The organism is Aromatoleum toluvorans, assembly GCF_012910905.1.
Lineage (GTDB): Bacteria > Pseudomonadota > Gammaproteobacteria > Burkholderiales > Rhodocyclaceae > Aromatoleum > Aromatoleum toluvorans.
Genome location: NZ_WTVN01000014.1, coordinates 1 through 104,278 on the forward strand (window position 1 = coordinate 1; position 104,278 = coordinate 104,278).

A 104,278-nucleotide genomic window follows, 5' to 3' on the forward strand; every position below is an offset into this window, starting at 1 on the left:
TTTGCCTTCGGCTTCCTCCAGATTCGCAGTTACCCGCGACACCCTTGCCGTTCGGCTAACTCTTCCCCTTGCCGGGCGAGTAGAGGACTTCCACCTCCAAGTGAGTGCGCCCTGCCGGGCGCACCAAAAAAAGGGCGCTGCCGCGGCAGCGCCTTTTTTTTCGTTTCAAGGGAGCGGAATGTTCCGCTCCCCCTCCCGTCAGCGGAGCTTACGCGCGCGCGGCCAGATACGCGGCGAAATCCGCACCGGTCTCGGCATGGCGCAGGCCGAACTCGACCGTCGCCTTCAGGTAGCCGAGCTTCGAACCGCAGTCGTAGCGCACGCCCTGGAACTGGTAGGACAGCACCGCCTCTTCCTTCAGCAGCGAGGCGATCGCGTCGGTGAGCTGCAGCTCGCCGCCCGCGCCCGGCTTGATCGAGCGCAGGTGGTCGAAGATGTGCGGCGTCAGGATGTAGCGGCCGACCACCGCCTGCGTCGTCGGGGCGTCCTCGGGCTTCGGCTTCTCTACGATGCCGGTCACGCGCTGCACGTTGCCCTGCTGGCTGTCGGTGCTGACGATACCGTACTGGCGGGTGTCCTCGCGCGGCACGTTCATCGTGCCGAGCACCGAGCAGCGGTGGTAGTTGTACACGCCCACCATCTGCTGCATGATCGGCTCCGCCCCGTGGTTGTCCAGCAGGTCGTCCGCGAGGATCACCGCGAAGGCCTCGTCACCCACCACCGGCGCCGCGCACAGCACCGCATGGCCGAGGCCGAGCGCCTCCGACTGGCGGATATACACGCAGTTCACGCCCTTCGGCACCGTTCTCTTGACGATCTCCAGCAACTCCTTCTTGCCGCGCGCCTCGAGCTCGGTTTCCAGTTCGTAGGCCTTGTCGAAGTGGTCCTCGATCGAACGCTTCGTGCGGCCGGTGATGAAGATCATGTCGGTGACGCCGGCGGCGACCGCTTCCTCGACCGCGTACTGGATCAGCGGCTTGTCGACGATCGGCAGCATTTCCTTCGGGCTGGCCTTGGTGGCCGGCAGGAAGCGCGTGCCCATGCCGGCAACCGGGAATACCGCCTTGGTGACCTTCTTCATTGGATGACTCTCCCTTGTTTCATCTTTGGGTTCAGCGCGGCGTCTGGTCCGTGCCATATCTTCAACCTTGTTCAAGCAGGCGCAGCAAGCCGTCCTGATCGAGGACCGCCACACCCAGTTCTTCCGCCTTCGCGAGCTTGGAACCCGCTTCGGCACCTGCCACCACGTAATCCGTCTTCTTCGACACCGACCCGCTCACCTTGCCGCCGTGCGCCTCGATCAGCGCCTTCGCCTCGTCGCGGCTCATCGTCGGCAGCGTGCCGGTCAGCACGAACACCTTGCCGCTCGCGCTGCCCGCCACCGGCGCGGCCGGTGCCCCTTCCTCCCACGTCACCCCCGCCGCGCGCAGCTGCTCGATCACCTCGCGGTTGTGCGCCTCGCCGAAGAAGCCCGCGATGCTCTGCGCCACCACCGGCCCCACATCCGGCACCTCGACGAGCCGCTCGGGCGTCGCATCCATCAGCGCATCGAGGGCCCCGAAATACCGCGCCAGATCCTTCGCCGTCGCTTCGCCGACATTGCGGATGCCGAGCGCGAAGATGAAGCGCGCGAGCGTCGTGTGCCGGCTCTTCTCGATCGCCGCGAGCAGGTTGGCCGCAGACTTCTCGGCCATGCGCTGCAGGTTCGCCAGCGCCAGCACGCCCAGCCTGTACAGGTCCGCGGGCGTCTTCACGATGCCGGCCTCGACGAGCTGGTCGACCAGCTTGTCGCCCAGCCCCTCGATGTCCATCGCGCGCCGCCCGGCGAAATGCAGCAGGGCCTGCTTGCGCTGCGCGGGACAGAACAACCCGCCCGTGCACCGCGCCACCACCTCGTCCTCGGCCTTCTCGACGTGCGAAGCGCACACCGGGCAGCGCGTCGGCATCACGAAGGCCCGCTCGCCGCCCTTGCGCCGTTCGACGATCGGACCGACGACCTCCGGTATAACGTCGCCGGCCCGCCGCACGATGACCTGATCGCCGATCAGCACGCCCTTGCGCAGGATTTCCTCTTCGTTGTGCAGGGTCGCGTTGGTCACCGTGACGCCGCCGACGAACACCGGCTTCAGGCGTGCGACCGGCGTCAGCGCACCGGTGCGGCCGACCTGCACCTCGATGTCGAGGAGCTCGGTGATCTCTTCCTGCGCCGGATACTTGTGCGCGACCGCCCAGCGCGGCTCGCGCGTCACGAAGCCCAGTTCGCGCTGCAGATCGAAGCGGTTGACCTTGTACACGACCCCGTCGATGTCGTACGGCAGGCTGTCGCGCAGCGCCGCGATGCGGTCGTGGAATTCGCACAGCCCGTCGACGCCGACCGCGACGACCCGGTGCTCGCACACCGGCAGGCCGAAGGCCGCAAACGCGTCGAGCAGCGCCGCCTGCGTCGGCGGCAGCGCCCAGTCGCCGGTTTCGCCCAGTCCGTAGGCGAAGAAGGACAGCGGGCGCTTCGCGGCGATGCGCGGGTCGAGCTGGCGCACCGCGCCCGCCGCCGTATTGCGCGGATTGATGAACAGCTTTTCGCCGGCCTGCTCCTGACGCGCATTCAGGCGCTGGAAATCGTCGCGGCGCATGTAGATCTCGCCGCGCACTTCCAGCAGCGCGGGCGGCTTGCCCGACAGGCGCAGCGGAATCTGGCGGATCGTGCGCACATTGTGCGTCACGTCCTCGCCGGTCTCGCCGTCGCCGCGCGTCGCCGCACGCACCAGCACGCCGTGCTCGTAGCGCAGGCTGATGGCCAGGCCGTCGAACTTCAGTTCGCCGAGATACTCCACCGGCGCATCGGCGGAGCCCAGTCCCAGCGCGTTGCGCACGCGCGTGTCGAACGCGACGACACCGCCGTTCGTGGTGTCGGTCTCGGTGCGGATCGACAGCATCGGCACCGCATGCCGCACCGCAGCCAGTTCGGGCATCGGCGCACCGCCGACCCGCTGCGTCGGCGAATCGGGCGTCGCCAGCTCGGGATAGTCGCGCTCCAGCGCCTCCAGCTCGCGGAACAGGCGGTCGTATTCGGCGTCCGGGATCGTCGGGGCGTCGAGAACGTAATAGGCGTGATTGTGCGCTTCGAGCTCGCGCCGCAACCGCGCGGCGCGCTCGAATTCCAGGGCCGAAGCGATCATCAGGCAGAGAACAGGCGCTGTGCCACGGAGCCGCCCGCCGGCAGGTCGCCGCTCGCCATCTGCATCTGGAACTGCTGGATCTGGCCGCGGATCATCGCCGCGGCCTCGCTGCCGAAGGGCGCACGGTTGTCATCGACGACCGTGCCCTGCAGCGCGTCGGCCATCTGCATGGCCTGGCGCATCATGCGCTCGAACGCGAACACGCCGTTCGGCACACGCGGCACGTCGATCACCAGCGTCAGGCCGCTGGTGCTCATGTCGCGCATCTCTTCCGCGGCGAACAGTGCCGGCTCCATGTTGCTCAGCGTGAAGAGCGTGTTGCCCTCCTCGTCGCGCGCGTGGAAGGAGCCGTCGGGCCCCAGCACCATTCCGTGCGACTCGGCCAGCGCGCGGACCTTGGTGCCGACGAAGGGCTGGCCAGTGCTCACGACGTTGATGCCGATCTGCACATCCACGCTGGCGCAGAACTTGTCGAGCTCGGCCGCATTGCGCAGCGCTTCGCCACGCGCGGGCAGGTCGGCCGGCACGGCGAGGAACTGGTCGGCCACGTGCTGCATGCCGCCCGAAAAACGCAGGAAGTCGTTCTCGCTGATCGGCCCGCGGCGGTCCACCGTCTGCATCGCGGCGCAGAACCAGTGGTAGGCGCCCGCGCTATGCGCGTTGAGCGGCCGCCACAGGTTGGCGGCGTCGTCGAACGCAAACCAGCGCACCGGTTTCGCGATGCCATCCAGTTGTTCGCTCTGCACCGCCCACAGGCGCGGCGCATCCAGCGGCTCGATCGCCTCGATGCGGATCACGCAGTCGATGCGCGGGTCCACGGCATCCGGCACGCCCGGCGTGACCTTGCGCACGCCCGGGTCCTGCGCCGCTGCGGGGGCACGCCGGACTGCCGGCTCGGGATCGCCCAGCGACGGCTCGATGCGCTCCGCGGGACGATCGTCCGCCCCGCTGTCCGCCGGCTCGAGCAGCACGTCGCGATGGTCCGACTTGAAGGCCTGCTCGGCCTGCCGGCGGTGCTTGCGTTCCTGCCACTTGTTGTAGGCGACGATTCCGGCGACCGAAGCCACCCCCAACGCCGCCAAACCGATCTGCAATTCGTTATCCATCTTCCTTCCCGTTGTGGGACCCGCTGCCTCAGGCCGCGGGCGTCGCAACCCATTGGGCTTCGCAAACAAATCCATGCCACGGCGCCCGTTCGCGGGGCGGCGCGGCGCTCATGTTCAGGCCGCCGCCGGCTCCGCCAGGCGCAGCGCTTCCTCGATATCCACTTCCACGACGCGCGAGACGCCCTGCTCCTGCATCGTCACGCCCACCAGCTGTTGTGCGATCTCCATCGTGATCTTGCTGTGGCTGATGAAGACGAACTGCGTCTGCGATGACATCCGCTTCACCATCTGGCAATAACGCTCGGTATTCGTATCGTCCAGCGGCGCGTCGACCTCGTCAAGCATGCAGAACGGCGCCGGGTTGAGCTGGAACATCGAGAACACCAGCGCGATCGCCGTGAGCGCCTTCTCGCCGCCCGACAGCAGGTGGATCGAGCTGTTCTTCTTGCCCGGCGGCTGCGCCACGATCTGGATGCCCGCGTCGAGGATCTCGTCCCCAGTGAGCACCAGCCGCGCCTGCCCGCCACCGAAAAGCTGCGGGAACAGCGTGCCGAAATGCTGCGTCACGGTATCGTAGGTTTCCTGCAGCTGTTCGCGCGTCTCGCGGTCGATGCGCCGGATCGCGTCCTCCAGCGTGTCGATCGCCTGCGTCAGGTCCTCGAATTGCGCATCGAGATAGCCCTTGCGCTCCTGCGCGCTGCGCAGCTCGTCGAGCGCCGCGAGGTTCACCTGCCCCAGCTCGGCGATCTCGCGCGCGAGCCGCGCGACTTCGCGCACGAGCGAATTCTCCCGCAGCTCCGGCGTGAGCAGGGGCTGCAGCACCGCCTCGTCGGCCTGCGCCTCGACCAGCCGCTCGTCGAACTGCGCCGCCGCAAGCTCCGCCGCCTGCACCGCCAGGCGCAGCTCGGCGACCCGCCCGCGCGCGGGAGCCGCCTCCTGCTCGGTGCGCAGGCGCAGCTCCTCGGTCTGCTTCAGCCGCATCGCCGCCGTTTCCAGCGCATCGCGCCGCGCCGCCAGGGCGGCCTCGCGGCTCGCGCGCAGTTCGAGCGCCGCCTGCAACGCGTCGCGGCTGCGGCCGCTGTCGGTCGCCTCCAGCTCGTGCCCGCGCGCCTCGACTTCCGTGGCGATCCGGCCGAGCTGCTCAGCCGCCAGCTGCAGGTTGCGCGCGATATCGTCGAGCTTGCCGGCGCACTCGCGCTCGGAGAAGCGCGCTTCCTGCCGGTCCCGGGCCAGTGCCTGTTCGAGCGAGCGCGTCTCCCGCAGCGCGTTGTCGCGCTCGGTCAGCACCTCCAGCGCGCCGTCGAGGCGCTCGCGCTGCAGTTCGGCAAGTTCCGCCGCGCGAGCCTGCTCCATCTCCGCGCGCGCGAGGTGTTCGCGTTCGGTCGCTTCGAGGTGCTCGATGTCGTCGAGGTCGCGCGCGAGCTGCGCACGCCGCTCCTCCGCGCGCTGCCGTGCCTGCGTGAGCTTGAGGAGCTCGACCTGCTCCGCATGCACCTGCTGCTGCGCCGCCTGCAGTTCGCGCCGCAGCGCGTTGCCGCGCTCCTGGAGTTCGGTTGCGACACCCTCCGCCGCAATCAGCGCGTCGTGCGCAATCCCGGCGTCCGTTTCGAGACTGCGCTGCTGCTCCGCCAGCCCGTCGATCTCGCGCTGGCGCTCCATCACGCCGTGCGTGCGGCTGTCCGGCGCGTAATGCACCAGCGCGTGCCGGGTCAAGATCTGGCCCCGGGGTCCGACGATGCACTGGCCGGGCGAAAGCTCCGCGCGCCGCCCGACCCACGGCTCCAGCGCGTCGACGGCCAGGCAGCCGCGCAGCCAGTCGGCGACGACCGGCCGCAGGCGCTCGTCGCCGAAGCTGATCCGGTCCATCAGCGCAAACGTCCCCGGCAGGGGCTCGGGCGCATCGAGCGGCACCACCCCATCGCCGAAGGCCAGCGCAAAGGAACCGGGCGGCGCGTCGTCGAACATCGCGCGCGCGGCTTCGCTCACGTCGCCGGTCAGCGCCGCGAGCCGCTCGCGCAGCATGGCCTCGACCGCCGTCTCCCAGCCCGGCTCGACGCGCAGATCGCGCCACAGCGGCGGCAGCTCCGTCAGCTTGTGGCGTTTCAACCAGTCGCCGAGCTGCCCCTGCGACTGCACCTTGGCCTGCAGCTGGACGAGCGCGTCGCGGCGCGCGCGCAATTCCGTGAGGCGCCGCTGCACCTGCCGTTCGTGCTCGAGCGCGGCCTTCAGCGCGGCCTGCGCCTCGGGCAGCCGCGCCTGCGCAGTGCCGAGTTCTTCCAGGCACCGCTCCTGCTCCTCGCGCAGGGCTTCGACGCGCGCCTCCTGCTGCGCGACGACGGCCTCGTCCGGCCCCTCGACGCCGCCCGATTCGCTCGCCAGGCGCCCGCGACGCTGGTTCAGCGCATCGATGGCGCGCACCGCGCTTGCACGATTCGCCTCCTCGACGCGCAGCTGCTGCTCGGTCTGCGCGAGCTCGCGCCGTGCCGACGCAACCGTCGTATCCGCCGCCTGCCGGGCGGATTCCGCCTCGGGCAGCCGGTCTGCGATCTCCGCATGCCGCGCCTCGGCCTGCTCCGCGCGCATCGCCGCGTTCTCCAGCAGCCCGCTCCAGCGCTCGCGCTCCGCCCCCAGCGCCTCCTCGCGCGCACGCCAGTGCGCCTCGTCGGTCGCAAGCTGGGCCAGCCGCGCTTCCAGGCGCTTGCGCGCATCGTCCAGATGCCGCAGCTCCGCTTCCAGGCGCGTGACTTCGGCCGACACTGCGAAGAGGTCGGACTGCGCCGCGTGCGTCGCCTCGGACGCCTCGAAATGCCCCGCGCGCGCCTCCTCGACGGCGTTCTCGAGTTCCTGCAGACGGGCGCTATCCGCCTCCATCTTGGACGACAACTGGTTGAGCTCGCCTTCGACTCGCGCCTGCTCGGCCCGCGCCTCGTTGCGCTTGAGCAACCACAGCAGCTGCTGGCGCTGCGTATGCGCGGCGTTCAGGTCGCGGTAGCGCGCGGCGATCTCCGCCTGCACTTCGAGGTGGCCGATGCGTTCGCCCAGCTCCATGCGGATGTCTTCGAGGCGGGCGAGGTTGTCGCGCGCATCCGACAGCCGTCCTTCGGTTTCGCGGCGCCGCTCCCTGTACTTCGTGACGCCCGCGGCCTCCTCGAGGAAGCCGCGCACCTCCTCGGGACGCGCCTCGATGATGCGCGAGATCATGCCCTGCTCGATGATCGCGTAGGCACGCGGACCGAGGCCGGTGCCGAGGAACAGGTCGATGACGTCCTTGCGCCGGACCTGGACGTTGTTCAGGAAATAGGTCGACTCGCCGCTGCGGTCCAGCACGCGCTTGACCGAGATTTCCGCGTAACGCGACCATTGCCCCGCCGCGCGCCCTTCCGCGTTGTCGAACACCAGCTCCACGCTCGCGCGCGACACCGGCTTGCGCGTGGTCGAACCGTTGAAGATGACGTCCTGCATCGACTCGCCGCGCAGGGCGCTGGCACGCGTCTCGCCCAGCACCCAGCGCACCGCGTCGATGATGTTGGACTTGCCGCAGCCGTTCGGCCCCACCACGCCGACGAGATTGCCGGGCGTGAGCACCGTGGTCGGATCGACAAAGGTCTTGAAACCGGCGAGTTTGAGCTTGGAAAGACGCACGTCGGAACGGGGCCGGGTCGGATCGGAGCAGGAATTGGAGCTGGCGTTGGGCTGGAACAGGCCGGCCGGGGCCGGCGAAAGCGCGTCATGATACCATCGCGCGCTCGATGCCCTTGCCTTCCGACACAGGCGCATACCCACCGATACAAGCCGAAACAGTCCGCCGTGAATCCGAACCTCGACCGCCTCCAGCCCTATCCCTTCGAAAAACTGCGTGCGCTGCTCGACGGCGTCGTGCCCCCGGCCGACCTGAAGCTGATCCGCCTGTCGATCGGCGAGCCGCAGCACCCGACGCCGCCCTTCATCATGCAGGCCCTCACCGACAACCTGCAGGGGCTGGCGAACTACCCCGCGACGATCGGCGGCGACCCGCTGCGCGCGGCGATCGCCGGCTGGCTGGAGCGCCGCTTCGGCCTGCCGAAAGTCGATCCGGCGACCCAGGTGCTGCCGGTCAACGGCTCGCGCGAGGCGCTGTTCGCGTTCGCCCAGGCCGTGATCGACGCCAGCCGCCCCGGCGCCAAGGTGCTGAGCCCGAACCCCTTCTACCAGATCTACGAAGGCGCGGCCCTGCTCGCCGGTGCCGAGCCGGTGTTCCTCAACAACCTGCCGGAAAACGGCTTCGGCTCGGACTTCGACGGCATTCCCGAGGCGACGTGGCGCGACATCCAGCTCGTGTTCGTATGCTCGCCCGGCAACCCGACCGGCCGCATGCTCTCGCAGGCGGAATGGGCGCGCCTCTTCGAACTGTCCGACCGCTACGGCTTCGTGATCGCCGCCGACGAGTGCTATTCGGAGATCTACTTCGACGACGACGCGCCCCCGGTCGGCGCGATGCAGGCCGCCCACGCGCTCGGGCGCACGGATTTCCGCAACCTGGTGATGTTCTCGAGCCTGTCCAAGCGCTCGAACGTGCCGGGCATGCGTTCCGGTTTCGTCGCCGGCGACGCGAAGGTGCTGAAGGCCTTCCTGCGCTACCGCACCTATCACGGCTGCGCGATGAGCCTGCCGATCCAGGCCGCCTCGGTCGCCGCATGGAACGACGAGGCGCACGTGGTCGAAAACCGCCGCCTGTACCGCGAGAAGTTCGACCGCGCGATGCCGATCATCGCGCAGCACCTCAAGGTGCAGAAGCCGGACGCCGGTTTCTACCTGTGGGCGCAGACGCCCATCGCCGACACCGAGTTCGCCCGCCGCCTGCAGGCTGCATATAATGTCACGGTTCTGCCGGGCAGCTTCCTCGCCCGGGAATCCAACGGCGTCAATCCGGGCGCCGGGTTCGTGCGAATCGCCCTCGTGGCCGAGACGGCCGAATGCGTGGAGGCTGCCGAACGTATCGCCGCCTTCTGCCAAACTCTTTGAAATACAAACGGAAATCCCCCATGCAAGACCTGCAAAAGATCATCGACGAAGCCTTCGAGAACCGCGCCAGCCTCTCCCCGTCCGCCGCGCCCGCAATCGTGCGTGACGCCGTTGCCACCGTCATCGACGGCCTCGACAGCGGCAAGCTGCGCGTGGCCGAGAAGATCGACGGCAACTGGACCGTCAACCAGTGGATCAAGAAGGCCGTGCTGATTTCCTTCCGCCTGCGCGACAACGAGGTGCAGTCGGCCGGCGCGCTCAACTTCTTCGACAAGGTGCCGACCAAGTTCGGCGATTACACGCCCGAGCAGTTCCGCGAAGGCGGCTTCCGCGTCGTGCCGCCGGCCGTCGCGCGCAAGGGCAGCTTCATCGGCAAGAACGTCGTGCTGATGCCGTCCTACGTGAACATCGGTGCCTACGTCGATGAAGGCACGATGGTCGACACCTGGGCGACCGTCGGCTCCTGCGCCCAGATCGGCAAGAACGTGCACCTGTCGGGCGGCGTCGGCATCGGCGGCGTGCTCGAACCGGTGCAGGCCGGCCCGGTCATCATCGAGGACAACGTCTTCGTCGGCGCGCGTTCGGAAGTCGTCGAAGGCGTGATCATCGAGGAAAACGCCGTGCTGTCGATGGGCGTCTACATCGGCCAGAGCACCAAGATCTACGACCGCCAGACCGGCGAGGTCACCTATGGCCGCGTGCCGTCCGGCGCCGTCGTCGTGCCGGGCAGCCTGCCCTCGGCCGACGGCAAGTACAGCCTGTACTGCGCCGTGATCGTGAAGCGTGTGGACGCCCAGACCCGCGCCAAGACCGGCATCAACGAACTGCTGCGCGGCGCCTGATCACCTTTTTCCGGGGCGGCCGCGGACGGCCGCCCGACACCGAAGCCCGCCCCACCACGCTCAGGAGAATCCCCGGATGATTTTCGACAAGCTGTTCCAACTGATGGCGGAAAAGCTCGCTTCGGACATCTTCGTCTCGGCCGGCGCACCGATCCACATCAAGATCCAGGGCATCACGATGCCGATCAACCAGCAGGTCATGGACCCCACCATGATCAAGCGGATGATCTACGAGATGATGAGCCCGGAGCAGATCGAGACCTTCGAGCGCGAAAAGGAGCTCAACCTGTCCTTCGGGCGGCGCGATTTCGGTAACTTCCGGGTCAACGTCTTCTGGCAGCGCCACAGCATCGCGATCGTCGTGCGCTACATCCAGGGCGAGATCCCGTCGCTGGAATCGCTGGGCCTGCCGCCGGTGCTGTCCGAAGTCGTCACCGAGAAGCGCGGCCTGATCCTCGTCGTCGGAGCGACCGGTTCGGGCAAGTCGACGACGCTCGCGTCGATGATCGACCACCGCAACCGCAACCGCTCCGGCCACATCCTCACCGTCGAGGACCCGATCGAGTACCTGTTCAAGCACCGCAAGTCGGTGGTGAACCAGCGCGAAGTCGGCATCGACACCATCGGCTGGCACGAGGCGCTGCGCAACGCGATGCGCCAGGCGCCCGACTGCATCCTGATCGGCGAAATCCGCGACCGCGAGACGATGCAGGCGGCGCTCGCCTATTCGCAGACCGGCCACCTGTGTCTCGCGACGCTGCACGCGAACAACGCCTACCACGCGCTGAACCGCATCGTGAACTTCTTCCCGCTGGAGAACCGTTCGCTGCTGTATCTCGACCTCGCGGTCGCGCTGAAGTGCATCATCTCGCAGCGGCTCGTGCGCAAGCCCGACGGCATGCGCATCCCGGCGGTCGAGATCCTCATGAACACCCGCCACGTCGCCGAGCTCGTCGAGCGCGGCGAACTCAACGAGGTCAAGGAGGCGATGCAGCAGAGCCTCGCCCCCGGGTCGCAGACCTTCGAGCAGGACCTCCACCGCCTGTATCGCGAAGGCATCATCACCTTCGAGGAGGCGCTCGCGAACGCCGATTCGCCGACCAACCTCGCCTGGCTGATCAACAACGCCCAGATCAACGCCGCGCCGAGCGCCGAAGGGGACGCCCCCCCGCCGTCGGTCGATTTCGACCCTCAGAACAAGAATGTCGACGGCGCCTCGTTCAGCGAATTCGCGCTGCACCTCGACGACGATCCGGCACACTGAGCGCCCCCGGCGCCCCCAACCCTGAACCCGGGGCGGCCATGGCCGCCCGATCGCAATGACGAACTCTTCCCCGAACGCCACGTTCGCGCTCACCTGCGAACTCATTTCCCGTCCCTCGGTAACCCCCGAGGACAGCGGCTGCCTGGACCTCATCGCGTCGCGCCTCGCCCCGCTGGGCTTCCGTTTCGAGCGCATCGACACCGGGGGTGTCGCCAACCTGTGGGCGCGCCGCGGTGACACCGGGCCCGTGCTGTGCCTCGCCGGCCACACCGATGTCGTCCCGACCGGTCCGCTCGACGCCTGGGCCTCGCCCCCCTTCGAACCAACCGTGCGCGACGGCCACCTCTACGGCCGCGGCGCGGCTGACATGAAGACCTCGCTGGCCGCCTTCGTCACCGCCATCGAACGCTTCGTCGCGGCCCATCCCGACCATGAAGGCTCGATCGCGCTGCTGCTGACCTCGGACGAGGAAGGCATCGCCACCCACGGCACCGTGAAGGTCGTCGAGGCGCTGGCCGCGCGCGGAGAAACCCTCGACTACTGCATCGTCGGCGAACCGACGTCGGTGAAGACCCTCGGCGACATGATCAAGAACGGCCGCCGCGGCTCGCTCTCCGGCACGCTGCGCGTCAAGGGCGTGCAGGGCCATGTGGCCTACCCGCAGCTCGCGCGCAATCCGATTCACGACTTCGCGCCGGCGCTTGCCGAGCTCGCCGCGACGCGCTGGGACGACGGCAACGAGTTCTTCCCGCCGACGACCTGGCAGGTCTCCAACATCCACGCCGGCACGGGCGCCAACAACGTGATCCCGGGCGAATGCGAAGTGCTGTTCAATTTCCGCTTCGCCTCGGTCAGCACCGCCGACGAACTCAAGCAATGCACCCACGCCGTGCTCGACCGCCACGGCCTCGACTACACGCTCGACTGGCACCTCTCCGGCAAGCCCTTCCTGACCGGCCGCGGCAAGCTGGTCGAGGCGATCGGCGGCGCGATCCGCGAGACGGTGGGCGTCGAAACCGAACTGTCGACCAGCGGCGGCACCTCCGACGGGCGCTTCATCGCCGACATCTGCAAGGAAGTCGTCGAGTTCGGCCCCGTCAACGCCACCATCCACAAGCTCGACGAACGCGTCGCCGTCGACGCGATCGAACCGCTTTCCCTGATCTACGAACGCACCCTGCGCGCCCTCCTCGCGCGCTGACGAGACCGAGCATGACCGAACATTGCGAACACTGTGACAACGGCGAAGAACACGTCCACGAACACGAGAGCGGCCCCCTCGCCGAACTCGTGACGCTGCGCGACTGGCTGCGCTACGCCGTCACCCGCTTCAGCCGCGCCGGCCTCTTCTTCGGCCACGGCTGCAACGACGCCTACGACGAGGCCGTGTGGCTGCTGCTGCACACGCTGTCGCTGCCGCTCAACCGCCTCGAACCCTTCCTCGACGCCTGCATCACCGCGGAGGAACGCGAAGCGCTGTTCGAGGTCATCGAGCGCCGCACCGAAGAACGCGTGCCGGCCGCCTACATCACGGGCGAAGCCTGGCTGGGCGACTTCCGCTTCCATGTCGATGAGCGCGTGATCGTCCCGCGCTCCTTCTTCGCCGAGATGCTCGAGAACGGCTTCGCCCCCTGGGTCGAGGACGCGGAGCGGATCGGCAGCGCGCTGGACCTGTGCACCGGCTCGGGCTGCCTGGCGATCCTCATGGCGCACGCCTTCCCGAATGCCCGCGTGGTCGGCGCCGACCTCTCCGACGATGCGCTCGAAGTCGCGCAGCTCAACGTCGCCGAATACGGCCTGGAGGAACAGGTCGAGCTCGTGAAGAGCGACGTCTTCAGCGGGCTGGCCGGACGGCGCTTCGACCTCATCATCAGCAATCCGCCCTACGTCACCGCCGACTCGATGGAGACCCTGCCGGCCGAATACCTCCACGAACCCCGCATGGCGCTTGCCGCCGGCGAGGACGGTCTGGACGTCGTGCGCCGCATCCTCGCCCAGGCACGCGCACACCTCAATCCCGGCGGCGTCCTCGCCGTGGAGGTGGGACACAATCGTCACATCGTGGAAGCGGCGTTCCCGAAGCTGCCCTTCGTCTGGCTGCCGTCTGCCGGTGGCGACGACATGGTCTTCGTGCTGCGCGCCGAGGAATTGCCCAAGTCGCCGGCCTGAGGCCGGCTGACAGCACCGTGCGCCCGCGCGGGCGCACGAATGCGGGCGATCGACGACGGATCGCCCGCTACCGGTCGGGATTGAAACTGACTTCGGACGGCGGCGCCGGTTTCCGACGCACGCCGGTCCTCAGGCCACTTCGTCGATCCAGGCCTGCTGGATGGCCTCGAGGACGCGCTCGCCGCAGTGCGTGGGATCGTCGTCGAACTCGGGAAGACCCATCACCCAGTTCATCAGGTCGACGAAATTCACGCGTGTCGGATCGGTTTCGGGAAACTTGTCCGCGAGCTGGATCGCGATTTCCTGCACCTCGGTCCACTTCATCAGTGCTTGCCCTCCCGGGCCATGTTGATGGTATAGCGCGGAATCTCGACCACAAGCGGCGTTTCGCCGACGACCGCCTGGCAGGACAGGCGCGACTGCGGTTCCAGCCCCCACGCCTTGTCGAGGAGGTCTTCCTCCTCTTCCTCGGCCTCGTTGAGCGACTCGAAACCTTCGCGCACGATGACGTGACAGGTCGTGCAGGCACAGGACTGCTCGCAGGCATGCTCGATCTCGACGCCGTGGTGCAGCAGCGCCTCGCAGATGGACGTACCCGGTTCTGCCTCGATCACCGTCCCGTCGGGACACAGTTCCACGTGCGGCAATACGATGATCTGCGTCATACCTGAATCTCATCCACCTTGTGACCCGCCAGCGCCTGACGGATGCTCTTGTCCATGCGGCGGGCGGCAAATTCGTTGGTAGCACGGGACAGCGCTTCCGTGCTGCGCTTGATGGCACGCGGGTCGTGGCCGGCGGCCATGTCGCGCGTTTCGGCGACCGCGGCGTCGATGGCGGCACGCTCCTCGGCGCTCAGCAGGTCGCCATCCTGCTCCAGCGCTGCGAGCGTCGCCTCGATCACGCGATCGGCCTCGACCTGCTGCTCGCGCAGCGCGCGCGCATCGATGTCCTCGGACGCGCGCTCGACGCCGTCGCGCAGCATACCGGCGATCTCGTCGTCGGTCAGCCCGTAGGACGGCTTCACCAGCACGCTGGCCTCGACGCCCGACGACATCTCGCGTGCCGACACCGACAGCAGACCGTCCGCATCGACCTGGAAAGTCACGCGAATCCGCGCCGCACCGGCCGCCATCGGCGGAATGCCGCGCAGTTCGAAGCGGGCGAGCGAGCGACAATCGGCGACGAGTTCGCGTTCGCCCTGTACGACGTGGAAAGCCATCGCCGTCTGGCCGTCCTTGTAGGTCGTGAACTCCTGCGCACGTGCGATAGGCAGCGTCGAGTTGCGCGGCACGACCTTCTCGGTCAGCCCGCCCATCGTCTCGAGGCCGAGCGACAGCGGGATCACGTCGAGCAGCAACCAGTCGTCGTCGTCCTTGCGGTTGCCCGCGAGCACGTTCGCCTGGATCGCCGCGCCCAGCGCGACGACCTTGTCCGGGTCGAGATTGGTGAGCGGCTCCTGGCCGAAGAAGTCCGCCACCGCGCGCTGGATATGCGGCATGCGGGTGGCTCCGCCGACCATCACGACCCCCTTGACGTCCTCGGGAGCGAGGCCGGCATCGCGCAGCACCTTGCGCATCGGCGCGACGGTCTTCTGCACAAGATGCCTGGTCATGTCGGCGAACTGCCCGCGCGTCACCACAAGATCCACTTTCTCGCCGGTCGACAGCGCCGCCTTGATCGGCGCCTCCTCGCAGGCGGTCAGCAATTCCTTGGCTTCGCGCGCCTTCATCAGCAGACGCCGGGCGTCCTCGCTCGTGGGCGGATCGATTTCGCTCTGGTCCAGCGCCCAGCAGAACAGGCGGTGATCGAAGTCGTCGCCGCCCAGCGCCGCATCGCCGTTGGTCGCCAGCACCTCGAAGATGCCGCGCGAGAGCTTCAGGATGGAGAGGTCGAACGTGCCGCCGCCGAGGTCGTACACCGCATAGACGCCCTCCGCCGCGTTGTCGAGGCCGTACGCAACCGCTGCGGCGGTCGGCTCGTTGAGAAGCCGCAGCACGTTGAGGCCGGCCAGCTTCGCCGCGTCCTTGGTCGCCTGCCGCTGCGCGTCGTCGAAATAGGCCGGCACGGTGATCACCGCGCCGGTGAGTTCGCCCCCCAGGCTCGCCTTCCCACGCTCGCCGAGCACTTTCAGAATTTCTGCCGAGATCTCCACCGGGGACTTGATGCCCTGCACCGTGCGCAGGCGCAGCATTCCGCCGGCATCGACGAAATCGTAGGGCATCGATTCGATGTAGGCGACATCCTTGAGGCCGCGCCCCATGAAGCGCTTGACCGACATGATCGTGTTCTTCGGATCGGTCGCATGCGCGACCGCCGCACTGCGGCCGACCTCGACCGTGCCGTCGGTGTGATAGCGGACGATGGACGGAACCATCGACCGCCCGTCCTCATCCGCCAGGCACACCGCGATACCGTTGCGCACCGTCGCCACCAGCGAATTCGTGGTGCCGAGGTCGATGCCGACGGCAAGGCGGTGCTTGTGCGGCTCGGTCGACAGACCGGGCTCGGCAATCTGCAAAAGGGCCATCAGGTCTCCAGCGCCTCGAGGGCGTCGTCGATCTCGTGTTGGAGTTTTTCCATGAACATCAGGCGACGCACGGTCTCCGCGGCACCCGCGTAGTCCTGCTCGTCGTCACACTGCCGCGCCAGCTCGTCGAAGACCTCACGCGAATGCTGGCGCAGCCGCGTATGCAGCTGCGTCAGCTCCTCGGATTCACGCGCCGCGCGCGCTTCCTCGACCGCCTCGCGCCATTCCATCTGCTCCATCAGGAAGGCGGGGGACATGGCCGTGTTCGTGTGCAGCCCGGCATCGACACCCATCAACTCGAGCAGGTAGGTCGCGCGCGGCAAGGGCTTGCGCAGCGTGCGGAAGCCCTCGTTCACCTGCGTCGCCCACTGCATCGACAGGCGCTTCTCGCTGTCGGGCAGATGCGCGAAGCGGTCGGGATGCACCCGCCCCTGCAGGTCATGGAAGGCGAGTTCCAGCGCGGCCTCGTCGATGCGAAACCGCCGCGGCAGCCCGAACAGTTCGAAGAAGTCCTGCTGGAGGTCGATGCTCATCGGATCCGTGCCGCCGCCTTCAGACGTTGAAGCTCTCGCCGCAGCCGCACGAGTCCTTCACGTTCGGGTTGTTGAACTTGAAGCCTTCGTTCAGGCCCTCACGCACGAAGTCGAGCTCGGTGCCGTCGAGGTAGGCGAGGCTCTTCTGGTCGACGATGACCTTCACGCCGTTGCTCTCGAACACCACGTCGTCGTCATGCGTCTCGTCAACGAACTCCAGACGGTAGGCCATGCCCGAACACCCCGAGGTCCGCACCCCGAGACGGATCCCCAAGCCCTTGCCGCGCTTGGCGATGAAGTTCGAAACGTGCCTGGCCGCGCTCGTGCTCACAGTGACGCTCATGATTCCGCCTCCCGATGTCAGCCTTCGTGCTTCTTTTTATAGTCCGCCACTGCCGCCTTGATCGCGTCTTCCGCGAGGATCGAGCAGTGGATTTTAACCGGCGGCAGCGCAAGCTCCTCGGCGATCTGGGTGTTCTTGATCTCGAGCGCCTGTTCGACGGTCTTGCCCTTGACCCACTCGGTCACGAGCGAGCTCGACGCGATCGCCGAGCCACAGCCGTAGGTCTTGAACTTCGCATCCTCGATGACGCCGTCCTTGCCCACCTTGATCTGCAGCTTCATCACGTCGCCACAGGCCGGCGCGCCGACCATGCCGGTGCCCACGCCTTCGTCGTCCTTCGCGAACGCGCCGACGTTGCGGGGATTCTCGTAGTGATCGAGCACTTTTTCGCTGTATGCCATTTTCGTTCTCCTGTCTCAAGTGCTCAGTGGGCTGCCCACTGCACGGTATTCAGATCGACGCCTTCCTGCACCATTTCCCACAGCGGCGACAGTTCGCGCAGCTTGCCGATCTTCTCGTGCAGCAGACGGATCGCGTAATCGACTTCCTCTTCGGTCGTGAAGCGGCCGATCGTGAAGCGGATCGAGCTGTGCGCCAACTCGTCGTTGCGCCCCAGCGCGCGCAGCACGTAGGACGGCTCCAGGCTCGCCGACGTACAGGCCGAGCCGCTCGACACCGCGATGTCCTTGACCGCCATGATCAGCGATTCGCCCTCGACATAGGCGAAGGAGATGTTGAGGTTGTGCGGAACGCGCTGCTCGAGGTCACCGTTCACATAGGTCGCATCGATGTCCTGCAGGCCCTTCAGCAGGCGGTCGCGCAGCATGCGGATACGCTCGTTCTCGACTTTCATCTCCTCGCGCGCGATGCGGAAGGCCTCGCCCATGCCGACGATCTGGTGGGTCGCCAGCGTGCCCGAACGCAGGCCACGCTCGTGGCCGCCGCCGTGCATCTGCGCCTCGAGGCGAGCGCGCGGCTTGCGGCGCACGTAGAGCGCGCCAATGCCCTTCGGGCCGTAGGTCTTGTGCGCCGAGAAGGACATCAGGTCGACCTTCAGCGTCTGCAGGTCGATCTCCACCTTGCCCGTCGCCTGCGCGGCATCGACGTGGAAAGTGATGCCCTTCTCGCGGCAGATCTCGCCGATCTCGGCGATCGGCTGGATCACGCCGATCTCGTTATTCACGAACATCACCGACACGAGGATCGTGTCCGGGCGCAGCGCGTCCCTGAACGCCGCCAGATCGATCAGGCCGTTCTCCTGCACGTCGAGATAGGTCGCCTCGAAGCCCTGGCGCTCGAGCTCGCGGAAGGTGTCGAGCACGGCCTTGTGCTCGGTCTTCACCGTGATGATGTGCTTGCCCTTGCCCTTGTAGAACTGCGCGGCGCCCTTGATCGCGAGGTTGTTCGACTCGGTCGCGCCCGACGTCCACACGATTTCCTTCGCGTCCGCATTGACCAGCGCGGCGATCTGCTCGCGCGCGTCCTCGACTGCCTTCTCCGCTTCCCAGCCGTAGGCATGCGAGCGGCTCGCCGGGTTGCCGAAATGCTCGGTGAGCCACGGAATCATCGCCTGCGCGACGCGCGGATCGACCGGCGTTGTGGCGGAGTAATCCAGGTAGATCGGGAACTTCAGCATCGGTATTCCTCCGTCGGTCGTTCGATTATTGGACCGCCACTGCGGTCAGGTTATTCAGTTCGGCGATTTGCCGGCTCAGGCAGGCCAGGAAATCGAGCACGTCGTTCTCGCGCGTATCGCGTCCCAGGCTGACCCGCACGGCACCGCGCGCGATCTCGCGCTCGACGCCCATCGCGAGCAGGGTGTGCGATGGCTCCGGATTCGCGCTCGAACACGCGGAACCGCTCGCGCATGCAAACCCGGCGCGATCGAGCCTGGCCACCAGCGTTTCGCCGTCCAGCCCCTGGGCGGCGAAGAATACGGTATTCGGCAGGCGCGGCACGCCGGCGGAAAAAATCCGCATGCCGTGCCCGGCCAATCCCGCCTCGAGACGATCGCGCAGCGCGGACAAGCGCGCATTTTCCTCGGACACGCGCGCCGCCGCCAGTTCACAGGCGAGGCCGAAGCCGACGATCGCCGCCACGTTCTCGGTGCCGGAGCGCAAACCGCGCTCCTGCCCGCCGCCGGCGAGCAGCGGCGCAAGCTCCAGCCGCTTGTCGACCACCAAGGCACCCGCGCCCAGCGGACCACCCACCTTGTGCGCCGACAGCGTCATCGCACTGACACCCAATGCGCGAAAATCAACGCCGATTTTGCCCAGGGCCTGCACCGCGTCGGTGTGGAACCAGGCGCCCGCTTCCCTCGCTTCCCGCGCCAGCGTCGCGACATCCTGCAGCACACCGGTCTCGTTGTTCGCGAGCATCACCGACACGAGCGCCGGCTTTGCCGCCAGCACGGCTTGCCAGTCGGAACTCTTGACCAGCCCCGTACGGTCCACCGCGATCTCGCGCACCGTCCAGTCGGCGCGCCGCAACTGCCTCGCCGGCTCGCGCACACAGGGATGCTCGATCGCACTGATCGCGATCAGCCCGGGCTTCGTCAGGCCCGCAGCCCCCTTCACGAACAGGTTGTTCGCTTCGGTACCGCCGCTCGTGAAGATCACTTCGGTCGCGTGCGCGCCAACCGCCGCCGCCACCTTGGCGCGCGCCTCGTCGATTGCCGCACGCGCCTGCCGGCCATATTCATGCCGGCTCGACGCATTCCCGAAGCGGCTGCCCAGCCACGGCAGCATCGCCTCGCGCACAGCCGGATCGAGCGGCGCGGTAGCGTTCCAGTCGAGATAGACGGGGGTGAACACGCTGACGCGATCCCGTGTCAGGCCGCAGCCGCCTCGCGCATCGCGACCATCGCGCGCCGGCGCACGTCCTTGAGCACGCTCATGTCCGGATCCGGCTTGATCTCGCGATGGACCAGCGCATTCAACGTCACCGAGTCGAGATACTCGTACATGCGCTTGTTGAGGTTCGCCCACAGATCGTGGGTCAGGCAGCGATGCTCGTCCTGACAGTTCTGTTTCCCGCCGCACTGCGTCGCGTCGAGCGGCTCATCCACCGCGACGATGATGTCGGCGACGGTGATGCGCGACATGTCGCGCGCCAGCCGATAGCCGCCGCCCGGGCCCCGCACACTGGAGACCAGCTTGTGACGACGCAGCTTGCCGAACAGCTGTTCGAGATACGACAGCGAGATCTTCTGCCGGTCGGCAATACCCGCCAGCGTCACCGGACCTTCACCCTGGCGCGACGCCAGATCGATCATGGCGGTGACGGCAAATCGTCCTTTGGTCGTCAGTCTCATGTTGGAGCTCCTTCTATCGCGGAGATTCTCGCCCGGGAAAATACCCGAACGTTTCGCTCAACTATACGGAGCCCGACAAAATCAGTCAACTACTCGGATGTCACTCAATCAACCATCTTCGATAGGCGTTGCGCGTCGAATTCGTCGCTCTTCTCGATCGTCGCATCGAGGCTGAAACCCGCCTTCTCGAGCCGCTCGACCAGCAACTGGATGCGGCGATCGGTCTCCACCGCATGATCGAGCAAGCCATGCAGCGCTTTCGTCAGCGGATCATCCATCTGCTTCGTCACGCCATAGGCCGAGAACCCCATCTGCTCGGCCTTCTGCTCGCGCGCACGGTCACGCGCGTTGTCGCGATCCGGTTCGATGACGCGCGCCGGGTTGCCCACGGCGGTCGCGCCCGCAGGCACCGGCTTCACGACGACGGCATTGGAGCCGACGCGCGCGCCATCGCCAACCGTGAACCCGCCCAGCACCTTGGCGCCCGCACCGATCACGACGCCCTTCCCCAGCGTCGGGTGGCGCTTGGTGCCGCGATAGAGCGAGGTGCCGCCCAGCGTCACCGCCTGGTAGATCGTGCAATCGTCGCCGATCTCGGCCGTCTCGCCGATCACCACGCCCATGCCGTGATCGATGAAGACCCGCCTGCCGATCGTGGCCCCCGGGTGGATCTCGATCCCGGTGAGGAAACGGCTGACGTGGCTGACGAAACGCCCGACCCAGTAGAACCCGCGCGTCCATGCCGCATGCGCGAAGCGGTGCAGGAACAGCGCGTGCACGCCGGGGTAGCAGGTCAGCACTTCCCAGGTCGAGCGGGCGGCGGGGTCGCGTTCGCGAACGCTGGCCAGATCTTCGCGCAGGCGGCTGAACATGAATGATTGCTCCGGTGTCCGAATGTCAATTCCCGACGATTTTAGTCAGCTTTGCGCTCAAACGCACTAATAATGCCGCGAAGGATGTTTACTTCCTCTTTTTCGAGCCGGACGCGACCGAACAGGCGCCGCAACCGCTGCAGCAGGCGCTTCGGATTGGCCGGATCGTAGAAACCGCTGGCCGTCATCGCCCTTTCCAGATGGCGATGGAAACCTTCCACGTCCTCGAACGGGGCCAGGTCCGGCAGCGGCTCCGCGGGCGGCACCGGGTCCAGCGCCGTCATCCGCAGCTCGTAGCACAGCAACTGCACCGCAGCGCCGAGATTGAGCGACGAAAAAGCCGGGTTGGCCGGAATCGTCACCGGCATCGAGCAGAGCCCGACCTCGTCGTTCGTGAGCCCGCTCGTTTCGTTGCCGAACACCAGCGCAACCTCGCCCTTACCGGCGAACGACACCAGCTCCGGAGCGGCCTCGCGCGCGTTGCGCACCGGCACCGAGCGCTCGCGCCGTCGTGCCGTGACGGCGGCCGACAGGATCGTGCCTTCGAGCGCCTCCTCCAGCGAGCCGACAACCCGCGCGGCCGCCAGGAGATCGCCGGCCCCGGACGCGCGCGCGTCCGCCACCGGATCGGGGAAGGAGGAAGGTTCGACCAGCCACAGCCGGCTCAGCCCCATCGTCTTCATCGCGCGCGCAGCGGCGCCGATGTTGCCGGGATGGCTGGTACGGGAAAGTACGATACGGATGCGGTCGAGCGCGATGGCGCCGTTCATATTAAAATACTTCGTTTTATTGGAATTCTTCCGAGCGGGGCGCTCACCGGCCCCCGACTCCAGCGAGACCGACGCGCATGCACCCCACCCTCAACATCGCAGTGAAAGCCGCCCGCCGCGCGGGCTCCATCATCAATCGCGCCTCGCTGCAGCTGGACCAGGTGTCGGTCCAGGCGAAGTCTCCGAACGATTTCGTCACCGAGGTCGACCAGGCTGCCGAAGCCGCCATCATCGAGGTCCTGCGCGAAGCATACCCGGAGCACGGCATTCTAGCAGAGGAGTCCGGCGTGTCCGCCGAGTCGTCCGACAGCGATTACCAGTGGATCATCGATCCGATCGACGGCACGACGAACTTCATCCACGGCTTCCCCCAGTATGCGATCTCGATCGCCCTGGCGAAAGGCGGCGTGCTCGAGCAGGCCGTCATCTATGACGTCACGCGCAACGAACTCTTCACGGCCACCAAGGGCCGCGGCGCATTCCTCAACGACCGCCGCATCCGCGTCTCGAAGCGCGTCCGCCTGAACGAATCGCTGATCGGCACGGGTTTCCCGTTCCGCGAATTCGACAACGTCGACGCCTACCTCGGGATGTTCAAGGACCTCACGCAGAAAACCGCCGGCATCCGCCGCCCGGGCGCGGCGTCGCTCGACCTGGCCTACGTCGCCTGCGGCCGTCTCGACGGCTTCTGGGAAATGGGGCTGCAACCCTGGGACATGGCGGCCGGCGTGCTGCTGATCCAGGAAGCAGGCGGACTCGTCAGCGATCTGGCCGGCGAAGCGGCCTTCATGGAAACCGGCAACGTCGTCGCCGGCACGCCGAAGATCTTCGGCCAGCTGCTGCCCATCCTCCAGGCCCACCGCACCGCAACGCTGCGCGCCTGAACGGGCCCACGCGGACCGGGCAATCCGGTCCGCATTCGCGGGCCGTCGACGCCACTCCGGGCGAATTCGGTACGATGCACGCACAGCCGGTACGTCCCTCCATCTTCCCCACTCTCGGACGCCCATGAATCCCACCGTCGAATCCTTTGCCCAGCTCGAGCTGAGCCCCGCGATCCTCGAAGCCCTGGCCGGCATCGGATACGAGACCCCGTCGCCCATCCAGGCGGCCTGCATTCCGCACCTGCTCGCGGGCGACGACCTGCTGGGCGAAGCCCAGACCGGAACCGGCAAGACGGCGGCGTTCGCCCTGCCCCTGCTCGACCGCCTCGACCTCGCCGTGCGGCAGCCCCAGGTCCTCGTGCTCACGCCCACGCGGGAACTCGCCATCCAGGTCGCCGAGGCGTTCCAGCGTTACGCGAAGAACCTGCCCGGCTTCCACGTGTTGCCGATCTACGGCGGCCAGAGCATGGTCGTGCAGCTGCGCCAGCTGAGCCGCGGCGCGCATGTCGTCGTCGGCACCCCGGGGCGCGTCATGGACCACATCGAGCGCCGCAGCCTCAACCTCGACGGTCTCAGGACCCTCGTGCTCGACGAGGCCGACGAGATGCTGCGCATGGGCTTCATCGACGATGTCGAGTGGATCCTCGAGCACGTACCAGTCGAACGGCAGACGGCCCTGTTCTCCGCAACAATGCCCGACGCGATCCGGCGCGTCGCGCACCGCTACCTGCGCGAGCCGCGGGAGGTGAAGATCAAGGCCGCGACGGCGACGGTGACTACCATTCGTCAGCGTTTCTGTCAGATCGCGGTCGCGCACAAGCTCGACGCGCTCACGCGCATCCTCGAGGTCGAGGAAGACTTCGATGCCGCCATCGTGTTCGTGCGCACCAAGACCGCGACCGTCGAGCTTGCCGAGAAGCTCGAGGCGCGCGGCTACGCAGCGGCGGCACTGAACGGCGACATGACCCAGCAGCTGCGCGAACGCGTGATCGAGCAGCTCAAGGGCGGCAGCCTCGACATCGTCGTCGCGACCGACGTGGCCGCACGCGGCCTGGACGTGCCGCGCATCAGCCATGTCATCAACTTCGACATTCCGTACGACACCGAGGCCTACGTCCACCGCATCGGCCGCACCGGACGCGCGGGCCGCACCGGCACCGCCATCCTCTTCGTCGCACCGCGCGAGGCGCGCATGCTGAAGGTCATCGAGCGGGCGACGCGCCAGCCGATCGAACCGCTGCAGCTGCCATCGCGCGAAGCCGTCGCGGACAAGCGGGTTGCCGCCTTCCGCCAGCAGGTCGCCACCGTGCTCGAATCCGAGGACCTCGACTTCTTCCACGAGGTCGTCGCCGGCATGGAAGACAGCCACGATGCCGACATCCACGACATCGCCGCCGCGCTCGCCTTCCTCGCGCAACGCGAACGCCCCCTGCAACTGCCTGGCAGCGGACCGGACATCGCGATGCAATCGGCTCCGCGCCCGGAGCGCCCGCCGCGCGAGAACCGCGACGCGATCCTCCAGCGTCGGCGCGAGTTCTCCGACGGCCACCTGCAGCGCTACCGCATCGAGGTCGGCCGCAACCAGCAGGCAACCCCCAAGGACATCGTCGGCGCGATCGCAAACGAGGCCGGCATCGAGAGCCGCTTCATCGGCCAGATCAACCTGTACGAGGATTACAGCACCGTAGAGCTGCCGAGCGATTTGCCGCAGGACGTGCTCGAGATCCTGCGCCGCGTGCGCGTCCGGCAGCGTCAGCTCAACATCCGCGCGCTCGACCACGACGAGGCGCAGCGCGACGCGGCCCGCCCGCGGCCCGGCCCCGGCCCGCGCTTCGGCTCGAAGCCCGATCACCGTCGCGAAGACGCCCCCCGCAAGCCTTTCGCGAAGCCTTGGGACAAGCCTGCAGGCAAGCCGACCGGCGATCGCCCGCATGCGGACAAATCCTTCCACGGCGAGCGCCGCGACACGCGTGGCACGGGCTTCAAGCCGGGGAAGAAAAAGCCGCCGCGCGATCGCTGAAGACAAAATGACCAAAGGCAGTTGACGCCGCCAAAATACGACCTATAATGGCGGTCTTTCGCGGGAATAGCTCAGTTGGTAGAGCGCAACCTTGCCAAGGTTGAGGTCGCGAGTTCGAGACTCGTTTCCCGCTCCAGATTCTCGGAAAGGCTCCGTAAAGCCTTTCCTCCGATCGAGACGCATCGGAAAGTCAGTCCAGACAAGTGGCGCGATAGCAAAGCGGTTATGCACCGGATTGCAAATCCGTGTAGGTCGGTTCGACTCCGGCTCGCGCCTCCAGAAGTACACGCGGGAATAGCTCAGTTGGTAGAGCGCAACCTTGCCAAGGTTGAGGTCGCGAGTTCGAGACTCGTTTCCCGCTCCAGCATTTGACAAAGGGAAGGTGCGGATGCACCTTCCCTTTTTGTCTTTGCAGAGTACCCGCCATGCCCCGCGTCCGTCACCCCGATTTTTCCGATCCGGGAAGGATCGCTCTCCCGCAGCACGCCGTGCTCCCGGATTACCGTGACGGCGGCCTGTTCGCCCTGATCCGACAAATCCGCGACTATCTTGACGGCCGACCGTGGCAGCCGCCCGGGGCGCCCGCCACCGCCTCTCGTGTCGATACAGCCCCGCGCAAGCTTGTCTTCATCCTGATAGACGGCCTGGGCGACATGTTCCTGCAGCGCACCGGCACAAACGGCGCACTGCTCGCACACCGCACCGGCCGGCTCACCTCGGTGTTCCCGAGCACCACCGCGAGCGCCGTCACGACGACGATGACCGGCCTCGCACCAGCCCGCCACGGATTGACCGGGTGGTTCATCCGCGACCGACGCTTCGGCGGCGTCATCGCGCCGCTGCCGACCATGCGCCGTGATCGCTCCCCGCTCAGGACACCCCTCGCCCTGCCCCGCCTGTTTTCCTACCGCACGCTCTTCCAGCGACGCAAACACCCGTCGGTCTTCATCTCGCCCCGCGATCTCGCGTTTTCGCCTTACTCGTCCCGTCACAGCCGCGGCGCCGAAACGGTCGCGTACAAGGGCCTGCAAGGGATGATCGACGCCATCGTCGGGACGATCGCCGCGAGCGGGACCGGGCGGATGCTGGTGCACGCCTACTATCCGACTTTCGACGGCCTCAGCCACGCCTACGGCTGCAATTCCAACGAAGTCGTCACGCACTTCGGGCGCATCGATGCTGCGTTCAACCAGCTCATCGACCGGCTCCAGGGCAGCAATACGGATATCGTCCTGACCGCCGACCACGGTTTCATCGACTCGCCTCCCGAATGCGCGATGGACCTCGACACGCTGCCCGGTTTGCACGGCATGCTCGCGGCACCATTGTTCGGCGAGCGGCGCGCGACCTTCTGCGCCGTGCGCCAGGGCGCCGATCGGGACTTCGAGCAGATGGCGCGTGAATGCCTGGCAGGCAAGGCCACCGTGTCGCGCTCGGCCGACCTGATCGGCTTCGGCCTATTCGGCCCGGGGAGGCCGCATCCGCGGCTGCAGGAACGGGTCGGCAGCCATGCGCTGCTGATGGAGCCGGGCTGGACGCTACGCGACCACGTCGCGGGCGAGCAGGAACACGCGATGATCGGTGTTCACGGCGGGCTCTCCGCCGACGAAATGTGGATTCCCCTGGTCGAGGCGCACTGCTGAATCGCTGCCGGCACCCCGGCTCAGTGCAGATCCTCGTCCGCCGGCAACGGCAGCACGGCAATGCCCTCGTCGAGCAATTCGCCGACATCGTCGCGCGTCGCACGGCCACGGATATTGCGCGCCTGGCTCTCGCCGTGATGAATGCGGCGCGCCTCGTCGGCAAAACGGTCGCCCACATCCTCGGATTCGCGCCCCAGGCGACGGAGCATCGCCATGGCGGCCGCCACGACATCCGGCTCGGCCGCAACCGGAGCGGGCCGGCTCATCGCGGGCTGAGTCGGCGCCACCCGATCGCGCACCGGCGCCGAGGCGCCGGTGTTCACGTAGGGCGCGGAGGGGCGGCGCGAGATGGTCGTCGACCCGCACACCGGACAGGAGACCAGTCCCCGCTCGCGCTGGTCCTCGAAAGCTGTGGACGAAGCGAACCACCCCTCGAAGAGGTGCTCATGCTCGCAGCTGAGGTCGAGAACGATCACGTGAACTTCCGGAGTCGGACAAATGTGAGACGGACACGTGCCGACGCGTTGTGGTGCCGGGAACGGGACTCGAACCCGTACGCCAAGGGCCGCAGATTTTAAGTCTGCTGTGTCTACCGATTTCACCATCCCGGCCCGCGAGGGCTGGGCATTCTACCGTGCGCCGCCGCCCCTGCCCAGCATCGGCGGACACACTATTTGTTCCCTTCGTTCGCCAGATGGGGCATTGCACGATGCAGGTAGTACCCCATCGACCACAGGGTCAAGGCCGCCGCCACATAGATCAGCACCTCGCCAACCACCCTGACGTTCAGGTGCAGCAAGGGTGCGTCGTACAGCAGGAGCGGGATCGCGGTCATCTGCGCCGCAGTCTTCAGCTTGCCGACGAAGGCGACGGCGACGCCTGCGGACGCCCCGATGCGGGCCATCCACTCCCGCAGCGCGGAGATCGTGATCTCGCGCCCGATGATGACGACGGCGATCACTGAATCCACGCGCGCCAGCTGGACGAGCAGGATCAGCGCCGCCGCCACCATCAGCTTGTCGGCGACAGGATCGAGAAAGGCGCCGAAAGCGGAGGTCTGGTTCAGCGCGCGCGCCAGATAACCGTCGAACCAGTCGGTGACTGCCGCGACGATGAAGATCAGTGTCGCGGCGAGGTTCTTTTCCTGCAGATCAGCCCACCTTTCCGGAAGGTAAAAGACGCCGACAAAGAGCGGTATCAGCGCGATGCGCGCCCAGGTCAGCGAGTTCGGAATGTTGATCTGCATCGAGAAAATGAAAGAAATGCGACAACTGCATGTCAATGCAGGGCATTGTATATCGCTTCGGCGAGCTTTCGGCTCACGCCATCGACGCGGCATAGATCCTCGACCGTCGCGGCGCGCACGCCGTCGAGTCCGCCGAAGGTCGCGAGCAGGTTGCGGCGGCGGGTCGCACCGACGCCCGGGATGTCTTCCAGCCGCGACCCGATGCGTGCCTTGGCCCGGCGCGCGCGGTGGCCGGTGATCGCGAAACGGTGTGCCTCGTCGCGGATTTCCTGGATCAGGTGCAGGGCCGGATGATCCGATGCGAGATTCAGCGGCGTCCGCCCGTCGGGGAAGATCAGCGTCTCGAGGCCCGGCTTGCGCTCCTCGCCCTTCGCGACACCGACCATCGCGATGGACTCCAGTCCGACCTCGGTCAGCACCGCCAGGGCCGAACTGACCTGCCCCTTGCCGCCGTCGATCAGGATCAGGTCCGGACACAGCCCTTCGCCGGCCGCGACCTTGCCGTAGCGGCGCTCGAGCACCTGCCGCATCGCCGCGAAGTCGTCGCCGCCGGTGATGCCCGCGATGTTGTAACGGCGGTACTCCGAATTCTTCATCGCGCCATCGACGCACACGACGCACGAGGCGACCGTCGCCTCGCCCATCGTGTGGCTGATGTCGAAGCATTCGATGCGCCGGGGCGCCTCGGGCAGATTTAGCGCGTCGCGCAGCGCCTCCAGGCGCGCCTCGCTGCGCCCGGTGTCGCGCGCGCGGGCGAGGATCGCGAGCCGTGCGTTGTTCTCCGCCATCTCCATCCACGCCTTTTCCGCCGCATTGCGCGGCACGACCAGCCCGCCCGGCTTGTCGCTGATCTCGGTCATCAAGGCCTTCACCGGTTCCAGCGGAACGTTGAGCAGCACCCGCGCCGGCATGCCGTGGTCCCGATAGTGCTGCTCGACAAAGGCGAGGGCACCGTCGAGCGCACCGCAGCCCGCTGCCGCACTCGGAAACTGGGGGCGATCGCCGAGATGCCGTCCGCCGCGCACCATCGCGATATTCACGCAGGTCAGCCCCCCCTCCTCGACCGCAGCGATGATATCGACATCCTCGTCCTTGCGGCTATCGACATATTGGCGCTGCAGCACTGCCTGCAGCACGCGCACCTGATCGCGGATCGCGGCCGCCTCCTCGAACGCGAGGCGCTCGGCGGCGGCATGCATGCGCACGGTCAGGTCGTCGATGACTTCGGAGGCGCGCCCGTCGAGGAAGCGTGCCGCGAGCTTCACGTCGGCGGCGTAGTCGTCACTGTCGATCAGGCCCACGCACGGCGCGGTGCAGCGCTTGATCTGATGCAGCAGGCAGGGACGCGAGCGGTTCTGGAAGACCGAGTTCTCGCAGGTGCGCAGCTGGAAGGTCTTCTGCAGCAGGTGGATGCTTTCGCGCACGGCCCAGGCGTTGGGAAACGGCCCGAAGTAGCGCGCGCCTTTCGTGAACGCACCGCGATGGTAGGCGAGGCGCGGGAACCCGTCGGCGGACAGTTCGATGTAAGGGTAGGACTTGTCGTCGCGAAACAGGATGTTGTAGCGCGGCGCGAGGCTCTTGATGAGGTTGTTCTCGAGGATCAGTGCCTCGGCCTCGGAGCGCGTCGCTGTCACGTCGACGCGCTGGATCTGCGCCACCATCATCGCGATGCGCGGGCTGGGCTGCGTGCGCTGGAAATAGCTCGACACCCGCCGCTTGAGATTCTTGGCCTTGCCGACGTAGAGCACCCGCTCCTCGGCGCCGATCATGCGATAGACACCGGGCTCCTCGGGTACGGTCTTCAGGAAGGCCTTGGCGTCGAAAGGCGCCGCGGAGTCGGTCATGGTGGCTCAGGCGGTCTCTTCCGGGATCTCCGCGACGATCCCGCGCGCCTGCTGATAGACCGGGCTCAGTTCGAGCGCGAAGGCATCCGGGAACTGCGGACGGGCACGCAAGGCCTCGATACGCGCCCGGCTTTCCGGCTGCACGTCCGGTACCCAGCGATCCAGCAGATCCGCGGCCAGATCGGGGCGGTTGCACACCAGCACCATGTCGCAACCTGCCGCATGGGCCGCCTTCGCGCGCGCGAGGATGTCACCGGCAACCGCCGCCCCCTCCATCGTCAGGTCGTCACTGAACACCACGCCCTTGAAACCGACACGTCCGCGCAGCACGTCCTGCAGCCAGAAACGCGAGAAGCCCGCCGGATTCGGATCGACCTTCGTATAGATCACGTGCGCCGGCATCACGCCGGAGAGCTGCCGGCCGATGCGATGCCGATACGGAACGATGTCCTCGTTCCAGATCGCGTCGAAGTCGCGCTCGTCGACGGGGATTTCCAGATGCGAGTCGGCTTCCACGAAACCATGTCCGGGAAAATGCTTGCCCACACAGCCCATCCCCGCCTCGGCCATGCCCGCGGCCAGCGCCTGGGCAAGCGTCGCGGCGACCTGCGGATCGCGGTGGAAGGAACGGTCCCCGATCACCCGGCTGCCGCCGTAGTCGAGGTCCAGCACCGGCGCGAAGCTGAGATCGACACCGTGGGCCAGCAACTCGGCAGCAAGGACGAAGCCGACCGAGCGCGCAGCATCGAGCGCGGCGACATGGTCCTGCGCCCACAATTGCCCCAGCCGACGCATCGACGGCAGGCGCGTGAACCCATCGGTGCGAAAACGCTGCACCCGGCCGCCTTCGTGATCGACCGCGATCACCAGCGCCGGGTCGCGCAGCGCATGAATGTCCGCGGTCAGCGCCGAGAGCTGCTCGCAGCCGGTGAAATTGCGCGCGAACAGGATCACGCCGCCCACCAGCGGATCGCACAGGCGCTCGCGCTCCTCGTCCGTCAGGGTCGTCCCCGCGACGTCGAGCATCACCGGTCCGAGAGGCAGGCGGATCTTGTTTTCAACAGTGGAGTTCATGGTTTCTCGATCAGCGCAAACGCGACGACATAGTCGGCTTCGTCGCTCAGGCTCAGATGGGCGGTGAGGCCACGCTCCCGCATGTAGGCGGCAAGCCCGTCATCGAACAGGTAGACCGGCTTGCCGAGCTCATCGTGCCCGACCCTCACCGCGTGAAGCGTTGCCGGCACGGCGACGCCGGTCCCCAAGGCCTTGCCGAACGCTTCCTTGGCAGCGAATCGCTTGGCAAGGAAGCGCGCCGGATCCCGGCTGGCCCCGAACCCCGCCCGCTCTCCGTCGCCTTCGGCGAGGATGCGCGCGGCGAAGCGATCGCCATGCCGCTCCAGGGCGGCCTTCAGGCGCGCAACGTGAACGATGTCCGTGCCGATTCCGTGAATCATCCGGCGAAGCTCAGCTGCCCTGCCCGGCTGCCTCGCGCATCAGCCGTTTCATCTCCCGAACGGCCTCGCGCATGCCGGCGAACACCGCACGGCTGACGATCGAGTGGCCGATGTGCAGTTCGCGCACGCCCGCAAGCCGCGCGATCGGCTGCACGTTGTAATAGTTCAGGGCGTGACCGGCATTGAAGCGCATCCCCAGTCCGCGGATCGCCTCCCCCGCCTCGCGGACCTTCGCGATCTCCGCGAGCACGGATGCACTCTCGGCGTCCCTTCCGGCATTGTGGAAGGCATGTGCATAAGGCCCGGTATGGATCTCGCACACCTGCGCCCCGATCCGCGCAGCGGCCTCCACCTGTGCGATCTCGGCATCGATGAACACGCTCGTGACGATCCCGGCGTCCGCCAGACGGCCGACCACGTCCTTCAGGCGCGACTCCTGCGCGACCACGTCGAGGCCCCCTTCGGTCGTCACTTCGTGCCGACCTTCAGGTACCAGCATCGCCATCTCGGGCTTGAGCCGACACGCGATCCCGACCATTTCGTCCGTCGCGGCCATCTCCAGGTTCAGCTTGACCTGCGTGAGCTCGCGCAAGCGGCGCACGTCCTCGTCCTGGATATGACGCCGATCCTCGCGCAGATGAACGGTAATGCCGTCCGCGCCCCCGAGGTGCGCCTCCACGGCCGCCCACACCGGGTCCGGCTCCCAGGTACGGCGCGCCTGACGCAGCGTCGCCACATGGTCGATATTCACGCCGAGTTCGATCACAGCTCCAGCAACTCCTTAAGAACCCGGCGCGACTGCAAGGTCTGCCCGCCGAGGTAATGATTGATCAGCATCCGAAGCAGCGCCTTGCTCTGCGCCAGCGTTTCCGCGCGCGAGAAATCGTCGTGCTCCAGGTCGAGCAGGGTCTGCCCGCTCACCGACGGCAGATCGCCCGTCCCGCCGGGCATCCGCACCGGACCGCGCTCGATTATATAGACGTAGTCCTCGCCGGGCTCGACGGACTCGCCCGAGTCGCTGTCGGTATCCAGGCCGATTCCGTAGCCGAGCTCGCGCAGCAACGCGAGTTCGAATCGGCGCAGCACCGGCTCCTGGGGCTCATTGCGCGCCAGAATCGCGATCGCCCGTGCATAGGCGTCGAACAGGGCGGGATGCGGATCCTCGCGCGGCGTCAGGCGCACGAGCAATTCGTTCAGGTAATAGCCGCACATCAGCGCACGACCGGTCAGCAGCGGCTGCCCGCCGCAGCGTTCGGCGCGCACCAGCGTCTTGACCTCGCCGCCGCCGGACCAGTCGAGCAGGAGCGGCTGAAACGCCATTATGACGCCACGCAGGGCCGACAGCGGGCGCCGCGCCCCCTTCGCGACCAGCGCGATGCGCCCGTGATCGCGCGAGAACGCCTCGACGATGAGGCTCGTCTCGCGCCAGGGATGCGTATGCAGGACGAAGCCGGGCTGCTGGTCTACGCGCTGCTTCTGGCTCACGGGAACACGCGCCCGCAGGCCTTACTCGTAGCCCAGGCTCTTGAGCGCACGCTCGTCGTCGGCCCAGCCGCTCTTGACCTTGACCCACACCTCGAGGAAGACCTTGCCGTCGAACAGTTGCTCGAGTTCCACGCGCGCTTCCGAGGCGATGCGCTTGAGCTGCTCGCCGCCCCTGCCGATGACGATCGCCTTATGGCTGGCGCGATCGACCACGACCGCGGCATGGATACGCCGCAGGCTTCCTTCGGTCTCGAACTTCTCCACTTCCACCGCAATGCCGTAAGGCAGTTCGTCGCCGAGCAGCCGGAACAGCTTCTCGCGCAGGAACTCCGCCGCGAGAAAGCGCTCGCTGCGGTCGGTGATCTCGTCCTCGCCGTACATCGGCGCGCCCTCGGGCAGCAGAGGCGTCACCGCCTTCAGAAGCTGCTCGACGTTGGTCCCTCTTTCGGCACTGAGCGGCACGACCTCGGTAAAGGGATGGACGTCCTTGACGCGCGCAATGAAGGGCAGCAACTGGGTCTTGTCGGCGAGCCGGTCGACCTTGTTGATCACCAGCACGACCTTCCCCTCGCGCGGTAGCACCTCGACCACCTTGCGGTCGTCCTCGCCGAAGCGACCCGCCTCGATCACGAAGAGCACGAGATCCACGTCGGCGAGCACCTGCGACACCGTGCGGTTCATCGAACGGTTGAGTGCATTGCGATGCTTGGTCTGGAAGCCCGGCGTGTCGACGAAGACGAACTGCGCCTGCGCGTTGGTCAGGATGCCGGTCACGCGGTGCCGTGTCGTCTGCGCCTTGCGCGACACGATGCTGATCTTCTGTCCGATCAGGCGATTCAACAGCGTCGATTTGCCGACATTGGGGCGACCGACGATGGCGACGAACCCCGTGCGGAATCCCTCGGGCGTTGCTGCCGCCCCGTTCTCGGCGTGTGCATCCAGATTCATGACTTCCTCAACTGCGCCAGCGCGTTCTCGGCCGACTGCTGCTCGGCGGCGCGACGGCTCGTGCCGCGCCCGGTGGTACGGATCTTCAGCGCGTTGACCTCGCACGTGACTTCGAATTCCTGCGCATGCGCCTCGCCATGCACTTTCACGGTCGTGTAGGTCGGCAGCGGCAGCCTGCGCCCCTGAAGGTGTTCCTGCAACGCGGTCTTCGGGTCCTTCGACGCGACCTGCGGATCGATTGCCGCAATGAGCGGGGCATACAGGCGATCGATCACCGCCTTCGCGGCATCGAAACCGCGATCCAGGAAGACCGCCGCGAACGTGGCCTCCAGCGCATCGGCCAGGATCGATGGGCGCCGGAAACCGCCGCTCTTCAGCTCTCCTTCGCCGAGACGCAGGTATTCGCCCAGATCGAGCTCACGCGCGATCCGATGCAGGCCGTCCTGGCACACGAGCGAGGCGCGCAGGCGCGACATCTCTCCTTCGCGCAGCTCGCCGAAGCGTTCGAACAGCGCTATCGCCACCACGCAGTTCAGGATGCTGTCGCCCAGAAACTCCAGCCGCTCGTTGTTAGGCAAGCCGAAGCTGCGGTGCGTGAGTGCCTGCTCCAGCAGCGAAGGGTCGCCGAATTGATGCCCGATGAGACGCTGGAGCCGATCCAGATTGACTATCACTATCGTCCGGTCGAAGACGCCTGGAAATCGATCAACAGGCTGACATTGGCGACCACCGGAACCTTGCGAGCGTACTCGACATCGATCACGACCTTGTTGCTTTCCTTCCGGATGTCGAGATCCGCACCGGTGACCGTCACCACGTCATCGATCTGACCGCGGCGCTCGAAGCTCCTGCGCATGTCGGCGATCGATGCACCCCCGTCGCCCTCGTCGGCCACCTTCTTGATGATGCGCTGGATCGCGAGGTACTCGTTCACCGCGGGAACGGCACGGAAGCCGATCAGCAGCACGAAACCCAGCAGACCGCCCACAATCAGTACGCTGATCGGGCTCATGCCCTTCTGCCATTTCCTCATCCGCATGCCATCTCCGTATCAGTGGAATCCGCCAATCCGTTTCATGTCATTGAAGTTGAACCAGATGAAGAACGCCCTGCCGACGATGTTCTCATCCGGAACGAAACCCCACACGCGACTGTCGCTGCTCGCGTCGCGATTGTCACCCATCACGAAGTAATGTCCTTCGGGTACGGTGCAACGCACGCCGGCCGTAGTATAGGTGCAGTTTTCGCGATGCGGATAATCGAGCACCTGCGGCACGAAGGGCGGCACGTCGCGCTCGATCAGCACCGAATGCTCCACCGCGCCGAGCTTTTCCGAGAAGCGCGGCGAGTAGTACAGGCGATCGGGATGCAGATAGTCGTCCTGCGGGGACATCGACACAGGTTCGCCGTTGACGCGCAGGCGCTTGTCGACGTATTCGATCTTGTCGCCCGGCAGGCCGACGACGCGCTTGATGTAGTCCATCGACGGATCGGCCGGATAGCGGAAGACCATCACGTCACCGCGTCTGGGCGTATTCACCTCGATGATCTTCTTGTTGATCACCGGCAGGCGGATGCCGTACGTCCACTTGTTCACCAGAATGAAGTCGCCGACCAGCAGGGTCGGAATCATCGAGCCGGACGGAATCTTGAACGGTTCGACAATGAACGAGCGCAGGCCGAATACGATCAGGATCACCGGGAAGAAGCTGGCTCCGTACTCCACCCACCACGGCGCCGGCGCCCCCGGCGCGCGGCGCTTGCGCGCGTAGAACCGGTCAATGACCCACAGGATCGCCGTCGCCACCAGCAGCAGGAACAACACCAGCGCAAAATTCACACAGACTCCGTTTCGTCGCGATTCACTGCAGCGGCGCGCCGCTCACTTGCCTTCGTCCACCCGCAGCACGGAGAGGAAGGCCTCCTGCGGAATTTCCACGTTGCCGACCTGCTTCATGCGCTTCTTGCCTTCCTTCTGCTTCTCGAGCAGCTTCTTCTTGCGGGTGATGTCACCGCCGTAGCACTTCGCGAGCACGTTCTTGCGCAGCGCCTTGATCGTTTCGCGCGCGATGATGTGCGAGCCGATCGCCGCCTGGACCGCAACGTCGAACATCTGGCGCGGAATCAGCGAGCGCAGCTTCGCCGCCACTTCACGGCCGCGGTACTGCGCCGAAGCGCGATGCACGATCACCGACAGCGCATCGACCTTCTCGCCCCCGACCATCATGTCGAGCTTCACCAGATCGGCCGCGCGATATTCCTTGAATTCGTAATCGAGCGACGCGTAGCCGCGCGACACCGATTTCAGCTTGTCGAAGAAGTCCATGACGACTTCGTTCATCGGCAGATCGTAGATCAGCTGCACCTGGCGGCCGTGGTAGCGCATATCCACCTGCACGCCACGCTTCAGGTTGCACAGCGTGATGACCGGACCGACATAATCCTGCGGCATGAAGATGGTCGCCGTGATGATCGGTTCGCGGATCTCGGCGATCTTCGACAGGTCGGGAAGCTTCGAAGGATTCTCGACGTGGATCACTTCGCCGCTGTTCATCACCACTTCGTACACCACGGTCGGCGCCGTGGTGATCAGGTTCATGTCGAACTCGCGTTCGAGACGCTCCTGCACGATGTCCATGTGCAGCAAGCCGAGAAAGCCGCAACGGAAGCCGAACCCGAGCGCCTGCGAAACCTCGGGCTCGAACTGCAGCGAAGCATCGTTGAGGCGCAGCTTCTCCAGCGAATCGCGCAACTGGTCGTACTCGCTCGACTCGACCGGATACAGGCCTGCGAACACCTGCGGCTTGATCTCCTTGAAGCCCGGTAGCGGCTCGGCCGCCGGCCGGCTCGCGAGCGTCACGGTGTCGCCGACCTTGGCCGCCTGCAGTTCCTTGATGCCGGCGATGATGAAGCCCACCTCGCCCGCCGACAGCTCGCTGCGCGCAACCGAGCGCGGCGTGAACACGCCAACCTGGTCGCACGGATACTGCGCCCCCGTGGCCATCAGCAGGATGCGGTCCTTCGGCCGCAGCACCCCGTCGACGACGCGTACCAGCATCACGACGCCGACGTAGTTGTCGAACCACGAGTCGATGATCAGCGCCTTCAACGGCGCAGCCGGATCGCCCTTGGGCGGCGGCACGCGACGCACCACCGTCTCGAGCACATCCTCGATGCCGAGACCGGTCTTGGCCGAACACAGGACCGCCTCCGACGCATCGACGCCGATGACGTCCTCGATCTCCTGGCGCGCATTGTCGGGATCCGCCGCAGGCAGGTCGATCTTGTTGAGGACGGGAACGACCTCGACCTCCTGCTCGATGGCCGTGTAGCAGTTCGCCACCGTCTGCGCCTCGACGCCCTGCGACGCATCGACCACCAGCAGCGCCCCCTCGCAGGCCGACAGCGATCGGCTGACTTCGTACGAGAAGTCGACGTGTCCCGGCGTGTCGATCAGGTTCAGGTTATAGACCTGCCCGTCCTTCGCCTTGTATTGCAGGGCGGCGGTCTGCGCCTTGATCGTGATCCCGCGCTCGCGCTCGAGGTCCATCGAATCGAGCACCTGCTCCTCCATCTCGCGGTCCGACAGGCCGCCGCAATAGTGGATGAGCCGATCGGCCAGCGTGGACTTGCCGTGATCGATGTGGGCGATGATGGAAAAATTTCTGATGTGTTGCATGCGCCAACAAAAGAAAGGTGCCATGCGGCACCCAGGATGAATCGGTTGAATCGGCTAAGCCGCGGATTCTAGCGGAAAACGCCCGCAATAGGCACGGATCGCCGCCTCGTCCAGATGGTAGTGACACAGTTCCGTGTCTCCGGCCAGGACCACCGGGACCAGTTCGTCCCACCTCGCCTCCAGTTGCGGATCGGCATCCACGTCGAGGACGCGAACCGCCCATCCGAGTTCGGCGGCGAGCGGCTGCAACTGTCCGACGAGGTCGTGGCACAGGTGACACCACTCGCGGCTCATCACGGTAAATTCGCGCGCGCCACTCACTCGCCCGCCCTCAGGGTCACATAACTCGTCCCGGTACCCCGGTGCACCAGCAATGTCACCTGTTGGCCGTCCTTCACTTCGGCAGCCAAGCGAGAGAAACCCTCGACCGTCTTCAAGGCGACCTGCCGCCCGCTCATGACGACTGCAAGAACGATGTCGCCGGGCTGCAGGTCGGCCCTTGCCGCGGCGCCCTGTACCCGCTCGATGACCAGCCCGTGCTCCACATTCCGCTCGCGTTTCTGTGCCGGGCTCGGAACGGCAAGCACCAGACCGAGTTTGTTCGGCGCCGGCTGCGAGCGCTCGCCCCGCCGGACGCGCGAACGCCCATCGTCAGTCCACTCGCCGACCGTGATATTGACCTCGCGCAACGCACCGTTCCGGTACAGGGACAGGCTGACCTGCGTCCCCGGTCGACTCGAGGACACGATCCGCGGCAGGTCGCTGGACTCCTCGACGGCCTTGCCGGCAAAACGCACGATCACGTCACCCTGCTCGATACCGGCTTTCGCCGCCGGCCCGCCGGACTCGACGGCACTGACGAGCGCGCCTTCCGCACGCGGCAGCGCGAAGCTCTCGGCGAGCGAGCGGGTCACTTCCTGAATCGCGACGCCGATGCGGCCGCGCTGCACACGCCCGCTGGCCTTGAGCTGGTTCTGGATCTCCATCGCGAGATTGATCGGAATCGCGAACGACAGCCCCATGAATCCGCCCGTCTGGCTGTAGATCTGCGAGTTGATCCCGACGACCTCGCCCCTCAGGTTGAACAGCGGCCCGCCCGAGTTGCCGGGGTTGATCGCCACATCCGTCTGGATGAAGGGCACGAAATTCTCGTCGGGGAGACTGCGTCCCTTGGCACTGACGATGCCCGCCGTCACGGAATGGTCGAACCCGAAGGGCGAGCCGATCGCGACCACCCATTCGCCGACCTGGAGCTTGTCGGGGTCGCCGATCGTCAGGCGCGGCAGGTCGGTCGCATCGATCTTGATCAGCGCGACATCGGAGCGCGCGTCCGCCCCCACCACGCGCGCACGGAACTCGCGTTTATCGACCAGGCGAACGATGATCTCGTCCGCCTCGGCGACGACATGCGCATTGGTCAGGATGTAGCCGTCCGCGCTGACGATGAAGCCGGAACCCAACGACTTGTTGTCCGGATCGATACGGGGATGCTCGGGTTTGCGCGGAACAAAGCGCTTGAAGAAGTCGAACATCGGGTCGTCGGGACTCAGCCCCGGGAACCCCGGTCCACCCGCCTTTCCGGCCTGCGCAGCACTGATATTCACGACCGCCGCGCCATGCCGTTGTACAAGCTGCGTGAAATCAGGCAGCGCGATCAGGCTCCCGACCGCCTCGGCCGCCGGCACGACAAACACGCACGCCAGCGCGAAGATGCAGGCACGGCCAAAACGGAGCAGTGTCATTCCCGCTCCGCGCGAGTCGGGCCGCAACGAACACTACCGCGCAGCATCTCGATTTCGAACCCGCTGCGCAGCGTTCGGCTGCGAAACGCCATGCGATTGACCGCAAAGGCCACGGCGAGGCCGATAACGCCGCCCGCCGCCGCAGCCAGATCTTCGCCTCCGCCCTGTGCCAACGCGGTGCCGAGAGCCGCGCCAATCAGCAGCAGGCTTGCGGACAAGCCGTAACCCATCAATGCCCCCCGCAGCGGCGCACCATCGTCCATGCGCAGGCGCACCAACTCGCCCGGCTCGGCATGGATCGGATTGGGAATCGAAAACACCGCGTTCGGCGCCTTGAAAGCATACGCGAGCCCCGTCGAACGACATCCGCCGGGTTCGTCGCACCGCCCGCAACCGCCGGCCCGCTCGGTGAGGCGAACCCACGCGCGATCGCCCTCCACGCGTTCGACCACGCCCTGCGCCTCGTTCATCGCACCACCGGCTCGACCGCATCACCCAGGCGCTGGACCGCGCGCAACGGCACCTCGCCCAACGCCGTCACGAGATGCTGCCCCACGACGCGCTTGTAGATATTGATCGCACCACTGGCGAACGGTCCCAGTTCCGCACGCGATCCGTCATTGGGCTCGATGAACACCGAAATCGACGCCAGCCCGTCGCTATACACCATGTGCAGCGCCTCGCCGCGGTCACGTCCGAGCGGCCTGCGCATCACCGACATGAGCGCGAAGCCGTTCAAGGGCGCATTCAGCACCCAGCCGCTCTCTTCCTTGCGCACCTCCACGCCGTTGGCCTGCACGATGCGCCAGTCGCTGTGCTTCACATTGCGCGGGCGAAAGGCGTCGCTGCCGATCTCCCCGCCGATCTTCACGTCACTGAAAGTGAATTGTTCGACGATCTCGCCGCGCTCATCAATCGTGCGTGCCTTGAGCAGCAATCCGGACTGCAATTCGGCCCATAGCTGATAGCCAAAGCGCAGATCGTCCTTCGGCTCGAGAATGATCTGCTGCGCATCCAGCCCAGCCACACGGCCTACATTGCCTTTGCGGATGCGGTAGTTCTCGGCCAGGCCACCGAACGCAACGGGCAGCCGCGAAGGAAACGCACGGCGGGTGCCGGGACGGTCGACGATGACCGTCTTCTGGTCCGGCAGAACGCATCGCACTTCGCTGTTGCTGCGGATCACCTCGCGCGGACTGCCATCGAGGACTTCGAGCCGCTCATGCTCGCCGTTGGCATCACTCATGTGGACGATGCGCGAGGTCTCGAAATTTTTGCCCGACTGATAGATGAAGGTGCCCGAATAGTTGAGGCGCTGGCCCGCGGTCGCCACGCGCCCCAGCCAGGACAGGGGGTCACCCAGGGATTCCGCAAACGCCGGCGCCTGCATCAATGCTGCGCAGACCGCCAGGACAGCCGACAGACGAGTCATCGACCACTGTCCTGGCCGACATCGGAGACGGTGCGCACGTGCTGGATCACGCCCGAGATCGGCCCGCCACCGGACATCGCCTGATGGACGAAGAGATATTCGCGAGTCGGGTCGACGACCGCGGCAGGCGTCGGAGCAACCGCGACCGGTCTCACCGCTACGGGACTGACAACCACCGGAGCCCGCGCAACCGCGATCGCCCTGCCCGTCCCGGGCCCCTGATCGCTGTACAGCGCGTGCGCAACCCATCCGACCGCAGCCACTCCCATCAGCGAGGCGGCCAGCGGCATCAACGAACGCCACGCGCGCCCGTTTTCAGGAACAGGAACCGCCCGTACCGGCGGGGCGAGCAGCGTCGGCTCATCGTCGATGCCCGCCATCACGCGCCCGATAAAACCGGCGCTACCGTGACGGTCGCCGCGCAGCACGTCACCGATCACGCAATACGCCTCCCAGTCGGTGCGCAACGAGGGATCGCGCCGCATCGATTCGAACACCGGGTGCGCCGCCTGCTCGTCGAGATCACCATCCAGAAGTGCCGACAATTTGTCCTTCATGAGTACCACCTACCAACGTTTATCAGGTGCCGTGTCCAGCAGCGGCCGCAGTCTTTCCGCAATGGCCTCGCGCGCGCGGAAGATCCGCGAACGCACGGTTCCGATCGGACAATCCATGATGCTCGCGATCTCCTCGTAGCTCAGTCCTTCGAGCTCCCTGAGCATGATCGCCGTACGCAATTCCTCCGGCAGCGCCTCCATCGCCTGATCCACCGTCTGGCCGATCTGCCGCGTCATCATCAGACGCTCAGGCGTGTTGATGTCACGCAACTGCTCGCCTTCCTCGAACGTCTCGGCTTCCTCCGAATCGAACCCCGTCGAGGTCGGAGCCCGTCGGCCCTGTGAAACCAGATAGTTCTTGGCGGTATTGATTCCGATACGGTAAAGCCACGTGTAAAACGCACTGTCGCCACGAAACGAACCCAAGGCGCGATATGCCTTGATGAAGGTTTCCTGGGCCACGTCTTCGACCTCTGCCGAATCACGGATCAGACGGGACAGCAGCCTGTGCAGCTTGCGTTGGTACTTGGCTACCAGCAAGCCGAACGCCTGCTTGTCGCCGCGCTGAACGCGTTCGACAAGCTGCTGATCTATCTCGCGATCGCTCATGGGCGGGTCGTTTCTCTATGTTGGGCAAAATCCGCGCCAGTATAGCGACCCGACCGTGTCTCCGGCAAAGTCGAAGCTAATCAGAAGACCGGCACGCCTTGAAATAGTTCAGAGCCCAGAGGGGTTTTCCGTGATGCACAAAACGCTGCCGGGGCGGGCGTTCCGGAACGCTACGACGGACGTGATATAGTTCCCCACCTGTCGATCCTTTTGCACAAACGATCTTGTCAAAACAATACGACGTACTCATCCTCGGCAGCGGTGCGGCCGGGCAGTCCATTGCACTGCGCCTCGCAGACCGCCTCCGCGTCGCCCTCGTCACCAAACGCGCAATTTCCGACAGTGCCAGCGCATGGGCGCAAGGGGGCATTGCTGCCGTCCTCGACACCTCGGACAGCATCGAAGCCCACATCCAGGACACCTTCATCGCGGGCGGCGGCCTGTGCGACGCGAAGGCCACGCGCTATGTCGTCGAACACGGCAAGGCGGCCATCGAATGGCTGATCGGACGCGGCGTCCCCTTCACGCGCGAGGACCAGTCGAGCCTCGGCTATCACCTCACACGCGAAGGCGGCCACTCGCACCGGCGCATCATTCACGCCGCCGACGCCACCGGCGCGGCAGTCCAGGCGACGCTCAGCGAACAGGTGAGCAAGCATCCGAACATCGAGATTCTCGAGAACCACATCGCCGTCGACCTCGTGCTCGGCGACAAGATCGGCGAGCCCGGCCGGGGCTGCCTCGGCGCCTACGTGTTCGACATTGCCGCGAACCGCGTGGTCACGATCGGCGCTCACAACACCGTCATTGCCACGGGCGGCGCCGGCAAGGTCTACCTGTATACGACGAACCCGAGCGTAGCGACAGGCGACGGCATCGCGATGGCGTGGCGCGCCGGCTGCCGCGTCGCAAACATGGAGTTCATCCAGTTCCACCCGACCTGCCTGTACCACCCGCAAGCGAAGTCCTTCCTGATTTCGGAAGCAGTGCGCGGCGAAGGCGGACTGCTCAGACTTCCCGACGGCACGCGATTCATGCCCGCACACGATCCACGTGCGGAACTCGCGCCCCGCGACATCGTCGCCCGTGCGATCGACTTCGAGATGAAGAGGCACGGCATCGACTGCGTCTACCTCGACATCAGTCACAAGCCCGCCGAGTGGCTGCGCGAACACTTCCCGAACATCCATGCGCGCTGCCTGGAACTCGGTATCGACATCACGCGCGAGGGGATTCCCGTCGTGCCGGCGGCGCACTATACGTGCGGCGGCATCGTCACCGACCTCGCCGCACGCACCGACGTACCGGGCCTTTACTCCGTCGGCGAATCCGCCTACACCGGTCTGCACGGCGCCAACCGTCTTGCCAGCAACTCGCTCCTCGAATGCCTGGTTTTCGGTGAAGCCGCGGCCAACGACATCCTCTCCCGACCGCGCAACGCCCTGCCGAAGCTCCCCGAGTGGGACGAGAGCCGGGTGACCGACGCCGACGAGGAAGTCGTCATTTCACACAACTGGGCCGAACTGCGGCGTTTCATGTGGGATTACGTCGGCATCGTGCGCACGACGAAGCGACTGCAGCGCGCACAACACCGCATCCGGCTGCTGGCGCGGGAGATCAACGAGTTCTATTCGCACTTCCGCGTCAGCAACGATCTGCTCGAACTCCGCAACCTCGTCGTCACCGCCGACCTCATCGTGCGCTGTGCCCTGCGTCGGAAGGAGAGTCGCGGCCTGCACAGCTCGCGCGACTACCCGGACACGCTCCCGGTCGCACGTCCCACCGTATTGCGACCGTCGCGCCGGCGCTGAACGCGGAAACTCCCCGAACCGCCGGGGTCAGGACGGGCGCCGTGCCGGAGCATCGTCTCCGGGCGTGCGCGTCTGCGCCGCGTCCACCTTGTGCCTGAGCCAGATCTTCAGGCCGCGCCAGTCATCCTGACCCAGATTGTCTCGCACGAGCATCATTGCACCATTCAGGAGCCTGGCCCGGGCCCCTCTGACGCGCGCGCCGCGCCAGTGAATCCACACCGCCCAACCGAAATCGGCGCAGCTTCCCGCGGCGTTGGCATAGACCACGCGACGCCGGTCCCCACCTGGCGGAGCAACGCGTAGCTCGCCGCCCTCTTCCAGCAGCAGCCGCAAGCCGGCCTTCTCGCGCTCGGCGCCGATGCTTGCCCGTAGCGAGACCATGAGCCAGCCAACGGCCGCGATCACCAGCAGCAGTGGCAGCGACGAGCGCACAAATGCAAACGCCGCGATCGCATGGATCGCGGCGTTCGTCATGTGCATCAGCCTCGACGGCCGAAGCTCGATTTCCAGCGGATAGCGCACCGGCTACCGCATCCCCAGATCAGATGCGGCGGAACGCGATCGTTCCGTTGGTGCCACCGAAGCCGAACGAATTCGACAGCGCCGCCCGGATTTCCATCGGCCGTGCCTTGTTGGCCACGTAGTCGAGGTCGCAGCCCTCGTCCTGCTCGAAGATGTTGATCGTCGGCGGTGCGATCTGGTGATGCAGGGCCAGCGTCGTGAAGACCGCCTCGACACCGCCGGCAGCACCCAGCAGGTGGCCGGTCATCGATTTCGTCGAATTGACCGCTATCGACTTCGCACGATCGCCGAAACAACGCTTCACTGCCGTCGTTTCCGCGAGGTCGCCCAGCGGCGTCGACGTGCCGTGCGCGTTGATGTAGTCGACTTCGTCGAGCGACATGCCGGCATCACGCATCGCATTGGTCATGCAGCGCGCTGCGCCGTTGCCGTCCTCGCACGGAGCGGTCATGTGGTACGCATCGGCGCTCATGCCGTAGCCGACGACTTCGGCATAGATCTTCGCGCCACGCGCCTTCGCATGCTCGTACTCTTCGAGCACCAGCACACCGGCGCCTTCGCCCAGCACGAAGCCGTCCCGACCCTTGTCCCACGGGCGGCTCGCCGTCTGCGGGTCGTCATTGCGCGTGGAGAGCGCGCGGGCGGAAGCGAAGCCGCCAACCGCCAGCGGCGTCACGGTCGACTCGGCGCCCCCCGCGACCATCACGTCGGCATCGCCGTACTGGATGAGGCGAGCGGCCTCACCGATGCAGTGCGTTGCGGTCGTGCAGGCGGTCACCATCGCCAGGCAGGGCCCCTTCAGGCCGAACATGATCGACAGGTTGCCGGCGATCATGTTGATGATGGTGCCCGGGATGAAGAACGGGGAAATCTTGCGCGCCCCGGCCTTCAGGTAATCGTCGTGGGTCGATTCGATCATCGGCAGACCGCCGATGCCCGAACCCAGGTTGACGCCGATGCGCTCGGCGTTCTCGGCGGTAACCTCCAGCCCGGCATCCTTGAACGCCTGGATGCCGGCAGCCATGCCGTAATGGATGAACACATCCATGCGGCGGGCCTCTTTTGGCGAGAGATACGCGCCGATGTCGAACCCCTTCACTTCACCGGCAATCTTCACCGGGAAGTTGGAGGTATCGAAGCGCGTGATCTCGCCGATACCGGAGCGGCCGTTGACGATGTTGTCCCAGGCCTCCGGAACGGTATTGCCGACCGGGGAGATGATGCCCAGGCCAGTAATGACGACTCTGCGACGGGTCAATGTTCGCTCCGGTAATCAGAATTACTTCTTCAGGTGGGCGTTGACGTAGTCAATCGCCTGCTGAACCGTGGTGATCTTCTCAGCTTCCTCGTCCGGGATTTCGCACTCGAACTCTTCCTCGAGCGCCATGACCAGTTCCACGGTATCCAGCGAATCCGCGCCCAGATCGTCGACGAACGAGGACTCGATCTTGATTTCCGACTCGTTCACACCAAGTTGTTCGGCGACAATTTTCTTGACGCGCTGCTCGATGTTCTCCATGAACTAACTCCTTCCCAGAATGATCCAGATATGTAAGAAAAAAAGCCGGCGTATTCTACCAAAAAGGACGGCAACCGCTATCGCCGCCGGCGATCACGACATGTACATACCACCGTTGACGTGCAGGGTCGTGCCCGTCACGTACGCGGCAGCGGGCGAGGCGAGGAATGCCACCGCCCCGGCGATTTCTTCCGGACGGCCAAGGCGTCCGAGCGCGATATTGCCCAGCAGGGCTTCACGCGCGGCTTCAGGCAGCGCGCGGGTCATATCGGTGTCGATGAAGCCGGGCGCCACGCAATTCACGGTGATGTTGCGGCTGCCCAGCTCGCGCGCCAGCGCGCGGCTCATGCCGGCGACACCGGCCTTCGCCGCCGCGTAGTTCGCCTGTCCCGGGTTGCCGGCGCTGCCGACGACCGACGTGATGTTGATGATGCGGCCGCCGCGCGCCTTCATCATGCCGCGCATGACGAGCCGCGACATGCGGAACACCGCCTTCAGATTGGTGTCGATGACGGCATCCCACTCGTCGTCCTTCATGCGCATGGCGAGGTTGTCACGCGTGATGCCCGCATTGTTCACGAGGATCCCGACGGCGCCGAAGCGCTTCTCGATGTCGCCGATCGCCGCTTCGCAGGCAGCCACGTCGGTGACATTCAGCGCCAGCCCGACCCCCTTGACGCCGGCCTCCTGCAGACCCGTTTCGATGTCCGCGGCGCCGGACTCCGAGGTCGCGGTACCGATGACGGTCGCACCGAGGCGCCCCAGTTCGAGGGCCACAGCCCGGCCGATTCCCCGGGAAGCACCGGTAACGAGGGCCACCTGCCCTTCGAGCGAAAAACTCATTGAAATCACCTCAAGGCGGCAATGGATTGTTCGAGACCGGCGGCATCGTGGATCGATCCGCCCTGGACCTCACCCGCGATCCGCTTGGTCATGCCTGCGAGGACCTTGCCCGGGCCGCACTCGAGGATGTGGCCCATGCCACGCCGCGCCATTTCCTGAACGAGTTCGATCCAGCGCACCGGCGAGAAGGCCTGACGCACCAGTGCGTCGCGGATCTTTGCCGGGTCGTCGTAGGCTGCGACATCGACGTTGTTGAGCACGGCAATCCCGGGCTTGCCGATCGCCACCGACGCGAGACGCTCGGCAAGGCGCTCGGCGGCCGGTTTCATCAGCGCGCAGTGGAAAGGCGCGCTCACCGGCAGCAGCATCGCGCGCTTGGCGCCACGCGCCTTCGCAGCTTCGATTGCGCGCTCGACCGCCGCCCTGGCGCCGGCGATCACGATCTGGCCCGGCGCGTTCAGGTTGGCAGCCTCCACCACTTCGCCCTGTGCGGCCTCGGCGCAGGCCTCCCGAACGGCCTCCACTTCCAGCCCCAGCAACGCGGCCATGCCGCCTTCGCCGGCCGGCACGGCTTCCTGCATCGCCTGCGCGCGGAAACGCACGAGCGGCACCGCATCGGCAAAGGCCAGCGCCCCCGCGGCGACGAGCGCGGAATACTCGCCGAGACTGTGGCCGGCCACCAGCTGCGGCTTCGGGCCGCCTGCGGCGAGCCATGCACGATAGGCGGCGACACCGGCGGTCAGCATCAGGGGCTGTGTATTGACGGTGAGCGCCAGACGCTCGGCGGGCCCGTCATTGACCATCTGCCAGAGATCCTCGCCGAGCGCGTCCGACGCCTCGGCAAAGGTGTCGCGGATCTCGGCGCGGTCACCGTAACCTGCCATCATTCCCACGGATTGGGAACCCTGTCCCGGAAACACCAGTGCAAAAGCCATTGTTCTTGTCCTGTCTCAGAATTGGAGCAGCGCGGCGCCCCAGGTAAAGCCTCCGCCGACGCCTTCGATCACGATTCGCTGCCCCGAACGGATACGCCCGTCACGAACGGCCAGATCGAGCGCGAGCGGGATCGAGGCGGCGGACGTGTTGCCGTGGCGGTCGACCGTGGTGATCACCTTGTCCATCGGCACGCCGAGCCGTTTGGCGGTCGCCTGGATGATGCGGATGTTCGCCTGGTGCGGGATCAGCCAATCCACCTGCCCGGCCTCGACACCAGCCTGCGCCAGCACCTCGTGTGCGACTTCGCCCAGCACCTTCACGGCGAACTTGAACACGGCCTGACCGTCCATGCGCAGGAACGGATCCCCGATCACCTGCCCCGCGGCGACGGCGCCCGGCACGCAGAGGATCGGATGATGGCTGCCGTCCGCATGCAGGGAGGTCGACAGGACCCCCGGCGCGTCCGAAGCCTCGAGCACGACAGCTCCAGCACCGTCACCGAACAGCACACAGGTACCGCGATCCGACCAATCGAGGATGCGCGAGAACACTTCGGCGCCCACCACCAGGGCGCGCTTGTGGCTGCCGGAGCGGATGAACTTCTCCGCGATCGTCAAGCCGTAAACAAAACCGGTGCACACGGCCTGCACGTCGAACGCAGCGGCACCATTGCGAATGCCGAGCTTTGACTGAAGCAGCGTCGCGGTGCTCGGGAAGATGCAGTCGGGCGTGGACGTCGCAACAATGAGAAGATCAATGTCTTCCGGCTGGAGTCCGGCAGCCTCGATGGCGCGACGGCTCGCTTCGCAGGCGAGATCGCTCGAAGTGACCTCCGGAGCGGCCAGATGGCGCATGCGGATGCCTGTACGCTCGACAATCCACTGGTCCGACGTATCGATGCCACGCGCCACCAGATCGTCGTTGCTGACCGGATCGCCCGGCAGGAAGCTTCCGGTGCCGGCGATTCGTGCATAGATCATGCTGCTCTCCCCATTGCCACCATGCGCTCGCTGATGCGCTCAACCAGACGGTTGGATGCAGCCTCGGCAGCCCGGTGAATGGCCTGCTCGAACGCATAGACGTCGGCAGAGCCATGACTCTTGACCACCACGCCGCGCAGACCGACGAGGGCGGCGCCGTTGTAGCGACGGTGATCGACGCGATTCTTGAAGCGCTTGAGCGCAGGCATCGCAACGACCGCCATTGCCTTCGTCAGCAGGTTCCGGCTGAATTCTTCCTTGAGGAACGCTGCGAGCATCTGCGCGAGCCCTTCGGATGTCTTCAGGGCCACATTGCCGACAAAGCCGTCGCACACGACGACATCGGTGGTTCCCTTGTAGATGTCGTCCCCTTCCACATTGCCGTAGAAGTTCAGCCCACTCGTGCGAAGCAGTTCGCCCGCGCGCTTGACGACATCGTTACCCTTGATCGCCTCTTCGCCGATGTTGAGCAGGCCGACGGACGGACGGTCCATGTGCTCGACCGCCGACACCAGCATCGCCCCCATGATACCGAACTGAAGCAGGTGCTCGGGCTCGCAATCGACGTTGGCACCGAGATCGAGGACGTACACCTGCCCCTTGCGCGTCGGCAGGATCGTGGCAATCGCAGGCCGATCGATACCGTCGAGCGTCTTGAGGACAAAACGCGAGATCGCCATCAGGGCGCCGGTGTTTCCTGCAGAGACTGCCGCCTGGGCCTTGCCGGCCTTGACGAGGTCCACCGCCACACGCATCGACGAATCCTTCTTCGTGCGCATGGCGATTGCGGGAGGGTCGTCCATCTCGACGACCTCGGACGCCACCTGGGCGGACAGGCGATCGCCGAAACCATTGCCGATCGCGGCGACAGCCTGTTCGAGCGCGTCCGGGCGCCCGACCAGAATCACCTTCGCCGCGGGATGGTTACGCAGAAAGGCCTGCGCAGCCGGCACCGTCACGGACGGGCCATGATCGCCACCCATGCAATCTATCGCAACGGTGACACCCATCGTGTTTTCGTGCAATTCGAACAGGGAATCGGGATGAAAAAACGGCGCAGGCGCCCGAAGCGCTGCGCCGCCTTGAGGGACCGGACTTATTCGCCCTTGGTCTTGACGACTTTCTTGCCGCGATACACACCGCTCGGGCTGATGTGATGACGCAGATGAACTTCGCCGGTGGTCGCTTCGACCGCGAGCGGGGGGTTGGTCAGGAAGTCGTGGGCACGATGCATGCCACGCTTGGAGGGGGATTTTTTGTTCTGCTGAACGGCCATGAAAAACTCCTAGTACAAATATCGCGCCTATTCCGCGCTGTCAGTCTTGCGTAACTTCTCAAGCGACGCGAACGGCGATTCCTTTACGGCGCCACCATCCGGGCGGGGCGCCTCACACTCTTCATGCCGAGGCGCGATTGGCACCGCCAGCACGATCTCATCCTCTACCAACGCCCTCACATCCATGTCGGGCGTCGCTTCAATCGCATCGAACTCGTCTTCTTCCAGCTCGTCTTCCGGGATCGGCTGACCGGGCCTCACCAGCTCGAACAACACATCCACCCCGAGAGGCCACGCCATCGAACTAAGGCAACGCTGGCAGCGCACGCGCAACTCGCCGGTAATGGCGAGCCGCATGCGAGGCTTGCGATCGATGCCCATCTCGCCGGCCAGACTGAACTGCACCTCGCCGGACTTGTCCAGCAGCACGTCGGCCAAGCGCGACAATTCAGCCAGCGGAATGGCACCGGTCAGGCTGCGGCCTTCGGCTGCGAACTTGAACGGATCCGGAATAACGCTTCGTTGCGGCATAAGGGGCGCATGATATTATTTTCGGCTTCCCCTGTCAAAAGCACCGACACTCCTGTTTTCAAGGGCTTGCGCTGCCGGCCGGACTGCGCTGCGGCGGAATGGACCGGCCGTTGCGCCAACAACCTCTTATCGACCATGAAACTCGTACTCGCCTCGACTTCCGCCTATCGCCGCATGCTGCTCGAACGCTTCCAGACGCCGTTCGAAACCGCAAGCCCCCAGGTGGACGAAACCCCGCTGCCCGGCGAAACGCCGCCCGCCACCGCTGACCGCCTCTCGATCGAAAAGGCACGCGCCGTCGCCCGCAATTACACCGACGCGCTCGTGATCGGCAGCGACCAGGTCGCTCACATCGGCGCAGAGATTTTCGGCAAACCCGGCACCATCGAGCGGGCGATCGACCAGCTGCGCCGCATGAGCGGCCAGGCGGTGACCTTCCACACGGCACTCGCCGTGGTCAACACGCGCACCGGGCAGGTACGCAGCGAGAGCGTCCCGACCTTTGTCCGCTTCCGCGAGCTCGGCGACGAGGAGATCCGGCGCTATGTCGACAAGGAGCGCCCTCTCGACTGTGCCGGAAGTGCCAAATCGGAAGGGCTCGGCATCACGCTGCTCGAGTCGCTGTCCGGCGACGACCCGACCGCCCTCATCGGCCTTCCGCTCATCGCCCTGTCGCGCCTCCTGCGCGCGGAAGGCCTGCAGCTCCCATGAGTACGCACCGCGGCTCGCTTTTCCTCGTTCCGGTAAGCCTGGGCGACACCACCTGCGAGCACATCCTCCCGCGCGATGTGGTGCAGATCGCGCGCGGGATCCGCCACTTCGTCGTCGAGAACGCCAAGACCGCGCGCGCCGAGCTGAAGCGCCTCGGACACCCCGACCCGTTGCGCGAGCTCGACATCCAGCCGCTACCCGAGAAGGACGATGCTGCGTCGCTCGACGCCCTGCTTGCGCCGGCCTTCGCGGGACAGGACATCGGCCTGATGTCGGAAGCGGGGTGCCCCGCGGTCGCGGATCCAGGCGCGCGACTGGTCGCACGGGCGCACGCACGGGGCATTTCGGTGCGTCCGCTGGTCGGACCGTCGTCGATTCTCCTCGCCCTGATGGCGTCCGGCCTGAACGGCCAGAGCTTCGCGTTCAACGGCTACCTGCCCGTTTCGGAGCCGGAACGCGACAGCCGCATCCGGCAGCTCGAGGACGAATCGCGCCGTCAGCAACGAACGCAGATCTTCATCGAAACCCCCTACCGCAACGACCGGATGTTCGACGCGCTGCTGGCGATCTGCCGACCGACGACGCGCCTCTGCGTCGCGCGGGAGCTGACGACGGCCAACGAATGGATCGGCAGCGCGAGCATTGCCGACTGGCGCAAGGAGCCAAAGCCCGAACTCGCGAAACGGCCGGCCCTGTTCCTGGTCCTGGCGGACTGACCTGCGCTTTCAGACGTTCTCGCGGAGCCACAGCGCCAGCTCCGCTGGCGAGTCGATCAGACCGACCACTTCCTCGCCCTCCAGAACCGATCTCGGATGAGCGCCGAAGGCCACGCCGAGCCCTGCGACCCCCGCATTCCTCGCCATCTGCAGATCGTGGGTGGTGTCGCCGATCATCAGCGTGCGTTCCTTCACGACACCAAGCTCGTCCATGATCTCCTCGAGCATCGCCGGGTGCGGCTTGGAGAAGCACTCGTCCGCACAGCGCGTACTGTCGAAGAACGGCCGGAGTCCGCTGCGCTCGAGCGCGCGATCGAGCCCGAGCCGGCTCTTCCCCGTCGCCACCGCCAGCATGCGACCGGCAGCGGCGAGTTCCTCGATCATTTCGTATGCTCCGGGGAACAGGGACAGATCGTGATCCCGTGACAGGTAGTGATAGCGGTAGCGCTCTGCCATCCTGGGGTAATCGGCCTCGGGCAGTTCGGGCACCGCATGGCGCAACGCATCGACGAGACCGAGCCCGATGACATGCCGTGCGCGCGCCTCGGACGGCTCGGGAAGATTCAGGTCGCGCGATGCGGCGATGATGGCATGCACGATCGCGGCAGCCGAATCCATCAGGGTGCCGTCCCAGTCGAAAACAATGAGGTCGTAGCGATTAGCCATTCTTGCCTGACTCGGTTGCGTCCAGATGATCGACGAAGTTCTGCAGTTCATCGGGCAGAGGCGACTGCAATTCGATCGTCTCGCCCGTCAGCGGGTGCTTGAAGGAAAGATGGGCGGCGTGCAGGAACATCCGCTTCAATCCTTCCTGCTCCAGCGCCTTGTTGCGCGGAAAATCGCCGTACTTGTCATCACCGCACAGCGGGAAACCTAGGTGGGCGAGGTGCACACGGATCTGATGGGTGCGACCGGTCTTGAGTTCCACCTCGAGAAGACTGAAACGCGGCCAGCGCCTGACGAGCCGCACGATGCTGTGCGCGGGCTTGCCCTCGCCACTCACACGCACGCGGCGCTCGCCTTCGGCCGTCAGGTACTTGAACAGCGGCTCCTTCACGTGCTGCAACGGGTTGGCCCAGCGCCCCGGCACCAGCGTGAGGTAGCGCTTTTCCACGCGCCCCTCGCGCATCATGTCGTGCAGCGCGGTCAGCGCCGAGCGCTTCTTCGCGATGATCAGCAGCCCCGAGGTTTCGCGATCGATGCGATGCGCGAGTTCGAGCATGCGCGCTTCCGGCCGCTGGCTGCGCAACTGCTCGATGACACCGAAGCTCACGCCACTCCCCCCGTGCACCGCCTTGCCGGAGGGCTTGTCGATGACGATGAGGGCATCATCCTCATACACCACGGGCAGGGGCTTGCCGGCAGGCACCGCCGCCGGCGCGTTCGATTCCGCGACACGAACGGGAGGAATCCGCACCTCGTCGCCCAGCGCGAGACGGTAGGTCGGACCGACCCGCCCGCCATTCACGCGCACTTCGCCGCTGCGCAGGATCCGATAGACGTGGCTCTTCGGCACCCCCTTGCACACGCGCATGAGGTAGTTGTCTATCCGCTGCCCTGCCACCGAATCGTCCACGCGCTCACGTCGCACCGTGGCCGCTTTGCCTTGTGCCATCATCCTGAAATATACTTGCCGCCGGTCAGTCCCGGTCTGGTCGACGCCCCTCGCGCACCGATGCGGAGGAAAGCGCCCGACAGAGAGCCCCAGAAGAGCTCCCGGACAACCAAAACGTGCGTCGTTGCCGAAAAAGGCATCGATGGTAACGCAATCGACAATCTTCGATCCATTGGATTGAACAAAGACGCGTAACGCACCACCGCAGGATCAAGCGCTCCGGCCACGAAGGCGGGAGCGCGCGAAATTCGACCAGCCGACCCATCACAGCCTTTACCGACCGGAAAAAAGTAGAACAAACCTACCCGCTCCTGATCACGTAACAAGCGCGATGGTGCGCGCCGTTCGTCCTGCCCGTGGGTTTCGCGCGGGGGAACGAAATCAATGAAGCGCATGCTTTTCAATGCGACGCAGGCCGAGGAACTGCGCGTCGCAATCGTGGATGGTCAGAAACTGATCGACCTCGATATCGAATCGGCCGCCAAGGAACAACGCAAGAGCAACATCTACAAAGCCGTCATCACGCGCATCGAGCCCAGCCTCGAAGCGGCGTTCGTCGATTACGGCTCGGAGCGGCACGGATTCCTGCCGTTCAAGGAAATTTCCCGCTCCTACTTTGCCCCGGGCGTGGATGCCGGGAAGGCACGCATCCAGGATGCGCTGAAGGAAGGGCAGGAACTGATCGTCCAGGTCGAGAAGGACGAGCGCGGCAACAAGGGGGCTGCGCTCACCACCTATATCTCGCTCGCCGGACGTTACCTCGTCCTGATGCCGAACAATCCCCGCGGCGGCGGTGTGTCGCGGCGTGTCGAGGGTGACGAGCGCAGCGAGCTGCGCGAGGTGATGGATCAGCTCGAAGTGCCGCAGGGCATGAGCCTGATCGCACGCACGGCAGCCATCGGACGCAACGCCGAGGAGTTGCAGTGGGACCTCAACTACCTGCTGCAACTGTGGCGCGCCATCGACGGTGCAGCGCAGTCGCAATCGGGCGCCTTCCTGATCTACCAGGAAGGCAGCCTCGTGATCCGCGCGATCCGCGATTACTTCCAGCCGGATATCGGCGAGATCCTGATCGACACCGACGACGTGCACGATCAGGCGCGGCAGTTCATGGCCCACGTGATGCCGGGGAATGTGAACCGCGTGAAGCGTTACAGCGACGACGTGCCGCTGTTCTCGCGCTTCCAGATCGAGCATCAGATCGAATCGGCCTACTCGCGCCAGGTCAGCCTGCCGAGCGGCGGCGCGGTCGTGATCGACCACACGGAAGCCCTCGTCTCGATCGACGTGAACTCCGGCCGCTCGACAAAAGGCGCGGACATCGAGGAAACCGCCTTCCGCACCAACCTCGAAGCGGCGGAGGAGATCGCGCGCCAGCTTCGCCTGCGCGACCTGGGCGGCCTGATCGTCATCGACTTCATCGACATGGAGTCGCAGAAGAACCAGCGCGAGGTCGAGAACCGCCTGCGCGACGCACTGCGCCATGACCGCGCGCGAGTCCAGACGGGGAAAATCAGCCGCTTCGGCCTGCTGGAACTGTCGCGCCAGCGCCTGCGCCCCGCCCTCGCAGAGACCAGCTACATCCCCTGCCCGCGCTGCAACGGCACCGGCCATATCCGCAGCACCGAGTCGTCGGCGCTGCACATCCTGCGCATCCTCGAAGAGGAAGCGATGAAGGAAAATACGGGCGCCGTGCATCTGCAGGTGCCCGTGGATGTCGCGACCTTCCTGCTTAACGAGAAGCGCTCCGACATCGCGCATATCGAATACCGGCACAAGATCCAGCTCATCATCATCCCCAACCGCCATCTCGAGACGCCGCACCACGAGATCATCCGTCTGCGCCACGACCAGCTGAACCAGGAAGAGCTCACGCTGGCGAGCTACCAGATGGTCGGCAAGCCCCCGGCCGAAGTCGACCTGCGCCTGCCGACCAAGGACGACAAGAAGCCCGCGCGTGCAGAGGCCGTGGTGAAGGGTATTGCGCCCGCACAACCCGCGCCGGTGGTGGAGCCGAAGCCCGAAGCAGCGCCCGTTCCGGCCGCTCAGCCGGGCCTGATTGCCCGCCTGTTCTCCTGGCTGCGCGGCGAAAAGGCTGCGCCCGCCCCGCAACCCGTCGAGGAAGCACACCCCAAGCGCGAAGCGCGCCCGCGTGGCGAGCGTGGCGAAGGCCGGCGCGGCGGCAACGGACGCAACCGTCGTGAAGGTCAGCGCGGTGAACGCGAGGAATCCGCACAGACCGCCCGTAGCGGCGGACGGAGCGAACGGCCCGAACGCGCCGAGCGACCGGAGCGTGCCGAACGGCCCGAGCGTACTGAACGGCCGGAACGCGCAGAACGCCCCGAGCGTGCGGAACGTCCAGAGCGGGCCGAAGGCGCCGAACGCGGTGAAGGCCGCACCCGGCAGGGGCGCGCACCACGCCAGCCCAAGGCCGTCGAGGCGACGGAAGGCGCAGTGGCACTGCAGGTGGTCGACACGGCCGCCGCGGCAGCTGTTGCTCCGGGAGTGACCGACGCACCGGTCGCACCGGCCGGCGAGGAAGGTGCGCCCGAGAAGCGTCGCCGTCGCAGCCGTGGCCGTCGCGACCGCCGTACCGGTGAGGAGCAAGGCGCACTCGCTGCAAGCGCCGGCGCAGAAGCGATTGACGCGGAAGCTGCGAGTGAGGCGGCCCAGCCGGAGCAGCTCGCCGAGGCTGTCGCTGCCACCATCGCTGCAGGGACGCAACCGATCGTCGTCGCAGAAGCCGAAGCCCCCCTGCCGGTCGTTGCGAGCCCGGCCGAAGCCGTTCCCGCGGAGATCGAAGAGGCACCGATGCCGGTTCCTGCTGCCGTGACTGCGCCGGTCGAACCGGCCGCTGCCGAACTGCCCGCCGCGGCTGCGCAAGCCGTCGAGCCTGCGGAAGTGGCTGCCGAGCCGGTCATGCCGGCCGAGGAAGTCACCCCGACCCCCGAGGTCGTCGCGGCCGAGAACGAGATGCCGGCTCCTGTGGAAGTTCCTGCTGCGATCGCTCCGATCGTGGCCGCCGAACCGGTTGCCGCCGTCGAGCCGGTCGCCGTCGCCGAGGTATCGGAAGCCGCTCGGGCGCCGTCCGCGCCCATCGACCTTGGCAGCTCACTGGCCGACAGCGGGTTGGTGATGATCGAGACCAGCCGCGAGAAGGTTCAGGCCTTTGCCGAAGCACACGCCGAAGAGGCCCCTGCCCGCCCGCTCGGCCGACGCCCCCGCCCGCAGATCGTTATTGCGGACGAGCCCTTGCAGCAGGTGGAAACCCACAAGCCGCACTGATCTCCGGGTCACGATGCAACAGGGAGAGGGGCGTCCGGCGGGCGCCCCTCTTTTTTTGCTTCGCCGGGAGATTCAGCGGGACGACATCAGCGTGTCGAGCAGCCCGTCCACCGCATCCTCGCAATAGTCGAGCACCAGATCGAAGCCGCGTTCGCCACCGTAATACGGATCGGGCACTTCCTCGGCATTGAACCGGCGCGCATACCGCATGAACAGCTGCAGCTTCGGTCGATGTGCGTCGGGACAGTTGCGCTCCATGATCTCGAGATGGCCGAGATCCATCGCGAGCAAGAGGTCGAAGGACTCGAAATCGGCCGCCACGAGCTTGCGCGCCCGCAGCATGGAGAGGTCGTAACCGCGCTTTTCCGCCGCCTGGCTGGTACGCGGATCCGGTGCCTCACCGACGTGATAGCCGTGCGTGCCGGCCGAGTCGACCTCGATCAGGCTCTCCAGACCGGCCGCGCGGATGGCATGCCGGGCCACGCCCTCGGCGGTCGGCGAACGGCAAATATTGCCCGTGCAGACAAACAGGATTCTCTTCAAGTCGGCACCCCTCACGTCGTCCCGTGCTGATCTGCCCCGAACGCACGCTGACGCAGTCTGAACAATTCGTCGCGGGCTGCCGCGGCCTTTTCGAACTCGAGATTGCGGGCGTGCTCCTGCATTTCCTTCTCGAGCTTCTTGATCGCCTTCGCCACGGCCTTCTCGTCCATCGAGAAATATTCGGCCCTCGCCTCCTCGGCGACCGCGGCATTGCGCTCGTCGTTGGTCGAATAGACGCCGTCGATGATGTCCTTGATGCGCTTGCTCACGGTCTTCGGGACGATGCCGTGCTCGGCATTGAAGGCAAGCTGCTTGGCGCGCCGCCGCTCGGTTTCGTCCATCGCCGCACGCATCGAGCGCGTCACGACATCGGCGTACAGGATCGCGCGGCCGTGGATGTGGCGGGCTGCGCGGCCGATCGTCTGGATCAGCGAGCGCTCGGAACGCAGGAAGCCCTCCTTGTCGGCATCCAGGATCGCAACGAGCGAAACTTCCGGAATGTCCAGGCCTTCGCGCAGCAGGTTGATCCCGACCAGCACGTCGAACTCGCCCAGGCGCAGGTCGCGAATGATCTCGACGCGCTCGACGGTGTCGATGTCCGAGTGCAGGTAGCGCACGCGGATGCCGTTCTCCCCCAGATAGTCGGTGAGATCTTCCGCCATCCGCTTCGTCAGCGTCGTGACCAGCACTCGCTCCCCGGCCGCAATCCGGCGTTTGGCCTCCGACAGCAGATCATCGACCTGCGTGCTTGCGGGGCGCACTTCCAGCGCCGGATCGATCAGGCCGGTCGGCCGCACAACCTGTTCGACGACCTGCCCCTGATGCGTCGCCTCGTAATCCGCCGGCGTCGCGGACACGAAGATCGTTTGCGGCATCAGGCGCTCGAATTCCTCGAACTGCAGCGGCCGGTTGTCGAGCGCCGACGGCAGGCGGAAGCCGTACTCGACGAGATTCTCCTTGCGCGACCGGTCGCCCTTGAACATGCCGCCCACCTGCGGAATCGCGACGTGCGATTCGTCGACGAACAACAGCGCATCGGCCGGCAGGTAATCGATGAGCGTGGGAGGCGGTTCTCCCGCTCCGCGTCCCGACAGGTGGCGCGAATAGTTTTCGATGCCCTTGCAGAAGCCCATTTCGTTGAGCATCTCGAGATCGAAGCGCGTGCGCTGCTCGATGCGCTGCGCTTCGACCAGTTTCCCCGCGCGCTGGAAATTTCCGACGCGCTCGCGCAACTCGTCCTTGATCGCCTCGATCGCCTGCAACACCGTCGCGCGCGGCGTGACGTAATGGCTCGAGGGGTAGACAGTGAAACGCACCAGCTTCTGCTTGAGGTGCCCGGTCAGCGGGTCGAACAGCGTCAGATGTTCGATCTCGTCATCGAACATCTCGATCCGCACGGCGTACTCCGCGTTTTCCGCCGGAAACACGTCGATCACGTCACCGCGCACGCGGAAGGTTCCGCGGCGGAAATCGATGTCGGACCGCGTGTACTGCATCGCCACGAGGCGCTGAACCAGGTCCCGATGCGCGATGCGCTCGCCCTCGCGCAGGTGCAGGATCATCGCGTGGTAATCGACCGGGTCGCCGATGCCGTAGATGCACGACACCGTCGCGACGATGACGACGTCGCGCCGCTCCATCAGGCTCTTCGTCGCCGACAGGCGCATCTGCTCGATGTGCTCGTTGATGCTCGAGTCCTTCTCGATGAAGAGATCGCGCGACGGCACGTAGGCTTCGGGCTGATAGTAGTCGTAGTAGGAGACGAAATACTCGACCGCGTTCTCGGGGAAGAACTCGCGGAACTCGGCGTACAGCTGCGCGGCGAGCGTCTTGTTGGGCGCCAGGACCAAGGCAGGCCTGCCGCAGCGTGCGATGACGTTCGCCATCGTGTAGGTCTTGCCGGATCCCGTCACGCCCAGCAGGGTCTGGTACATCAGCCCGTCGCCGATCCCCTCGGTCAACTGCCCGATCGCGGCCGGCTGATCTCCCGCAGGCGGAAAGGGCTGATGGAGCCTGAACGGGCTGCCCTCGAAAGTCACTACCGGAACGCTGTCCGTCGAACTCGTCATGCTAGAATTTCCGGCTGTTTCAAGCGCTTGCCGGCGTGTTCCGAGCAACGGAACCACACCGGGCAAACACGCATTATTTCGCAAAATGCGGCGCAAGGCACGGCAGGATGGACCGGTACGCGTGTAACCGGTTCAGTCTCCGACGCCCGCCGCGCCAACCGTGGAGTTGTTTCTATGCCCGCTTCGATCTTCGCCGCCGTCGAGATGGCGCCCCGTGACCCGATCCTCGGACTGAACGAGGCTTTCAACGCCGATGCGCGCACTGAAAAGGTGAACCTCGGCGTTGGCGTCTACTACGACGACAACGGCAAGATTCCGCTGCTGGCAGCTGTCAAGACTGCCGAAAAGGCACGTCTCGAAGCGATGCCCCCGCGCGGCTACCAGCCCATCGAGGGCCCCGCTGCCTACAACACCGCCGTGCAAAACCTGCTGTTCGGCAAGGACTCCGCCCTCATCGCCAACGGCCAGGTCGTGACCGTGCAGGCACTCGGCGGCACCGGCGCGCTCAAGGTCGGCGCCGACTACCTGAAGCGCCTTCTCCCCGGCGCAACCGTCTACATTTCCGACCCGAGCTGGGAAAACCACCGCGCGCTGTTCGAGTCCGCCGGCTTCCCGGTCGAGAATTACCCGTACTACGAACCGGCCACCCGCGGCGTGAACTTCGCCGGCATGAAGGCCAAGCTCGAACAGCTCGCCCCGGGCTCGATCGTCGTGCTGCACGCCTGCTGCCACAACCCGACGGGTGCAGACCTGAGCGAAGCCCAGTGGGGCGAGGTCGTCGGTGCCTGCCGCGAACGCGGCCTCGTGCCCTTCCTCGACATGGCCTACCAGGGCTTCGCCGACGGCATCGAGCCGGACGCCGTCGCGGTGCGCCTCTTCTCCGCCAGCGGGCTCCAGTTCTTCGTTTCGAGCTCGTTCTCGAAGTCGTTCTCGCTCTACGGCGAACGCGTCGGCGCCCTCTCCATCGTCACGGCCGCCAAGGATGAATCGGCCCGCGTGCTGTCCCAGGTCAAGCGCGTCATCCGCACCAACTACTCCAACCCGCCGATCCACGGCGGCGCAGTGGTTGCGGCAGTGCTCAACTCGGCCGAGCTGCGCCAGATGTGGGAAGACGAACTCGCGGGCATGCGCGACCGCATTCGCGCGATGCGTACCGGCCTCGTCGAGAACCTCAAGGCGGCTGGCGTTGCGCAGGACTTCTCCTTCGTGATCCAGCAGCGCGGCATGTTCTCCTACACCGGCCTGTCGGCCGCCCAGGTCGAGCAGCTGAAGAACGACTTCGGCATCTACGCCGTGTCGACCGGCCGCATCTGCCTCGCCGCCCTCAACTCGCGCAACATCGGCTACGTTGCGAAGGCGATCGCCCAGGTTGTGAAGGCCTGAGAAACCCGCTCGATCATTATTGACGCATAGCCGCGCGCTACCTATAATGCGCGGCTCAATTCCCCGATAGCTCAGTCGGTAGAGCAACGGACTGTTAATCCGTGTGTCCCTGGTTCGAGCCCAGGTCGGGGAGCCAAAATTTGGCTCCTGCAGTTTTTCTGCATGAGCAGACGATACCGATCCCCGATAGCTCAGTCGGTAGAGCAACGGACTGTTAATCCGTGTGTCCCTGGTTCGAGCCCAGGTCGGGGAGCCAGTAAAGCCAAGTGGATGGGCCACCTTTCGGGGTGGCCCATTTGCTTTGTGGCTGCGGAATTCGCAATGCCTGCATCGGCGCGGAAGGGTTGCGGCACGCCCGGCCGGCTGGTCAGTCGTGATCGCCCTCGTGCCGCCGGCGCGCGCGGCCATGGCGCGCGGCGGCGCCGTGATCGAAGGCATGCTTCGCCGCAATCATGGCGCTCAGTGCCGCAGCGACCTTGTAGTTGACCGTCGCCCGCGGCATCACGCCCTTCGCATCGGCAACGCCGGCAGACAGGCCGGTGAGCGCTTCCATCGCCTCGTCGACGGTCGCGACCGCGAAGATCCGGAACGTGCCTTTCCGTGCAGCCTCGACGACGTCCTCACGCAACATCAGGTGACGCACGCTTGCCCGGGGAATCACGACCCCCTGCTCGCCGGTCAGGCCCCGTACCGCGCACAGATCGAAGAAGCCTTCGATCTTCTCGTTGACGCCGCCGATGGCCTGGACCTCGCCGAACTGGTTCACCGAGCCGGTGACGGCGAACGACTGGCGGATCGGAATCTGGGCGAGCGCCGACAACAGGGCGCACAGTTCCGCGAGCGATGCGGAATCACCTTCCACGGGCGAATAGGATTGCTCGAAGACGAGGCTCGCCGACAGGGACAAGGGCTGGTGGCGCGCATACCGCGCCGCGAGAAACGCCGACAGGATCAGGACGCCCTTCGAATGGATTGCGCCGCCCAGCTCGGTCTCGCGCTCGATATCGACCACATCGCCCTCGCCTAGCCGTGCCGTGGCCGTGACGCGTACCGGATGCCCGAAACGCTCTCCGGCCAGTTCGACCACGACAAGCGCGTTGATCTGGCCACAGCGCGCCCCTGCCGTCGAAATGAGCGTCGTCTCGTCGATCATCGACTCGATCACCCGCTCGGCGTAGCGACCGGAGCGACGCAAGCGCGACGCGATGGCCACCTCCACCTGCTCACGCCCCACAACCGCCAATTGCAGCGCGCGCGCGTGGAAATCCGCCTCGCGCATCACGTCGGCCAGCAGGCGCGTCTGCAGGCTCAGGCGACCGGCGTCCTCGGCAAGCCGGGCGCCGTGCTCCACCAGGCGGGCGATTCCCGTCCGATCGAATGGCAGCAGCGACGATGCCCGTCCGAGCGTCGCCAGCAGGGCCGCATAACGTTCGACGTTCGCGTTGTTGCGCAGCATGTCCTCGTCGAAGTCGGCCGCAACCTTGAAAAGTTCGGGGAAATCGGGATCGTTTTCGGTCAGCAGATAGAACATCTCGCGATCGCCGATCAGGACAACCTTCACATCGCATGGCACGGCCTCGGGCTCCAGCGTGAGCAAGTTGCTCCAGCCCTGCGCTTCCGCCGGCGGCTCGATACGGATTTCTGCCGAACGCAGCGCGCGCTTCAACCCCTCCCACGCAAACGGCTGCATCAGCAGGCGTTCCACGTCGATGACGAGGTAGCCGCCGCAGGCCCGATGGAGGGCTCCCGCCCGGATCAGGCTGAAATTGGTCACAAGCGCCCCCATCTGCGAGATGTGCTCGATGCGACCGATCAGATTGCCGAAGGTCGGGTTGTCCTCGCATACGACGGGAGCACCGCTGGTCGCGGAGTGATCGACAAGGACCTTGACCAGGTAGCGATGGAACGTCGTCCGGGCTTCGTCCTCCGGCCCTTCCTCCTCCTCGCCCTCCTGGCTCGCCCATTCGCCGCCGCTCGCCAGGATGTCTCCCCTGATCGCGTCGAAAAAAGTCTGCACCGTCGGGAGGTCCGCATAACGCTCGCGCAATCCCCGCATCAGATGCGACACCGCCGGCGTCAGCGCATCGCCCGCCGCACGCTGCATGGCCTCGTGAAGCTCCTTCCGCCAGCCCGGAAACCGCTCGAGCAGATCCGCCAGACGATCGCTCCAGGCACCGACTTTTTCCTCGACCGCAGCCCGGATCTCCGGCGCCAGGGCCTCGAAATCTTCCGGCGACATCGTCTGCCCGTCCTTGGTGGGCGCGAAGACGAAACCTTCCGGCGTCTGCAGCAGGGACACGCCATCGGCGGCACACGCATCGCCCAGCTCGCGCAGTGCCTTCTCCTCCCGCGTCTTGTGTGCATCCTGCAGCGACTCCACGCGAGCGCTGTAGGTGTCGCTCGCAAGCGCCGCCTCGATCGCCGGTCCGAGATCGGCAATGAACGCCTGCATGTCGGCGCGCAGCGCCGCCCCTCGCCCGGCCGCCAGCGTCAGGAGGCGCGGGCGCTGGGGGTCCTCGAAATTATGCAGATAGCACAGATCGGGCGGTACCTCGCCGATCGGCGAAAACTCGTGCAACAGGCGAAAGACCGTCGCATGCCGCCCCGTTCCCGGATCGCCGAGGACGAACACGTGGTAGCCGGGCTGGCGCATCGCCAGGCCGAAGCGCAATGCCTCCTCGGCCCTGCCCTGCCCCACCACCCCCGGCACGTCGGCAAGACTGGTCGTGTCCTCGAATGCAAATGTCTCGGGTGCGCAACGGACGCAGAGACTGTCCGCTGCGAGGGGGAGCAGGTCGGCCATGTTCTTGTTCTCCCGATACCGCAATGAAAACGGGGCGCCCGGCGAACCGGACGCCCCATGATCCCTCTCGCCCGGCCCGGCAGGCAAGCGCGCTAGCGAAGCCCCCGACGGGAAAGATCGCCCCAGCGCGTGTCGTCGTGTTGCACCTCATTCTCGAACTGCGGAAATCGCCGGTCGTGCTCCATCAGCAGCGACATGATGGTTCCCGCATGCTCGGCCGGAAAACCCTGGCGCTTTCCGCCCCGCGTATCCGTCATCAACAGGAAGATGAACTTGCGGCACTGCGCCGTGCCCCACATGCCGTCAATCTTTCGAAGATGCGGAAAACGCTCGTAGAGCTTTTCGGTCGAAGTTTCTGTAATTCGTGTCGTCATCGCACAATTCCCGGGGGAGTAGATGCAGCTGCCGGAAGATTAATACTTTTGCCCTATACCCGCGAACCCGCTTCCACGCTACTGTGCCACCTGCAAGGGCAGCACGGCGTGCAGCCCGGACGCTGGCGTCGCCGCAGGCTGGGCACGAACATATTGCCTTCTGCTGCAACGATCGGTTAACTGACGCATGGATAGACCGTAAAACCTCACCACAGGTTGCCGGGCCCTTTCAGCATGCACCATTTCAGGCCACTACAGCCAGGTATCCGATGAAATCGATTCCGATCTACCCCGCGAGCGAGCCCGCTCCCGTCGCTGCAGACGCGCCCGCGCCAGGTGCCCCCCTCGTCGACACGCGGGGGCGCATGGTCCACGACCTGCGCATCTCGGTCACCGATCGCTGCAATTTCCGCTGCATCTACTGCATGCCGCGCGAAGTGTTTGGAACGGATTACGCCTTCCTGCCCCGCAAGGAGCTGCTGTCGTTCGAGGAGATCACGCGGGTGGCGCGACTTTTCGCCGAGCGTGGTGTCCGCAAGATCCGCATTACCGGCGGCGAACCGCTGCTGCGCAAGCACGTCGAGAACCTCGTCGCCCAGCTCGCCGCGATCCCCGACGTCGAGCTCACCCTCACCACCAACGGCGTACTCCTGCCCAAGATGGCCCGTACGCTCCGCGAGGCCGGCCTGCATCGCGTCACGGTGAGCCTCGATGCCATCGACGACGCGACCTTCCGTGCGATGAACGACGCCGACTACCCGGTCGCGGCGGTCCTGAAGGGGATCGCCGCCGCCGAAGAAGCCGGGCTCAGTCCCGTCAAGGTCAATATGGTCGTCAAGCGCGGCGTCAACGACCACAACGTGATCGACATGGCCCGCCACTTCCGCGGCACGGGCCACATCCTGCGCTTCATCGAATTCATGGACGTCGGCAGTTCGAACGGATGGGAAATGAACGCAGTGGTGCCGTCGCGCGACATCATCGAGCGCATCGACCGCGTCTTCCCCCTGGAGCAGGTCGACCCCAACTACACCGGCGAAGTTGCCGAGCGCTGGCGCTACCGTGACGGCGGCGGCGAAATCGGCGTCATCTCCTCGGTCACGCAGGCGTTCTGCTCGACCTGTACGCGCATCCGCCTGTCCACGGAAGGCAAGCTGTACACGTGTCTGTTCGCCCAGAGCGGACACGATCTTCGCACCTTGTTGCGCGACGGTGCGAGCGATGCCGAACTCGATCGCGCCATTGCCGGCGTGTGGCAGAACCGCGACGACCACTATTCGGAAATCCGCACTGCAAACACCCGCGGGCTGAGAAAAATCGAAATGTCCTACATCGGCGGCTAGGTCACTGGCCCGCTTCCTGCTAATGGCGAACTTCCGGGCACTCGCTCAGCATGGTGCCCGACCGTTTTTTGTTGCCCCCGCTACTGTGGCGGAGAGGGCTCGCACGGAATGTTCAGCCACATGCGTCACAATTCATTTCATGCAGGTTCCGTTGCTCGCGGCCTGAGCCTCGCTCTGTACGCGCTCGCGTCGGTGATCGCCTTCACCGGCTGCAGCTCCTCCCCCGTCGCCCCTTCAGACGGAGAATTGGACTATCAGCTGATATGGCCGGCACCGCCCGACGAGCCCCGTTTCGTATTCGAGACCGAACTCAGGAACCAGTCCGACATACGCGACGAATCCGAAGATGAACGCCTGCAACGGATACTGACGGGGCGCAACACCAAGTCCGAACAACCTGTCTATCGCAAGCCGTCGGCACTGGTGGCACGGAAAGGACGACTTTACGTCGCCGATCCGCATACGGCTTCGATCTACGTGTTCGACATGCCCCGCCGTAAGGTCTTCCAGATCGGCCAGCGCGAACCGAACCGCACGCGGTCGCCGATCTCCATGGCGATCGATGCCCAGAGCAGGCTCTACGTCCTCGATTCCATCGCGAAGAACGTGATGGTTTTCGACCCGCTGGGCCTGTACATGTTCTCGGTCGGGAACCCGCGTGATCTGGTCAAGCCGGCGGGGGTGGCGGTCAGCCGTGACGGCTCGCGCATATTTGTCATAGACCGCGGCAGCGTCGACAGCGATGACCACAAGGTGATTGCGTACGCGCCGGACGGCAAGGAACTGTTCCGGATCGGCCCGCGCGGCTCGGACCCGGGACAGTTGAATATCCCGCTCGATGCCACCGTCACCGAAGACGGCAGGCTGCACATTCTCGATTCCGGGAATTTTCGTGTGCAGACATTCGATGAAACGGGAAAATTCGTCTCGAGTTTCGGATCGGTCGGAAACGGTCTCGGAAATTTCTCGCGCCCGCGCCGGATCGCCAGTGACAACGACGGCAACATCTACGTCTCAGACGCTTCATTCAACAATGTGCAGATATTCGACCCCAGCGGTCATCTGCTGATGTGGCTCGGAAAGTCCGGGATCGCCAACCTTCCCGGGCAATACGCGCTCATCGGCGCCATCACCGTCGACGAGACCGGACGGCTGTACGTCGCCGACCAGTACCACATCAAGGTCGACGTCTATCGTCGGGCCGAGAAGGCAGTTGCTGCAAGCAAAACGCCCGCTCCCACCGCGGGGAAAAGCGCCCCTTGAATACTCAAATATCATCATCAGGAATACGTAATATCCTGGCATTGTTATTGCATAAGTGCGCCAACACCAACCAATACACTGCCACATCATGACAATCAGAATCGCCACCGTAGCCATCGCCACACTCGGCGTGCTCGTTGCAGATGTCGCATGGCCCGGAACGCGCTCGGACTCGGAATTCCTGAACCAGGGCACCATCGGCAACACCCGCCACAACCTGTCGCAGCGCCAGACCGCGGGTGGCGGCCCGACCGGCAGCCAGATGGACGCGGTTCGTAACAACTATCAGCAGGTGTGCGTCTACTGCCACACCCCCCACGCCGCCAACCAGAATATCAGCGCGCCGCTGTGGAACCGGACCGTGCGCAGCACCACCTACACGCTGTATAACCAGCAGAGCCTGTCGCAGGAGGCGACGCAGCCGGGCCCGAACTCGCTGACCTGCCTGTCCTGTCACGACGGCCAGACCGCTGTCGATTCGATCGTGAACATGCCGGGTTCGGGGAAATACAACGCCGCACTCGCCCTGAACCCCGATACCAGCACCACCAAGGCGCTTCTGGATGCCTGGAGCACGACCGACGATGCGTTCGACCACTTCGGCTTGAAGGACAACAATACCGAATGTCTCAGCTGCCACTCGCCCGGGGGCCAGGGTGGCGCGCAGGACTTTTCTGCGTTTGCGATCGGCACCGACCTTCGCAACGACCATCCGGTGGGGGTGAAGCTGCCGAGCGGATCCGACTGGAACGTGCCGTCCGGCACCTACAAGAATGTCCGCTTCTTCGACACGGATGGCGACAGCCGCCCGGACAAGGAAGAGTTGCGTTTCTATGACTCGGGTCAGGGATACGAGGTAGAGTGCGCCTCCTGCCACGATCCGCATGGTGTACCGGGGGCGACCGCGTCCTTCCTGCCAACCTTCCTGCGCGTGACGGCAGACGGCAGCCAGATCTGCCTGACCTGCCACGTGAAATAAAACTCACCGCAACGACAAGCAAGAGAAAGGCGCCCGAGGGCGCCTTTCTCATTTGCTGCAATACGCGCGACGATATGGTTTTGTATTGGGAAAACGCTCGCGAATACTCCTCAGAAATCACGCCAGTTGCCGCAGGCTTGAAGCCGGGGGGCGTGCGAGCAGCCTGCGGGTTCCGAGCCATCCCGCAACGATCACTGCGCATGCCCCTGCCAGCATCGCGAGCGCGAGCGGCCAGAACTCAGGCACATAGGGCATCTTGAACGCTTGGCGGGCGAGCAACCAACCGATCGCCATCGCGCCTGCCGTCGCCAGCACCGAAGCAAGCCCGCCGAGCACGGCGAATTCGGCCAGCAGCGCATGGCGCATTTGCGCGTTACGGGCACCCAGCGTCCGGAGCATCGCCAATTCGTAATCCCGCTCGTCGTGCGTCGACTGCAGGGCGGAGAACAGCACGAGGAAACCGGCCAGGACCGAGAAGGCAAAGACGAACTCGACGATGAGCACCAGCTTGTCGGTCATCGCGCGTACCTGCGCAATCACTGCATCAACATCGATGACCGACAGATTGGGGAAACCCTTCACCAACTCGGCCGTGAATCGCTGATTACCCGGGGGAAGCCTGAAACTCGTGATCAGGCTTGCGGGATCGTCCTCGAGCATCCCCGGCGACGCGATGAAGAAGAAGTTCACACGCATGGAGTCCCATTCGAGCTCGCGGACGCTGGTGATCGGCGCTTCGACGAGCCTGCCGGCGACGTTGAAACGGACGCGGTCGCCGACCTTGAGCGAAAACGCCTCTGCGAGGCCACGCTCAACGGAGAACTGCGGGGCCGTTTCCGAACCGTGCCAGCGTCCGCCGACGACGATGTTGCCGTCCGGCAGCCGGCTGCCATAACTGAGGTTGAATTCGCGCTCGGCGAGGCGTTGTGTACGCTCGTTCTCGTAGGCTTCGGGATGCACCTCACGCCCGTTGATGGCGTCGAGCCGGCCGCGGATCATCGGGCGGACTTCCGGCGCCTGCAAACCCTGCTGAACGAAGAACTCCGCCAGCGCCTGTCGCTGGTCGGGCTGGATATTGATCACGAAGCGATTGGGGGCATCGGGCGGGGTCATTGCGCGCCACCCGTCGAGCAGATCGCCGCGGACGATGGTCAGCAACAGCAGCGCCGTCACGCCGAGGCCGAGCGCCACGATCTGCACGACGCTCGCCCCCGTGCGGCGCACCAAGGAAGCGATCCCGTAACGCCAGCCGCTGCCGCCGAACATCGCCCCTTCCCGCGTCCGGCCGAGCAGCCGCAGGAGGGCCCACGCTGCCGCCCCGAACGCTGCGAGGGCGAAGCTGAAGCCCCCCGCCACATAGGACGCGAGCCGCAGTTCGCCGGCGATCCAGAAGACGAGCGCGAGTAGCGCGGCGGCCCCGGCAAGCCAGGCGAAGGCGCTGCGCGTCTCGACGAGCGCGATCTCGCGCCGCAAGACCCGAAGTGTGGAGACTCGCCCGAGGCGCAGGAGCTGCGGCAGCACGAATCCGATCAGCAGGACCACCCCGACCGCGAGGCCGTGGGCAAACGGTAGCGGCGAGGGGGAAGGCAGTGCGGTGTCCATGATCTCGACCAGGATCAGCGCCAGACCCTGCTGCACGCCCCAGCCGAGGCAGGAGCCGAGCGCGGCGGCGGCGAATCCGAACAGTGCAAACTCGCCGACGACGAGCTTCAACACTTGCCCCTGGCGTGCGCCGAGGCAACGCATCACGGCACAGGCGTCGAGGTGGCGTTGCATGAAGCGGCGTGCGGAAATGCCGATCGCGACTGCCGCAAGAATCACCGTGAGCAACGCGGCGAGGCGGAGGAAGCGCTGGGCCTGGTCGAGCGAATTGCGCACCTCGGGTCGCGCGTTTCCGACGCCCTCCACCGTTTCGCCGCGTCCGAGACGCGCTTTCGACCAGCGCTCGAAGACCTCGACGGCGTCCGGCTCACCGGCCACGTGCAGGCGCCACGTCGCGCGGCTGCCCGCGATGAGGAGCCCGGAATCCGCCAGATCCGCTGCGTTGAAGATTGCGCGCGGGAGCAGGCTGAAGAAATTCGCCCCGCGATCCGACTCGAAGGTCACCACGCCGCCGACCCTGAACTCCAGACGCCCCAGGCCCACGTGCTCACCGACTGAAACGTCGAGGGCCGCCAGGAGCCGTTCGTCGAGCCAGACTTCGCCGCGTTCGGGGATGCGGTTGGCGATGGTGTCCGCCTGATTCGGGCCTGCTGCGATGCGGACATGACCACGCAGCGGGTAGCCCGGGCCGACGGCCTTGACCCCGGCAAGCTGGGCGGCGTTCTCCGTGCTCACCATGCTCGTGAACAGGACCGTGCCGGTGCTCGTGAGGCCGAGCCGCCCGGCTTCCTGCGCAAAGGCCTCGTCCCACGGGTGATCGGCGCGCAGCAGCAGGTCGCCGCCCAGCAACTGGTTGGCCTCGCGGTCGAGTCCCCGCGCGACGCGGTCGGCGAGGAAACCGACGCTGGTGAGACAGGCCACGGCGATCACGATGGCGAGGCCGAGCAGGTGAAGTTCGCCCGCCCGCAGGTCGCGCAACATCATGCGCAGGGATAGCTGGAAGGTATGCATGCGCGGGTGGACGGCACAGGGTGCCGGAGGTTCAGGATTTCGGCAGCAGGCGCCGTGCGAGTTCGACCCAGTAGGCGACGCCGAAGGGGATGATCGAGTCGTTGAAGTCGTAGTGCGGGTTGTGCAGGGTGCAGCCGCCTTCACCCGGCCCGTTGCCGATCCACACGTAACAGCCCGGCTTGTGGCGCAGGTAGAAGGCGAAGTCCTCGGCGCCCATGCTGGGGCGCTGATCGGTCAACACGCTCGCGCCGGGCAGGCCGGCGGCCACTTCGGCGCAGATCGCGGCTTCGTCGGAGGTGTTGATGGTCGGGGGGTAGCCGCGACGATACTCGACTTCGACGCTGACCCCGTGGCTCGCGGCGATGCCCGCGCTGATGCGCGAGATCGCTGCTTCGATGCGGTCCTGGACCGCCGCGCTGAACGCACGCACGGTGCCGCACAGCTGCGCGCGATCGGGGATCACGTTGTACGCCTCGCCCGCGTGGAACTGCGTCACCGAAACGACGGCGGAGTCGAGGGGGTCGAGCGCACGGCTGACGATGGTCTGGAGCGCCTGCACCAGCGCGGCGCCGGCGGCGATGGAGTCGGTGCCGAGATGCGGCATCGCACCGTGCGCGCCCTGGCCGCGGATGCTGATGTCGAAACGATCGGCACTTGCCATCACGGGGCCGTCATGCACGGCGAAGTGACCCGAAGGCAGGCCGGGCCAGTTGTGCATGCCGAAGATCGAGGCCATCGGGAAGCGGTCGAACAGGCCGTCGTGGATCATCGCGTCGGCGCCGCCCTCGCCTTCCTCGGCCGGCTGGAAGACGAAATACACGGTGCCGTCGAAGTCCGGGTGGGCGGACAGCACTTCGGCCGCGCCGAGCAGCATCGTCGTGTGGCCGTCGTGACCGCAGGCATGCATGCAGCCCGCATGCTGCGAGACGTGTGCGAATTCATTGCGCTCCTGGATCGGCAGCGCGTCCATGTCTGCGCGCAGGCCGATGGCGCGCAGGCTGCGCCCGGCCCGGAGCACGCCGACGACGCCCGTCCCGCCAAGGCCGCGGTGCACCTCGATACCGAGGGCTTCGAGGCGGCTCGCGACGAGGTCCGCGGTCCGGCGCTCGGCGAACGCAAGCTCGGGATGGGCGTGGATGTCGCGCCGCAGTGCGGTCAGCGCCGGGTGGCACTGCCTGATCTTTTCGGTGATGCTCATGTCTGCACCTGTCGTCGCAGGTTTGCGATTGTGTGTCGGGGATTGTTCCGAGTTTAATGATCATCGTGCCGGGCGTCGATCTCGCCGGCCGGCCGACACGTGATTCATTGCAAACCTCGTTCAGGATAGCCGTGTGAAACTGTTCTACGCCGACCACTTCGTGCTGCCCCTGCCCGCCGGGCACCGCTTCCCGATGGAGAAGTATTCGCGCCTGCGCGAGCGGCTGCGGCACAGCGACCTGTTTTCAGGCGACGATTTCATCGTTCCGGACGCGGCTACGGACGCCGAGATCCTGCGGGCGCATGATGCGGCTTACCTCGAGCGCGTTGCGCGCGGCGCGCTGGATCCCGCCGAACAGCGGCGCATCGGCTTCCCGTGGTCGGCGCAGATGGTGGAACGCTCGCGCCGCTCGGCCGGGGCGACGCTCGCCGCCTGCCGGCACGCGCTTGCCGAGGGGTGTGCGGCGAACCTCGCCGGTGGTACGCACCACGCCCACCGCGGCTTCGGATCGGGCTTCTGCGTGTTCAACGACGCGGCGATCGCGGCGCTGGCGATGCGCGCGGAAGGCCGGGTGCGGAAGATCGCGATCATCGATTGCGACGTCCATCAGGGCGACGGGACGGCGACGATCCTCGCGGGGCAGCCGGACGTGTTCACCCTGAGCCTGCACGGCGAGAAGAATTTTCCGTTCCGCAAGGCGACCTCCACCCTGGACATCGAGCTTGCGGACGGCACCGGCGATGCCGACTACCTTGCGGCGCTGCGCGACGGCCTCGAACAGGTCTTCATGACCCTGCAGCCGGATCTTGCGATCTACCTCGCGGGCGCCGATCCGTATCGCGACGACCGGCTGGGCCGCCTCGCGCTGAGCTTCGACGGGCTGGTGGCGCGCGACGAGCTGGTGCTGCGGCACTGCGCCGCGCATGGCACGCCGGTGGCGGTCGCGATGGCGGGCGGCTATGCGCGCGAGATCGACGACACGGTCGCGATCCACGCGAACACGATCACGACGGCGGCGCGCCTCGCGCCCCTGCTCCGCTCGGCCGCGACGGAACGCAGGACATCCGGGTCACCCGGCGGCCAGGAAACGCATCAGCGATTGCCGGCCGCCTGACGACGGCTGCGTTCCGCGCGCAGCAGGTCGGCGATGTCGGTGTTGCCGTTTTCGAGCGCCCAGGTTTCGGCGCTGAATCCGGCGTCGTTTTTCCGGTCGAGTTCGATGCCCGTCTTCAGCAGTTTGCGGACGACGTCGATGTGGCCGTTGCGCGCCGCCAGCATCAACGCATCGGACCCGTTCGGCGCCAATGCCGCGACATCCGCGCGGCGCGCGAGCAGGCGGTCGACGATTTCGGCGCGGCCCTCGAAGGCCGCATACATCAGCGGCGTCCAGCCGTCGTGATTCACCTCGGCGCCGGCGTCCAGCAGGACGTCGACGATCGCGGTCTCGCCCTTGAGCACCGCGAGCATCAGCGCGGAGTCGCCCGCCGCGTTGCGCAGCGACACCTTCGGGCGATGCTTGAGCAATGCCTTCACGGTTTCGAGGTTGCCTTCACGGGCGGCGAGGATCAGCAGCGAGCTGCCCTGGGCGTCCACCGTGTTCGGGTCGACGCCGCGCGCGATGAGCTGCATGAGCTGCGACGTGTCGCCCAGCCGCGCGGAGCTGAGCGCGTCCTCGTAGCTGTCGGCGAACGCCGCCGGGCCGCACAGCGAACTGGCAAGGATTGCGGAGAGCAGGAGGCGCTTGATCGATTCAGTGAGCTTGGGCATGACGGAACAGGCGGAAGAAGTTTTCGGTGGTGGCGGTTTCGATGCGCTCGAGCGGTTCGTCGCGCAGGCGGGCGATCTCTTCGGCGACGTGCACGACCCACGCGGGTTCGTTGGTCTTGCCGCGATGCGGGACCGGCGCGAGATACGGCGCATCGGTCTCGATCAGCAGGCGGTCGAGCGGGACGTACTGTGCGACGGCCTTGAGTTCCCTGGCGTTCTTGAACGTGACGATGCCCGAGAACGAGATGTAGAAGCCGAGGTCGAGCGCCGCTTCGGCCACTTCACGCGATTCGGTGAAGCAGTGCATCACGCCGCCGGCCTGGCCGGCCCCCTCCTCGCGCATCAGGCGCAGGGTGTCGTCCGCCGCCGAGCGGGTATGGATGATCAGCGGCTTGCCGCACTTGCGCGCGGCACGGATATGCGTACGGAAGCGCTCACGCTGCCATTCGGGCGCGTCCTTCTGCCAGTAATAGTCGAGGCCGGTCTCACCGATCGCGACGATCTTCGGGTGCGCGGCGAGCGCCAGCAGGCGCGCTTCGTCCGGGTCGTCCACGCCCTCGTTGTCGGGATGCACGCCCACGGATGCGAACAGGTGCGGGTGACGTTCCGCGAGCGCGAGGACGCGGGGGAAGTCTTCCATCTTGACGCTGACGCACAGCGCGTGGCCGACACGGTTCTCGGCCATCGCGGCAAGGACGGCCTCTTCACGCTCGGCCAAGTCGGGGAAATCCAGGTGACAGTGTGAATCTACGAACATCGATGAAGCATCAAAGGGTGTGGGTGGGGCGGTTCGAACCGAGGTGGCCGGCGAGGATCTGTTCGATGCGCGCGCGCAGCGCCTTGCCGGATTCGTCCGAGCTGAAATGCACGCCGATGCCCTGGGTCTTGCCGCCCTGCGCGCCGTGGGGGGTGACCCACACGACGGTCGCCGCGACCGGATGCTTGGTCGGGTCGTCCATCAGCTGCAGCAGCATGAAGACCTCGTCGCCGAGCGCATGCACGCGCGGCGTCGGCACGAAGATGCCGCCGTTGCTGAGGAAGGGCATGTAGGCCGCGTACAGCGCGGACTTGGAGTTGATGTTCAGCGACAGCACGCTGGGGCGTGCGACGCTCGGTTTGGGAGCTTCGCTCATCGGCGGGTTCCGGTCACGGCGCGCGCATAGCGCAGGAGCATGTCTTCGAGCATCAGCCGGGCATTCAGCGGATGCTGTGCGACCCGGCGGATCCGGGCGAGTTCATTGTAGCAGTTCGTCACGGCGGCCACGCTCGTGCGCTGGGCGAGCGCGGCGATGACGCCGTCCTCGCCGGGGAAGAAGCGCACGCGTCCGCCCAGCCGCAGCGATGCGAGGTCGGTGACCCAGCGCTGCATCCATTCGACGAGCTGCGGCATGTCGAAGCCGGCGGCGAGCGCTTCCTTCGACTTGAGCCAGCTTTCCCACTGGCCGGCGAGTTTCAGCGGATCGCCGGCCGGCAGCTGGGCGAGATCCTTCACGAAGCGCCGCAGCAGCGCGTCCGAGCCGTTGCGGGCGAGACGCTGGGCCGCGAGCGGCATCCCGCCGGTGAGGGCGAGCAGGTCCGCGGGCGGGGCCTCCGGGGCGGAGAGCCACTGGGCGACGGCCTCGCCGGCGGGACGCGAGAAGCTCCACTGCTGGCAACGGCTGCGAATCGTGGGCAGCAGCCGGCGCGGCGCCGACGAAACGAGCAGGAAGACGCAGCCTTCCGGCGGTTCTTCGAGGAGCTTCAGCAGCGCGTTGGCGGTGAAGGCGTTCATCGCCTCGGCGGGATCGACGACGATCACGCGCCGGCTGCTCTGGTGGCCGGTCACGGCGAGCGCTTCCTGCAGGTCGCGGATCTGTTCGATCCGGATCTGCGAGGACTTCTTCTTGCCGCTGCCGCCTTCGCCCTCGCCCGCGTCATCACCGTCCCCCGCCTCTTTCCCGGACGCCGCATCGGCTTCCGGCACGACAGGCAGCAGGTCGGGATGGTTGCCCGAGAGCCTCAGCTGGCAGGCCGCGCAGTGGCCGCAGGCGTGCCCGTCCGCGCCCGGGGCCGCGCACAGCAGGCGTGCCGCGAGCGCGTCGGCGAGGTCGCGCTTGCCGAGGCCTTCCGGGCCGACGAAGAGCAGCGCGTGCGGCAGCCGTGCGCCGAGGCCGACCAGCCGCTGCCAGGTCTCCTGCAGCCAGGGGTGGATCATCGGAAGAAGCGCTCCGCGACGATGGCCTCGATCTCGGCGCGGATCTCTTCGGGCGGGCGGTCGGCCGCGATCACGCGGATGCGTTGCGGGGCGATACGCGCGCGTTCGAGGTAGGCGGCGCGCACACGCTCGAAGAAGTCGCGCTGCTCGCGCTCGAAGCGATCGGGCGCGGCGCCGGTGTTGGCCACGCGCGCGGCGGCGACCTCGGGCGGCAGGTCGAAGACGAGGGTCAGGTCGGGCTGGAAGCCGGGATGCACCCAGTCCTCGAGGGCGGCGAACTTCGCGGCGTCAAGCCCGCGGCCGCCGACCTGGTAGGCGTAGGTGGCGTCGGTGAAACGGTCGGACACGACCCAGGTGCCGGCTTCGAGCGCGGGATGGATGCGGGCGGCGAGATGTTCGCGGCGGGCGGCGAACATCAGCATCGCTTCCGTTTCGAGGTGCATCGGTTCGTGCAGCAGCAGTTCGCGGAGTTTCTCGCCGAGCGCCGTGCCGCCGGGCTCGCGCGTCTGGTCCACGGTCAACCCGCGCGCCTGCAGGAGCGCGACGAGCGCCGCGATCTGGCTGCTCTTGCCGGCACCGTCGATGCCTTCGAAGGTGATGAAGCGCCCGCGGGCGCGCGTCTGGTTCAACTTCCCGATCCCCGCTGATAACGATTGACGGCCTTGTTGTGGTCGTTGAGGCTGGACGAAAACTCGCTGGTGCCGTCGCCGCGCGAGACGAAGTACAGGTAGTCCGTCTGCGCCGGGTGGAGCGCGGCGTTGAGCGATTCGGCGCCCGGCATCGCGATGGGCGTCGGCGGCAGGCCGGCACGCGTGTAGGTGTTGTAGAGGTGGTCGGTTTCGAGGTGCCACTTGCGCAGGCGGCCGTCGAACGCCTCGCCGTAGCCGTAGATCACGGTCGGATCGGTCTGCAGGCGCATGCCGATGCGCAGCCGGTTGGCGAAGACCGAGGCGATCAGGCCGCGATCCTCGGGCCGCCCGGTTTCCTTTTCGACGAGCGATGCCAGGATCAGCGCCTCATAGGGCGACGATACCGGGACAGTCGGGTCGCGCGCTTCCCAGGCCTGCGCGAGGCGCTGCTTCATCGCGGCGTAGGCACGGCGCAGCACCGCACTCGCATTCGATTGCTTGTCGAACAGATAGGTGTCGGGAAAGAACAGCCCTTCGAGATGCGCTTCGGTCGCACCGATCGCGCGCAGGACGTCGGCCTCGGCAAGGCCCACGGTGTCCTGCAGGAGGTTCGGATTGCCTTCCAGCGCCGCGCGGACCTGACGGAAGCTCCAGCCTTCGACGAAGCGGATTTCCGCCTGCGAAACGTCGCCGCTGGAGAGCTTCAGGATCAGCAGCCACGGCGTGACGCCCCGATGCACTTCGTAGCTGCCGGCCACGATGCGCCCGGCCTTGCCGGTGATGCGGGCGATCCAGTACAGCGCGCGGGGACTGACGTCGACGCCGGCCGCCGCGATCGCGGCCGCGGCCTGGCGCATCGTGTGCCCGCGCTGGACCGTGAAGTCGACGACCGGCTGCGCCAGCGTGAGCGGACGTTGCGCGTACCACCAGGCGGCCGCGGACACGGTCGCAACGGCGAGCGCGAGTGCGATCAGCAGTCGGAGAACGAGGGATTTCATCGAATTGGACAGGTCCGCGGAAGATGCGGCGTGGCGTGTGCCGGAATTGTTGGTCCGCAACCATTATGTCTGGGGAGCCCTATAATACTTCATCCCCATTCCACAACCCTCTCCCGCTCCGACAAACGCACATGAACACGCTGTGGACAGAATTTCTCGTACGCGAAGGCGCCACGCTGGAAGGCTCCGGCATCCGTTTCAATGCTCCGGCAACGGAGGTGGGCGCCGTGGAATCCGGCACCGTGGTCGTGCCGCTGGTGCATCTGGGCCTGATCCGCTGCGCCGGCGATGACTCGGTCCCCTTCCTGCACAACCTGCTGTCGAACGACGTCAAGAAACTCGGGCCGCAGTCGGCGCAGTGGTCGAGCTTCAACACGCCCAAGGGCCGCATGCTCGCGAGCCTGCTGCTGTGGAACGACGGCACCGATCCGATGATCGCCACGTCGGCGGACGTGCAGCCGATGCTGCAGAAGAAGCTGTCGATGTACGTGCTGCGCAGCAAGGTGAAGCTCGCGGACGCGACACCCGACATCGCGCTGATCGGTGTCAGCGGCGCCGCGGCGGACGCCCTGCTCGCAGGCGCGGGCATTGCCGCATCGGTTGCGCCGATGACGCAGGCGGTTTCCGGGGAGTTGCGCTGCATCCGCCTCGATCAGCGCAATCTCGTGCTTGCGGTGCCGACGGCGGCTGCGCCCGAGGTGTTCGCGAAGCTCGCCGCGGGCGGTGCGACGAAGGCCGGCACGGCGGCGTGGCAGCTGGCGATGATCCGCGCCGGCCTGCCGCTCATCACCGCCGCGACGCAGGAGGAGTTCGTCGCGCAGATGCTCAATTTCGAGGTGATCGGCGGCGTGAGCTTCAACAAGGGCTGTTATCCCGGACAGGAGATCGTCGCGCGCACGCAATACCTCGGCAAGCTCAAGAAGCGCATGTATCACGTGCATGTGCCGGCCGATGCGGCCCCCGCGGCGGGTGCCGACCTGTTCACACCGGAGTTCGGCGAGCAGTCGGCGGGCAAGCTGGTGAACGTCGCCTCCGCGCCCGATGGTGGCTTCGAGGCGCTGGCGGTGATGCAGATCAGCTGCGCCGAAGCCGGCCAGGTCCACCTCGGAAGCCCGCAGGGGCCGCAGCTGCAGTTCCTCGACCTGCCCTACGCGCTGCCCGAGAAATGAGCTGCGAAGCGGGCTGCGTGCATTATTACGTCTATTACCGCGTTCGTGCCGACGCCGGGCACGAGGACGCGGAAGCGACCGTGCGCGCGATGCAGACGACGCTGGAAAGACGCACCGGCGTTGCGGGGCGGCTGATGGAGCGGCGCGAGGACGGCGTGACGTGGATGGAGGTCTATGAGAACGTGACCGATCCGGGCGCCTTCGAAGCGGCCCTGCGCATCGAGGCCGACGCCCACCGGATCGCGGACATCGTCGAGCCCGGTTTTGCGCGCCACACGGAACGCTTCGTCGAATGTGCCTGATCGTCGTCGGCTGGCAGGCCCATCCGGACTACCCCTTGGTCGTGGCGGCCAACCGGGACGAGTTCCTCGCGCGCCCGGCAGTGCCGGCGCACTGGTGGACGGATGCGCCCGATCTGCTCGCGGGGCGGGATCTCGAAGCGGGCGGGACGTGGATGGGCGTCGGCCGCAACGGGCGCTTCGCCGCGCTGACGAATTACCGCGACCCGACGCTCCACCGCCCGGGAGCGCCGTCGCGCGGCACGCTGGTGCGCGACTGCCTGACGGGAAGCGATGATGCGACCGCGTGCCTGCGGGCGGTGGCCGAAGTCAGCGCGCAGTACGCGGCGTTCAACCTGCTGGTGAGCGACGGCCGGCAGCTCGGCATCCACGAGAGCACGACGGGCTCGGTGCGCCTGCTGGAGCCGGGCATCTACGGCCTGTCGAACCATGTGCTGGACACCCCCTGGCCGAAGGTGAAGCGGGCGCGCGAACGCTTCGCCGTGGCGCTTGGCCGCCTGCCCGACGCGGACGCGTTCCTCGAACTGCTGCGCGACGACGAGCCCGCGCCCGATCATCACCTGCCCGAAACCGGCGTCAGCGAGGAATGGGAACGGTGGCTGTCGCCGGCCTTCATCCGCGCACCGGGCTATGGCACGCGCTGTTCCACGCTGATCCTGCAGGATCAGGGTGGCAACGTCACTTTCCGCGAATGGACCTGGAACGACCGGGGCGAATGCGCGAGCGAAGTCGTGCACCGCTTCGTGGTTGCGGCCGGCGACTGAAACCCTTCAGCCGCGGCGCGGCGTCAGCGCGCGGCGCATCGTCCGGTGGCGGATGCCCGCCTCGACGAAGACCTCCCCCTCCGGCGTGAAGCCGTGCCGCAGGTAGAAGTCGACGGCGTCGATCTGCGCGTTCAGGACGACCTCGCGGAAACCGAGCCGGCGGGCTTCGGCGACGAGGGCTTCGAGCATCAGCCCGCCGATGCCCCGGTTGCGCCACGGGGCGGCGACGGCCATGCGGCCGATGTGACCGTCGGGCAGCAGCCGGCCGGTGCCGACGACCTCGCCGGCCGCGGTCGTCGCCACCGCGTGGCGGCAGTACGGATCGTTGGCGTCGCGTTCGAGTTCGGCCGGCACGCCCTGCTCCATCACGAACACCTGTTCGCGCAGCGGCATGGCGAGCGCCGCGGCGTCGCGCCAGTCGAGGATGCGGATCGTCGGCGTAGCGTCCATGTTCGTCGTCTCCTCGATATCCACTTGCGCTCCGGGCGGCACCAGGTCGAATAGCTCGATCACGTCGTCGTTGCGCATGCGGATGCAGCCGTGGGACAGCGGCACGCCCATCGGTTGATCGTCCGGCGTGCCGTGGATGTAGATGTAGCGACGCATGGAGTCGACCTTCCCAAGCCGGTTGCGCCCCGGTTCGCAGCCGCTGAGCCACAGGATGCGCGAGAGGATCCAGTCGCGCCCGGGGTGCTGCGCAGCGAGTGCCGGGGTCCAGGTCTCGCCCGTCGGACGCCGGCCGCGAAAGACGGCTGCCTTCGCCGCGCCGGCGCCGATCTTCGCGCGGATGAGGTGGCGGCCGCGGGGCGTGCAGCCGCTGTCGCGGACTTCGCCCGGGCCATTCAAGGCCGTCGACACGCGGTAGCGGCGGATGCAGGCGCCGTCGGCGCCGAACAGGCTCAGGCGCTGGGCGGCGAGGTCGATCAGGATGCGCATGGCCATGGCCGTCACGCGACCAGCGTGCGGCCGCGGCGGGCCGCGAAGAAGCTCGACAGCAGGCCGCCACACTCCTCGGCGAGCAGGCCGCCCGAAATGGTCGCGTGGTGGTTCAGGCGCGGCTCGGCGAACAGGTCGATGACGCTGCCGGCGACGCCGGTCTTGGGGTCGCGTGCGCCGAACACGACGCGCGCGATGCGCGAATGCATGATCGCCCCGCAGCACATCGCGCAGGGCTCCAGCGTGACGTAGAGTTCGCAGCCGGGCAGCCGGTAGTTGCCGAGGCGTGCCGCGGCATCGCGCAGCGCCATCACCTCGGCGTGGGCGGTCGGATCGTGCCGGCCGATCGGCTGGTTGAAGCCGCGGCCGACGATCTCGCCGTCGAGCACCACCACCGCGCCGACCGGCACCTCGTCACAGCTTCCTGCCATGCGTGCCTGCTCCAGCGCGGCGCGCATGAAATCTTCCTCGGTCATCGACTTGCTCTCCTTGACCAGCCAGTTTACTGGAGAGCAGGCCGATGTGGCGGGTCAGGCTGCGGCGGTCGCCTTCTCGAGCTTGGCCTTTAGACGCTGGGCGGTCTTCTCGGCACCGACGACGAAGCGGCTGTGCTTGCCGCGGGCGACTTCCTCGAGGGCGTCGCGGGCGGTGAATTCGAAGGTCACGGCCGGGCCGTTCACTTCGACCAGCTTCACGGTGATCTCGACCCACATGCCGAGCAGCGTGGCGCCGACATGGTCGAGCTCGACGCGCGTGCCGACCGAATCCTTGCCCGCTTCGATGTTTTCCAGCAGCAGGTCGCGGCACACGACTTCGATGTCGTAGAGCAGCGCGGGGGTGGAGTAGACGCGGCAGTCGTCGCCCATGAAGCCGATGGTGCGGCCCTTGTCGATGTCGTAGCGGCGGGTGGACGTCAGTCCGGCTTTGAGTTCGCTCATCTTGCAGTCTCCTTGGTGTAGGACGCCGGTCCCAGCCGGCGTCGGATTCGTTGCGGTTTGGTAGTGCTTCGGTGCTTACTTGTTGCGTTCGCGGATCGCGTCCGCCTCGACGCGGGCCTCGACGTAGCGGGCGAGCGCTTTCGTGCCGCGGCCACTGTTGCGGAACACGCACACGCCCTGGTCCATCAGCTTCGCGGCCATCGCGTCGTAGAGCGAGCCGCCGTCCACGATGCCGATCACGGGCTTGTCGCTCCGCGCGGCGAGCGGCGGGTAGATATGGACGGTGCCCTGCGGGTCCGACAGGTCGTAGCCGGGGCGCAGCTTGCTGGTTTCGAGGCCGCGGATTGACGGGGCGGTCGGATCGAGGCCGACGACGACGGCGTCGATGTCGGGGTCGTCGAGGAAGGCCTCGGTGATCTGCAGGTGCACGCCGTCGTCGGCGCCCGGGTTGATGTCGATGGGGTTGCGCACCTCGACCAGCGCGTCGAGGCGCTTGGCGGCGAGGATGGACTGCACGCGTTCGACCGTTGCGGCTTCGAGCGCACCCATCTCCAGCGAGAACGTCTCCGTCGCGATCGAATCGGCAATGCCGACGGCCTCGAAGCCGGCGCCGCTGATCGCGCCGAGGCGCTTGCCGACCTTCTTGCCGTGCAGCGCGCCGGCGATGTAGAAGAGGTCGTCGAAGGTGTTGAAGTCCTCGGCGACGATCGCGCCGGCCTGGCGCAGCACGGCCTCGAAGAGGACCGGGTCGCCGGCGATCGACGCGGTGTGGCCCATCACGCCGCCCGCGCCCGCGTCGGTGCGGCCGGACTTGTAGACGACGACCTGCTTGCCGTTGAGCACCGCCTTGCGCACCGCGCGGGCGAAGTCGAGGCCGTCGCCGTCCTTGAAGCCTTCGATGTAAATGCCCAGCGTGTCGATGCCTTCGCGTTCGGCGAAGAAGTTCAGCATGTCGCCGTGCGTGAGGTCGGTCTGGTTGCCCAGCGCGAGCATGTAGGCCGGGTCGAGCCAAGGGTTCTGCGAGATGCGCGTGATCATGAAGGCGCCGGACTGGCTCAACATCACCGAGTTGCGCTGCGCCTTCTTCTGCGGCTTGGGCAGGCGTTCGAGCGGGATGAACCACGAGTCGTAGCCGCCCGGGTGCGAAACGACGCCGAGGCAGTTCGCGCCGAGGAAGACCGGGCCGCCGCCCGGATTGGCGTGGGCGGCGTTGATCTTCGCGGCGAGCGCGGCGGCGGGTTCGCGGCTCTTCGCGGTCTCGCCCAGGCCGCCGGGAATCAGCATCACCGACTCGACGGCGTCGGACTCGATGATCTCGTCGACCAGTGCATAGACCGCATCGTTGGGCACCGCGACGATCAGCAGATCCAGCTTCGCCGGCAGCGCGCGCAGGCTCTCGACGCAGCGCACGCCGTCGATCTCGGTCTCGCCGGGGCGGATGATGGTCAACCTGTCCTTCGCATAGCCGCTGCCCATCAGGTTCTTCAGGATGATGCGGCCGAAGTTCATGCCGCTGGCGGACACGCCGACGATGCCGATGGACTGCGGGTGGATCAGCTTGTCGATCTTGTGCAGCGGGCGCGGCAGGCGGCCTGCGACGGGCTTTCCGAACTCGACACGGGCGACGCCGACGGTCGGCTTCTTCGCGAACTGCACCTGGTCGAGTTCGATGTACCGGATCACGAATCCGGCCTGCGGGTTCTGCGCGGAAAACTCGCGGCCGAGGCCCAGCATCAGGCCGAAGCAGAATTCCAGCACGGGGTCGGGCGCGCGGCGGCCGTCGCGCTGGGCGAGCGCGGCCATCTTCTGGTAGGCGACGGTGCGGCGGAAGAGGCGCAGGAAGTCGGCCGCGTCGGTGAGATCGACGGACGCGGAGACAGCGGCACGGTCCTTGCGGAAGTTCGCGCGGTCGAGCGCGCCGTCGAGGCCGCCTGCGCCGGCCGTGAGGATCATGCCGAATTCGCGGGTGTTTTCGAGGGCGATGCGCAGGTCGACGCCGCCGGGCACGCCTTCGGCGAGCGCAGCACCGAAGCTCGCGACGAAGCGCTGCAGTTCGTCGGCGTTCAGCGCGTCGCGCCCGTCGGCGGCGGCCTGGCGGAACAGGTCGCCGGTGGCGGCGTTCAACGCGTCACCGGGACTGATGGTGGTCCGATCATTCACTGGTGTGTCTCCGTCCGTGCCGTCTCGTGCCATTTTGGCCGGCGGCTTTGTTGAATCTCTCAACGTGGGATATTTGCCCCCTCCCCTTCAAGGGGAGGAACAAAACACTGCCCACCGTTTCCGCCTCACCCCTTCGGCCGCTTGTCGATCACGCGCTTGGCCTTGCCGACCTGGGTGCGTTCGATGCGGCCCGTATCGACGATCTGGATGTCGGCGGTAACCCCCACGCGGCTCTTGATTTCGTGCCGGACCTCGGCGGCGATCTTCGAGCGCTGCGCGTCGTTGAGCCCGTCGGACAGGTCGTGGCGCACTTCCGCAAGAACGGTGAGTTCGTCCATGTGGCCCGGCCGCGTGATCTGCAGCTGATAGTGGCCGCACAGGCTGTCGTGGCGCAGGATGATCTCCTCGATCTGCGTCGGGAAGACGTTCACGCCGCGGATGATCAGCATGTCGTCGCTGCGGCCGGTGATCTTGCCCATGCGGCGCATCGTGCGCGCGGTGCCGGGCAGCAGCATCGTGAGGTCGCGGGTGCGATAGCGGATGATGGGCAGCGCTTCCTTGGTCAGCGACGTAAACACCAGCTCGCCCGGCGTGCCGTCGGGCAGGACTTCGCCGGTGACCGGGTCGATGATCTCGGGGTAGAAGTGGTCTTCCCAGATGTGCGGACCATCCTTGGTCTCGATACACTCGCAGGCCACTCCCGGGCCGATCACTTCCGACAGGCCGTAGATGTCGATCGCGTCGATGCCCAGCCGCGTCTCGATCTCGCGGCGCATCTCGTTGGTCCAGGGCTCGGCGCCGAACACGCCGATGCGCAGCGTCGTCGAGGCGGGGTCGATGCCCATCTCCTGCAGGCCGTCCGCGACCGTGAGCATGTAGGACGGCGTCGCCATCATGACGGTCGGCTTGAACTCGCGGATCAGCTGGATCTGCTTCTCTGTGTTGCCGCCGCCCATCGGGATCATGGTCGCGCCGAGCGTCTCGCCGCCGTAGTGCGCGCCGAGGCCGCCGGTGAAGAGCCCATAGCCGTAGGAGTTGAGGATGATGTCGTCGGGCGTGGCGCCGCCTGCGCGCAGCGAACGCGCGACCACCGAACCCCACATCGCGATGTCGTTCTTCGTGTAGCCGACGACGGTCGGCAGGCCGGTGGTGCCGGACGATGCATGCACGCGCACGATGTCGCGCATCGGCACCGCGAAGAGGCCGTAGGGATAGTTGTCGCGCAGCTCCTTCTTGGTCGTGAAGGGGAACTTCGAGAGGTCGGAGAGCTGCTTCAGGTCCGATGGATGCACGCCCGCGGCGTCGAAGGCCTGCTTGTAGTGCGCCACGTTGTCGTAGGCGTGCTGCAGGCTCCACCTGAGCCGTTCGAGCTGCAGCGCGGCGAGTTCGTCGCGGCTGGCGGTCTCGATCGGATCGAGCGTATGCGGTGCTGCCCCTTTCGATGCTGCAAAACCATCCCTAGCCGACATGTGCGTGCTCCGTCATGCGTTCAACGAATTTCTGGTTTTCAACGACTTTCTTCTGGATGTGCTCGACCTGCTCGGGCGAGAGATGGCGGAAGCGGCCCATTGCCTTGAGGTAATCGGTGACCGGCAACGGGTCATCGACCGGCTTCGTGAAGTGCAGGCCGGCCTGCGGCGTATATTCCCACAGCATCACGAAGTTGGTCTCGACGGCCTTGCGCGCGACTTCCATGTTCAGGTTCGACGGGAAGCGCCAGCCGGTCGTGCAGGGCGAATACACGTGCAGGTAGGCGAAGCCGGTCTTGGATGCCGCGATGGCCTTGTCGAGCTTGTCGTAGAGGTCCTCCATGTAGGCCGTGGAGGCGGTTGCGACGTAGGCGCAGCGGTGGTTCACCATGATCAGCGGCAGGTTCTTCGCGTCCTGCGTCTTGCCGCGCGTGGCCTCGCCCACCGGCGTCGTCGAGGTCCACGCGCCGTAGGGCGTGCAGCTCGAACGCTGCATGCCGGTGTTCATGTAGCCTTCGTTGTCGACCACCATGAACAGCATCTGCTCGCCGCGCTCGGCCGCGCCGGACAGCGACTGGAAGCCGACGTCCGACGCCCCGCCGTCGCCGGCGATCGCGAGCGCCTGCACGTCGCGGCCGACGCGCTTGTACTGGCGCTTGATGCCGGCCAGCATCGCGGCGGTGTTGGTGAGCAGCGGGTGGAAGACGGGAACCTTGGTGCCGGTCGTGCCGTTGAAGCCGACCGAGCCCATGCCCGGCACGCAGCCCGGCGGCGTCGCGAGCACGGTGTCGGGGCCGACGCGGCGCAGCGTGTGGCGCATCAGCAGTTCGGTGTTGCAGCCTTGGCAGCCGGCGAGGCCCGGTGCGAAGAGGTCTTCCCAGTCGCCGACCTCGTTGTAGATGTTGGCGGTGGTGATGTGCTTGAGCGCGCCCTTCGGACAGGCCGGCACGCAGGCCGGGTTGCCGTCGCAGGTGTCGCACTTGGCGACATGGCCCGTCCCTTCATCCAGCGCGATGCCGGCGTAGGCGCAGCCCACCGTGCACAGGAGGCAATCGACGCACTTCGATGCGTCCCAACCGATCACGCCGCTCGTGCCGTCCTTGTCGAGCGCGCCGGCCGGGCATACCGTAACGCACTTCGGGTCGGCGCACTGGCGGCACAAAGCTAGTTCGAAAGTCTTGTCCGCTGCTCCGTCGCGGCCGTAGATCTGGATGCGCGAACGCGCGATGTCGTCCGTGCCGGTCTTGGCCTGCGCGCAGGCCGTCATGCAATCGCCGCAACCGTCGCACTTGGCGGGGTCGAAGGCGATGGTGCTGTAAGCTCGTCCCATTGATGGCTCCTTAGCGCCAGGTCTGCGACATGATTTCGCGGCCGACTGCGAGCGGGTTCGCGACGAAGCGCTCGCGCAGCGGTGTGAGGTCGATGCGGCGCAGGATCAGCTGGGCCATGACACCGCCGTCGAAGAATTCGTTCACGCCGAAGATGCCGGTGAGGCAGCCGTCCGGCGCGAAGATCGCCTTGAGGTAGCGCCCCGTCTTCTCGTCGAAGCGCGTGACCATCTCGCCGCCTTCGGGCACGGTGCTCGATCCGACCGAGATCGCGTGGCGGCCGAAGAAGTGATAGGTGTTGAGCGGCACGCCGCCGGCGTAGTCCTTGAGGCCGGGATCGCCCGCCATCGCCATTCCGGCGACGCGGCCCTGGATCGTCGCGTCGGGCAGGATCGCGTTCATGACCTTCGTGCCCGTGAAGAAGCCACGCGCCTGAGCGCAGTCGCCCGCGGCCCAGACGTTCGCAGCGGTCGTCTGCATGCGATCATCGACGAGGATGCCCTGCGCATGCTCGACGCCGCTGCCGTTGAGGTAGCCCATGTTGGGCTTCACCCCGGTCGCGACGAGCAGCAGGTCGGCTTCGAGCGTCGTGCCGTTTTCCAGCGTGAGCTTCGCGCCGGCCGCGGAGGGTTCGAGGCGCACGACGCGGCTGCCGGTCATGATCTTCGCGCCGGCATCGCGGAAGGCCTGCTCGATCATGTCGGCGGCGACCTTGTCGAAGTAGCCGGACGTGAGCTGGTCGCTCATCTCGACGATGGTGACGCTTGCGCCGGCTTTCACGAGGTTCTCGGCGGCGTGCATCCCGACGAGGCCCGCGCCGAGGACGACGGCCTGCTTCGACTCGGCGATCGCGCCGCGCAGCTTCAGCGCGTCATCCAATGTGCGCAGCACATGGTAGGAGACGGTGTCGATGCCGGGGATCGGCGGGATCGCGGGCGAGGCGCCGGTCGCGAGCAGCAGCTTTTCGTAGACCACGCTGGAGCCGTCCGCGAGCTCCACGCTGTTGCGATCGGCGTGCAGCGCCTTCAGCCCCGACTCGGGTCGGTAGCTCACCTTGTTGCGGGCGAAGAAGTCATCGTCGCGCAGGAAGATACGGGCCGGCGCGGATTTGCCGGACACGACGTAGGGCAATACGGTGGGCGAATACGGCAGGTACGAATCGCGCGTGACGACGGTGATCGGACCTTCCGCGTCGTGCATGCGGATCGCGTTGATCGCCTCGAGCGCCGCGTGGCTGCTGCCGGCGATCAGGTACTTGGTGTGTTCGATGGCTCGGTCCATGCTGGCCTCAATCCTTTTCGTTGAGCCAAACGGGCTCGGTCGGGGCGGCTGTGCCGTTCAGCAGCGCTTCCGTCTCGGCGATCACGCGATGCACGTGCGGGATCGTGATGTCGGCACCGGCCAGACCGCCGATGAAGCTCATCGACGGGATGAAGCGGCCGAGGCGGTACAGCACGCCCAGCGTCTCCTGGTACATCGGGCCGCAGTTCCAGCGGAAACCGACGGAGCGGTCGATGACGCCCAGCGCCTTGACCTTGCCCAATGCCTTCATCAGCGCCTCGACCGGGAAGGGGCTGAAAGTCTTGATCTTGATGAGCCCGACCTTCCTGCCCGCGTCGCGCGCCTCGTCGACCGCGTCCTTCGCAGCGCCGGACATGCTGCCCAGCGTCATGATCGCGAACTCGGCGTCGTCGAGGCGGTATTCCTCGACCAGCGGCGCGAAGCTGCGGCCGATGCGCTTGGCCCAGTCGGCGTGCACCTCCTCGATCACGCGCAGCGCGTTCTGCATGCCGGCGCACTGCCCCTTGCGGTAGCGCACGAAGGTCTGCGGGCCCTTGCCGGTGGTGCCGCCGGTGAGCGGATCGACCGCCATCGGGCGCAGCGGGTCGAGCGCGACGTGCCAGTTCACGTCCTTCTCGCCCATGAATTCATCGACGTCGGCCTGGTCCGGCATCTCGACCCGCGACGCGCCGTAGGACAGGTAGTTGCCGTCGAGGCACACGTTCACCGGCAGCATCACGTCGTGGTGCTCGGCGATCTTGAAGGCCATCACGGTGGTGTCGAGCACTTCCTGCACGCTCTCGCAATACACCTGGATCCAGCCCGCCTCGCGCACCGTCATCGCGTCCTGGTGGCCGCCCCACACCGACTGCGGCGTGATGCCGTCGCGCGTGACGATGGTCAGCACGATCGGCAGGCGCATGCCGGGGGTGCGGAAATAGGGCTCGAACATGAAGGCGAGGCCGGGGCCGCAGGTCGCGGTATAGGTGCGCGCGCCGGCGAGCGCACCGCCCTGCAGCACCGACAGCACCGAGTGCTCGCCCTCGGCATCGACGATGTCGGCGTCCATGCGGCCGTCGGCGATCAGCTTCGCGAGATGCTCGACGAGCGAGGACTGCGGCGTGATCGGATACACCGACACCATGTCGGGGCGCGCGAGTGCCACGCCCAGCGCGGCGGCCTCGTTGCCTTCCGCAAGGATCACCTTCTGCTTGCGCTGCGCTTCGGCTGCCGCAGCCTTTTCCAGCGTGGCTGTCGTCATTGGGCTTCCCCCACCATCGTGATCGCCCGCTGCGGGCACTCGTTGGCGCAGATGCCACAGCCCTTGCAGGTCTTGAGGTTGAAGTCGAACCACGCGGCGTGCTCCTCGACGCACTGCACCGGGCAGTACAGCCAGCACACCGCGCACTTCACGCATTTGTCGCGGTTCACGACCGGCCGCATGCTGCGCCAGTCGCCCGGCAGCATCGGGCTGACGACGGTCGCGACCGGACAGAGGTCGTCCGGGACGCCGGCCTGCTCCAGGTTGAAGAGCGGATAACTCGTGTGCCGGCTCATGCCGCGGCCCTCCTTTCGATGCGATGCACGACCACCTCGGCGTAGCCGCGCTCCAGCGCCGTCATGTTCTGGGCGAGGCCGGCGTCGCGGAAGTCGGAATCTTCGAGCGAGCGCTTGAGCGAATCGAGCGAGACGACACCGGTCGTTTTCGCGAAGGCGCCGAGCATCAGCGTGTTGGTGATCGGGCGCTTGAAGATCTCGAGCGCGATCTTCACCGCGTCGAGCAGCCCGACGGTCGCCACGGAATCGGGGAGCACCAGTTCGGACAGCGGCTGGTGCGTCGCCTGCACCAGCGTGCCACCCGCCTTCATGCCGGCGAAGATATCGACGGATTTCATCAGCGTCGGGTCGACGCACACGATGCAGTCGGGCTGGTAGATGTTGGTGAGCTGGCGGATCTCGCGGTCGCTCACCCTCAGGAAGGACACCACCGGCGCGCCGCGACGCTCGAACCCGAAGGACGGGATCGACACCGCGTACTTGCCCTCCTCCACCATCGCCGCGGCGAGCATGCCGGACGCCATCACCGAACCCTGGCCGCCCCGGCCATGGAATCTCACTTCGTACATCTCGTCTCCTCCTGCGTTGCAGGGGCGGGACTCCGCGGTCCCGCGTTGTTGTCGTAGGGCGGAAAAGCGCAGCGCCTTCCGCCGTATGTGCATGTCACCGAGTACCCACCATGCGGCGGAAGGCGCCTTCGGCTTTTCCGCCCTACCTCCTTGCCTACGCACCACCCCAGCCGGGTTTCACGGCAGGCCCCGAGGTGCCGCGACCACGCACCGGCAGGTGCGGCAGCGCAAAGCCCTGCGTATAAGCTGCGCGCCGCACCAGCGTGTATTTGAACCACCAGCCGCCCGCGACCGCAGCGAAGCCTGCGAGCACCAGCGCCGCACCCGCGAGCGGCGCCCCCAGCACGCCGACCAGCAGCAGTATGGCCGGCAGCAGGTTGCCGTATTTCAGGAAAGACCCGTCGATCGCCGACAGCGCCCGCAGGCTGCCGACCGGAGCGCCGTCGCTACGCAGCCCGCGCAGGTAGTTGCGCCACAGCAGCACACGCACCAGGAGCAGCACGAGCACAGCAGTTGCCACCGCGACCTGGCCCGCGACCTGGGGAATCACGAAGGGCGTAGCGACCGCCAGCAGGCTCGCACCCTCGGCAAAACCTGTCGCGGCGACCAGAGGCAGGCAGCGCGGATGCCGCCAGGCCGGGATGCCCTTGTCGGCGGCGAGGATGCGCGCCTGGGCATAGACGAAACAGGCCCCGAACACGCCGGTAAGCAGCACGAACAGCGGCTGTCCGGTGAACAGCGCCAGAGCGCCACATCCGAACACGAAAGGCGCGACCGCCGCCTCGCGCGTCATCCACGAGGTCGCCGCATGGCGATACACATTGAGCGCGCGCCACGGCTTGCCGATCTCGAGCCACACGCAGGTGAGCCCCGCGCCGATCAGCGCCATGCCGGCGACGAGCAGCGCGCGCACGTCCGTGCCCCACAGGCTGGCGAAGGCCGCAAACGCGAGAAGCCCGCCGCCCGCGCCGCCGGCGATGAAGTTCGACGCCGCGCGCCAGTCCCAGTTGTGCTGCTGCCGCGGCGCCACGCGCTCGCCCGGCCGGATCTTCGGAGTCTTCATGCCCGCTTACCCTTTGTCCCAGATGTAATACACGCCCGGCCCGGTACCGAGCTCCTCGTGCATGCGGAAAGTCTTGTTCTCGGCGATCAACCGGCTCACCTTGCTGTCCGGGTCGTCGAGGTCGCCGAAGGCCATCGCGCCGGAGATGCAGGAATTGACGCAGGCCGGCGTGACTTCCCAATCGCGTCCAGGCACCTGCCCGGTCTTCGCCGCGAGGTCGATGCGGTCGATGCAGAAGGTGCATTTCATCGACACGCCGATGCGTGCGGAGTCGAAGCGGACTTCTTCCGACTTGATCGGTTTGTCGCCGTAGGCGAACTTCGCCTCATGCACGATGGAGCGCGCCTCGTAGGGACAGGCCATCACGCAGTTCGCGCAGCCGATACAGGTGTCGTAGTCGATGGCGACCAGGCCGTCGGCGCGCTTGGTGGTCGCCTTGGTCGGACACACCTCCTCGCACGGCGGCTCGTCGCAATGCATGCAGGCGACCGGCACGAAACTGCGGCGCACGTCGGGAAACTCGCCCGTCTCCAGGTCCAGCACGCGCCGCCACTGCACGCCGGGGGGCGTCGCGTTGGCGTTCTTGCACGCGGCGGTACAGGTCTGGCAGCCCACGCAGCGGCGCAGGTCGATGGTCATGGCGTAGCGGGTCATTGTGCTGCCTCCTCGCGCTCGACCTTGCGCACGGCGACGCGCACGATGTCCGAGCCGGAACCGGTCGCGTCCGTCAGCTCCATCGACATCGGCGCGATCGTGTTCAGGCTGGGCATACCGAAGTCCTTGGCGAGCGGCGTCGCCCAGTGGTCGAACTGACCGAGAATCACCAGCGTGTCAGGGCGCACGCCCTGCGCCAGCACCGCATCGCCGTAGGTCGCGCCGATGTGCGAGCGGATCTCCACCCGGTCGCCGTCGCTGATGCCCAGGCTCTTCGCGGTCTTCGCGTTCATGATCACGCCGGTGTGGCCGCGCACGTTCTGCGCGACTTCGCGCATCAGCGCGATGCTGGCGTTGCCGCCGGTGTGGTACTGCATGCTCTTGGTCGCGAGCAGCCACAGCGGGAAGTCCTCCGGCTTGCCGCCGGCATTCCTGATCTGCTGCGTCCAGCGGCCCGGCACGTCGTGCCACTCGGGCAGCGCGGCGTACTCGGAGAGCTGCTCGTCCCACCAGTGCATCTGGTGCTCGTGCAGGCGGTTGCCGAGCTCGCGGCCGATGCGCAGCAGCCGCTCCTGGTAGGGCATCTCGTAGCGCAGGCCCTGCTGTTCCAGCGCCGGGCTCAGGTACCACTCGACCTTGGACATCGGCACCGTGTAGAAGCCGTGCTCCTTGAACCACTCCAGGTCATGCACCTCGCGCCCTTCGGAGAGGCTCGCGCTCGACGCGCGGCACACGGCATCCCAGATCTCTTCGACGCCGTGCTCCTTGCCCGTGTCGAGGCTGTAGTCGTAGCCCTCCGCCTTCAGCGGGGCGCCACCGCCCGCGCCGCGGTTCAGCGCGTTGTTGTAGGCCTCCAGCAGGCCCGTGCGCTTCGCAAGCTGGGTGCTGATCCACGTGAAGTCGCGCGTGTCGCCCTGCGGCTCGACCGCCGGCTGGCGCAGCACGACGCCGCGGTGCTCCCAGAACTGCTCGACGAACTTCGTGCCGCCGACCTTGATCATCTGCAGCGATTCGAGGTCGGTCGCCTCGGGCAGCAGCAGGTCGGCCATCCAGTTGGTCTCGTCCAGCGTGTAGGCGAAGGACACCGTGAAGGGGAACTTCGCGATCTCCTCGACCAGCGTGCGCGTGTCCCAGAACGAGATCGCCGGGTTGGTGCGGTAGATGAACCACACGTCCGGCATCGTCGGCATGGGCATGTTCCAGTCTTCCGGCACCTCGCGCTGGAACATCCACGCGAGCTGGGTCGGCCCCAGCGCCTGGCTCCACGCGGTGTTGCCGACGATGGGCACCAGCGTGCGGTGGATGTTGCGCCCGGTGGGCTTGGCGACCCAGTGTTCCTTGTCGGTCGGATTGAAGTACTGCGCCATGAAGCCGTCTTCGCCGGCCTTCACGCTCAGCAGGCGGTTGTCGTGCGGGCGGTTCAGGCGCACCGTCGTGCCCAGCGTGCCGCCGGGGTTTTCCAGCGCGCCGACCAGCGTCGCGAGCAGGGTGCGCGCCCAGCAGCACTCGAACGCGCCCCAGCCGTTGTTCACCGACTTGCCCAGCGTCACCGCAACCGGGCGGAGCGGCAGCGTGCGGCCGTCGATCTCGATGGTCTCGCCGATCGAGGCGTTTTCCAGGTATTCGTTCGCGATGCGGCGGATCGTCGCGGCCGGCACGTCGCAGATCGACGCGGCCCATTCCGGCGAGTACTTCCGCATGTGCTCGACGAGCATGGCGTATGCGGTCTTGCCCTCGACCGCGCCGAGGTCCTGGCACACGTCGTCGGCATCGATGCTGATCGCGCCGCAGACCGGAAAGCTGCCCGCCACCGCAGGAACCACGTCGGGCGTGTCGAACGCGACCGCGCGGCCGCCGGCTTCGTCCCACACCAGCGGCTTGCGGCTCACCGGGTCGCGCAGATACAGGCCGTCGGGGCCGACCAGGTAGGGCGACGAGGTCCGGTCGCGCAGGAAGGCCACGTCCAGCTTGTCCAGCCCCTGCTCGCACACCAGCACGTGGATCAGCGCGAACATGAAGGCCGGGTCGGTCTTGGGCCGGATCGGCACCCACTCGGCCGAACAGGCGCCGGTCACCGACAGGTGCGGTTCGACCTGCACGCGCTTGTAGCCGCGCACGCGCGCCTCCGCGTGGCGCGTCACCGCACAGGGGCCGCCGGACGCCTCGACGTTGGAACCGATCGAGATCACGTAGCGCGCGAGCGGCGTATCGGCGGCGACGGTGAAGCCGCGGTGCCAGAATTCGCCGTACAGGTGCTCCGAATGCACGCACTTGACGCCCTGGCCCGAGCCGAAGCTGTAGTCGATCGGCCCCCACGCGGCGAGGAAGGCCGGCAAGGACCCCATGTACATCCCGGGCGTGCCGCCGTGGCCGAAGGTCGCCGCAACGCGCGGCAGGCCGGAATCGTCGACCAGCCCTTTCTCGCGCACCGCCGTCAGCTTCGTAGTGACGAGATCCAGCGCCTCGTCCCAGGAGATCGGCACGAAACCCGGATCCTCGTTGCGCCCCTTCTTCGGGTTGGTGCGCTTCATCGGCTGCAGCACGCGGTGCGGGTTGTAGGTCTTCTGCACCAGGCCGTAGGCCTTCACGCACACACGGCCGCGCGCCGGGTGGATGTCCTCGGCGGCGAAGTTCGGCTCGATCTCGGTCGCGACGCCGTCGACGACCTTCACGTTCATGAAATCCGGCCCCGCCACGCAGTTGTAGCAATAGGTCGGGACCTTCCGCACGGATTGCGGACTGGTAGTTGTGGGCATGTCTCCCCCGTTTGCTTTTTTAGTGAACCCGCTCGGGATGCGAGTAGATGCTGTGGCGCTCGCCACGCGCGAAGCCGATCAGCGTGAGGCCGGCGGCCTGCGCAACGCGCACCGCCATGCCGGTCGGTGCGGACACCGCCGCGACCACCGCGATGCCGACCGCCGCGGACTTCTGCACGATCTCGTAGCTCGCGCGGCTGGTCATGAACAGGAAACCTTCATCGAAGGCGCGGCGCTGCGCCGCGATCGCGCCGATGAGCTTGTCGAGCGCGTTGTGCCGGCCGACGTCCTCGCGCACCAGTTCGACCCGGCCGTCGAAGCCGCACCACGCGGCCGCATGCACGGCGCCGGTGAGCTCGAACAGCTGCTGGCGCGACTGCAGTTCGGCCTGCGCGCGCTGCAGGGCGCCCGCATCGAGCATGCCCGTCGCCCCGACCTTCGCGATCGGCCGACAGGCGAGCTGGTCGAGGCTCTCGACGCCGCAGATGCCGCAGCCGGTGCGCCCCGTCATCGCGCGGCGCCGGGCGCGCAGCTGGGCGAAGCGCTCGCCCGCCAGCTGCATCTGCACTTCGGTGCCGTGCGCGTGCTCGACGACCTCGATGTCGAGGATCTCGCGCGCGTTGCCAGCGATGCCCTCGCTCAGGCTGAAGCCCACCGCAAAGTCCTCGAGATCCTGCGGCGTGGCCATCATCACGGCGTGCGAGAAGCCGTTGTACACCAGCGCGACCGGCACTTCCTCGGCCACGGAATCCTCCGCGCGGACCGCAGCACCGTCGGCCCACCGATCCACGCCGTACATTCCGTGAGCATCCGCCATCGAAATCGCACCCTGCCGCATCGTCCACCTCGCAATCCGGATTTCAGTCGCCTGCCGAGACCGACGCCTCACCCCCGACGTCTTGCGTTCACGATACAAACTGAACCTATCTCGGTCAAGGTTTCTGTATCGCTTTTTTCCTCATTGTTTGATTTACATCAATAACGCAGAATGACGCCGAAGCGATCCGTTTCGGACATCGCCGCGCGCGCGTTTCCAGCGCCTCCGGCATCGCGTTAGAATCGGCCCACCCAACCCCTCCGCGACCTGCAGACATAACAAATAACGGTGCGAAATCAATGAAAAACCGTTTCCTCGAACAGTGGATCAACGACTACCTGGCCGAGCGCCGGGTGCGCGCGAACTCCCTGATCATTACCGTGTACGGCGATTTCATCGCGCCGCACGGCGGCACCGTCTGGCTCGGCAGCTTCATCCGGCTGGTGGAGCCGCTGGGCCTCAACGAGCGCATGGTGCGCACCAGCGTGTATCGCCTGTCGCAGGATCACTGGCTGGAATCGGAACAGATCGGGCGCAAGAGCTACTACAGCCTCACCGCCTCGGGCCGGCGGCGCTTCGAGCACGCCTACCGCCGCATCTACGACACGCCGCAGGACACCTGGAACGGTGAATGGCAGCTCGTCGTGCTGCCCTCCACGCTGGGTTCGCCCGAGCGCGACACGCTGCGCAAGGAGCTCTCCTGGGCGGGCTACGGCACCGTCGCCCCCGGGGTCATGGGGCACCCGTCAAGCGACACCGCGACGCTGACGGAAATCCTCCAGGACACCGGCACGCAGGACAAGGTCGTGCCGATGCAGGCGGCCACGCTCGGCGCGCTCGCGACCCGGCCCCTGCAGGATCTCGCGCGCGACTGCTGGAACCTCGACGAGATCGAGGCGACCTACCGGGAGTTCTCGGACCGCATGCGCCCGGTGCTGCGCTCGCTGCGCGCCACGCGCAACCTCGACCCGGAACAGTGCTTCCTGATCCAGACGCTGACGATGCACGAATTCCGCCGCGCGCTGCTGCACGACCCGCAGTTGCCGGTGCAGCTGATGCCGCACGACTGGAGCGGCACCGCCGCGCGCGCGCTGTCGCGTGCCATCTACCAGATCACCTGGCGGCACGCGCAACAGCACCTGATGGCGGTGTGCGAAACACCCAACGGGACACTGCCGGCCGCAGCCCCCTACTACTACAAGCGATTCGGCGGACTCGAATCGGAATCCGCCGACAAGGAACTGGCCGAGAACTGAGTGCGGCGGCGCCCCGGCCCGGGCTGCCCGCCGCAGCGGACGCGATCAGGCCGCCCGCGGCACGATCGCGTCGACCGGACAGACCTCCTTGCACTGCGGCGTGTCGTAGTGCCCTTCGCATTCGGTGCACTTCCCGGCGTCGATGACGAAATAGTCCTCTCCCGACGCGATTGCCTCGTTCGGGCATTCCGGCACGCACACGTCACAGCTGATGCAGTCGTCGATGATTTGCAGCGCCATTTGTCTGGCCTCCTGTCGTTTTATGAATGATCGGCTCTGATGGGGTTGGGGGTGCGCCCGATGAGGCCGCACCCCGCGCTGATCGCCGTCACAGCGCGAAATCGGCTTCCAGTTCGGCCACCGCGGCGGCACCCTTGGGCTCGGGCTGGTAGGCCGGACGGTCGCCCTTGTACAGCACCTTGCCGACGTTGAAGCCGTCGTCGGTCATCAGCCGTCGCGCGGCGCGCGCGGCGTCTTCAGTCACGTCCACCACGGCCGTGCGCACCATGTGCTTCCATTCGAGCTGCTCGGGGCGGAAGGTCACGCACGGGCTCAGCACCTGCACCAGCGAGAAGCCCGGATGGCGGATCGCCTGCGTGATGATGTCGGCGACGTTGTTGGGGTCCGAGCTCGAGCAGCGCGCGATGAAGTTCGCGCCCGCCGCAAGGCCCACCACCAGCGGGTGGAAGGACTCGATGCCGACGCCGTCGGGCGTGAGCTTGCTGCCCTCCCATTCGGGTTCGGTGGTCGGCGAGGCCTGGCCCTTGGTCATGCCGTAGACCTGGTTGTCCATCACGATGTAGGTGAGGTCGACGTTCCTGCGGCACGCATGCAGGAAGTGGTTGCCGCCGATCGAGAAACCGTCGCCGTCGCCGCCGGTCACCAGCACCGTAAGGTCGGGGCGCGCGATCTTGAGGCCGGTCGCGACCGGCAGCGCGCGCCCATGCACGCCGTGGAAGCCATACACACTGGTGTAGGCCGGGATGCGCGACGAGCAGCCGATGCCCGACACCACCGCGACGTTCTCCGGGGCGAGCTGCATCGACGCGAGCGCGCGCGTGATCGCCGCCAGCACCGAGTAGTCGCCACAACCCGGACACCAGATCGGCTTGACGTCCGACTTGTAATCCTTCGCGGTGTATTCCCGCTGCTTTGCACACGCATCCATGTTCAGCTCCACTGGAGGATTTGTTCGACGATGGCGCCGGGGCTAACCGCCAGCGGTCCGGGGTTGTGCAGCGCGCGCACCTGGCGCGGCAGGTCGTACTGCGCGCGCAGGTAGCGGTGGAACTGCCCGCTGTGCGACTGCTCGACGACCAGCGCGCGCTCCACACCCTGCAATGCCCGGGCGAACTTCTCCGGCTGCACCGGCGAGATCAGGCGCACCGCGACGAGCTTCACGCGATGCCCGGCCGCGCGCAGGCGCTCCAGGGCTTCACGCGCGGGGCCGGCGCTGGAGCCCCAGGTAAGGATCGCAGTGTCGGCATCCTCGTCGCCGGTGATGTCGGCCCAGTGGTCGCCGTAGTTGTAGCCGGTAAGCTTGCGCAGACGCTTGTCGAGCTGGGCCTGGTGGTCGGAAGCTTGCGACGACGGGGTGCCCACTTCGTTGTGCTCGAGGCCGTCCGCCGTGTACATGAAGCCCGCCATGCCGGGGATGGCCATCGGCGACACGCCCGAGGCGGTGTTGGCGTAACGCTTGTACTGCACACCTTCGGCGAGCGCCGCCGGCTTCTCGCGCTGGCCCATGAAGGCGATCGCGGCCGAACGCGGCATCACTGCGCGCGCCTGCCCCATCGCCTGGTCGGTAAGCACGATGGCAGGGGTCTGCAGGCTTTCCGCCAGATGCACGGCCCACTGCGTCGTGAACAGGCAGTCGGCGACCGAGTTCGGCGCGAGCACCAGATGCGGCGCGTCGCCGTGCAGGCCGTACACCGCGATGTTGAGGTCGGCCTGTTCGGACTTGGTGGCGATACCGGTCGAGGGGCCGACACGCATGACGTCCACCACCACGATCGGCACTTCGGCCGCGACCGCGAGGCCGAGCGATTCGGTCATCAGCGCGAGGCCCGGACCGGAAGTGGCGGTCAGCGACGGCACGCCGCCGTAGGAGCCGCCGATGATCTGGTTGATCGACGCGAGTTCGTCCTCGGCCTGCACCAGCACGCCGCCCACCTTGGGCAGCGCCGGGGCGAGCCATTCGAGCACTTCGGTCGCCGGCGTGATCGGGTAGGCGGCGACGAAGCGCACGCCGCCGCGCAACGCACCCATGCCGGTCGCCTCGTTGCCGGTGATGCTCCAGCGGTCGCTGGTGTCGGCCTGCGTCGCAGGCAGCCGCGGCACCGCGGGAAAGTCCGCGGCTGCTTCGACGCCCGCACGGAACGCGGCGAGACTCGCGGCGATGGCCGCCTCGCCCTTGCGCTTCAAGGTGTCGCGCAGCACGCCGACGACGATGTCCTCGGTGAGGCCGATCAGGCCGGCGATGGCGCCGAACGCGACCATGTTCGGGCGGCCGTCGGGGATCGTCTTAGCGAGCGCCTTCATCGCCAGGGAGATCTGCTGTGCGCCGCTGCGTGCGAACACTTCCGGCACTTCGCCTTCGCCCGGATCGCCGATGATGAGGCTGTCGGGGCCGAGCGGGATCTCCGCAGCGAAGCGTCCGACGTTCTGCCAGTCGACGCCCACCAGCAGGTGGAAGCAGTCGTCATGCGAGGCGAGCGGCGCGGTGCCCAGCCGGACCATTACCGCCGCCTCGCCACCGCGGATCTGCGGCCCCGACGAGCGCGTCATGTACGCATACCAGCCCGCCCGCGCCGCCGCCTCCAGCAGCAGGCTGCCGGCGGTCACCACCCCCGCGCCGCCGCTGCCCGCCATCACCAGTGATACCGTCTGTCCGCTCATCCGCCCCTCCGTCATAGCCGACTGGAACCGGCGCGCACCCCACGCGCCTCGATGGGGCCAACTCTACTTTCCGTTTTGCTTCCTGTCAAATTGTTTGTCTTCCACTATTTTTATCATCGTTTGGACGGCATACTTCGGGCACCCAACGTTTTGTTTACCCCCGATATTTCATGACCCTAAAAAAATCGACGGACAAGAAAGGTCTCGACTTCGGCATGCTGCCTGGCCTGGCGGGCTACCAGCTGCGCCTCGCGCAGATCGCGATCTTCCGTGACTTCGCCGAAGGACTCGGTGAATTCGACGTCACCCCTGGTCTGTTCGGCATCCTCGTGATCATCGAGGCAAACTCCGGGCTCAAGCAGACCGAGCTCGCCCGTGCCGCCCACCTCGACCGCTCGACGGTGGTTTCCGTCATCGACAACCTGGAGCGCCGCAACCTCGTCGAGCGCCGGCCGGCCGAAAACGACCGCCGCTCGAACTCGCTCGTGCTCACCGCCGACGGCGCCGCGCTCCTCAAGAAGCTCAAGCGTCGCGTGGTCGAACACGAGAAGCGCCTCGTCGAACACCTCGACGACGATGAGCGCGCCACCCTCGTCGCGCTGCTGCAGAAGATCTTCCCCGAACACCGCTGAGGCCTCATGACCTACGAAGAACACCTCGACGAAGTCACGACGCTGATCACGGAGAAATACAACGTCGAAGACCAGGTCGCCATCGACATGGTGATGCGCGCCCAGGCCGACGATTTCTTCACCCTGCATGACGACGATCCGTCGATCTGCACGCTCGATCGCGCACACGCCGACGCCCGCGCGGTCTATAAGAAGTACCGCTGAGGAGAGCCCGATGTCCACGCACACCGCCGCCATCGAATGGTCCCGCGCCGCGCACCCGACCGACGCCACGACCTATTCGCGCAACCACGTCGCCACCCTCGCAGGCGGCCAGACCGTCACCATGTCCTCGTCGCCCACCTTCCTGGGCGACCCCGAATGCGCCGACCCCGAGCAGATGGTGATCAGCGCGCTCGCGAGCTGCCACATGCTGTTCTTCCTCGCGATCGCCGACCTCAAGGGCTTCCCGGTCGCGCGCTACGCTGACACGCCGTCGGGCGAGCTCGGCAAGACCGAAAAGGGTCAGGCGCTCACGCGCATCACCCTCTCGCCGCGCGTCACCTTCGTCGACAAGGCACCCGACGCCGCAACGCTCACCGCAATCCACAACAGCGCCCACAAGCGCTGCTTCATCGCGAACTCGCTGACGGCCGAAGTCACGCTGGATCTCGGCTGATTTCGCGGGGTAACGGAACGGCGGGATGAGATCCCGCCGCCACGCCTCAACCGCCGCTCAGAACGGCAGCACCAGCTTGAACCACGCCTTGTCGCCGCGGAAACGGTTCTCGGCTTCGGTTTCGTGGTGCCACTGCGCGATGAACATCGTGCCGTTCTTGTTCGTGTAGCTCACGCTCGGGCCGATCGCGAACACTTCGCCCTTGCGCCCGCGCGACCACAGGCCGGGCACTTCCGGCAGGGTCCTGCCTTCGAGCCGGTCGTTCTCCGTCTGCTTCAGGTAGTAGCCGGCGAGGCCCACGGCCCACGGGCCGAAGTGCTTGCCGACGACGTAGTCCATGTGGAAATCGTCGCCCGACTCGTAGTCCATCTTCGGCAAACCCGGCGCAAGGCGGAAATCCCTGTTCTTGCGCTTGATGTTGTACATGAACTTGCCGGACAGCTCCCAGCCGTCGTCCGACAGCCAGGTCGCCGCGAAGATCGGCTCCAGGCTCCAGTAGTTCGTGCCGATGCTCTCGCGCGGATCGCCCGACTTGTACTTGCCGGTCGGCATGTTGAGGTCGAGCGCGACCGTCCAGTGCAGGTTCTTCGTGTGCCACGCGATGATGATCGGGTTGAACGTGATGTCCCCGATGCCGCTCGTCGTCTTGCTGTCACCGCCGAGCTCCACCTTCTGATGCACCACCGGCACGACGAGGTGCATGCCCCAGTCGCCGCCGAGAATCTTCGTGTCGGTCATCTTGATGAAACGCAGCGCGTCGAACCACGCATCGGCCGACGCACCCGGCACCTTGTTGCCGTCCCCGTCGCGCAGCCGGGCGCTGTAATGGCCGACGTAGTTGAGGAAGTAGTTGCCCGGCGGCGGCACCGCGCCCGCCAGCCAGCTTTCGGCGCCGTTCGGGTACTGGTCGCCGCCCTCCTTCGCCAGCGCATTGCCCATGCATGCCCCCGCCAGCACGACGGCCAGCGTGATCGTCCTGATTTTCATGTCTCCTCCCTGATTTTTCTTGTCGTTCAGAACGGGAACTGCCGCTGCCCCAGCTGCACCGTGATCCACTTGAGCTCGGTCATCTCGTCCATCGAGAAATGCCCGCCCTCGCGCCCGACGCCGCTGTCCTTGACGCCACCGAACGGCACATGCGGCTCATCCATGATCGACGCGTCGTTGATGTGCACCATCCCCGCCTCCAGCCGCAGCGACAGGTCGAACGCCTTCTGCAAATCGTTGGTGATGAGGCCCGACGACAGCCCGTAGCAGGAATCGTTGGCGAGCCGCAGCGCCTCCTCGCTGTCGGCGGCGCGGATCACCGACACAGCCGGGCCGAAGCTCTCCTCGCGGAACACCACCATGTCGGGCGTGACGCCGGCGAGGATGGTCGGCTGGTAGAACGCGCCTTCGCTCTTGCCCCCCGACAGCAGCTTCGCTCCTTTCGCCACCGCGTCGGCGACGTGGCGGTCGAGCACCGCGCACTGCTTGCGGTCGATCAGCGGCCCGATCACCGTATGCGGGTCGCGCGGATCGCCGACCTTGAAGCCGCTGATCTTGGTCGCGAGCTTGTCGCAGAACGCATCGAAGATCGGCGCCTCGACGATCAGGCGCGAGTTCGCCATGCACACCTGGCCCTGGTGCAGGAAGATGCCGAAGGCCGCGGCGTTCACCGCGTAGTCGACGTCCGCGTCCTTGAGCACGATCAGCGGGCTCTTGCCGCCCAGCTCCAGCGTGATGCGCTTGAAGTGCCGCCCCGCCGCCGCCGACAACTCGCGCCCGACTTCGGTCGAGCCGGTGAAGGTGATCATGCGCACGCGCGGATCCTCGACAAAGGTGTTGCCGAGCACCGAACCCTGCACCGGCACGACGTTGAGCACACCCTTCGGCAGTCCGGCCGCTTCGAAGATCTCCGCGATCTTGAGCCCCGTCACCGGCGTATAAGTCGCCGGCTTCAGGATGAAGGTGTTGCCCGCCGCCAGCGCCAGCGCGACCTTCTTCGTCGCCAGCAGGAAGGGGAAGTTGAACGGCGCGATGCCGGCGATCACGCCCAGCGGCCGGCGCACGCTCATCGAGAACACGCCGGGGCTGTCGGACGGCATCGTCTCGCCGGTAATGCGGCGACACTCGCCCGCGGCGCTCCGCAACAGATTGACGACGAAGCTCGCCTCGAACATCGCCTTGCCGAAGGTCGAACCGGCCTCGTCGATGAGCACCTCGGCCACTTCCGGGATGCGCTTCTGCAGCTCGTCCGCCGCGCGCAGCAGGATCGCCTCGCGCTCGTTGGCGAGCGTATTGCCCCAGCTTTCACGCGCGCGGTGCGCCGCGGCGATCGCCCGTTCCAGGTCCGCGGCAGACGCCTGATGCACCCGCCCCCACACCTCGCCGGTCGCCGGGTTGATGTCGTCGAGGATCGTCCCGGTCGACGAGCTCACCCACTCGCCGTCGATGAACAGCTTGTATTCCTTCATGCTTCCCCCTTACAGGCTGATGCCGCACCGGCCCGGCGCGATGATGTTGTTGGGATCCAGCGCCTTCTTCAGGCGCTTCTCGACGTCGCGCTTCACCGGCCCGTAGGTAGCCGCGACCTTCTCGGCGAAGGCCGTGTTCGCACGGTACATGCCGTAGCCTTCCTTCGCGAAGGTGTGCAGCAGCTCGTCGTAGCACGCGTACGCGTTCTTCATCTGCGTCTCGTCCGAGCGGTCGTACAGCAGGTCGATGACATGGTGCATGTCGCGCCAGCCGACGATGAACTCGCCGACGTAGTCGAAGCCGTATTTCGCGAGGATCGTCTTCGCCATCTGCATCTGCTTGAGCGTCTCGGCGCCCTTCGCCTGCGACACCGGCGCGAACCAGATCGAGCCGCCGCCCCCGCGCCAGTTGTACAGCCCGAACTCGCCGAGATTGGGCTTGCCCTTCATCAGGTCGAAGCGGTACTCCAGCGCCTTGCTGCCTTTCGACGCCTCCTGCGTGATGATCCTGCCGCCAGTGGCCGCGGCCACCGCCTCGATGATCTTCCAGTTGGCGTCGTTGGTTTCCTTCGTGCCATACAGGCCCGCATACACGTTCCACGCGCCGATGTCGTGATCCTTCTGGATCCTCTTCACCGCCTCGTCGCTGATCGCGCCCGGCCCCGTGTGGTAATCGGCGCGCTTCACCGGCGTGCACGGCGCCTCCCACAACGTATGCGCGATCACCACCGCGTTCGGGATCACCATCGCGATGCGCAGCGGCCGCAGCGCCTCGACGATCTTGGTGATGTCGGCCTCGTCCGGGTACTGGATGCAGAAGGGGCGGAAATCCGGCGGAGCGGGCATCAGCCACATGCCCATCTTCGTCACGACGCCGAAGTTCGACTGCGTGAAGATGCCGTCCAGCGTCGGCCCGTAGCCCCACTTGAACACCTGCCAGGTGTTCGAATTCTCCATCGCGCCCATGCCGGTGCGCAGCACCTGCCCGTCCGCCAGCACCACCTCCATGCCGCACGAGAACAGGAAATGCTCGCCGTAAGGCGTGTAGCCGACGCCGCGGTCCACCATGTTGCCCACCGGCCCCGCGATCGCCGACGGCGCCGGGCACGAGAACCACAGCGGCAGCTTGTGCTCCTGCAGGTAGTCGTAGAGCTGCTGGTAGGTCACGCCCGGTTCGACCAGTGCCGTGCACAAGTCCGCATCGACCTCGATGATGCGGTTCATGCGCCGCAGGTCCATCACGATCTGCCCGCGCTGAACCGGCGCCGCGGATCCATAGCCGAGGTTCTTGCCGGTCGACACCGGATACACCGGCACGCGGTACTTGTTCGCGACCTTCATCACACGCTGGATCTGCTCGACGCCATCCGGCATCACCGACGCTGACAGCTCGTGCTGCTCCTCCGGCACCGGCATCATGATCTTGCGGTAGGGCGCCAGCTTGTCGTCGTCGACGATCACGTGCTCATCGCCCACGATCGCGCGCAGCTCCCGCACCGCCTTGTCGAACTCCGCCGCACTGATCCCCTTCGGCAGCGCCTTGCTCTTCGAACTCATCCGATTGTCTCCATGGTATTGGTAATGACTGCGCGGTGCGTCAGGTGTTGATCGCGAACGCAACGAGGCTCGCCACCCCGATGCGACGGTAGGTATCCATGACCAGGCCCGCGCCGCGCGCCGCCGCGATCTGCTGGAAGATCACCGCCGAAGCGTCGTCCATCACCCCGATCACGCGCCCCGGCCCCGCGCGATCGAGCAAGCCCGTCACGCCCGCGAAGCTACCCAGTTCGCACCCGCCCGCGGCCACCGGCCGCACCCCCAGACCGGTCGCCAGCGCGCGCGCCAAGGCCAGCGCCTGCGGCGAATCCGCCTGCGCGATCACCGCCGCCGGCCGTCCCGCCGCGCCCGTCTCACCCAGACGCGCCATCGCCGCGAGCGGCATCGCCCCCAGCGCCCCGCCCCCCGCTACGCCCTTCAGGAATCCGCGCCTGTCCATGTCGGCTCACTCCCGCGCCAGCGCCGCGCCGGCGCTGACACGCCGCGCCACATCGGCCAGCGTCGCATCGTCGATCTCGCTCGGCCGGAACGCCGGCATCGCGCGGTTGCCCAGCCGCACCACGCGCCGGATGTACTCCTCCGGCAAGGCCCGCCCCTTCAGCACCGGCCCCACGTTCGCCTCGTGGCAATAGCGGCACACCTTCTCGTAGACCTGTCTCTTATAAACATCTGACGCTGCCGACGACGGAGAGAGTGTA

Annotated in this window: 103 protein-coding genes, 6 tRNA genes and 1 pseudogene; 29 read left to right on the forward strand and 81 right to left on the reverse strand. The window is 66.5% G+C overall.

Translation table 11 applies throughout. From position 1 onward, the window contains the following. Positions 1-208 precede the first annotated feature (208 nt). From galU to smc, 4 genes are all read right to left on the reverse strand, one after another. On the reverse strand, positions 209-1,081 hold the full coding sequence (gene galU, locus GPA22_RS10590; protein WP_169256045.1) for a UTP--glucose-1-phosphate uridylyltransferase GalU: 873 nt from the start codon (positions 1,079-1,081) through the stop codon (positions 209-211). Between the two features lie 61 nt (positions 1,082-1,142). After that, the gene (gene ligA, locus GPA22_RS10595; protein WP_169256046.1) at positions 1,143-3,176 is read right to left on the reverse strand and encodes an NAD-dependent DNA ligase LigA; all 2,034 of its coding nucleotides are present in this window, start codon (positions 3,174-3,176) and stop codon (positions 1,143-1,145) included. Next, complete coding sequence (locus tag GPA22_RS10600; RefSeq protein ID WP_169256047.1) at positions 3,176-4,282, reverse strand: cell division protein ZipA; 1,107 nt, start codon at positions 4,280-4,282, stop codon at positions 3,176-3,178. Before GPA22_RS10600 ends, ligA begins: the two co-directional genes overlap by 1 nt. A gap of 114 nt (positions 4,283-4,396) precedes the next feature. Next, complete coding sequence (gene smc / locus GPA22_RS10605; RefSeq protein WP_343036014.1) at positions 4,397-7,924, reverse strand: chromosome segregation protein SMC; 3,528 nt, start codon at positions 7,922-7,924, stop codon at positions 4,397-4,399. A 165-nt stretch (positions 7,925-8,089) separates the two neighbouring features. On the opposite strand from smc, the gene dapC reads away from it, so the two are divergent. The 5 genes from dapC to prmB all read left to right on the forward strand — a co-directional run bounded on the left by dapC (position 8,090) and on the right by prmB (position 13,558). Next, on the forward strand, positions 8,090-9,283 hold the full coding sequence (gene dapC / locus GPA22_RS10610; protein ID WP_169256049.1) for a succinyldiaminopimelate transaminase: 1,194 nt from the start codon (positions 8,090-8,092) through the stop codon (positions 9,281-9,283). A gap of 20 nt (positions 9,284-9,303) precedes the next feature. Beyond that, entirely contained in the window at positions 9,304-10,125 is an 822-nt protein-coding gene (dapD, locus tag GPA22_RS10615; RefSeq protein ID WP_169256050.1) for a 2,3,4,5-tetrahydropyridine-2,6-dicarboxylate N-succinyltransferase, read from the forward strand. Positions 10,126-10,201: 76 nt separating this feature from the next. Continuing rightward, positions 10,202-11,389, forward strand: a complete 1,188-nt coding sequence (locus GPA22_RS10620) for a PilT/PilU family type 4a pilus ATPase (RefSeq protein WP_169256051.1) — start codon at positions 10,202-10,204, stop codon at positions 11,387-11,389. Positions 11,390-11,444: 55 nt separating this feature from the next. Continuing rightward, positions 11,445-12,590 (forward strand): succinyl-diaminopimelate desuccinylase, encoded by a 1,146-nt coding sequence (gene dapE, locus GPA22_RS10625; protein ID WP_169256052.1) that lies wholly within the window; start codon positions 11,445-11,447, stop codon positions 12,588-12,590. 11 nt (positions 12,591-12,601) lie between these two features. Beyond that, the gene (prmB, locus tag GPA22_RS10630; protein WP_169256053.1) at positions 12,602-13,558 is read left to right on the forward strand and encodes a 50S ribosomal protein L3 N(5)-glutamine methyltransferase; all 957 of its coding nucleotides are present in this window, start codon (positions 12,602-12,604) and stop codon (positions 13,556-13,558) included. Between the two features lie 129 nt (positions 13,559-13,687). On the opposite strand, the gene iscX is transcribed toward prmB, so the two are convergent. From iscX to GPA22_RS10685, 11 genes are all read right to left on the reverse strand, one after another. Beyond that, positions 13,688-13,882 (reverse strand): Fe-S cluster assembly protein IscX, encoded by a 195-nt coding sequence (gene iscX / locus GPA22_RS10635; protein ID WP_169256054.1) that lies wholly within the window; start codon positions 13,880-13,882, stop codon positions 13,688-13,690. Then, on the reverse strand, positions 13,882-14,223 hold the full coding sequence (gene fdx / locus GPA22_RS10640; RefSeq protein WP_169256055.1) for an ISC system 2Fe-2S type ferredoxin: 342 nt from the start codon (positions 14,221-14,223) through the stop codon (positions 13,882-13,884). Before fdx ends, iscX begins: the two co-directional genes overlap by 1 nt. Next, positions 14,220-16,088, reverse strand: coding sequence for a Fe-S protein assembly chaperone HscA (gene hscA, locus GPA22_RS10645; protein ID WP_169256056.1), 1,869 nt, complete (start codon positions 16,086-16,088; stop codon positions 14,220-14,222). Before hscA ends, fdx begins: the two co-directional genes overlap by 4 nt. Continuing rightward, on the reverse strand, positions 16,088-16,621 hold the full coding sequence (hscB, locus tag GPA22_RS10650) for a Fe-S protein assembly co-chaperone HscB (RefSeq protein WP_169256057.1): 534 nt from the start codon (positions 16,619-16,621) through the stop codon (positions 16,088-16,090). Before hscB ends, hscA begins: the two co-directional genes overlap by 1 nt. 19 nt (positions 16,622-16,640) lie before the next feature. Further along, positions 16,641-16,964, reverse strand: a complete 324-nt coding sequence (gene iscA, locus GPA22_RS10655; protein WP_169256058.1) for an iron-sulfur cluster assembly protein IscA — start codon at positions 16,962-16,964, stop codon at positions 16,641-16,643. A 17-nt stretch (positions 16,965-16,981) separates the two neighbouring features. Continuing rightward, entirely contained in the window at positions 16,982-17,365 is a 384-nt protein-coding gene (gene iscU, locus GPA22_RS10660) for a Fe-S cluster assembly scaffold IscU (protein WP_169256059.1), read from the reverse strand. 23 nt (positions 17,366-17,388) lie between these two features. Continuing rightward, positions 17,389-18,600: an IscS subfamily cysteine desulfurase gene (locus GPA22_RS10665; protein ID WP_169256060.1), complete on the reverse strand. Its 1,212-nt coding sequence runs from the start codon at positions 18,598-18,600 to the stop codon at positions 17,389-17,391. 25 nt (positions 18,601-18,625) lie between these two features. Continuing rightward, positions 18,626-19,777 carry an aminotransferase class V-fold PLP-dependent enzyme gene (locus tag GPA22_RS10670; RefSeq protein ID WP_169256061.1) on the reverse strand — a complete coding sequence of 384 codons (1,152 nt, stop codon included), beginning with the start codon at positions 19,775-19,777 and terminating at the stop codon, positions 18,626-18,628. A gap of 17 nt (positions 19,778-19,794) precedes the next feature. Continuing rightward, positions 19,795-20,277: a Fe-S cluster assembly transcriptional regulator IscR gene (iscR, locus tag GPA22_RS10675; protein WP_169256062.1), complete on the reverse strand. Its 483-nt coding sequence runs from the start codon at positions 20,275-20,277 to the stop codon at positions 19,795-19,797. 104 nt (positions 20,278-20,381) lie between these two features. After that, entirely contained in the window at positions 20,382-21,149 is a 768-nt protein-coding gene (gene cysE / locus GPA22_RS10680; RefSeq protein ID WP_169256063.1) for a serine O-acetyltransferase, read from the reverse strand. 41 nt (positions 21,150-21,190) lie between these two features. After that, positions 21,191-21,919 carry an RNA methyltransferase gene (locus GPA22_RS10685; RefSeq protein WP_169256064.1) on the reverse strand — a complete coding sequence of 243 codons (729 nt, stop codon included), beginning with the start codon at positions 21,917-21,919 and terminating at the stop codon, positions 21,191-21,193. Positions 21,920-21,996: 77 nt separating this feature from the next. On the opposite strand from GPA22_RS10685, the gene GPA22_RS10690 reads away from it, so the two are divergent. The 6 genes from GPA22_RS10690 (at position 21,997) to GPA22_RS10715 (ending at position 26,466) form a co-directional block, all read left to right on the forward strand. Continuing rightward, a complete protein-coding gene (locus GPA22_RS10690) occupies positions 21,997-22,803 on the forward strand; it encodes an inositol monophosphatase family protein (protein ID WP_169256065.1) in 807 nt (268 codons plus the stop codon). Between the two features lie 124 nt (positions 22,804-22,927). Further along, a complete protein-coding gene (locus tag GPA22_RS10695; protein ID WP_169256066.1) occupies positions 22,928-24,823 on the forward strand; it encodes a DEAD/DEAH box helicase in 1,896 nt (631 codons plus the stop codon). Positions 24,824-24,883: 60 nt separating this feature from the next. Continuing rightward, a tRNA-Gly gene (locus tag GPA22_RS10700) sits at positions 24,884-24,959 on the forward strand. A 69-nt stretch (positions 24,960-25,028) separates the two neighbouring features. Next, positions 25,029-25,102 (forward strand) — tRNA-Cys (locus GPA22_RS10705). Positions 25,103-25,111: 9 nt separating this feature from the next. After that, positions 25,112-25,187, forward strand: a tRNA-Gly gene (locus GPA22_RS10710). Between the two features lie 61 nt (positions 25,188-25,248). Further along, a complete protein-coding gene (locus tag GPA22_RS10715; protein ID WP_169256067.1) occupies positions 25,249-26,466 on the forward strand; it encodes an alkaline phosphatase family protein in 1,218 nt (405 codons plus the stop codon). 20 nt (positions 26,467-26,486) lie between these two features. Here GPA22_RS10715 and GPA22_RS10720 read toward each other — a convergent pair whose 3' ends face one another. The 19 genes from GPA22_RS10720 to rpoE all read right to left on the reverse strand — a co-directional run bounded on the left by GPA22_RS10720 (position 26,487) and on the right by rpoE (position 41,462). Continuing rightward, positions 26,487-26,942 carry a DUF1178 family protein gene (locus GPA22_RS10720; protein WP_169256068.1) on the reverse strand — a complete coding sequence of 152 codons (456 nt, stop codon included), beginning with the start codon at positions 26,940-26,942 and terminating at the stop codon, positions 26,487-26,489. Between the two features lie 51 nt (positions 26,943-26,993). Next, positions 26,994-27,077: transfer RNA gene (locus GPA22_RS10725), tRNA-Leu, on the reverse strand. A 59-nt stretch (positions 27,078-27,136) separates the two neighbouring features. After that, on the reverse strand, positions 27,137-27,712 hold the full coding sequence (gene pgsA / locus GPA22_RS10730) for a CDP-diacylglycerol--glycerol-3-phosphate 3-phosphatidyltransferase (RefSeq protein ID WP_169256069.1): 576 nt from the start codon (positions 27,710-27,712) through the stop codon (positions 27,137-27,139). A gap of 32 nt (positions 27,713-27,744) precedes the next feature. Continuing rightward, positions 27,745-29,556, reverse strand: a complete 1,812-nt coding sequence (gene uvrC, locus GPA22_RS10735) for an excinuclease ABC subunit UvrC (RefSeq protein ID WP_169256070.1) — start codon at positions 29,554-29,556, stop codon at positions 27,745-27,747. Positions 29,557-29,562: 6 nt separating this feature from the next. Further along, positions 29,563-30,630: a beta-N-acetylhexosaminidase gene (gene nagZ / locus GPA22_RS10740; RefSeq protein WP_169256071.1), complete on the reverse strand. Its 1,068-nt coding sequence runs from the start codon at positions 30,628-30,630 to the stop codon at positions 29,563-29,565. Continuing rightward, positions 30,627-31,010: a holo-ACP synthase gene (gene acpS, locus GPA22_RS10745; RefSeq protein ID WP_169256072.1), complete on the reverse strand. Its 384-nt coding sequence runs from the start codon at positions 31,008-31,010 to the stop codon at positions 30,627-30,629. Before acpS ends, nagZ begins: the two co-directional genes overlap by 4 nt. Before the next feature lie 10 nt (positions 31,011-31,020). Beyond that, a complete protein-coding gene (locus GPA22_RS10750; RefSeq protein ID WP_169256073.1) occupies positions 31,021-31,776 on the reverse strand; it encodes a pyridoxine 5'-phosphate synthase in 756 nt (251 codons plus the stop codon). Continuing rightward, entirely contained in the window at positions 31,773-32,495 is a 723-nt protein-coding gene (gene recO, locus GPA22_RS10755; protein WP_169256074.1) for a DNA repair protein RecO, read from the reverse strand. The genes GPA22_RS10750 and recO overlap by 4 nt, the downstream gene beginning before the upstream one ends. A 21-nt stretch (positions 32,496-32,516) precedes the next feature. Beyond that, positions 32,517-33,443, reverse strand: a complete 927-nt coding sequence (era, locus tag GPA22_RS10760) for a GTPase Era (RefSeq protein WP_169256075.1) — start codon at positions 33,441-33,443, stop codon at positions 32,517-32,519. Beyond that, complete coding sequence (rnc, locus tag GPA22_RS10765; protein ID WP_169256076.1) at positions 33,440-34,117, reverse strand: ribonuclease III; 678 nt, start codon at positions 34,115-34,117, stop codon at positions 33,440-33,442. The genes era and rnc overlap by 4 nt, the downstream gene beginning before the upstream one ends. Next, a complete protein-coding gene (locus GPA22_RS10770; protein ID WP_169256077.1) occupies positions 34,117-34,482 on the reverse strand; it encodes a DUF4845 domain-containing protein in 366 nt (121 codons plus the stop codon). The genes rnc and GPA22_RS10770 overlap by 1 nt, the downstream gene beginning before the upstream one ends. Before the next feature lie 12 nt (positions 34,483-34,494). Next, positions 34,495-35,283 (reverse strand): signal peptidase I, encoded by a 789-nt coding sequence (gene lepB / locus GPA22_RS10775; protein WP_169256078.1) that lies wholly within the window; start codon positions 35,281-35,283, stop codon positions 34,495-34,497. 42 nt (positions 35,284-35,325) lie between these two features. Then, entirely contained in the window at positions 35,326-37,122 is a 1,797-nt protein-coding gene (gene lepA, locus GPA22_RS10780; RefSeq protein ID WP_169256079.1) for a translation elongation factor 4, read from the reverse strand. Between the two features lie 54 nt (positions 37,123-37,176). Next, entirely contained in the window at positions 37,177-37,416 is a 240-nt protein-coding gene (locus GPA22_RS10785) for a glutaredoxin family protein (protein ID WP_169256141.1), read from the reverse strand. 23 nt (positions 37,417-37,439) lie between these two features. Further along, positions 37,440-38,864 (reverse strand): DegQ family serine endoprotease, encoded by a 1,425-nt coding sequence (locus tag GPA22_RS10790; RefSeq protein ID WP_169256080.1) that lies wholly within the window; start codon positions 38,862-38,864, stop codon positions 37,440-37,442. Next, positions 38,861-39,334, reverse strand: a complete 474-nt coding sequence (locus GPA22_RS10795) for a SoxR reducing system RseC family protein (RefSeq protein ID WP_169256081.1) — start codon at positions 39,332-39,334, stop codon at positions 38,861-38,863. The genes GPA22_RS10790 and GPA22_RS10795 overlap by 4 nt, the downstream gene beginning before the upstream one ends. Continuing rightward, positions 39,331-40,296 (reverse strand): MucB/RseB C-terminal domain-containing protein, encoded by a 966-nt coding sequence (locus tag GPA22_RS10800; RefSeq protein WP_169256082.1) that lies wholly within the window; start codon positions 40,294-40,296, stop codon positions 39,331-39,333. The genes GPA22_RS10795 and GPA22_RS10800 overlap by 4 nt, the downstream gene beginning before the upstream one ends. Beyond that, positions 40,293-40,853, reverse strand: coding sequence for a sigma-E factor negative regulatory protein (locus GPA22_RS10805; protein WP_169256083.1), 561 nt, complete (start codon positions 40,851-40,853; stop codon positions 40,293-40,295). The genes GPA22_RS10800 and GPA22_RS10805 overlap by 4 nt, the downstream gene beginning before the upstream one ends. 9 nt (positions 40,854-40,862) lie before the next feature. After that, the gene (rpoE, locus tag GPA22_RS10810) at positions 40,863-41,462 is read right to left on the reverse strand and encodes an RNA polymerase sigma factor RpoE (protein ID WP_121429434.1); all 600 of its coding nucleotides are present in this window, start codon (positions 41,460-41,462) and stop codon (positions 40,863-40,865) included. Positions 41,463-41,686: 224 nt separating this feature from the next. Between rpoE and nadB the strand changes: the two genes are divergently transcribed. Continuing rightward, positions 41,687-43,273, forward strand: a complete 1,587-nt coding sequence (gene nadB / locus GPA22_RS10815) for an L-aspartate oxidase (RefSeq protein ID WP_169256084.1) — start codon at positions 41,687-41,689, stop codon at positions 43,271-43,273. Positions 43,274-43,300: 27 nt separating this feature from the next. Here the strand turns inward: nadB and GPA22_RS10820 are convergent, their stop codons facing one another. The 9 genes from GPA22_RS10820 to GPA22_RS10860 form a co-directional block, all read right to left on the reverse strand. After that, positions 43,301-43,795, reverse strand: a complete 495-nt coding sequence (locus tag GPA22_RS10820; protein WP_169256085.1) for a protein YgfX — start codon at positions 43,793-43,795, stop codon at positions 43,301-43,303. 19 nt (positions 43,796-43,814) lie between these two features. Beyond that, positions 43,815-45,053 (reverse strand): beta-ketoacyl-ACP synthase II, encoded by a 1,239-nt coding sequence (gene fabF, locus GPA22_RS10825; protein ID WP_169256086.1) that lies wholly within the window; start codon positions 45,051-45,053, stop codon positions 43,815-43,817. Between the two features lie 21 nt (positions 45,054-45,074). Beyond that, the gene (gene acpP, locus GPA22_RS10830; RefSeq protein WP_004255952.1) at positions 45,075-45,314 is read right to left on the reverse strand and encodes an acyl carrier protein; all 240 of its coding nucleotides are present in this window, start codon (positions 45,312-45,314) and stop codon (positions 45,075-45,077) included. Between the two features lie 93 nt (positions 45,315-45,407). After that, positions 45,408-46,157: a 3-oxoacyl-ACP reductase FabG gene (gene fabG / locus GPA22_RS10835; protein ID WP_169256087.1), complete on the reverse strand. Its 750-nt coding sequence runs from the start codon at positions 46,155-46,157 to the stop codon at positions 45,408-45,410. Between the two features lie 5 nt (positions 46,158-46,162). After that, entirely contained in the window at positions 46,163-47,092 is a 930-nt protein-coding gene (gene fabD / locus GPA22_RS10840; RefSeq protein ID WP_169256088.1) for an ACP S-malonyltransferase, read from the reverse strand. A gap of 15 nt (positions 47,093-47,107) precedes the next feature. Then, positions 47,108-48,073, reverse strand: a complete 966-nt coding sequence (locus tag GPA22_RS10845; protein ID WP_169256089.1) for a beta-ketoacyl-ACP synthase III — start codon at positions 48,071-48,073, stop codon at positions 47,108-47,110. Continuing rightward, entirely contained in the window at positions 48,070-49,083 is a 1,014-nt protein-coding gene (gene plsX, locus GPA22_RS10850; RefSeq protein WP_169256090.1) for a phosphate acyltransferase PlsX, read from the reverse strand. The genes GPA22_RS10845 and plsX overlap by 4 nt, the downstream gene beginning before the upstream one ends. An 86-nt stretch (positions 49,084-49,169) precedes the next feature. Beyond that, positions 49,170-49,349: a 50S ribosomal protein L32 gene (gene rpmF, locus GPA22_RS10855; protein ID WP_018992335.1), complete on the reverse strand. Its 180-nt coding sequence runs from the start codon at positions 49,347-49,349 to the stop codon at positions 49,170-49,172. 27 nt (positions 49,350-49,376) lie between these two features. Continuing rightward, a complete protein-coding gene (locus tag GPA22_RS10860; RefSeq protein ID WP_169256091.1) occupies positions 49,377-49,880 on the reverse strand; it encodes a YceD family protein in 504 nt (167 codons plus the stop codon). A gap of 135 nt (positions 49,881-50,015) precedes the next feature. On the opposite strand from GPA22_RS10860, the gene GPA22_RS10865 reads away from it, so the two are divergent. Together GPA22_RS10865 and GPA22_RS10870 are read left to right on the forward strand one after the other, a co-directional pair. Beyond that, positions 50,016-50,591, forward strand: a complete 576-nt coding sequence (locus GPA22_RS10865; protein WP_169256092.1) for a Maf family protein — start codon at positions 50,016-50,018, stop codon at positions 50,589-50,591. Then, positions 50,588-51,307 carry an SAM-dependent methyltransferase gene (locus GPA22_RS10870; protein ID WP_169256093.1) on the forward strand — a complete coding sequence of 240 codons (720 nt, stop codon included), beginning with the start codon at positions 50,588-50,590 and terminating at the stop codon, positions 51,305-51,307. Before GPA22_RS10865 ends, GPA22_RS10870 begins: the two co-directional genes overlap by 4 nt. Positions 51,308-51,316: 9 nt before the next feature. Here GPA22_RS10870 and GPA22_RS10875 read toward each other — a convergent pair whose 3' ends face one another. The 3 genes from GPA22_RS10875 to GPA22_RS10885 are packed head-to-tail and all read right to left on the reverse strand — an operon-like array spanning position 51,317 to position 53,317. Then, positions 51,317-51,973 (reverse strand): HAD-IA family hydrolase, encoded by a 657-nt coding sequence (locus GPA22_RS10875; protein ID WP_169256094.1) that lies wholly within the window; start codon positions 51,971-51,973, stop codon positions 51,317-51,319. After that, a complete protein-coding gene (locus GPA22_RS10880; RefSeq protein ID WP_169256095.1) occupies positions 51,966-52,925 on the reverse strand; it encodes an RluA family pseudouridine synthase in 960 nt (319 codons plus the stop codon). The genes GPA22_RS10875 and GPA22_RS10880 overlap by 8 nt, the downstream gene beginning before the upstream one ends. Continuing rightward, complete coding sequence (locus tag GPA22_RS10885; protein ID WP_169256096.1) at positions 52,922-53,317, reverse strand: hypothetical protein; 396 nt, start codon at positions 53,315-53,317, stop codon at positions 52,922-52,924. The genes GPA22_RS10880 and GPA22_RS10885 overlap by 4 nt, the downstream gene beginning before the upstream one ends. Between GPA22_RS10885 and GPA22_RS10890 the strand changes: the two genes are divergently transcribed. Beyond that, on the forward strand, positions 53,307-56,207 hold the full coding sequence (locus GPA22_RS10890) for an Rne/Rng family ribonuclease (protein ID WP_169256097.1): 2,901 nt from the start codon (positions 53,307-53,309) through the stop codon (positions 56,205-56,207). The genes GPA22_RS10885 and GPA22_RS10890 overlap by 11 nt on opposite strands. A 72-nt stretch (positions 56,208-56,279) precedes the next feature. On the opposite strand, the gene GPA22_RS10895 is transcribed toward GPA22_RS10890, so the two are convergent. Beyond that, positions 56,280-56,750 carry a low molecular weight protein-tyrosine-phosphatase gene (locus GPA22_RS10895; RefSeq protein WP_169256098.1) on the reverse strand — a complete coding sequence of 157 codons (471 nt, stop codon included), beginning with the start codon at positions 56,748-56,750 and terminating at the stop codon, positions 56,280-56,282. An 11-nt stretch (positions 56,751-56,761) separates the two neighbouring features. Then, positions 56,762-58,819, reverse strand: a complete 2,058-nt coding sequence (gene uvrB / locus GPA22_RS10900) for an excinuclease ABC subunit UvrB (protein WP_169256099.1) — start codon at positions 58,817-58,819, stop codon at positions 56,762-56,764. 174 nt (positions 58,820-58,993) lie between these two features. On the opposite strand from uvrB, the gene GPA22_RS10905 reads away from it, so the two are divergent. The 3 genes from GPA22_RS10905 to GPA22_RS10915 all read left to right on the forward strand — a co-directional run bounded on the left by GPA22_RS10905 (position 58,994) and on the right by GPA22_RS10915 (position 60,458). After that, entirely contained in the window at positions 58,994-60,202 is a 1,209-nt protein-coding gene (locus GPA22_RS10905; RefSeq protein WP_169256100.1) for an amino acid aminotransferase, read from the forward strand. Positions 60,203-60,262: 60 nt separating this feature from the next. Continuing rightward, positions 60,263-60,338, forward strand: a tRNA-Asn gene (locus tag GPA22_RS10910). 44 nt (positions 60,339-60,382) lie between these two features. Further along, positions 60,383-60,458 (forward strand) — tRNA-Asn (locus tag GPA22_RS10915). A 111-nt stretch (positions 60,459-60,569) separates the two neighbouring features. Here the strand turns inward: GPA22_RS10915 and GPA22_RS10920 are convergent. After that, complete coding sequence (locus GPA22_RS10920; RefSeq protein WP_169256101.1) at positions 60,570-63,005, reverse strand: Lon protease family protein; 2,436 nt, start codon at positions 63,003-63,005, stop codon at positions 60,570-60,572. A 92-nt stretch (positions 63,006-63,097) separates the two neighbouring features. Beyond that, the gene (locus GPA22_RS10925) at positions 63,098-63,379 is read right to left on the reverse strand and encodes a hypothetical protein (RefSeq protein ID WP_169256102.1); all 282 of its coding nucleotides are present in this window, start codon (positions 63,377-63,379) and stop codon (positions 63,098-63,100) included. Between the two features lie 269 nt (positions 63,380-63,648). Between GPA22_RS10925 and moaA the strand changes: the two genes are divergently transcribed. From moaA to GPA22_RS10940, 3 genes are all read left to right on the forward strand, one after another. Next, positions 63,649-64,722, forward strand: a complete 1,074-nt coding sequence (moaA, locus tag GPA22_RS10930; protein ID WP_169256103.1) for a GTP 3',8-cyclase MoaA — start codon at positions 63,649-63,651, stop codon at positions 64,720-64,722. 120 nt (positions 64,723-64,842) lie between these two features. Next, positions 64,843-65,985: an NHL repeat-containing protein gene (locus GPA22_RS10935; protein ID WP_211169058.1), complete on the forward strand. Its 1,143-nt coding sequence runs from the start codon at positions 64,843-64,845 to the stop codon at positions 65,983-65,985. A gap of 88 nt (positions 65,986-66,073) precedes the next feature. Then, positions 66,074-66,964 carry a cytochrome c3 family protein gene (locus GPA22_RS10940; RefSeq protein WP_169256105.1) on the forward strand — a complete coding sequence of 297 codons (891 nt, stop codon included), beginning with the start codon at positions 66,074-66,076 and terminating at the stop codon, positions 66,962-66,964. 117 nt (positions 66,965-67,081) lie between these two features. Here the strand turns inward: GPA22_RS10940 and GPA22_RS10945 are convergent, their stop codons facing one another. Together GPA22_RS10945 and GPA22_RS10950 are read right to left on the reverse strand one after the other, a co-directional pair. Further along, positions 67,082-69,577 carry an ABC transporter permease gene (locus GPA22_RS10945; protein ID WP_169256106.1) on the reverse strand — a complete coding sequence of 832 codons (2,496 nt, stop codon included), beginning with the start codon at positions 69,575-69,577 and terminating at the stop codon, positions 67,082-67,084. 31 nt (positions 69,578-69,608) lie between these two features. Beyond that, positions 69,609-70,775, reverse strand: coding sequence for a M20 aminoacylase family protein (locus GPA22_RS10950; protein ID WP_169256107.1), 1,167 nt, complete (start codon positions 70,773-70,775; stop codon positions 69,609-69,611). A 133-nt stretch (positions 70,776-70,908) separates the two neighbouring features. Between GPA22_RS10950 and GPA22_RS10955 the strand changes: the two genes are divergently transcribed. After that, positions 70,909-71,889: an arginase family protein gene (locus GPA22_RS10955; protein WP_169256108.1), complete on the forward strand. Its 981-nt coding sequence runs from the start codon at positions 70,909-70,911 to the stop codon at positions 71,887-71,889. Here the strand turns inward: GPA22_RS10955 and GPA22_RS10960 are convergent. Genes GPA22_RS10960 through mltG form a run of 6 tightly spaced genes read right to left on the reverse strand, consistent with a single transcriptional unit; the run spans position 71,868 to position 76,363 of the window. Then, a complete protein-coding gene (locus tag GPA22_RS10960; protein WP_169256109.1) occupies positions 71,868-72,542 on the reverse strand; it encodes an ankyrin repeat domain-containing protein in 675 nt (224 codons plus the stop codon). The two genes, GPA22_RS10955 and GPA22_RS10960, sit on opposite strands and share 22 nt — an antisense overlap. Further along, positions 72,526-73,299 carry a TatD family hydrolase gene (locus GPA22_RS10965; protein ID WP_169256110.1) on the reverse strand — a complete coding sequence of 258 codons (774 nt, stop codon included), beginning with the start codon at positions 73,297-73,299 and terminating at the stop codon, positions 72,526-72,528. The genes GPA22_RS10960 and GPA22_RS10965 overlap by 17 nt, the downstream gene beginning before the upstream one ends. A gap of 10 nt (positions 73,300-73,309) precedes the next feature. Further along, the gene (locus GPA22_RS10970; protein WP_169256111.1) at positions 73,310-73,675 is read right to left on the reverse strand and encodes a PilZ domain-containing protein; all 366 of its coding nucleotides are present in this window, start codon (positions 73,673-73,675) and stop codon (positions 73,310-73,312) included. Continuing rightward, positions 73,672-74,736, reverse strand: coding sequence for a DNA polymerase III subunit delta' (gene holB, locus GPA22_RS10975; RefSeq protein WP_169256112.1), 1,065 nt, complete (start codon positions 74,734-74,736; stop codon positions 73,672-73,674). Before holB ends, GPA22_RS10970 begins: the two co-directional genes overlap by 4 nt. Beyond that, on the reverse strand, positions 74,733-75,365 hold the full coding sequence (gene tmk, locus GPA22_RS10980; protein ID WP_169256113.1) for a dTMP kinase: 633 nt from the start codon (positions 75,363-75,365) through the stop codon (positions 74,733-74,735). Before tmk ends, holB begins: the two co-directional genes overlap by 4 nt. Continuing rightward, the gene (gene mltG / locus GPA22_RS10985) at positions 75,362-76,363 is read right to left on the reverse strand and encodes an endolytic transglycosylase MltG (protein WP_169256114.1); all 1,002 of its coding nucleotides are present in this window, start codon (positions 76,361-76,363) and stop codon (positions 75,362-75,364) included. Before mltG ends, tmk begins: the two co-directional genes overlap by 4 nt. A gap of 131 nt (positions 76,364-76,494) precedes the next feature. Between mltG and ygfZ the strand changes: the two genes are divergently transcribed. From ygfZ to GPA22_RS11000, 3 genes are read left to right on the forward strand one after another with little or no spacing between them, the layout of a single operon-like run. Next, positions 76,495-77,532 carry a CAF17-like 4Fe-4S cluster assembly/insertion protein YgfZ gene (gene ygfZ / locus GPA22_RS10990; protein WP_169256115.1) on the forward strand — a complete coding sequence of 346 codons (1,038 nt, stop codon included), beginning with the start codon at positions 76,495-76,497 and terminating at the stop codon, positions 77,530-77,532. Further along, the gene (locus GPA22_RS10995) at positions 77,529-77,834 is read left to right on the forward strand and encodes a DUF4936 family protein (RefSeq protein WP_169256116.1); all 306 of its coding nucleotides are present in this window, start codon (positions 77,529-77,531) and stop codon (positions 77,832-77,834) included. Before ygfZ ends, GPA22_RS10995 begins: the two co-directional genes overlap by 4 nt. Beyond that, on the forward strand, positions 77,825-78,595 hold the full coding sequence (locus GPA22_RS11000) for an NRDE family protein (RefSeq protein ID WP_169256117.1): 771 nt from the start codon (positions 77,825-77,827) through the stop codon (positions 78,593-78,595). Before GPA22_RS10995 ends, GPA22_RS11000 begins: the two co-directional genes overlap by 10 nt. A gap of 6 nt (positions 78,596-78,601) precedes the next feature. Here GPA22_RS11000 and GPA22_RS22625 read toward each other — a convergent pair whose 3' ends face one another. From GPA22_RS22625 to fdhD, 15 genes and pseudogenes are all read right to left on the reverse strand, one after another. After that, on the reverse strand, positions 78,602-79,045 hold the full coding sequence (locus GPA22_RS22625; protein WP_211169072.1) for a GNAT family N-acetyltransferase: 444 nt from the start codon (positions 79,043-79,045) through the stop codon (positions 78,602-78,604). Between the two features lie 9 nt (positions 79,046-79,054). Further along, positions 79,055-79,531 (reverse strand): annotated as a pseudogene (locus GPA22_RS22630) (L,D-transpeptidase family protein); the annotation flags it as partial. Between the two features lie 11 nt (positions 79,532-79,542). After that, on the reverse strand, positions 79,543-80,007 hold the full coding sequence (tadA, locus tag GPA22_RS11010) for a tRNA adenosine(34) deaminase TadA (protein ID WP_169256118.1): 465 nt from the start codon (positions 80,005-80,007) through the stop codon (positions 79,543-79,545). 54 nt (positions 80,008-80,061) lie between these two features. Then, positions 80,062-80,469 carry a thioesterase family protein gene (locus GPA22_RS11015; protein WP_169256119.1) on the reverse strand — a complete coding sequence of 136 codons (408 nt, stop codon included), beginning with the start codon at positions 80,467-80,469 and terminating at the stop codon, positions 80,062-80,064. 75 nt (positions 80,470-80,544) lie between these two features. Then, positions 80,545-82,629: a CoA-binding protein gene (locus tag GPA22_RS11020; RefSeq protein WP_169256120.1), complete on the reverse strand. Its 2,085-nt coding sequence runs from the start codon at positions 82,627-82,629 to the stop codon at positions 80,545-80,547. 125 nt (positions 82,630-82,754) lie between these two features. After that, on the reverse strand, positions 82,755-84,098 hold the full coding sequence (paaK, locus tag GPA22_RS11025) for a phenylacetate--CoA ligase PaaK (protein WP_169256121.1): 1,344 nt from the start codon (positions 84,096-84,098) through the stop codon (positions 82,755-82,757). Beyond that, on the reverse strand, positions 84,088-85,428 hold the full coding sequence (gene padI, locus GPA22_RS11030; RefSeq protein WP_169256122.1) for an NADH-dependent phenylglyoxylate dehydrogenase subunit beta: 1,341 nt from the start codon (positions 85,426-85,428) through the stop codon (positions 84,088-84,090). Before padI ends, paaK begins: the two co-directional genes overlap by 11 nt. A gap of 10 nt (positions 85,429-85,438) precedes the next feature. Then, the gene (padH, locus tag GPA22_RS11035; protein WP_211169060.1) at positions 85,439-86,707 is read right to left on the reverse strand and encodes an NADH-dependent phenylglyoxylate dehydrogenase subunit epsilon; all 1,269 of its coding nucleotides are present in this window, start codon (positions 86,705-86,707) and stop codon (positions 85,439-85,441) included. A gap of 7 nt (positions 86,708-86,714) precedes the next feature. Further along, entirely contained in the window at positions 86,715-87,968 is a 1,254-nt protein-coding gene (padG, locus tag GPA22_RS11040) for an NADH-dependent phenylglyoxylate dehydrogenase subunit alpha (protein WP_169256123.1), read from the reverse strand. Continuing rightward, entirely contained in the window at positions 87,965-88,264 is a 300-nt protein-coding gene (gene padF, locus GPA22_RS11045; RefSeq protein WP_169256124.1) for an NADH-dependent phenylglyoxylate dehydrogenase subunit delta, read from the reverse strand. The genes padG and padF overlap by 4 nt, the downstream gene beginning before the upstream one ends. Then, positions 88,261-88,833, reverse strand: a complete 573-nt coding sequence (gene padE, locus GPA22_RS11050; protein ID WP_169256125.1) for an NADH-dependent phenylglyoxylate dehydrogenase subunit gamma — start codon at positions 88,831-88,833, stop codon at positions 88,261-88,263. The genes padF and padE overlap by 4 nt, the downstream gene beginning before the upstream one ends. Before the next feature lie 154 nt (positions 88,834-88,987). Further along, positions 88,988-89,896, reverse strand: coding sequence for a DmsC/YnfH family molybdoenzyme membrane anchor subunit (locus tag GPA22_RS11055; protein ID WP_169256126.1), 909 nt, complete (start codon positions 89,894-89,896; stop codon positions 88,988-88,990). A gap of 6 nt (positions 89,897-89,902) precedes the next feature. Continuing rightward, entirely contained in the window at positions 89,903-90,550 is a 648-nt protein-coding gene (locus GPA22_RS11060) for a 4Fe-4S dicluster domain-containing protein (protein WP_169256127.1), read from the reverse strand. Continuing rightward, entirely contained in the window at positions 90,547-93,306 is a 2,760-nt protein-coding gene (locus GPA22_RS11065; RefSeq protein WP_169256128.1) for a molybdopterin-dependent oxidoreductase, read from the reverse strand. The genes GPA22_RS11060 and GPA22_RS11065 overlap by 4 nt, the downstream gene beginning before the upstream one ends. 19 nt (positions 93,307-93,325) lie before the next feature. Continuing rightward, positions 93,326-94,105, reverse strand: coding sequence for a formate dehydrogenase accessory sulfurtransferase FdhD (gene fdhD / locus GPA22_RS11070; RefSeq protein WP_211169061.1), 780 nt, complete (start codon positions 94,103-94,105; stop codon positions 93,326-93,328). A gap of 317 nt (positions 94,106-94,422) precedes the next feature. Between fdhD and paaX the strand changes: the two genes are divergently transcribed. Beyond that, a complete protein-coding gene (gene paaX / locus GPA22_RS11075; RefSeq protein ID WP_169256130.1) occupies positions 94,423-95,379 on the forward strand; it encodes a phenylacetic acid degradation operon negative regulatory protein PaaX in 957 nt (318 codons plus the stop codon). Positions 95,380-95,424: 45 nt separating this feature from the next. Here paaX and GPA22_RS11080 read toward each other — a convergent pair whose 3' ends face one another. From GPA22_RS11080 to GPA22_RS11090, 3 genes are all read right to left on the reverse strand, one after another. Then, positions 95,425-95,619, reverse strand: a complete 195-nt coding sequence (locus tag GPA22_RS11080; RefSeq protein WP_121429482.1) for a YfhL family 4Fe-4S dicluster ferredoxin — start codon at positions 95,617-95,619, stop codon at positions 95,425-95,427. 88 nt (positions 95,620-95,707) lie between these two features. After that, entirely contained in the window at positions 95,708-96,547 is an 840-nt protein-coding gene (locus tag GPA22_RS11085) for a 2-oxoacid:ferredoxin oxidoreductase subunit beta (protein ID WP_169256131.1), read from the reverse strand. A gap of 2 nt (positions 96,548-96,549) precedes the next feature. Next, positions 96,550-98,277 (reverse strand): 2-oxoacid:acceptor oxidoreductase subunit alpha, encoded by a 1,728-nt coding sequence (locus GPA22_RS11090; protein WP_169256132.1) that lies wholly within the window; start codon positions 98,275-98,277, stop codon positions 96,550-96,552. A gap of 170 nt (positions 98,278-98,447) precedes the next feature. Here GPA22_RS11090 and GPA22_RS11095 point away from each other — a divergent pair, with 170 nt between their 5' ends. Genes GPA22_RS11095 through GPA22_RS11105 form a run of 3 tightly spaced genes read left to right on the forward strand, consistent with a single transcriptional unit; the run spans position 98,448 to position 99,567 of the window. Beyond that, positions 98,448-98,909, forward strand: a complete 462-nt coding sequence (locus GPA22_RS11095; RefSeq protein ID WP_169256133.1) for a MarR family winged helix-turn-helix transcriptional regulator — start codon at positions 98,448-98,450, stop codon at positions 98,907-98,909. Positions 98,910-98,915: 6 nt separating this feature from the next. Next, positions 98,916-99,113, forward strand: a complete 198-nt coding sequence (locus tag GPA22_RS11100) for a hypothetical protein (RefSeq protein WP_169256134.1) — start codon at positions 98,916-98,918, stop codon at positions 99,111-99,113. Positions 99,114-99,123: 10 nt separating this feature from the next. Next, positions 99,124-99,567 carry an OsmC family protein gene (locus tag GPA22_RS11105; protein WP_169256135.1) on the forward strand — a complete coding sequence of 148 codons (444 nt, stop codon included), beginning with the start codon at positions 99,124-99,126 and terminating at the stop codon, positions 99,565-99,567. Between the two features lie 57 nt (positions 99,568-99,624). Here GPA22_RS11105 and GPA22_RS11110 read toward each other — a convergent pair whose 3' ends face one another. The 5 genes from GPA22_RS11110 to GPA22_RS11130 all read right to left on the reverse strand — a co-directional run. After that, positions 99,625-100,554 carry a SphA family protein gene (locus tag GPA22_RS11110; RefSeq protein WP_169256136.1) on the reverse strand — a complete coding sequence of 310 codons (930 nt, stop codon included), beginning with the start codon at positions 100,552-100,554 and terminating at the stop codon, positions 99,625-99,627. A gap of 26 nt (positions 100,555-100,580) precedes the next feature. Then, positions 100,581-102,023 (reverse strand): aldehyde dehydrogenase family protein, encoded by a 1,443-nt coding sequence (locus GPA22_RS11115; protein WP_169256137.1) that lies wholly within the window; start codon positions 102,021-102,023, stop codon positions 100,581-100,583. 9 nt (positions 102,024-102,032) lie between these two features. Continuing rightward, entirely contained in the window at positions 102,033-103,580 is a 1,548-nt protein-coding gene (locus tag GPA22_RS11120) for an FAD-binding oxidoreductase (protein WP_169256138.1), read from the reverse strand. A 40-nt stretch (positions 103,581-103,620) separates the two neighbouring features. After that, a complete protein-coding gene (locus GPA22_RS11125) occupies positions 103,621-104,019 on the reverse strand; it encodes a twin-arginine translocation signal domain-containing protein (protein WP_169256139.1) in 399 nt (132 codons plus the stop codon). A gap of 6 nt (positions 104,020-104,025) precedes the next feature. After that, a partial coding sequence (locus GPA22_RS11130; protein ID WP_169256140.1) for a c-type cytochrome occupies positions 104,026-104,278 on the reverse strand: 253 nt, incomplete at its 5' end.

What these genes read in the sequence shown, in the direction of transcription:
- galU (WP_169256045.1), bottom strand. Translation starts at nt 1,081, where the DNA reads ATGAAGAAGGTCACCAAGGCGGTATTCCCGGTTGCCGGCATGGGCACG.
- ligA (WP_169256046.1), bottom strand. Translation starts at nt 3,176, where the DNA reads ATGATCGCTTCGGCCCTGGAATTCGAGCGCGCCGCGCGGTTGCGGCGC.
- GPA22_RS10600 (WP_169256047.1), bottom strand. Translation starts at nt 4,282, where the DNA reads ATGGATAACGAATTGCAGATCGGTTTGGCGGCGTTGGGGGTGGCTTCG.
- dapD (WP_169256050.1), top strand. Translation starts at nt 9,304, where the DNA reads ATGCAAGACCTGCAAAAGATCATCGACGAAGCCTTCGAGAACCGCGCC.
- GPA22_RS10620 (WP_169256051.1), top strand. Translation starts at nt 10,202, where the DNA reads ATGATTTTCGACAAGCTGTTCCAACTGATGGCGGAAAAGCTCGCTTCG.
- dapE (WP_169256052.1), top strand. Translation starts at nt 11,445, where the DNA reads ATGACGAACTCTTCCCCGAACGCCACGTTCGCGCTCACCTGCGAACTC.
- prmB (WP_169256053.1), top strand. Translation starts at nt 12,602, where the DNA reads ATGACCGAACATTGCGAACACTGTGACAACGGCGAAGAACACGTCCAC.
- iscX (WP_169256054.1), bottom strand. Translation starts at nt 13,882, where the DNA reads ATGAAGTGGACCGAGGTGCAGGAAATCGCGATCCAGCTCGCGGACAAG.
- fdx (WP_169256055.1), bottom strand. Translation starts at nt 14,223, where the DNA reads ATGACGCAGATCATCGTATTGCCGCACGTGGAACTGTGTCCCGACGGG.
- hscA (WP_169256056.1), bottom strand. Translation starts at nt 16,088, where the DNA reads ATGGCCCTTTTGCAGATTGCCGAGCCCGGTCTGTCGACCGAGCCGCAC.
- hscB (WP_169256057.1), bottom strand. Translation starts at nt 16,621, where the DNA reads ATGAGCATCGACCTCCAGCAGGACTTCTTCGAACTGTTCGGGCTGCCG.
- iscA (WP_169256058.1), bottom strand. Translation starts at nt 16,964, where the DNA reads ATGAGCGTCACTGTGAGCACGAGCGCGGCCAGGCACGTTTCGAACTTC.
- iscU (WP_169256059.1), bottom strand. Translation starts at nt 17,365, where the DNA reads ATGGCATACAGCGAAAAAGTGCTCGATCACTACGAGAATCCCCGCAAC.
- GPA22_RS10665 (WP_169256060.1), bottom strand. Translation starts at nt 18,600, where the DNA reads ATGCTGAAGTTCCCGATCTACCTGGATTACTCCGCCACAACGCCGGTC.
- iscR (WP_169256062.1), bottom strand. Translation starts at nt 20,277, where the DNA reads ATGAGACTGACGACCAAAGGACGATTTGCCGTCACCGCCATGATCGAT.
- cysE (WP_169256063.1), bottom strand. Translation starts at nt 21,149, where the DNA reads ATGTTCAGCCGCCTGCGCGAAGATCTGGCCAGCGTTCGCGAACGCGAC.
- GPA22_RS10685 (WP_169256064.1), bottom strand. Translation starts at nt 21,919, where the DNA reads ATGAACGGCGCCATCGCGCTCGACCGCATCCGTATCGTACTTTCCCGT.
- GPA22_RS10690 (WP_169256065.1), top strand. Translation starts at nt 21,997, where the DNA reads ATGCACCCCACCCTCAACATCGCAGTGAAAGCCGCCCGCCGCGCGGGC.
- GPA22_RS10695 (WP_169256066.1), top strand. Translation starts at nt 22,928, where the DNA reads ATGAATCCCACCGTCGAATCCTTTGCCCAGCTCGAGCTGAGCCCCGCG.
- GPA22_RS10715 (WP_169256067.1), top strand. Translation starts at nt 25,249, where the DNA reads ATGCCCCGCGTCCGTCACCCCGATTTTTCCGATCCGGGAAGGATCGCT.
- pgsA (WP_169256069.1), bottom strand. Translation starts at nt 27,712, where the DNA reads ATGCAGATCAACATTCCGAACTCGCTGACCTGGGCGCGCATCGCGCTG.
- uvrC (WP_169256070.1), bottom strand. Translation starts at nt 29,556, where the DNA reads ATGACCGACTCCGCGGCGCCTTTCGACGCCAAGGCCTTCCTGAAGACC.
- nagZ (WP_169256071.1), bottom strand. Translation starts at nt 30,630, where the DNA reads ATGAACTCCACTGTTGAAAACAAGATCCGCCTGCCTCTCGGACCGGTG.
- acpS (WP_169256072.1), bottom strand. Translation starts at nt 31,010, where the DNA reads ATGATTCACGGAATCGGCACGGACATCGTTCACGTTGCGCGCCTGAAG.
- era (WP_169256075.1), bottom strand. Translation starts at nt 33,443, where the DNA reads ATGAATCTGGATGCACACGCCGAGAACGGGGCGGCAGCAACGCCCGAG.
- GPA22_RS10770 (WP_169256077.1), bottom strand. Translation starts at nt 34,482, where the DNA reads ATGCGGATGAGGAAATGGCAGAAGGGCATGAGCCCGATCAGCGTACTG.
- lepA (WP_169256079.1), bottom strand. Translation starts at nt 37,122, where the DNA reads ATGCAACACATCAGAAATTTTTCCATCATCGCCCACATCGATCACGGC.
- GPA22_RS10785 (WP_169256141.1), bottom strand. Translation starts at nt 37,416, where the DNA reads ATGAGCCGCGAGTGGTGTCACCTGTGCCACGACCTCGTCGGACAGTTG.
- GPA22_RS10790 (WP_169256080.1), bottom strand. Translation starts at nt 38,864, where the DNA reads ATGACACTGCTCCGTTTTGGCCGTGCCTGCATCTTCGCGCTGGCGTGC.
- GPA22_RS10795 (WP_169256081.1), bottom strand. Translation starts at nt 39,334, where the DNA reads ATGAACGAGGCGCAGGGCGTGGTCGAACGCGTGGAGGGCGATCGCGCG.
- GPA22_RS10800 (WP_169256082.1), bottom strand. Translation starts at nt 40,296, where the DNA reads ATGACTCGTCTGTCGGCTGTCCTGGCGGTCTGCGCAGCATTGATGCAG.
- GPA22_RS10805 (WP_169256083.1), bottom strand. Translation starts at nt 40,853, where the DNA reads ATGAAGGACAAATTGTCGGCACTTCTGGATGGTGATCTCGACGAGCAG.
- rpoE (WP_121429434.1), bottom strand. Translation starts at nt 41,462, where the DNA reads ATGAGCGATCGCGAGATAGATCAGCAGCTTGTCGAACGCGTTCAGCGC.
- acpP (WP_004255952.1), bottom strand. Translation starts at nt 45,314, where the DNA reads ATGGAGAACATCGAGCAGCGCGTCAAGAAAATTGTCGCCGAACAACTT.
- fabG (WP_169256087.1), bottom strand. Translation starts at nt 46,157, where the DNA reads ATGAGTTTTTCGCTCGAAGGGCAGGTGGCCCTCGTTACCGGTGCTTCC.
- fabD (WP_169256088.1), bottom strand. Translation starts at nt 47,092, where the DNA reads ATGGCTTTTGCACTGGTGTTTCCGGGACAGGGTTCCCAATCCGTGGGA.
- GPA22_RS10845 (WP_169256089.1), bottom strand. Translation starts at nt 48,073, where the DNA reads ATGATCTATGCACGAATCGCCGGCACCGGAAGCTTCCTGCCGGGCGAT.
- plsX (WP_169256090.1), bottom strand. Translation starts at nt 49,083, where the DNA reads ATGGGTGTCACCGTTGCGATAGATTGCATGGGTGGCGATCATGGCCCG.
- rpmF (WP_018992335.1), bottom strand. Translation starts at nt 49,349, where the DNA reads ATGGCCGTTCAGCAGAACAAAAAATCCCCCTCCAAGCGTGGCATGCAT.
- GPA22_RS10860 (WP_169256091.1), bottom strand. Translation starts at nt 49,880, where the DNA reads ATGCCGCAACGAAGCGTTATTCCGGATCCGTTCAAGTTCGCAGCCGAA.
- GPA22_RS10865 (WP_169256092.1), top strand. Translation starts at nt 50,016, where the DNA reads ATGAAACTCGTACTCGCCTCGACTTCCGCCTATCGCCGCATGCTGCTC.
- GPA22_RS10870 (WP_169256093.1), top strand. Translation starts at nt 50,588, where the DNA reads ATGAGTACGCACCGCGGCTCGCTTTTCCTCGTTCCGGTAAGCCTGGGC.
- GPA22_RS10875 (WP_169256094.1), bottom strand. Translation starts at nt 51,973, where the DNA reads ATGGCTAATCGCTACGACCTCATTGTTTTCGACTGGGACGGCACCCTG.
- GPA22_RS10880 (WP_169256095.1), bottom strand. Translation starts at nt 52,925, where the DNA reads ATGATGGCACAAGGCAAAGCGGCCACGGTGCGACGTGAGCGCGTGGAC.
- GPA22_RS10890 (WP_169256097.1), top strand. Translation starts at nt 53,307, where the DNA reads ATGAAGCGCATGCTTTTCAATGCGACGCAGGCCGAGGAACTGCGCGTC.
- GPA22_RS10885 (WP_169256096.1), bottom strand. Translation starts at nt 53,317, where the DNA reads ATGCGCTTCATTGATTTCGTTCCCCCGCGCGAAACCCACGGGCAGGAC.
- uvrB (WP_169256099.1), bottom strand. Translation starts at nt 58,819, where the DNA reads ATGACGAGTTCGACGGACAGCGTTCCGGTAGTGACTTTCGAGGGCAGC.
- GPA22_RS10905 (WP_169256100.1), top strand. Translation starts at nt 58,994, where the DNA reads ATGCCCGCTTCGATCTTCGCCGCCGTCGAGATGGCGCCCCGTGACCCG.
- GPA22_RS10920 (WP_169256101.1), bottom strand. Translation starts at nt 63,005, where the DNA reads ATGGCCGACCTGCTCCCCCTCGCAGCGGACAGTCTCTGCGTCCGTTGC.
- GPA22_RS10925 (WP_169256102.1), bottom strand. Translation starts at nt 63,379, where the DNA reads ATGACGACACGAATTACAGAAACTTCGACCGAAAAGCTCTACGAGCGT.
- moaA (WP_169256103.1), top strand. Translation starts at nt 63,649, where the DNA reads ATGAAATCGATTCCGATCTACCCCGCGAGCGAGCCCGCTCCCGTCGCT.
- GPA22_RS10935 (WP_211169058.1), top strand. Translation starts at nt 64,843, where the DNA reads ATGCGTCACAATTCATTTCATGCAGGTTCCGTTGCTCGCGGCCTGAGC.
- GPA22_RS10940 (WP_169256105.1), top strand. Translation starts at nt 66,074, where the DNA reads ATGACAATCAGAATCGCCACCGTAGCCATCGCCACACTCGGCGTGCTC.
- GPA22_RS10945 (WP_169256106.1), bottom strand. Translation starts at nt 69,577, where the DNA reads ATGCATACCTTCCAGCTATCCCTGCGCATGATGTTGCGCGACCTGCGG.
- GPA22_RS10950 (WP_169256107.1), bottom strand. Translation starts at nt 70,775, where the DNA reads ATGAGCATCACCGAAAAGATCAGGCAGTGCCACCCGGCGCTGACCGCA.
- GPA22_RS10960 (WP_169256109.1), bottom strand. Translation starts at nt 72,542, where the DNA reads ATGCCCAAGCTCACTGAATCGATCAAGCGCCTCCTGCTCTCCGCAATC.
- GPA22_RS10965 (WP_169256110.1), bottom strand. Translation starts at nt 73,299, where the DNA reads ATGTTCGTAGATTCACACTGTCACCTGGATTTCCCCGACTTGGCCGAG.
- GPA22_RS10970 (WP_169256111.1), bottom strand. Translation starts at nt 73,675, where the DNA reads ATGAGCGAAGCTCCCAAACCGAGCGTCGCACGCCCCAGCGTGCTGTCG.
- holB (WP_169256112.1), bottom strand. Translation starts at nt 74,736, where the DNA reads ATGATCCACCCCTGGCTGCAGGAGACCTGGCAGCGGCTGGTCGGCCTC.
- mltG (WP_169256114.1), bottom strand. Translation starts at nt 76,363, where the DNA reads ATGAAATCCCTCGTTCTCCGACTGCTGATCGCACTCGCGCTCGCCGTT.
- ygfZ (WP_169256115.1), top strand. Translation starts at nt 76,495, where the DNA reads ATGAACACGCTGTGGACAGAATTTCTCGTACGCGAAGGCGCCACGCTG.
- GPA22_RS10995 (WP_169256116.1), top strand. Translation starts at nt 77,529, where the DNA reads ATGAGCTGCGAAGCGGGCTGCGTGCATTATTACGTCTATTACCGCGTT.
- GPA22_RS11000 (WP_169256117.1), top strand. Translation starts at nt 77,825, where the DNA reads ATGTGCCTGATCGTCGTCGGCTGGCAGGCCCATCCGGACTACCCCTTG.
- GPA22_RS22625 (WP_211169072.1), bottom strand. Translation starts at nt 79,045, where the DNA reads ATGGACGCTACGCCGACGATCCGCATCCTCGACTGGCGCGACGCCGCG.
- tadA (WP_169256118.1), bottom strand. Translation starts at nt 80,007, where the DNA reads ATGACCGAGGAAGATTTCATGCGCGCCGCGCTGGAGCAGGCACGCATG.
- GPA22_RS11015 (WP_169256119.1), bottom strand. Translation starts at nt 80,469, where the DNA reads ATGAGCGAACTCAAAGCCGGACTGACGTCCACCCGCCGCTACGACATC.
- paaK (WP_169256121.1), bottom strand. Translation starts at nt 84,098, where the DNA reads ATGTCGGCTAGGGATGGTTTTGCAGCATCGAAAGGGGCAGCACCGCAT.
- padI (WP_169256122.1), bottom strand. Translation starts at nt 85,428, where the DNA reads ATGGGACGAGCTTACAGCACCATCGCCTTCGACCCCGCCAAGTGCGAC.
- padH (WP_211169060.1), bottom strand. Translation starts at nt 86,707, where the DNA reads ATGGACCGAGCCATCGAACACACCAAGTACCTGATCGCCGGCAGCAGC.
- padG (WP_169256123.1), bottom strand. Translation starts at nt 87,968, where the DNA reads ATGACGACAGCCACGCTGGAAAAGGCTGCGGCAGCCGAAGCGCAGCGC.
- padF (WP_169256124.1), bottom strand. Translation starts at nt 88,264, where the DNA reads ATGAGCCGGCACACGAGTTATCCGCTCTTCAACCTGGAGCAGGCCGGC.
- padE (WP_169256125.1), bottom strand. Translation starts at nt 88,833, where the DNA reads ATGTACGAAGTGAGATTCCATGGCCGGGGCGGCCAGGGTTCGGTGATG.
- GPA22_RS11055 (WP_169256126.1), bottom strand. Translation starts at nt 89,896, where the DNA reads ATGAAGACTCCGAAGATCCGGCCGGGCGAGCGCGTGGCGCCGCGGCAG.
- GPA22_RS11060 (WP_169256127.1), bottom strand. Translation starts at nt 90,550, where the DNA reads ATGACCCGCTACGCCATGACCATCGACCTGCGCCGCTGCGTGGGCTGC.
- GPA22_RS11065 (WP_169256128.1), bottom strand. Translation starts at nt 93,306, where the DNA reads ATGCCCACAACTACCAGTCCGCAATCCGTGCGGAAGGTCCCGACCTAT.
- fdhD (WP_211169061.1), bottom strand. Translation starts at nt 94,105, where the DNA reads ATGTACGGCGTGGATCGGTGGGCCGACGGTGCTGCGGTCCGCGCGGAG.
- paaX (WP_169256130.1), top strand. Translation starts at nt 94,423, where the DNA reads ATGAAAAACCGTTTCCTCGAACAGTGGATCAACGACTACCTGGCCGAG.
- GPA22_RS11080 (WP_121429482.1), bottom strand. Translation starts at nt 95,619, where the DNA reads ATGGCGCTGCAAATCATCGACGACTGCATCAGCTGTGACGTGTGCGTG.
- GPA22_RS11085 (WP_169256131.1), bottom strand. Translation starts at nt 96,547, where the DNA reads ATGGATGCGTGTGCAAAGCAGCGGGAATACACCGCGAAGGATTACAAG.
- GPA22_RS11090 (WP_169256132.1), bottom strand. Translation starts at nt 98,277, where the DNA reads ATGAGCGGACAGACGGTATCACTGGTGATGGCGGGCAGCGGCGGCGCG.
- GPA22_RS11095 (WP_169256133.1), top strand. Translation starts at nt 98,448, where the DNA reads ATGACCCTAAAAAAATCGACGGACAAGAAAGGTCTCGACTTCGGCATG.
- GPA22_RS11100 (WP_169256134.1), top strand. Translation starts at nt 98,916, where the DNA reads ATGACCTACGAAGAACACCTCGACGAAGTCACGACGCTGATCACGGAG.
- GPA22_RS11105 (WP_169256135.1), top strand. Translation starts at nt 99,124, where the DNA reads ATGTCCACGCACACCGCCGCCATCGAATGGTCCCGCGCCGCGCACCCG.
- GPA22_RS11110 (WP_169256136.1), bottom strand. Translation starts at nt 100,554, where the DNA reads ATGAAAATCAGGACGATCACGCTGGCCGTCGTGCTGGCGGGGGCATGC.
- GPA22_RS11115 (WP_169256137.1), bottom strand. Translation starts at nt 102,023, where the DNA reads ATGAAGGAATACAAGCTGTTCATCGACGGCGAGTGGGTGAGCTCGTCG.
- GPA22_RS11120 (WP_169256138.1), bottom strand. Translation starts at nt 103,580, where the DNA reads ATGAGTTCGAAGAGCAAGGCGCTGCCGAAGGGGATCAGTGCGGCGGAG.
- GPA22_RS11125 (WP_169256139.1), bottom strand. Translation starts at nt 104,019, where the DNA reads ATGGACAGGCGCGGATTCCTGAAGGGCGTAGCGGGGGGCGGGGCGCTG.